The following is a 115343-nucleotide window of genomic DNA, read 5'->3' as shown; positions in this document are numbered from 1 at the left end:
CGTCGACGGCGGATTACCACTCGTCCTGAAACCCCGCCGCTGGACGAGCAGTCAGGATACTGAGCTGATCAGCGACGAAGAACAGTTGCGTGCCGCCGTCGCCGTGATAGCGTCCGGAAGGATGCTGCTTGAGGGGCACATTCCTGATCCCACCATGCCGCAAACGGGCGCGGGGAGCGCGCCGTATGTGTCCGTCGAGCTCATTAGCAGCAGCGGAATGGTCGATGTATTGGGGATGTCGAGTCGTACCCCCTCTCGCGCCTCCCTTTCGGGAGCCGGAGTCCATTTCCGGATGCGGCGCGCGCTGGGCATCGACACGGTGCAGCTCGTCATGGGTCTCGCTGTCGGTGAAGAGCCAATGCTCGGCGACCTCCCAGTGCCCGACGGAGTGGTCTTCCGGTTCGACGTTCAACCAGACGCCAATATCCGTAGGATTACTGCGGTGGATAGACTCAACGCCGTGCTGCATAGTTCGGGCGTCGAGCAAGTGGTGCCTCGCGTTGGACGCCGCGACGATTTCTCCTGGCGCAATGGCACGCTCGGCTTTGCCGCTGCGGTCATCGGAACGGCTCCGCATCATCAAACGGTGCGCCGCATCAGGGACGATGTGCTCGGTTGCGTCGCCATCTCGGGCACGCAGTAGAGGCGTGGGAGGGTGTACTACTCAACTATGCTGGCGGAAGATGGGTATCGATGACGCCCAGCAATCGGCCGGAGGATGTCATGCCACTCCTCGCCGTTGTCTTTGAGGGCCTCGCGGACGAAGATCCACCTCTGCTCTTCGCGGAGGCGGCAGACGGGGTGTGCCGACTGCTTCGGGTGCTTCCGCACGGCGACGAGGCTGATCGGGCTACGTATCGCTTCGTCCGGGGCCTCGGCACGATTGTCGACGTGACAGGAATGACTGTCGCCGACGCGGCCGCCGTGATCGGCGGCCACGAGTCGCGCGGGATCGTCTGCTTCAACGACGGCGACCTAGTCCGTACCTCGAAGATCGCAGATCGACTCGGCCTGAAGTTCTCCAACACCCAGACCTCTGAGCGTCTGACCGACAAGCTCCAGCAGCGCACCGAATTCCGGAATCGCGGGCTCCCCACCCCAGACTTCTGGAACCTTGACGAGGTCGTCGCGTCTCCCGTCGCTACAGTTGGACTCAATGCCTATCCCCTCGTGATGCAGCCTAGAAGGGGCCGAGGCGCGATGGACACGGCGGTGATCCACTCGCTCGACAAACTCGAGGTGGCCATAAAGTACGTCACGCTGGGCCGAATGATGCTCGAGTGCTCCGTTCCCGATCTTTCTGCGCCGGTCACCGGTGCTGGCAACGCCCCGTTCGTCTCCGTCGAGCTCGTCATGAGCGACGTGCTCGTGAGCGTGCTCGATGTCACCGGTAAACCGGCACTGGCACCGCCGTTCCGCGAGACGGGTCATTTCATCCCGGCTGATCTTACGCGCGACCTGGAGGAGCGTCTCATCGAGGCAGCCGTGAGCGCGACGCGAGCCCTGGACGTCGAGACCGGCGTCTTGCATGTTGAGGTGAAATGCATCGACGCTGGTCCGGTCACTATGGAGGTCAACGGCTGCATGGCCGGCGGTGCGATCTGCGGCCTCATCACGCGGGCGCTGGCGATCGGTGAGATCCTAGTGACGATGCGACTCGCGCTCGGCGAACACGTTGTATTCGGAACCGTTCCTCGATCGGCGGATGTCGGCTTTCGCTTGGATATCCAGCCGGATGCCAGCTTCCATCGCATCACTGCGGTCGAGGAACTCGACTCGGTGCCGAACATCCCGGGCGTCGAGCGGGTCTTCCTTGACGTAGGCCCAGGAGATGAGGTCTCCTGGCGAACCGGCCGACAGAGATTCATCACGGCGATCCTCGGCGCCGAACCTGGCCACGCCTCGGTGCAGCGGATCCGGAACGAGTATCTCGCAGGGGTCGTCCTATCCGGGACGTCGTGACTCCGGGGGTGCCTGGTGCCGCGGAGAATGAGAAGACCGAACTTCATGACTGACGAATCGACTCACTCGCCGGGAGCAGGCGAAGGGGGGAGTGGCGGACTCGCGCGCACGGCCGCGGCTGGCGCGTTCTGGTCCATTGCGCAAAACCTCCTCACACGCGTCACTGCCTTCGTGACTGTCTTGATTCTCGCGCGATTATTGTCGCCGAGCGATTTTGGGATCGTTACGATCGCAGCGACACTGATTCCGATTCTTCAGGTCCTCGCCGACCTCGGAATCACGATGTATGTGCTTCAGCACCCCTCTCCAACCAGGATCGTGTACCACACCTATTTCTGGGTCTCGTCCTCGATCGCCCTTATCGGGGGCTGCGCGCTCTTTTTTGCTGCGCCCCTCTTTGCGCAGCTACTCGGCGAGCCGAATGCTGGTCCGGTGATGCAGGGGCTCGCGCCGGCGGCGCTCCTTGTTTCGCTCGGCGCCGTTCCGCAGACAATCTTGCGTCGCGAGCTCCGCTTTCAGGCCATTGCAGTACAGGGCGCGATTGCGGCACTCGTTAGTCAGGGCGTGGCGATTGCTGCTGCCCTCTCAGGACTCGGCGTGTGGTCGCTTGTCTTGCAGACCCTGACGCTGCAGTTCATCGCCACTCTGCTGGCCTGGATTGCCGCTCGGTACCGCCCGTCGTTCCAGTTCTCCTGGTCAGAACTAACGAAGATGGTCAGGTTCGGCGGCCACTACGTCGTGAGCACCGGGATCCAGACCGCCGCCCAATTGCTCATCAACTTCATCATCACGGCCACACTGGGCGTGACCGCGCTCGGCTACCTGAATATTGTCCAGCGGCTCGTCAGAGTCGTCACGGATGTCGTGCTCTCGGTTATCCTCCAGGTCTCCACAGTGGCTTTCGCGAGGATCCGTGAATCGGTCGAGCGTCTACGATCGGGGTATCTGCGGTCGTATTCCACCATGTACGCCCTCCTCGTTCCGTTGATGGTGTTCATCGCAGCATCCGCGCCGCACCTGGTGCCCTTCATGTACGGAAACCAGTGGAATGCGAGCATCGCGCCCGGTGAGATCCTCGCGTTCACGGCGGTCTTCCTCCTCGACTCGCTTGATCACGCGTTGTATGCCGGGATCGGGCGGCCCCGGCTCTGGACGCTCTATGCTCTCTACTCCTCGATGATGCTCGTCGCCGCGATCTGGATCGGATCGAACGAGGGGCTTCATGGAGTTGTCGTGGCTGGCCTTGTCGCCAATATCGTGGTGACGTTTATCCGCTGGTTCATCACGGCTCGGCAGCTCCGTACCAACGGGTGGGCACTCATCGGCAGGTTCGTCCAGGTTGCAATTCCCGGCTCGGCAGCCGGGGGAGCTGGCTATCTGGTTGCTTGGCTCACCGCGGGCTTCCCTGACCTGGTCGGTATCCTCTTGGTCGGCGTCACCGTCGTGGCCGTCTATGTCCCCATATTCCGTTTCACCGCGCGGGACACATGGGTCGAACTCGAGGGTCTCGTGCGGCACGGCGCAGGGCGAATCTTTCGGCGCGGCGCTGCGACGCCAGGGTGAGTCAGGGAGCTAGTCCTTCGCTGCGTCACTCGCGTTCGGAATCGTTGCGGCGATCGCCTCGTCAGCGGATTTTGCGCCGCTCGGTGCCCGAAGGTCGAACTCGCGATCGAGAAATTCAAGGTAGGACTGGAAGGCGGCCTCCGACATGAGCCCGTGGTCGGCTCTCGGGTCATACCGGACGTCGATTCTGCGTCCTCGTCGCCTCAGGCGGCTCAGCGAATCGCGACCCCGCGCCGAGTCCCAGTGCCTTTGGTCGTCGGTGCCGAAGAGCAGACTGATGCTTGTCTGCTCCGGCACCGGCTTGAGCAGTGACTCGCCGACTTCATCACGGTCGAGCAGAGAGAAGAGCCGGTACCGGATCACATACGGTGCGTGCTGTCGGACGAAATGCCTGAGCCGCTGCCTGAGTCGTCCGCTTGCTGGCGCCTGCGCCTCCGAGAAATTAGAATCCGGGTTCTCGGCAATATCGGTCATCCCGCTCAGGATGCGTTCCTGCCGCTCGTAATAGCGAGGCGATGTGCTCCACGCCTGATTGTTGACCATGATCAGGCGCTTGAACGGCACGAGGGTTGCCGCGCGAGCGATAAGCCACGCGCCGGAGCACAATCCGATGCCGACAATCTCTTTCCCCGTCCGGTTGGCCAGCCACGCGGCAAACTGCGCGACATCGGCGTAGTGCGCTTCAACGAAGGCAGTTGTCTCGGTGAGGGCACGCGGGTTCGCTGCGTCACCGATCCCGTTCCGGTCCGCGCGCAGAGACGGGATACCTCCTCCGGCAAGACGAAATGAGGTCGCTCTGGCGATTCGGTCGACCCCCTTCGGGTCGTTCGAGAAGGGGACGCATAGCGCAGCCACCGACGCTGACGGGCCATCGACAGGCTCGGTGAAGATTCCGGGCAGTCGATCTGATCCGAGAGCGAGCAGGGTCTGCCGAATCCGCCTCCCGCTCGCTGGATCCACCGAGATCAGCTCCCGCTCCGGGTTCCACTCCGGCAGTGCGACGGCGGGCGTCCGGTCGAGGGCGTTAAGCGCTCTCTCGATGGACGGTAGCTGTACGCGCGCGTAGTACGGCTCGCGGCCGAAGAGTTCGGCCACTGTCTTCGGATCATCGTCAAGAACGAGTTGAGTACCGCGCGTGGGGTCTCTGAAGTCGGCCGAACGAGGGTCGGACAGGGTTCGTAACGAGGCCGCTGCGTCCTCATCGAGTGCGTAGCCACAGAGTTCGACACCGTGCGGGGAGCGGGGAAATCCTACCGGGAGGTGCATCGTAAGAAGGCTTGACTGCATGCGCAGGAAGGCTCGTCCGCCAAGCGGCTCCCACAACACACGCGTTCGTAGGGGAACGTTGGCCGCGGCAACGACGGATGCCCCGAACCTGACCCCTATGGCATCCACCGATTCAAGGCCGGATGCCGCACGGGCGAGTTCGACCGCCGCGGCCAGATCCTCCTGCCAGGCCCTCGAGAGGTCGGCGTTCACGGGCGCCGGCTCGGAGTCGCCAGTGCCGGACCAGCTGAATCGCACGGCGACAAAACCTCGCTTGGCGGCTTCCACTGCGAGAACACGGAGCGCTCGATAGGTCACGAGTGCCTCGTGCGCGAACGGGCCGGCGATCACCATGGCGCCGACGGCACGGCCGGCGTCGGGGCGGTGTACCCAGCCTTCGAGGGTGCGATCTTCACTACGGAACCATGTTTGCTCGCCGAGCGAGGTCATTTCTGGATCCCCAGAAGCGTCAGGACACCCGCCGGCCATTCATCCAGTTTTAAGCCGTGGCGATTGGCGAGCGCGAGCACGACGCGCTCCATCCCGAACCCGATGCACGCGCTCTGTGCGACTGAGCCGTCCTCAAGTGCGATGGCAAAGTCGCGTCCGAAATGATCGCCGTGGAAATTCGTCGACGAGATCGCTGTCTGGGTGCCCTCGTACACTTCGGTCACGATCTCGAACTTCGCCTCGGTCTCGAGCTGGTTCGCCGCTAGCATCGCACCGCCTCGCCCGAAGAACGCGTCGTTCGCGGGCACGACATCGACCGGCAGCTGCAGCTGTGCGAAGAGCTGCTGAGCAATTTCGAGCCATTGGCGCCGATGCTCCTTCGCCTGAATCTCGGTGCCGAGGCGCACGTACTCGCGCTGGCGGAAACTCATGAGGCGCATCGGGTCCTCGGAGGGCTCGTGCCGGAAGCATTCGCCGGTCAGCTCATAGAGCTTCCCCGCGTCGGCTGTTGAGCCTTCGAGATGAGCGAACAAGGGGTGGCATGCCGCGGAGACGAGCGCGAGCCCTGTCGTATCGAGCATCGCCTGCCAATCCCCGCCGCGGTCGTATTCGGCAATGAGCTCGCGGTATTCCGATGGTCCGCCGAGGAATGAATTTATCGTGCCGAGCAGCTGCGGGAATGACGCGACGTACCCGGTCCGCTCGAGCATTCCAACGGCGAATATCGGTGGGAACCGCACGGGCGTGACCTCCGCCGCGAAGAGATCGCGCGCAGTAATGGCGATGAGCGCAACGAGGCCATCGTAGACCGCGACAGACTTCGGTCCGAGACCCAAGAGCATCGCGGCCCGCGCGGGAAGGAGCCACTCGTGCTCGATGAGTCCTTCGTGGAATGCGCGGCGCTGCGCGGTCAGCAAGTCGCCGGTTTCGGAGATGGTCATGCGGGCCCCTTCACGGTGCGGCGACACGCATGGGGCCGGAGTTCCCGGGGGGAATCCGCCGGGACGGAGGGCTGGCGGACATGCGAAATTTCAAGCGATTTATGTTTATCCTTCTTCTGCCAGGAAAGCTACCCCGCGAGCGGGGGGTAGGCGAGTGCAACCGTGTCGAGGCGCATGCTGCTGTCGGCTGCCGTTGTTATTCCGGCGTGGCGACCGCTGTCGCCACCGCAAGCGCAAACGATCCGGCGTGACTGATCGAAATTGCGATGTCGTCGATGCCTTCGGCAGCTGACAGCTCTGCGGCTGCGCCAGTGAGGCGGACCCGCGGCGCCCCGGCCTCGTCGCCGATGATCTCGATTTGGGACCATCCGAGAGCGATGTCTGGTCGCACGCGGAGCGCCTTGTAGACGGCTTCTTTCCCGGCGAAGCGACCGCTCACATATCGCTCAAGGAGCTCGGGAGTAGCCAACCGTGCGGCCTCAGCGCGCTCTCCGTGACCTAGAACGCGGCGCAGGTAGCGGTCGCCAGCGCTACCAATGGCGGTACGGACATCGTCGATGGACTGCACGTCGCAGCCGACCCGCACTTCAAAGCCACTGACCGTTGGTTTTGCCATCCAGTTTCTCCTTCAATCAGCCTATGGGTGTTGCAGTGAGGGCAATTCCGCAACCTTCGTAGGCACGTCCTGACAAGGCGCTACGGAATTCACGACCTCACCTAGTGATAAATACTTGCTGCGTTCCGGAGCGAATCAAGCCCGGGTGTGGTCAGAGAAGTGAATGGAACCCATCTCGTCAGTGTCTGCCAGGTCTCATCGAAGCGGGAGAGCGGCTCGACCGCTTCCGCGCCCAGGAGTTGCGTCATCGCGTCGATGCGATCGTCAAGCGAGAGCGGGTCGGGAATGATCGCATCGATAGCGTTGATGGCGGAGGTGGGGGCGGTCGACCACTTCGATGGGGCGAGGGCCACGAAAGAGTGCTCGAGATCCACCGAGACCCCTTTTGCGGGCACCTGTGCTGGGCTCGAAGCCAGGCGAAACTTCGTCGCGAGGTACCCGCCGACCGTGACATCCTCGAACACTTCTTCCCGAACGAAGCGGAGCAGTCTCTCGATGACCGAACAACTCCACCACCCGTCGGTCAGGTCGCCGGGCGAATGGGTGCCCGGTGACGAGAAGCTATCCGAGACTAGCCATGCGCGCGCCCGGCCGCTTGAGTCGTCCACGATCTCCCGCGAGGCGAAAAACAAGCCACCCGCCGCACGCGACGGTATTATCGCTGCAGTACGAGGCAGCGCTCCGTGCATCACGAGCATTCGGCTGAGCCTCGCCCCAAACTGCAGGTCGAGGTGGACCTCATCGGGAACGAGCTGGGGTACGGCTGCCCCGGTGGCGAGGATGACGCCGGCCACCGTTACCTCGACTTGCTCGCCGAGTGCAGTGGAGATGTCGGCAGACCAAGAGCCGTCGTAGCCAAGGCGAAGGCTATCGCACCGGCCGAGGATGCGGGTTGCTCCACGCATTGCGGTTCGATATGCAGCGTCGAGGAATGCCGGCCCGTCGAGGATCGCTTCGTCTGTGTCGACCGCCGTCGAATCGGAGCGCAGGAATGATGTCTCGGACTGGGGCCGGCGCGGCTCGGTTAGCCTCTCGCGAAACGAGTTTGCCCACCGTTCGTCCGGTCCGATGGCGATCGTCTGAATGTCCGTGTGGAACGGACGAATGGCATCACTCCACCAGAAGCGCGCGTTTCGGGAGAGCTCGTCGATGAGATCGGTTTCGCGTTCGGGATCGTACAGCCGACCGCGGTGAAGGTGGCCATGCCAGTGAGCGGACTGGTCGTGCAGCGTGATGCGATCGGCGACCCAGATCACATCGAAGCCACGAGAGACCGCCGCAACCACGGCCATCGTTCCCGCGACTCCGCCACCGATGACGAGAAGGCTACTTTTCTTTATGACTGCCCCTCCTCTTCCGCTCCCGCGCGCAGGTGGGAAATTTGTCGCGACGTTTCGGATACGGCTTGCACCGTGGCGAGCCCGTGGTTAAGGGCCAGGACGGCAGTCATTGCGCAGGTGTCGTCACCGTTCTTATCGTCTGCGAGGCCAGTGCCGGTCGTACGCAGCACAATGACGTCACCCACGGCAAGCAGGTCGAAGTTCCAGAGGTGGGGCAGTATCACCAATTCGCCGACGCCATCGCAGGCAACGATGTCGCCAATGAGGTTAAGCTGCACATTGGGTTGCGCACGGGCGCTTGGCAACAGAGCTGGGTCGGCTCGACATGAAGGCCCAGCAGTTATGGCTTGCGTAATAGGCCCGGGACGCTCGCAACCGGTTCGTCGAGTGATTGAAGCGGCAGGAGTGAGTGAATGTTGAGCCCTGAGCAAGTCTGACGGTCGAGTGAAAGTCATTTGTTTGTCCGTCTGAAGCAATCGATGATGAAATTCACCCCGACGGAGGCACGGTTATCGTTGTCGGCCGTTCCCGCGGTCGGCAGCAGACTGACCCTCGAGGCAGGGATTCGAGCGCCCATCAGTACGCTCCCACCGGATGGGTAAGAACTCTGAACGTGCGCCACAGGATGATGAGGTCTCCTGTGAGTGACCAGTTCTCCACATAGTAGAGGTCGAGCCTCACGCTCTCCTCCCAGCTGAGGTCGGATCGTCCGTTGACCTGCCACATGCCGGTGAGTCCGGGCTTGATGTACAGGCGACGGTGCACGTGGCGCTCGTAGCCCTGCACCTCGCTCTCGAGCGGGGGGCGCGGTCCGACGAGGCTCATGTGGCCAACGAAGACATTCCAGAACTGGGGGAGCTCGTCGAGCGAGAACTTGCGCAGCACCTGTCCGACTCGGGTAACGCGCGGGTCGTTCTTCATCTTGAACAGCAGCCCGGATCCCTCGTTATTCTCTTTGAGGGCGGCGAGGTCCGTCTCGGCGGTCTGAACCATCGAGCGGAACTTGAGCATACGGAAGGTCTGGCCGTTGCGGCCGACCCGGTCTTGCCGGAACAGTACCGGGCCGGAACTGTCGCGGCGGATGGCGACCGCGACGATCGCGAAGACCGGCGTGAGCACCAGCAGGGCGACGCCGGACAGCGCGACGTCGACGACTCGCTTCAAGAGGTGCTTGCCGCCCTCGAACTGCGGGAGCTCGACGTGCATGAGCGGAAGTCCTTCGACTGGACGGAAGTGGATGCGGGGGCCTGCGACGTTAGTGAGGCTCGCGGCAACGACCAGTTCTGCGCCGGTTCCCTCGAGCTCCCAGCCGAGGTCACGGATGAAGTTGCTCGACCCTCCCGGCTTACCAGCGACAATCACTGCATCGGCGCCGATTGCGCGCACCGCGTCCGCGACATCCTCGAGGCGGGAGATCACGGGGACGACGCTCTTGGCGAAGGTCGCGGTCAGGTGCTGTCCTTCGGGGATCGAGACACCAACAATGCGGTAGGCCGCTCCGGACTTCTTGTCGACCTGGCTCACCACATAATTCACGTCATCCGTGTCACCGACGACGATCGCGCGAGATAGGTAGTGACCGGCGAGGCGCTTGTGGTTGAGCCAGCGGCGCCACAGCCAGCGATCGAGCAGCAACGCTCCGAGGCCAACCGGCAGGGCGACGATGAAGAAGCCGCGTGCGATCTGCACCTGGAAGACGAGGAAAAGTATGCCGAGGATGCCGAAGGTGAGCACGCTCGCATTCACGACACTTTTATACTCCGCGAAGCCCATGCCGAGTACGCGCACGTTGCGAGTGCGGTAATTGGCGAGCATGACCAGCCAGAGGATTCCGACGAGGGTCGCAACGGTAACGTACTGTACCGAGACGCCGACGACATCCACCTCCGCAGCGCTTAGCCCGAATCGACCGAGCAGGCACGCGGCGGTCGCCAGCACGACGATGGCCGTGTCGGTGGCCAAGAGGTTGCGGCGAAAGTGCCGCCCCCAGGAGTTGGCGTTGTGCGGCGCCTCCGCGGTGACCGCACGGCTGTTCGCCGGCACGGAATGCGTGTCGACGGGGCTCGTGTGACGGATTCGGCCGCGGGGCGAGACGGAGTGCGTGCCGAGCGCGGGCATGCCACTTCGGACATCACTGGTCATGAGCCACCCGCCGGGTGCTCACAGGTAAGGGTAAAATTAGCCGCTCGGCGGGGTCGCCAAGCGCACAATGTCGGGTACATCGGGCCTATCCTGCAGTGTCGGATTACAGGTACTACATCGGGTAAAGGGTAAGACCTCGCGATTTAGTCGGCCTGGGTGGACCGAAAATGAATGCGACGAGTATTGAAAGCCTAGCGGGTATTCGGGGAATAGTCATGCCGAGGTTTTCGGGGGGCCATCGGAGACAGAGCTAGGCGGGACTTCCATTGCAATCGCAGCTTCCACGAGTTCCTCTTCGCGATTCCGAGAGACGCCACTGAGACGCAGGGTCGCCAAAAATCCCAGAACGAGGAATCCTGCAGCCGAGAACGCTGCGAAACGAGTGGCATCGCTGAAAGCGATGCGGGCATCCGCCGCGATCGCCGCATCCTGCTTCTCGAGGCCAGGGATTGCGGCCCCGGCACTATCGACCACGGCGTTGACCACCTGCGTGCGCACGGCATCCGGCAGGTTACTGAGCCGGGCGTCGAGGGCGGTGCCCGCCGAGGTGAACAGGATCGTTCCGAGAATAGCGATACCCAGTGCCGACCCGATCTGGCGGGCCGTGCTCGAGGTGCCTGAGCCCTGGCCGCTCGCTGCGACCGGAACGTCCTTGAGCACCACACCGGTGAGCTGGGCTGTGGCGAGGCCGACGCCGAACCCGTAGACGAAGAGGAACGGCACGATCACGAGCCAGGTGGCGCTCGCCGAGATGACGAAACCCAGGCCAGTGACGCCGATGATCTCTGCGACGAGCCCGACCCGCACGATCGTGACGGGCGAGACCCGGTTGCCGAAGGCACCAGCGAACCCGCTGGCGACGAAGGAGCCGATAGCGAGGGCGAGCAGCACGAATCCGGTTTGCAGTGCGTCGTAGCCCAGCACGTTTTGGAGCCACAGCGGCAGGGAGAGGATGATGCCGAACTCACCGAGCGACACGATCAGGGCGGCGATGTTGCCGTTGCGGAATGAGGCGATACGAAAGAGGCTGAATGCCAGCAGGGTGGTCTTGCCGTTGCGCTGGCGATAGACGCCCCACATCACGAATGCCGCCCCGGCCACGATCGTGACGGTGAACGTGAGAGGGATGATAGACAGGTCGAAGGGCCAGGTCCAGTCGCCGAGCTTCAGTGGTTTGTTCACCAGCCACCAGCCATACGTCCGCCCCTCGATGAGTCCGAAAACGAGCGACGCACTGGTCACAATCGAGAGGACGGCGCCCACGACGTCGATGCGGCGCGCATCCGTGGCATCCCGCGATTCGATCACGAAGAGCAGAGTGCCGACGGTGATCAGGATGCCAAGGGGGATGTTGATACCGAATGCCCAGCGCCAGGAGAAGTAGGTGGTGAGCCAGCCGCCGAGCAGTGGGCCGACGGCTACCATCCCGCCTATTGTGGAGCCCCAGACCGCGAATGCGATGCCGCGGTCCCGGCCACGAAAGGTCGCGTTGATGATCGATAGCGTGGTCGGCAGCACCATCGCGCCACCGATGCCCTGGATGACGCGAGCACCGATGAGCAGCTCGCCGGTCTGCGCGAACGCGGCCAGGATGGAGGCGAGCGCGAAGATCGTGACGCCGATGATGAGCATCTTGCGTCGTCCGAAACGGTCAGCAAGCGTGCCGAACACCAGGAGCAACGCGGCGAAGACAAGCGTGTAACTCTCCTGCACCCACTGCACCTGGGTGGAGTTGATGGCGAGATCCTTGATGATCGACGGAATCGACACATTCACGATCGTCGAGTCGACGATGATCAGCGCGACCGCGATACTGATGAAGACGAGCCCCGCCCACCGCCGGCGGGAGGATCCCGCGGCGACTTCGCTCATGCGACAACCGCCCTCGGGGATCGGTTGCGAATGCGCAGAGTGATCGTGACCGCGATCACTGCGGCGACCGCGACCATGGCGGCGATCGCAGCGGGCGCCGAAAGCAGATCGCCTGTGAGCCGCGCGACGGCGACCCAGGCGAGCCCCCAGGAGAGAGAGACGGCCGGTGCGAGTCGACCGTTTCCGCGAATGGCGACAAGCACCCCGACGAGGCCGGCAACCGACACAATCAGCACAGCCCAGGCATCCGCTCCCAGTCCGAAGCCACGGAAGCCGGCAGCCACGAGTAAAGCGGTTATATTGGCGGCCGTCGCCACACAGACCCAGCCGAGATAGAGCCCGACGGTGCCGTCAGCGACGATCGTTTCGACGACATTCTTCGGGCGGGTGTCGAGCGTAATGCGGAAGGCCCAGATCAGCACCACGAGAAGGGCGGCGATGACCGGCACGCTCGCGGCGAGGAAGCCGAACTGGATGCTGAGGATCCAGGTTGCGTTCAGAATCAGGGATGCCGCGATCGGGTAGCCGAGTCGCCGTTGACGTTCGTCGGTCCGCTGCTTCGGTAGTGACTGCCAGACCGCGTAGGCCAGGAGACCGACATAGATGGGAGTCCAAATTGCGAAGGCGGGCCCGCCGGGGGCGATGGGGGTGGCATCCGCCGCGAGAGCGCCGCCGGCCGCATTCTGGATCGGCGTTCCGCCCGCAGCCCCGGATCCGATGAAGGCACCGACCACAGCGATGATGGCGCTGACCAGCACGACGGCCTGTCGCAGGGTGTCACGGGTCTCATCCACGGGGTACTCCCTAATTCATCAGCTAGCTTAGTAATTCACGATAGCCCGATCGGGGAATTATGGAAGCGGTGACGCGATGACGGAGCCGGTCGGAATGCACGGCTGGCCAACGGGTCGGCTGCTGTCAACCGCGGCGCGCCTGGTCGAGCACTCCTGGGTCGAGGCGCTGGAACAGCTCGGGCTCTCCCACGCCGGTCTGATCGTGCTGCACGTACTCGGCGCGGGTGCCCTCAGCCAGACCGAGTTGGCGAAAGTGGCGAGGGTTGAGGCGCAGACGATGTCACGCACCCTCGAAGGGCTCGAACGCCAGGGCTATATCGCTCGTCAGAAGCATCCCCACGACGGCCGTCGCCACGTGGTCACACGCACGCCGACCGGGGAGGCGGCATGGGATTCGGCCCGCACACTCGAGGCCGACCTGTTTCCCAGCATCGCCGACAACGTCAGGTTGCGAGCTGAACTCCTCGCGATCATCCACGCCACCGCGGTTGGCCGCTGGGACATTGATTAGTGCGCAGTGCGGCATCCTCCTGAGCGTACTGAGCGCCGCTGCCCGCACCTCCGCTGAGCGTGCTTTCGCGTCCCGCCAATCCCGCCCGCCCGCGCACAACTGGTGGGGTGGGAGTGGCCCATCCGTCACATCCGTCACACTGGATCCTGCATTTCGCACAGAACTCGTGGGGGGATTGGGCGCGGCGATGATGTTGCCATAAGCGCGCACGGTCCTGGCGCACGGTCGCCCGCGCGCGGTCCCGGTTCGAAATTCAGGAGCCGGCGTTACTGGTGCGGTGGAAGTGGCTCATCCGTCCCACCGGCCACACTGGATCCTGCATTTCGCACAGAAACGAGCGCCGGAACGTGAACGGGCGCGCACCGAGGACGATGCGCAGCAAGCCAGAAGCCGCCGCCCCTACTCCGAAGCGCGCTGCGAGGCCGCCGCGTCAGCTTCCTGCTCGGTGACCTTCTTCTGCACCTCGACCATGTCGAGGCTCTTCACCGCAGTGATGATCTGGTCGAGTGCGGGGGCGGGCAGTGCGCCGGGCTGCGAGAACACCAGGATGCCGTCGCGGAACGCCATCAGCGTCGGGATCGAAGTGATACCCGCGGCGCTGGCGAGGGCCCGCTCGGCCTCAGTATCGACCTTGCCAAAGATGATGTCGGGGTTCTTCTCGCTCGCGGCCTCGTAGATTGGCGCGAACATTTTGCACGGACCGCACCACTCGGCCCAGAAGTCGACAAGGGTGATTCCGGAGGAGGAGACAGTGTCTTCGAAGGCATCCGTGGTCAGTGTGATGGTAGGCATAATATCCAGAACCGCGTAGTAGGTGTTCGCATTCCCTGGGCACTGCTTACTGTGGATGTCTACAACGGATACCTTTCAGCAGCCGAGCCTTTCGTGCGGGCTGCACCACCTCTTTTGCGGACTTCGCACCCGCTCGTAACGTCGAGAAAGACCTCCTACGGAAAAGACGATTCACCATGACCAACCTCGTTGACCGAGTCACCGTGCCAACCCTGCTCACCGTCGCATCAACCCCCACGACGCCAGGCAGCATCGATACCGCCTTGCTGGGGGAGTACCTCCTTGGCACCTGGGCGGATGCGCGTCGCGAGTCCCGCACGCTCATGAAAGACGCCGCGTTCCATCGCGATGACAGCCTCAACCTCGACGACCAGCGCGAGCGCGTGCTCGGTCAGCTGAGGCTCCTCGCCGACGCCGGTTCGGTGCTCAAAGCCTTCCCGACCGCCCTCGGCGGTGAAGACAACCACGGGGCCAACATCGCCGCCTTCGAGGAGATTGTCACCGCCGATCCATCTCTCCAGATCAAGTCTGGCGTGCAGTGGGGCCTCTTCGGCGCAGCGGTGCTGCACCTCGGCACTCAGCGCCACCACGAGAGGTTCCTGCCCGGCATCATGAGCCTCGAGGTACCTGGCGCCTTCGCGATGACCGAGACCGGTCACGGATCGGATGTCGCAGCCATCGGCACCACCGCGACCTACGACGAGGCCACCGAGGAGTTCGTGATCGATACCCCGTTCCGCGCCGCCTGGAAGGACTACCTCGGTAACGCCGCCCTGCACGGCGCCGCCGCCGTCGTCTTCGCGCAGCTGGTGACGAAGGGCGTCACCCACGGAGTGCACGCCTTCTACGTGCCGATCCGTGACGCCCACGGTTTCCTGCCCAACATCGGCGGCGAGGATGACGGGCTCAAAGGTGGCCTCAATGGCATCGACAATGGTCGGCTGCACTTTGACGGCGTGCGGGTGCCGAGAGAGAACCTGCTCAACCGATACGGTGACGTCGCCGCAGATGGCACCTACAGTTCGGCTATCGCAAGTCCCGGACGTCGTTTCTTCACCATGATCGGCACGCTCGTGCAGGGTCGCGTCTCGCTCGATGGGGCATCCGTCGTCGCCTCTAAGCTCGCCCTCTTCATCGCCATCACCTACGGATCGCAACGCCGCCAGTTCACCGCCGCCGACCCCACGAAAGAAGAGGTGATCCTCGACTACCAGCGTCACCAACGTCGGCTGCTACCGAAGCTGGCCACGACCTACGCGATGTCCTTTGCGCACGAGAAGCTGCTCACCGCTTTCGATGGTGTCTTCTCCGGCGCGCGGGCAACCGATGCCGACCGCGAAGATCTCGAGACCCTCGCGGCGGCCCTCAAGCCGCTCAGCACCTGGACCGCCCTCGAGATCATCCAGGAGGCGAGGGAAGCGTGCGGGGGCGCCGGATTCCTTGCCGAGAACCGTCTCACTCAACTGCGCGCCGACCTCGATATCTACGTGACCTTCGAGGGAGACAACAACGTGCTTCTTCAGCTCGTCGCCAAGCGCCTGCTGAGTGACTACTCCCGTAAATTCAGGAATGCGGATGCGGGCGCTCTGGCCGGCTACGTCGCCGGGCAGGTGGGCGACGCGGCCGTCAATCGCTCCGGCCTTCGCAAATTCGTGCAGACGGTGGCTGACTTCGGCTCGACGGCCCGGTCGGTCGGGTTCGTGCGGGACGCGGCATCCCAGCGCCAACTGCTTACGGATCGAGTGCAGACGATGGTCGCTTCTCTCGCGGGGCGCCTGCGCGCTGCGCAGAAGGCCTCCCCGACCGAAGCGGCCGCGCTCTTCAACGCCAACCAGAACGAGCTCATCGAAGCGGCTTTTGCTCACGCAGAACTGCTGCAGTGGGAGGCCTTCACCGAGGCACTAGAGGGCGTCACCGATGCCAAGACGGTCGAGGTGCTTACCTGGCTCCGCGACCTGTTCGGATTCACTCTGATCGAAAAGAACCTCGCCTGGTACCTCATCAACGGCCGCCTCTCTGCCCAGCGTGCCGCGGCGATTACCGACTACATCGACGATCGCCTGCTTCCGCGGCTGCGTCCGCACGCGCTCGATCTCGTGAATGCCTTCGGCTTTGAGCCGGAGCATGTGCGCGCCGCGATCGCGTCGGGAGCTGAGCGTGCGCGGCAGGACGAGGCGGCGGAGTACTTCCGCGTTCGCCGCGCGGCTGGTATCGAGCCGGTGCCAGAGAAGTCGCTGACAAAGAAGTCGCTCACCGGGAAGCGGTAGTCGCGCCCCGGAGGTGAACGGCCTTCATCGGAAATTTCGTCGTTGCAGAGTAAGAGTCCTGAGGAAGGTTCTCGATCTCTCACGTTGACGGTACACAGTGACGGTGCAATGCTGCTTGGGTGAGATCACGAGCGCGGGTACACGTTGGCTGGCTCATCGCAGCGGTGATCGCCGCACCGCTGAGTGCGGCGCCCATTTTCGGGTTCCGGACCGGTTCGTGCCAAGATTCAGCGGATGCTGCCGTGAGCAGCTGTACGCAGGGGCCTGACCCGACGGCGCTGCTGCTCGGCCTGGCGGGGGCGGTTTTCGTCACCGTTGCGCTGATCCGGGCATTCCGGCGCGAGACGTGACGATGCGCGAGACGTGACTTTGCGCGAGACGTAACTATTCGCGCGAGACGAGACGAGACGATGCGCAGAGCGTTACCCGCGGGTGCCCCTGATCATGCACGCAGTCTCGCGAGTAGCCCGCTCAGGCCTGAACAGATCAACCACAGCGAGTAGTCCGACGGCGAAGAGATGCCGGGTCAGGCCTTCGGCGTCGGCTCGTCATCTGTCACCGCATTGAGCTCCATGATCTCGAGGGACTCTGCCACGGGAACGGCGGCGGCGACTGCGGCATCCACGAAGTCCTGGGTGCCCTCGATGCGCGGGTCGAGCCAGTCGTTCCAGAACGCGCGGGGGAGCGGAACTGGATTGCGATCGTGAATGTGGTCGAGGGTGTGCACGGAGTCCGCGGTGAGGATCGTGGTCGTGAGCGTCCACACTCGCGGGTCGTCGTCGGGCAGGGAGTGATCCTTCCACCACGAATAAATACCAGCGAAGGCCAACATTTCGCCCTCGGGAGCTCGCAGGTAGAACGGCGTCTTCTTCTTCGTGGCCGGGTCGGTCTGCCATTCGTAGTAGCCGGCGGCGGGGATCAGGGCGCGCTTCGATCGGATGGATGCCCTGTAGGAGGCCTTCTCGGTGATTCCTTCGCTGCGCGCGTTGAAGGTGGGCACCTTCATCTTCAACGTCTTCGACCAGGCGGGCGTGAGCGACCAGCGGGCGAGCTCAAGTCGGCGCGTGGGCTCGTGGCCGTCTTTCATCGACTCGAGCACGACGGCCACGGGATCGGTCGGGCGAATGTTCCATCCCGGCCGCCAGTCGCGGAAGTCGCCGCCGACCGCGACGAATTCTTCGATCAGGTCGTCGGTGCTTTTGTCCATCGCAAAGCGTCCGCACATGCGCCCATTCTGGCGCGTACGGGCGACACTGGCCACCCAGCATCCGTCACTGGCCGAGCGCGAGCCGGAGCCCGAGGGTGATCATCACGATAGCGATCATCGCGTCGAGCACCAGCCTGGCCACGGGACGGGCGAACACCGGGCGCAACACACGCGCCCCGAATCCGAGCCCTCCGGACCAGAGGACGCTGGCGGTGACGGCGCCACCGACCCACCACCAGCGCTCGGATGTCCCCTGCTGCGAGCCGACCGAACCCAGGAAGAGCACGGTGTCGAGAGAGACGTCGGGGTCGAGCCAGGTGAGGGCGAGAACCGTGGTCACCGCGACCCTCAGGTCGGTGCTTCCTGAAGGCGCCTGGGATCCCAGTGCGCCGGGGCGGATGGCCAGGCGCGCGGCGAGAACCCCGTAGACAATGAGGAACCCGGCCCCAAGCACGCGGCTGACGACGAGCGCGACTGGCGCAGCGGTGATGAGCGCTCCGAGACCAAGCACTCCGGCGAGGATGAGAGCGGTATCGGAGAGCGCGCAGATCGCGGCCACCGGGGCGATGATCCGGGTGCGTCCCTTCCATGCCGAGCCGAAGCACGAACGCATTCGAAGCGGCCGCATCGCAACTGCACGTGACGCCCTCGGCCGTGTCCCAGCGGGTGAAGGCGATGGAGCAGGCATCCGGTCGATGTGCTGCTGTACTGGCAGCGGTGGAACCTGGCATCGCCGCTGCTCGAGGCAGCGTCGACGGCGGTGCGCGACGAAGCGGCGACGTCGCTGCGGCCACACGAGGAGGGCCGCCCGCAGCAGAAGCAACCGGACGGCCGACGGTGAATTCTGAGCTGCCCTATGCCGCCTCGAGAAATGTCAGGATCTCACGCACGAGTCGTGGATTGCCGTGCGTGCCCAGGTGGCCGCCTCCCGCGTGCACGCTCAATTGCGCGTTCGGCATGCGCTCTGACGTGTGCTCGAACAGGGCCGACGAATAGAACCTGTCGAACTCGCCGCCAGCGATCAGCGTGCGTACCTCGATGGACTCGAGGCGCTCGTCGAGATCGAAGTCATCCTCGGCGTCGAGGATGACGAGCAGGTCGAGGTCGCGACGTCCGATGATGGCGCGGGGAGCGATCAGGCCGGCGATCGACCGGAGGATATTTTCGAACGAGGTGGCGCCGGTGTTGCCGAAGAAGACCGCAGCGGCCCGTCGATCGCGTCCCGCCCGCAGCAGCGCTGCGACCGTGCGCTGAGTTTTGCGTCCCCGATCGCTGAGCCGGTGGGCGGATGACACGAGCACGAGCCTCCTCACCAGTTCGGGAAAGTCGGCAGCGAGTTGCAGGGCGATCGTTCCTCCGGAGGAGATGCCAAGGATGTCGACCGGTTCGTCGAACAGGGACGTGAGAGTCCTCGCATATTCCGCGGCCAGATCGGCGATCGTTGCGCCCGGGTCGAGGTCATACGGTCGATCGATGCTGAATACCTTACGATCGGCGATGAAGTCGGCGATCGCCTTTCGGTCCATCCACACCTTGAGTCGCGAAGGGGCGCCCGTTCGGCCCGAGAGCCCGGGCACGACGACGAGTGGCACTCCGCTTCCTGCGAAGAAGTGGGGAAGGGCACTTTCGGTCATGCATCGAGTTAAGCAGGCGAGTGTTACCGAAGAGTGAGCGTTGTGTACGGATCAGGTAAGAAGATCCGATCGCGCAGTCCCTAACTATCCGCGGCAGAATCATGCAGATAGCGAACGTGCCGCCGACGGGTGTCAATCCCCTGACCCAGGAATTCAGTCGTTCGCGGTCGCTTGCCAAGAAATGCCACGCCGGAGAGCAATCGACACAGTGTCGGCACACAGCCGATTGTCTCCATCGGGTTGTCGGGTGGCTCCCTGTGGGGGCGATCGGCCGCACGGCACTCGGCTAACTAAAAACCGTGACCGATCCGGTAAATGCCGTGGAATCAGAATTCGACACGGACTTCGCAATTCTCACGGCGAGTCAGCCGAGGAGGCGACTCCGGCCGTCGCGTCGATCGCGCGCTCTGCTCCTCGGCTCATCGAGCTGGGGCGCGGGACCAGGTACGCATCGTGGCGCCCGAGGAAAGAATGGTGCGGTCCTATTCGTCCGCGGGAGCTACCGATCCAATGGCGGGTAGTCCCCGGAACATTGGGGTGGACTGTTCCTTGGTGAACTCGCCATGCGGCCCAGATCGAGTTCTCACTAGCTGCGAGTTCGCCAGCTCCCGGCGGTGCGATGTGATCAACACTTGTTCACGCCCGGCGAGGGGATTCGAGGAAACAAAAAAGTCCGACCTCCCGTAGAAGCCGGAAGATCGGACAGTGGCTCCGACGGGCGTCGATCCCGTGACCTTTCGATTTTCAGTCGAACGCTCTACCAACTGAGCTACAGAGCCGTGCATCCCGCCCGGTAAAGAGTGCGGTGAGATACAGAATAAGGCACGGCCGTCTGGCGAGAGATGACCGTGCCTTGCGACCCTGACCGGACTTGAACCGGCGACCTCCGCCGTGACAGGGCGGCGCGCTAACCAACTGCGCTACAGGGCCTAGCTATGTTTCGTGACCCCAACGGGATTCGAACCCGTGTTAACGCCGTGAAAGGGCGCCGTCCTAGGCCACTAAACGATGGGGCCGTGAAGAAAGATCCTTCATAGCTACCGAGGCCCAAGCATAGGGGTGCCCGGCCCCTTTTCCAAACCACGCTCAGATGTGCACACCGCGGCCGAGGCATCCGCCCGCCACTCCGCCGCCACTCCGCGAGGATGCGGGCCTTCGCCACCACTCGGCGGTAGGTTCAATGTGTTGTCGAGACTTCGGGGAAAAATGACACGCATTAGCGGGCACGGAAGCACGGACCATTCCGCGCGAATGCTGCGTGGCAGACGGGTAATCGCCACGATCACCCTGCTCGCGGTACTCACGGCGGGATCGATCCTCGGCCAGTCCGGCTCGCCTGCCTTCGCGGCGGACTATCCAAGCTGGGACGACGTACAGGCCGCACGCCAGAGCCAGGCCGCAACCCAGGCCGAGGTCACCCGCGTGCAGGGACTGCTGGCCGGATTGCAGGCCGCCGTCGATTCGACCCAGGCCGTCGCCGTGCTGAAGGGCGACGAGTACCAAGCGGCGCAGCAGAAGTACGACGAGGCCGCTTTCAAGGCCGCCGAGCTGCAGAAGCAGGCGGATGCCGCCCAGGTGAAAGCCGCGAAGTCGAAGCAGCAGGCCGGCCAGCTTGCCGCGCGGCTCTCCCGCTCCGCCGGAAACGACCTCTCCACTCGCCTGTTCTTCAGCGGAGGAGATTCCAAGGCGTACCTCGCCCAGCTCGGCCTCGAAAGCATGGTCAAGGACCAGTCCGCCGGCATCTACGAGAAAGCAATCCAGGACCAGAACACCGCGCAGTCGCTTACCGACCAGGCGGATGTCGCCAAGGCGGCCCTGAAGATCCTCGCGGATGCCGCGCAGAAGGCGCTCGCTGAGGCCACGACCGCAGCGCAGGCGGCCGCGGCCGCGTACACCGAGCAGAGCGATAATTCGGCTCGCCTCCAGGCGCAGCTCGCCACTCTCACGACGAATGTCGATCACCTCGAGACCGAGTACGTGGACGGGATCAAGGCGCTTTGGGGCGAACTCGCGGGGCTCGGCGCGGGGAAGATTTCGACGACCGGCTGGGTGCGTCCGGCTGGGGGTCACATCTCGAGCCCCTTCGGATTCCGCATCAACCCCTTCACCCATTCCTACGCGTTCCATGCCGGTACCGACCTTGCAGCGAACTGCAACTCACCGATCTTCGCCGCCCACGGCGGTACCGTCGTCTATGCCGGCCCGAATGGCGGATACGGCAACTTCGTACTAATCGATCACGGCGACGGCGTCTCCACCGGATACGGGCACATCGTCAACGGAGGGATCCACGTGAGCGTCGGCCAGCCGGTGGGCCCGGGCCAGCCGATCGCGGCCGTCGGAAGCACCGGGCACTCCACAGGCTGCCACCTGCACTACGAGGTGCGACAAGGCGGCAACGCCATCGATGCCGTGCCGTTCATGCGGAGTAACGGCATCGAGCTGGCTAACTGACACTGTTTTCAGCGGGGTCGCCCCGGGCGTTGCGGGTGCCGCGGCGGCGTTGGCGCGTCGCATCCGCCGGTCTCGCTGACCGTACGGCAGATTGTCGGCCATGCGGGCGTACAAACGGCTGCACGGCTGACGTGAGGACGCACGGATCCTCATCGGCGCCGCAGGCTGGCGGGCGCGGGCGCGCCTGCTGTGGACAAGTCTCCGGTGCGAGCGCCGCAAAACCTCTGCGCCCATCGGTGACACTCGCGCCCAAACGTTCGCCGGCGAGTGTCACTCACGGCCGCACACCTGCATAGACTCGCACCCCGCAGCCGCCGCCGCACCGCCGCACCCTGGCAAACACTGGTCATCCGGCAGCCGGGTTGTTAGTGTGACTGGTGTTTACAGTGTTACTGGAGTGACTCGGGGTCGTCGACGTCACGGAATCGAGGACTGATGGCGCTCGTCAACGGCGGCACCGCGCGACACAGTCAACCCGGGTCGAATGGTCGCGTCCGGCGTCGCGTGGGTGGTCGGATCCGACACTGGGTTTCTGCGTTTGCCGTGCTCTCCATGTTGGCTAGCGGGTCGATCGTCGGCTCGACCTCTGCCGCCTTCGCGACCAGCTATCCGAGCTATGCCGATGTGCAGAATGCGCGGCGAAGCGAATCCGCCAAGAAGGCTGAGATCGACACACTCAACCAGCTTTTGGCGACATTACAATCCGCGGTCGATTCGACCACGGCAGATGCAGTGGTGAAGGGCGCAGCGGCCCAGGCTGCCCAGCAAAAATACGACGAAGCCGCAGCGAAGGCGGTCAAGCTGAGACTGCAGGCGGATGACGCTCAGGCCAGGTCGGACCGCTCCAAGCAGGAGGCGGGCCAGCTCGCCGCCCGGCTCATACGTTCGGGAGGCAGCGACCTCAGCAGCACCCTGTTTTTCAACAGCAGTGAGGCGAAGAGCCTGCTCTCAGAGCTCGGTCTCGCCAGCATGATGAAGGACCAGTCCGCAGGCATCTACGAGAAGGCCATCCAGAACCAGAACGTGGCTCGTGCGCTTACCGACCAAGCAGATGTCGCGAAGGAAGCACTCAAGGCGCTGGCGGGCGAGGCCGAGAAGGCCGCCAAGGCCGCGGCCGCCGCCGCCCTGGCCGCCTCCGCGGCCCTCACCGAGCAGCAGGCTCACCAGGTGCAGCTCACGGCGCAGCTCGCGATTCTCGTGACCAATACCAACCAGACGGAGGCCGACTTTGCGATCGGAGTCGAGGTCGCGCGCCAGGCCGCGGCAGCTGCGCTCGCCGCGCAGCTTGCGGCCGCTCCGCGCGCAGGTCAGATCTCTTCGGAAGGATGGGCGCGACCGGCGGGCGGACATATCTCCAGCCCCTACGGCTATCGAATCGATCCTTACAACGGTGCGTATGCGCTTCATGCCGGCACCGACCTCGCGGCCGGCTGTGGCACTCCGATCTATGCTGCACACAGCGGCACCGTCGTGCTCGCCGGCCCCTACGGCGGCTATGGCAATTACATTCGCATCCAAAATGATGGCGACGGCAGCTACGAGACCGCCTACGGGCACATCGTCAATGGTGGCATCCTCGTGGGCATCGGGCAGACTGTGCAGGTCGGCCAGAACATCGCCAGGGTGGGAAGCACCGGCATGTCGACCGGCTGCCATTTGCATTTCGAGATCCATCACAACGGCGGCACCCAGGATCCGGTGCCGTTCATGCGTTCGATGGGCGTCGAACTGGCCAATTGAACCGCTCACTGGGGAGGCGGGTACCCGTCACCTGTTCGTGGGACTGGCGCGTTTTCTGACCGCTTGCTACTGTGACAGATGTTAACAGTGTTACTCATGTGACTTCACCTGTGACCGCGGGGGATCTGCGGCACGACTCGGGGAATGATGAAATCCATTTTGCTCGGCCGCCGAGCCGCCCAGGCCCCTGTTCGCGATGCGACAGGAATGCCCGACTCACGATCAACTATCGGCACCCTCGCGACTCGCGTAACCGCGATCATCACGGCGCTCGCGATAGTCGTATCGGTCACCGTTCTCGGCCAGGCCACACAGTCCGCCTTTGCGGTCGACTACCCGACCTGGGGGGATGTCCAGGCCGCCCGCAACAACGTCAAGGCCAAAGAAGTGCAGATCACCCAGCTTGATGCGCTGCTGGCTGGGCTGCAGTCCGAGGTCAGTGCCACGCAGGCGATGGCCGAACAGAAGGGCGCCGAGTGGCAGGCCGCCCAGCAAAAGTTCGACGAATCGTCGTTCAAGGCAGGCGAACTCCAGAAACAGGCGGATCTCGCCAAGGCGAAGGCGGCGAAGTCCAAGCAGCAGGCTGGCCAGCTCGCCGCACGCCTCGCCCGTGCCGGCGGAAGTGACCTCTCCGCTCGGCTGTTCTTCAACGGTGGCGGGTCGAAGAGCCTGCTTTCTCAGCTCGGGCTCGCCAGCATGGTGAAAGACCAGTCAGCCGGACTCTATGAGAAGGCCACCCAGGACCAAAAATCGGCCCAGGCGCTCACCGACCAGGCCGTTGTGGCAAAGGACGCACTTAAGGTGCTCTCGGATGCCGCCCAAAAAGCGTTGGAAGAGGCTGCTGCGGCGTCAGAAAAGGCGGCCGCAGCGCTCAAGGAGCAAGACGGGAACAAGGAACGACTTGAGGCCCAGCGGGCGGTGTTGGTGGACAACAGTGCCATTACCGAAGCGGACTTCAACACCGGCGTGCAGGTGCGAGCGAAAGCGGCTGCGGAAGCGGAAGCAGCCGCTCAGGCGAAAGCAGCCGCTCAGGCGCAAGCAGCTGCCGACTATGCGGCGGCGCATCCGTCCCCCCGCCCGGCCGGCAACGGCGGCACAAGCGCGAGTCCGAGTGGTTGGGTGCGGCCTACGGGTGGGCACATCTCGAGCCCCTACGGATGGCGCGTAAATCCCTATACCGGCGACCACGCGCTTCACGCGGGAACGGACCTCGCTCCCGGCTGTAACGCGCCCATTGTCGCCGCTCATTCGGGAGTAGTCATCTTTGCGGGCTACAACGGTGGGTATGGCAATTTCATCCTGCTCGACAATGGTGACGGCATCTCGACCGGCTACGGTCACATCGTCAATGGCGGCATCCTCGTCAGTGCGGGCGAGCAGGTGAGCGCTGGCCAACAGATTGCTCGCGTCGGAAGCACCGGCCACTCGACCGGCTGTCACCTGCACTTCGAGGTGCGGCCGGGAGGTACGGCGATCGATGCCGCTCCCTTTATGGCGGCGCGCGGCGCGCCCCTGGGCTAATTACTGCCGGCTCCGGCGAGCGGATGCTGGAGCGCCACGCGTCTGCCACAGCACCCGCGCCAGCCGGTGAGGGTTGGTGGTCTAGTGCGAGCCCTCGTCGGCGAGCTTCGCGATGCCCGCCTGCACGATGGCCTCGGCTTCGGCCGCATTGCCCCAGCCCTCGGTCTTAACCCATTTGCCGGGCTCGAGGTCCTTGTAGTGCTCAAAGAAGTGCTCGATCTCCTTGCGGGTGTACTCCGGGATGTCGTCGACGTCCTGGATCCACGACCAGCGCGGGTCCTTCGCCTGAACGGCGATCACCTTGGCGTCTGAGCCACCGTCATCCGTCATGTTGAAGACACCGACAGGGCGCACCTTCACGCCAACACCGGGAAAGAGCGGGTAGTCCAGCAGCACGAGCACGTCCACCGGATCGCCGTCGAGGCCGAGGGTGTTCTCGAAGAAGCCGTAGTCGGTCGGATAGACGAAGCCGGTGAAGAGCACCCGGTCGAGAAAGACGCGGCCGGTGACGTGATCCACCTCGTACTTGTTCTTGCTGCCCTTGGGGATCTCGATGATCGCGTCGTAGCTGGCCATAAGGGGCGCTCCTAAAGTTTGGTGGATGACGCAATAACGTTATCGGATGACCACCCGCCCCCGACTGACCCCCGCGATCGCCGATGTGCGCTCGGCGGTGCGCGCGTGCCTCCTCTCCGGCGACGCCAAGCCGCTGACGCCCGGCTCTGTTCCTCCTGTCCCGTCCGCTGCTCCTCTTCCGTCCGACTCCGTTGCTCCGCTCCTGTCCGCTGCTCCGCTCCCGTCCGCTGCTTCGCTCTCGTCCGTTCCTCCGCTTCCGACCGTTCGAAATGCAGGACATCGTGTTACCACTGGTGCAGGCGAGGCCTCTGAGTCGACTCCAGCCACGGGCAGTCCTGCATTTCGGACAGGGAGCGCCGTGAGTACGGGCAGTCCTGCATTTCGTGCCGGGACCGCAGGGGATGCCGGGACCGCACGTGATGAGAGCCGGCCGGGTGGGGTGTTGGTGGCGCTCAGTGGGGGAGCCGACTCGCTCGCGCTTGCCGCTGCGACCGCCTTCGAGGCTGGCCGGGCGGGCATCCGTGCTGGCGCCGTGATAGTAGACCACGGCCTTCAACCGGGCTCGGCGGATGTCGCAGCTCGGGCTGCCCAGCAGGCTCGCGACCTCGGGCTCGACCCGGTCATCGTGAAGACGGTCACTGTCGGAACGGCTGGTGGGCCGGAGGCTGCCGCCCGCGACGCGCGCTATGCGGCACTCGCGGAGGCTGTCCGGGAGACCGGTGCAACGGCAGTCTTCCTCGGACACACCCTCGACGATCAGGCCGAGTCGGTCCTGCTCGGTTTCGCCCGGGGGAGCGGTCTGGGAAGCATCAAGGGCATGGCGGCGTCATCCGGCATCTATCTGAGACCGCTCATCCAGATTCGGCGGTCGACGACCGTGCAGTTCTGCGCCGATTCCGGACTGCAGCCGTGGAACGATCCGCAGAACGACGATGAGCGGTTCACCCGGGTGCGTGTGCGCAAAATCGTGCTTCCGCTCCTCGAACGCGAGCTTGGGCCTGGCTTCGCCGAGGCGCTCGCTCGTACCGCGGACCTGGCGCGGGAAGACACCGATGCGCTCGACCAGTTCGCCGCCGATCAGCTCGAGGAACTGGCCGACCATGCGGAGGCGGGGATTTCGCTTGCCGCGCGGGCGCTCGAACACAACCCACCAGCACTGAGGCAACGGATCATCCGTGCCACGGTACTTGCGGAGTTTGGGGTGAGCCTCAGCCATTCGCAGACACTGGAGGTATCTCGCCTGGTGACCGACTGGCACGGGCAAGGCGCCATCGACCTCCCGGGTATCCGGGCCGAGCGGGCAGGCGGGCTGCTGAACTTTCGCTCGATGCGCCCTGACGGGTAGCCGGTGACAGCGGAGGTCGACCGACAGGGGACCCGATGAAAGAATGGAAGCATGGAATACAGCGATATCGCCGATGACCTTGAGAGTGTGCTCATCACCGAGCAGGAGATCCGCGACAAGATCGCCGAACTGGCCCGTCGAATCGAGACGGACTATGTGGGCGAACGGCTGTTACTCGTAGGGGTGCTGCGCGGCGCGGTGATGGTGATGGCCGACCTCGCCCGGGAGCTCACGCTTCCGATCGAGATGGACTGGATGGCTGTGTCGTCCTACGGCTCTGGCACCCAGTCATCCGGTGTCGTGCGCATATTAAAGGACCTCGACACCGACCTGCACGGCCGAAAGGTGCTCATCGTGGAAGACATCATCGACTCCGGTCTCACGCTGTCGTGGCTGCGAGCCAACCTCGGGATGCGCGGCGCGGATTCGGTGGAGATCTGCGCGCTGCTGCGCAAGCCCGCCGCCGCCCAGCTTGCCGTCGACGTGCGCTACGTCGGCTTCGATATCCCGAATGCCTTCGTGGTCGGTTACGGGCTCGATTACGCAGAGAAGTATCGCAATTATCGCGACATTGGAGTCCTGGCGCCGCACGTGTACGCGTAAGGTCCCGGTACGCGGCCCGGCGCCGTACTCGATCACGCGGTCGGCACGGGTGCCTCGTCGGCCGAGCCGGGCGCACTGCGCACGCGCACATTACGCCCTCGGCAAACATGCAGCAGCCACCCAGTGCCGCTCGGGTAGCCTGAGCAACACAATCTTCGTCAGAAAGGCACCGGGCGCAGCCTCCGGAACACTATGGACTTCAAGCGATTTCTCCGCGGCCCGCTCATCTACATCCTGCTGGCGGTCATCGTCGTGTCGGTTGGCTTCAGCCTGCTCAGCGGATCTGGATTCAAGGAGATCACGACCAAGGACGGCCTTGCCCTCCTACAGGACAACAAGGTCTCCTCAGCCAAGATCGTCGACAGTGAGCAGCGGGTTGACCTGACACTTGCCACGGCCGGTGCCGATGGCAAGCAGGTTCAGTTCTATTACACGACCGCTCGCGGGGCGGACATCGTGAAGGCCGTCGATTCCTCGGGCGCCAAGTATGACGATCAGGTCGACAAAGGCAACTGGTTGTCGTCGCTCCTCGGCCTGATCATTCCCTTCATCATCATCGGTGCAATCTTCTGGTTCCTGCTGTCGAGCATGCAGGGCGGCGGCTCCAAGGTCATGCAGTTCGGCAAGTCGAAGGCGAAGCTCGTCTCGAAGGAAAGCCCCAAGGTCACGTTCGCGGATGTCGCGGGCGCGGACGAAGCGATCGAAGAGCTCGAGGAGATCAAGGACTTTCTGAAGGATCCGGCCAGGTTTCTCGCGGTCGGGGCGCGCATTCCGAAGGGCGTGCTGCTCTACGGTCCTCCCGGTACCGGCAAGACACTGCTCGCCCGTGCGGTGGCCGGCGAAGCGAATGTGCCGTTCTACTCGATCTCCGGGTCGGACTTCGTCGAGATGTTCGTCGGCGTCGGTGCGAGCCGCGTTCGCGACCTGTTCGCCCAGGCTAAGGAAAACTCCCCGGCCATCATCTTTGTCGACGAGATCGACGCCGTGGGACGCCACCGCGGCTCGGGCATGGGAGGCGGCCACGACGAACGCGAGCAGACGCTCAATCAGCTGCTCGTGGAGATGGACGGCTTCGACGTCAAGACGAACGTCATCCTGATCGCGGCGACGAACCGTCCCGACATCCTCGACCCGGCACTGTTGCGCCCCGGTCGCTTCGACCGTCAAATCGGAGTGGATGCTCCCGACCTCCTTGGTCGCAAGCAGATCCTCGAGGTGCACGGCAAGGGAAAGCCACTCGCTGCCGGTGTCGACCTTGAAGTGCTCGCCCGTAAGACGCCCGGTTTCACCGGCGCCGACCTCGCGAACGTGCTCAATGAGGCGGCCTTGCTCACCGCTCGCTCCAACGCGCAACTCATCGACAATCGGGCGCTGGACGAGGCGGTCGACCGGGTGATGGCCGGCCCGCAGCGTCGAACCCGCGTGATGCGCGACCACGAAAAGCTGATCACCGCCTACCACGAGGGCGGGCACGCGCTCGTCGCGACTGCCATGCGCAACACCGACCCCGTGACGAAGGTGACCATCCTTCCCCGCGGCCGTGCGCTCGGCTACACGATGGTGCTTCCACTCGAGGATCGATACTCGATCAGCCGCAACGAACTCCTCGACCAGCTCGCTTACGCGATGGGAGGCCGGGTTGCAGAGGAGGTCGTGTTCCACGACCCAACCACCGGAGCATCCAACGACATTGAGAAGGCCACGTCGACCGCGCGCAAGATGGTCACCGAGTTCGGCATGTCGTCGAACATCGGGTCGGTCAAGCTCGGATCCGGATCGGGCGAGATGTTCCTCGGCCGCGACATGGGCAGCCAGCGCGACTACTCCGAGCGTCTCTCCGAACAGGTCGACGCCGAGGTGCGCACCCTCATCGAGAACGCGCACAACGAGGCGTGGGAGGTTCTCAATGAGAACCGCGACATCCTGGACAAGCTCGCGACCGCGCTGCTGGAGAAGGAGACGCTCGATCACACCGAGCTCGCCGAGATTTTCAAGGACGTGAAGAAGATGCCAGAACGCCCGCAGTGGCTGTCGAGCACCAAACGTCCCGTGTCGGCTCTGCCTCCCGTGCTCGTACCGCAGAAAGCGCCGATCGACGCTGGAGTGGTGGATGGCGGCGTGACTTCGGAGCCGGTGAAGAAGGCGCGGGAGCCTCGGCCGCGCAAGCGCCCCGATATCGCCACCGCCTAGTCCCACTGCGCTGTATCCCTCTACGCTCGTAATCGTGAGTATCGATACCGCACGGATCGAAGCCGCCGTGCTCGAGATCCTCGCCGCTATCGGCGAGGATCCGGCACGGCCCGGCCTTCTCCGCACGCCGCAGCGGATGGCCGAGTCCTACGGAGAGTTTTTCTCGGGACTGGCATCCGATCCCCTCGACCACCTCGCCGCCAGTGCGGGCTTGATCGCTGACACTGCCGAGATCAGTGAACTCGTCCTGCTGCGCGATATCCAATTCCGCTCGATGTGCGAGCACCACCTGCTGCCTTTCGTCGGCGTCGCCCACCTCGCCTACCTCCCGTCGACACGAATCGTCGGCCTCGGCGCGCTCGTGCGGGTCGTCGAGACGCTCGCCGCGCGTCCACAGTTGCAGGAGCGCCTCACCGAGGAGATTGCGGATGCCCTCCAGGCCGGGCTCGGTGCGCGCGGCGTGCTCGTGGTACTCGATGCTACGCATGGCTGCGTCACCGCACGGGCTAGCCGCCAGACCGGTAGTACGACCGTGACGCTCGCGAGCCGCGGTGCCCTCTCCCAGCCCGCTGAGCGTGCCGAAATCATGGCGCTGATCGGGGTTATCCCATGAACAGTGAACTCGTCGCCCTTCGGCCGTACCGTCCCATCGGCCTCACCCGTCCCCGCATCATGGGCATCGTCAACGTGACCCCGGACTCGTTCAGCGACGGTGGCGATTACCTCCGGCTGGATGCCGCAATCGCGCACGCCGAAGCGCTCGTCGCGGCCGGAGCCCAGCTTGTGGACGTCGGCGGGGAATCGACCCGGCCCGGGGCGGAACGAGTGTCCGCCGTCGAGGAACAGCGCCGCGTGCTTCCGGTGATCGAGGCGCTGGCCGACCGGGGTATCCCGGTGAGCGTCGATACCCTGAATGCGTCGACCGCCCTCGCTGCAGCAGAACTCGGGGTGGTGATCATCAACGACGTGTCCGCCGGCCTCGCAGATCCCGGCATGGCGAGGGTCGCCGCAGAGACCGGACTGCACTTTGTCGCAAGTCACTGGAGCGCGAGCAACGGGCGCGGGTTGAACGCGCCCGGTGACGGGAGCAGGTCGAGCACCAGCCACGGCACTGTATTGCGCGACGTGCGCAACGACCTGAAGAACCGTGTGGCCGAACTCATCGTCAATGGGGTTCGCCCGGATCGCATCATTCTCGATCCCGGCATCGGCTTCGCCAAGACTGCCGAGGAAAATTGGCAGCTGCTCGCCAACATCGCTGCTCTCGGCACTATCGGCTACCCGGTGTTGATCGGGGCGTCCCGCAAGCGATTTCTCGGTGCCCTCCTCGCGCCGGATGCCCCGACTACGGCACGCGATCCTGCGACGGCCACCATCAGTGCGCTCGCCGCACAGGCTGGCGTGTGGGGGGTGCGCGTGCACAATGTTGCGGCGACGAAAACTGCCCTCGATGTGTGGGAGGCGATGCAGCCGTGACCGAAAGGGAATCGCCGATCGACAGCATCCGCCTCACCGGGCTGCGTATCTTCGCCCACCACGGCGTGCTCGATTTCGAGCGGGAGAACGGCCAGGAGTTCATCATCGACCTCGAAATCGCGGTCGATCTTGCGCCAGCCGCAGTCTCCGACGATGTGACCAAAACCATCCACTACGGCGAGCTGGCCGAGGCGGTGTACGCGGCGGTGCAGGCGGACGCGGTGGATCTCATCGAGACCGTGGCCGAACGTGTCGCCGCGATCGCCCTCGGCTATGAGCGTGCCGAACAGGTCACCGTCACTATCCACAAGCCGGCGGCGCCGATCACCGTACCCTTCAGCGATGTCTCGGTGACCATCACCCGCAGCCGTCCGCTCAGCCACAACGCCGCGACGGGACAACGTCCGTGAGGCGGCGTGTCGTGCTGCCGGCCGTGATCGCGCTCGGATCCAATCTCGGTGACCGGGAGGACAACCTGCGCGCAGCCGTTCGCGACATTGCGGCGCTCGGCGGCGTGACCGTGACGGCGGTCTCGGGCATCGTGCAGTCCCACGCGGTCAAACCAACAGGAACGGATGCCGAGGCTCCCGACTACCTCAACGCGGTGATGCTCGTGCAGAGCGCGCTTCACCCCGAAGCCCTGCTCATCGAACTCAACCGCATCGAGGCGGAACACGGTCGCGTGCGAGTCGAGCGCTGGGGCGACCGCACGCTCGATCTCGACATCATCTCCTTCGCGGGGTTGGAGCGTCTTACTGACGACCTCACCCTGCCGCATCCACGGGCCTGGGAGCGCGCATTCGTGATCGTGCCCTGGCTGCAGGTGGACCCGGATGCCGAGCTCCGCGGGCATGGGCGCATTGATGCGCTCGTCGTTGCGACCTCGCGCGAGGTGTGGGCCTGCGACGCGCCACCGCTGTGGAGTGAGTCATGAAGCGCACGAACATCACGACTCTCGTGCTGCTCGCCCTCATCGGCGGCATCGGCGGCGGATTCATCGAGACGCTCCTCGCCGCCGCGGGACGCCCGATCGTGCTTCCCCCGCTCACTCTCGGACTCGCACTTCTCGCTATCGGGATCATGGTGGTGGTGCTTGCCCTGCCAATCCGCCGACTGACCAGGGGAAAGGCTTCCCAACCGATCGATCCGTTCTATTCGACGCGAGTACTCGTGCTCGCCAAGGCGAGCGCACTGAGCGGGTCACTCCTGACCGGATTCGGCGCCGGGGTGCTCATCTACCTCCTCAGCCGCTCCGTCGTTCCCGGGGCCGGCTCGGTCGTCCAGTCCGTGGCCACACTCGTTGGGGCCGCCTGCCTGCTGGCCGGTGGCCTGGTAGCGGAGCACATGTGCACGGTTCCGCCAGACGACGACGATGACGATCAGGGTAACCGGGCCGTGCAGGTTCGGCCGTAGGGTGGGCACCATGGATCGACTCGAACTCCCCGGCGTGACCTGGCGACGGGTTTCTCCGCGGCTCGTGTGGGTCGAACTCGTCGGCGGCGCCGGATTCCTGGTGGTCGTGCTCGCGGCAGGGGTCCTGATGTTCCTGCTCCAGGTGTGGGTCGCTCTCGCCGCTCTCGCCGCCATCGCCATTATCGCGATCGTGAATCTCGCGCTCACCCCCCGGCGCGTTCGGTCCATCGGGTACCAGTTACGCGAGGACGACCTGCTGTTCCGCCGCGGCATCATGTGGCAGCGCTTCGTCGCGGTACCGTACGGACGCATGCAGCTCGTAGACATCAATCGCGGTCCGATCGCGCGCGGGCTCGGCCTGAGCGAGCTCAAGTTCGTGACCGCCGCGGCAGCCGCCGGGGTGACCATCCCCGGTCTCACCGAGGCAGAGGCCGAGCAATTGCGCGACCACCTGGTGTCGGTTGCGGAGAGCCGTCGGGCGGGCCTGTGATCGAGCCCGAGATCTCGGTTCCCGTTTCTGTGCCAGCGGTCGTCGCTCGACTCACCGACGGTGAATGGCATCGACTCCACCCCGCCACACCGCTGCTGAAGGGTGGCTTCGCGCTGATCGTGGTGCTCGGCTACGTCGTGAGCAATCTCCGCGAGCGAGTGCTCGGGATGTTCCTGCCGCGGTTCAACGACGGCGGGGATCCGGTGGACTACGTGGTGAGCCACGGCATCATCCTGCAGGTGCTCGCGGCGGTCGCTGGGCTGCTCATCCTGCTGATCGGTGGGTTCTATGTCTCCTGGCGCATGCATACCTTCCGCATCACCAGCGAGGTCGTAGAGGTACGTTCGGGTATCCTGATCCGCACCAATCGCAAGGCAAGGCTCGATCGTATCCAGGGGATCAACATCGTGCGGCCATTCATCGCCCGGCTGTTCGGTGCCGCAAAGCTTGAGATCAGCCAGGCCGGTCACGACGCGAACGTGCACCTCTCCTACCTCAGTTCCGCGGCGGCGGACGATCTGCGCCAGGAGATTCTGCGCCAAGCATCCGGTACCCGCGCCGCCGAACGGGCCGCTGCGGCGCCGGTCGGCACGATGCTCGATCGTCGGGTGAGTGAGCTGCTCGCTCCGGAGCTGGATCCGGATGCCGCCCCGCCGGAGTCCGTCGTGAAAATCCATCTCGGTCGACTATTCGGGTCGATTTTCCTCGGCACCGGAACCGTGATCGCGGTGCTCGTCGTGATCGGAGCGGCAATCTGGATCTCGGTGAGCGGTCACCTCTTCGTGCTGTTCTTCGCCCTCCCAGGCATCCTCGGATTCGGCGGATATTACGTGCGCCGGTTCTCCCAATCGCTTCGGTACACGATCGCTGGCACGCAGGACGGGGTGCGTGTCGGCTTCGGGCTGTTCTCCACCAGCAACGAGACACTGCCCCCTGGACGCATCCACTCGATTGAAGTCAGCCAGTCGCTGCTCTGGCGGCCGGCTGGCTGGTGGCAAATCCGGGTGAACCGAGCCAGCCATACCTCGAGCCGCGGGTCGGCGAACCAGGCGAACACGACGATCCTTCCGGTGGGCAACCTGGCGGATGTCACGGCCGTGTTGAAGCTCATGCTGCCGGACTTCATCGGGGAGGAGACGAGCGCGTTCATCGAGAGCGGTATGACCTCCACAGGCGCCGACGGATTCACCAACTCCCCGCGACGGGCGGCGTGGCTGCGGCCATTCTCCTGGCGACGTAATGGATTCGCGATCGTGTCCGGCTCGCTGTTGCTTCGGAAGGGAGCGATTTGGCGGCGACTCATCATCGTGCCGCAGCCGCGGCTGCAGAGCGTTGGGCTGCACCAGGGCCCCCTGCTGCGACTGCTGCGACTCGCCTCGATTCAGCTTCACACGGTGCACGGGCCGATCACCGCGGACCTCGGAGCCGTAGACCGTGATGCCGCACTCGCCTTCTTCACCGAGGTCGCGGCGGTGGCAGTGCGCGCCGGACAGTCGGACACCTCGCACCGCTGGCGTTCCGGGGAGCTGCCGGCATGAACAGTGACGCTCAGCCGCCCTCCGATCGCGAGGAGGACGCCCGCCGCCGTTCGGGTCGTCTCGGCATCGGAATCGTGGGGGCCGGTCGAGTCGGTCCGGTTCTCGGGGCGGCGCTCGCCGGCGCCGGGCACGCAGTCGTGGGTATCTCCGCGATATCGGAATCCAGTCGGGAGCGGGCCGAGGCGATGCTGCACGGCGTGCCGATCCTCGAAGTGCCGGCGATCATCGAACGTAGCGAACTCGTGATCCTCGCGGTACCGGCTGCAGAGCTTCCGGCGCTGGTTGCCGGGCTCGCCTCCACGGGAGCGTGGCAGCCGGGACAGCTCGTGCTTCATACCGCCGCTGAGTACGGCACGGCGGTGTTGGCTCCCGCGATCGCGGCTGGCGTCATCCCGCTCGCCATCCATCCGGCCGTCTCCTTCACGGGCACGACCATCGACATCGCCCAGCTCGTCGGTGCGTACTTCGCAGTCACCGCGCCCGGCCCTGTGCAACCGATCGGCCAGGCGCTCGTGGTCGAGATGGGCGGAGAGCCGATCATCATCGCGGAGGAGAATCGCCCAGCGTACGCCGAGGCGATCGCCACGGCGACCAGTTTCTCGAGCGCGATCGTCGACCAGGCCACCACCCTGCTCGCCTCGATCGGCATTGAGGCACCGGGAGCTGTACTCGGTCCGCTCGTGCGATCCTCCGTAGAGAACGCGTTGCGCCGTTCGCGCTGATCCTCCGTGGAGAACGCCTAGCGCCGCTGGGCTTTAGCGCACAGGGCGCTAGCATCGAGGGATGCCCATCGCCGTAGCCGAGACCATTTCCGCGCTGCGCACGATCACCGCCGACGCACGCGCCACCGGCTCGCGAATCGCGCTGGTGCCCACGATGGGCGCCCTTCATGACGGCCACTTGGCGCTCGTGCGCCGCGCCGCGGAGATGGCCGATCTCGTGATCGTCTCGATTTTCGTGAACCCGCTTCAGTTCGGCCCCGCTGAGGATCTCGAGCGCTACCCGCGCTCTCTCGCCGAAGACCTCGCCCGCCTTGAGCCGCTTGGGGTGCAGGCCGTGTTCGCCCCGACCGCGACCGAGATGTATCCGACCGGCGCGAGCGACACCCGGGTCACCGCGGGTCGCGTTGGCTCGCTCTACGAAGGCCATACTCGCGCCAACCACTTCGATGGCGTACTGACCGTCGTGTCCAAGCTTCTCAACATCGCGCAGCCCGATGTCGTTCTGTTCGGCCAGAAAGACGCCCAACAGGTTTTCCTCGTGAAACGGATGATCGTCGACCTCAATCTGCCCGTCATCGCGGAGGTCGTCCAGACCGTGCGCGAGGATGACGGCCTCGCCCTGTCCAGCCGCAATCGGTTTCTCGATACGAACGAGAGGCGCGCCGCGCGCGGGCTGTCCCTCGCGCTCGAGGCGGCCGAGTCATCCGCAGATCGGGGCCTGGAGGCGGTGCTCGCCGCGGCGCAATCGGTGCTCATGGGCGAGCACTTCGTCGAGCTTGACTACCTCACGGTTGTCGACCCCGAATCCTTCCTCCCCGTCGACGGCACCCACCGGGGGCGGGCCGTCGTACTCGTGGCTGCTCGCGTTGGCACGACGAGGCTCATCGACAATGGGGCGATCTACCTCACGGATAACCACTCGTAGTCTCCGGTCGCTCGAGTATTTCGATGGTGGCGGGGGATCGCCGTGGCGGGGGACACGCCCTCGCGGCGGGAGATGCTGCGTCGTGGCGGGGGATGCATCGTCGTGGCGGGGGACACGCCCTCGCGGCGGGAGATGCTGCGTCGTGGCGGGGGATGCATCGTCGTGGCGGGGGACACGCCCTCGCGGCGGAAGATGCAGCGTCGCGGCGGGGGAGTGTGGCGTCGCGGCGGGGGACACGGCTGGGCAAATAGCGTCGCGGCGGGAGGCACGTCTCCCTCCGCGAGGTCAATTACCCGCCGGACCCCGCGGTTTCCCCCGCCACGTGAGCGTTCCCCCGCGGTTCCCCCGCCGCAGCCCGTGGTTCCCCCGCCACGTGAGCGTTCCCCCGCCACGTGAGCGTTCCCCCGCGGTTCCCCCGCCGCAGCGAGTGGTTCCGCCCGCAGCCCGTGGTTCCCGCCGCCGCATGGGCGTTTCCCCCGCCGCTTCGAGGGGAGGGCCCTGCACGCCGAGCCCGTAAACTTGCACGAGCCGACTTCAGGAGTGGACACGCATGACCGAGCAGACTGCAGTACCCGAGCTTTCGGAAGAGGAGCTTTCCGAGCAGACCCGGGTGCGCCTCGGCAAGCGCGAGCGCCTGATCTCCTCCGGCGCCGAGGCCTACCCTGTCGGGCTGCCCATAACGGCGACGATTCCCGACGTGCGCGCGAAGTACGACACGCTTGAAACGGATGCCGCGAGCGGCGACACCGTCGGTCTCGCCGGCCGCATCGTCCACCTGCGCAACACGGGAAAGCTGTGTTTCGCATCGCTGCAGTCCGGCGACGGATCTCGAATCCAGGCCATGGTGTCACTCGCGGAGGTCGGCGAGGAATCACTTGCCGACTGGAAGGATCTCGTCGATCTCGGCGACCACGTGTTCGTCTCTGGCGAGGTGATCTCCAGCCGCCGCGGCGAGTTGAGCGTGCTCGTGCGCCACTGGAAGATCGCCGCGAAGACGCTGCGGCCCCTGCCTAACCTGCATGTCGAACTCAGCGAGGAAACGCGTGTGCGAGCGCGCTACCTCGACCTGATTGCACGGGAGGGCGCGCGCAAGATGGTTCGCGACCGCTCGGTATCCGTCGCCTCGCTGCGCAAGACCTTCGCCGACCATGGCTATCTCGAGGTGGAGACCCCGATGCTGCAGACCATGCACGGTGGGGCATCCGCTCGCCCCTTCGTCACCCACAGCAATGCCTTCGATACCGAGCTGTTCCTGCGCATCGCACCGGAACTGTTTCTCAAGCGCGCGGTCGTCGGCGGCATTGAGCGCGTGTTCGAGATCAACCGAAACTTTCGTAACGAGGGCGCCGACTCCACTCACTCGCCCGAGTTCGCGATGGTCGAGGCCTATCAGGCCTATGGCGACTACCGCCAGATGGCGGATCTCACCCAGGAGATGATCCAGAAGGCGGCGCTCGCCATCGGCGACAGCCTGGTCGTGACGCTTGCCGACGGCACAGACTACGACTTCGGCGGGGAGTGGGACCGCATCTCCATGCTCGACTCGCTCAACGCGGCATCCGGATGGTCGATCACCGCTCACACGCCGCTCGACGAGCTGAGCGGCTATGCCGATTCCGTGGGCATCGAGGTCGGCCAGCCGACCCCCGGCAAGTACATCGAGGAGCTGTGGGAGCACTTCGTGAAGCCGGGCCTGACGCGGCCGACATTCGTGATGGACTTTCCGGTCGACACCTCGCCGCTCGTGCGCGACCATCGGTCGGAGCCGGGTCTGGTCGAGAAGTGGGATCTCTACGTGCGCGGCTTCGAGCTCGCGACCGGATACTCCGAGCTCGTCGACCCCGTGATCCAGCGCGAGCGTTTCGTCGAGCAAGCGAAACTTGCCGCTGCGGGAGACCCCGAGGCCATGCGCCTGGACGAGGAATTCCTGCGCGCCCTCGAATACGGGATGCCGCCGTCCGGGGGTATGGGGATGGGCGTCGATCGCCTGCTCATGGCTCTCTCTGGCCTCGGCGTGCGTGAGACCATCCTCTTCCCCTTGGTCAAGTGATGAGCTACCTCCCGCCGGAACCGAAGGATCCCAAGAAGCCCACGAACACACGCCTGGTGCTCTGGATCGCGGTCGCGGGAATCGGGGTCTACTCGATCATCCAGGGCATCATCGGCATCGTGCAGCACGGCTGACGTTCCCCCAGCCGCGAGACGTATCCTGTTAACGTGATCGAAAACTTTTGGGCCAACGCCGCGTACTCGGTGATCCCGACGATCCTCGTTGGGCTGATTTTCTGGCTCGTGATGCGCTCGATCGTCCGGGCGGACCGCACCGAGCGCAGCGTCTACGCCGAGATCGAGGCAGAGGAGCGCGCCCGCTTCGAGGCCGAGAACGCCGTCACCGGTCCTCGGGAGCCTTGAGCCGCACGCTCCGTATCTCGGGCGCAGATAGCGGCCATCCGTCGTAGCCGCGAACCCTGCCGAAGCGGCCCGCGCGGCGGCAGCAGGGCAGCGGATGCCTCCGTTGACGTCCACTCCGGCGCGGAGCGGGCCCGGGATCCACCGGTTGCTACTCGGAATCGGTGGCGCGAGGTCCCGGCTGACTCGGCCACCACATCCGCTCTAGGGTGGACGACCCTCACCGTGTATTGCTGAGTGCCAAGCGCCGCTCGGGGAGGGTGCTGCATATGACTATCCCGATCGAGCAACCGAGGGAACGTTCAGCGGCTCGCGGTTGCTCATGCCGAAATCCACCGGGAGTCAGTTTTGCTGGGCGGCGACGCGGTTCGCGCGGCTCCGACCCAGATGAAAAGCATCAATTGGGCGGAGGCGACCCAATAGGAGCCCTGGCTCGGCCCGGATCCCGGGTTCACACTGCGCACAATGCGCGCGGCCATTGCGTCCACGACGGAGGCGATCGGGGCCAACCCCCCCCCACCCACTGAGAACCCGGCTCTAGCCAGGAGCCGATCGCGCTCATCGCGGCACTCCAAGCCGTTGACGCGAGAGAGATCACTCGATTTCGGCCGACGAGCGAGCTGAGCCTGCACGATGGCGACCACGGCGATCACCATGAGGATGCCGCAGTCAAGTCACGATTGAACGGCGGCCGGGACAATCGCGCCGACCACGACGACTCCTACCAGAACCATGTGCGGCATCGACAGAGGGAGTCGGCGTCGCTGAGTGGTGGGATGAAAGTAGCGGGTAACAGCGAACGCGAGAGGCAGCGAAGGATCGCACCATCCGGTCTCGATCGCGTTGATCATCTGTCGGGAGACGCCGAGTGCGGTCGCGACAGATTCGCGGTTTCTCGGAGTCCCCGCACGTCATTCTCCGTGGTGACATGCCCCGGGAATCTCACTGCAATCGACCTCGACATGCCAAAAACTGTCCTTCCCGGCGGCGTTTGCAACAGAAAGTGGCATCTCGCGTCCTACGGAAGCGCGGGCCCTTGCGCGGCCGAGCGCGCCACCCCGCCAGTCGTGAGTGAATCGGGTACGTCAGGCGACGACGAGCAGTTCCCCGACCTCGCACTCAAGCGCCCGACAGATCGCTGCGAGCGTCGAATAGCGGATGGCGCGGGCGCGGTCGTTCTTCAGCACGGAGAGGTTCACGATGCTCACCCCCACCAGCTCGCTGAGCCTCGTCAGCGTCATTCCGCGCGCCTCGAGCAGCTCGTCGAGCCGGCAGTGGATACCGGTCTTCTCTTCCATCAGACGAGCCCCTCGGTGTCGTGCTGCAGGCGCTCGCCGTACTCGAAAGTGAGCCCGACGAGCAAAAGGATGAGGCCGGTGACGATCGTCGTGAAGTCCAGCCGTCCAGCAAGCGGCCAGAATCCGCGGCCGCCCGGACCGTTGAGGTCGGCGGCGGCCATCGCGGCGGCGAACGATCCCAAGCCCTGACTGAAAACACCGCCGATGAGCAACGCACCGCCAGCGACGACCGCGACGAGGCTCAGCGAGCGCGCGAAGACGGCTCCGCGCAGCAACCGCCAAAAGAGCAGTGCAATGAGCGTGGGGATCGCGACCCTGGTGAGGACGTCCGCGAGCGCCGCCGCGGCTGCGAGCACGCTGATCCCAAATGGCAGGTCGGTGACGATCACGTGCGCGGTCTCGAAGTTGCCCTCGATGATCCTCGAACCGGAGCTGCTCACCTCGGCGGCGGCGGGCAGCGGTCGGTCGGCGATGAGCGTCAGCACGGTCTTATTGGTAACGAGTCCGTTCACGATCTCGGTAACGCCGACCACGAGCGTGATTCCGCCGACGAGCATGGCCGCCGCGAGGCACAGCCAGACGACGAGGCGAAGGGTGCGGGGGGCGAATCCACGTCCGGCGAGTTGATCGGTCTGCGACATCCTGATCCTAACGACAATCGATAACAATGATAATCGTTAACTTAGCGCCCGGACCCCCGCGGGGCAAGCACTCAAAACGCAGGAGATTCGCCAGCAAATGGCTCGGGATGCCGCGGGGCGGTCCGTTTGCAGGCGAATCTCCTGCGTTTTCGGAAGCGCGTTCGGGAAGCAGTTCGGAAGGGCGTTCGGACAGGCGTCGGGACAGGCGCGATAGATGCCGTCACGCCTACGGCGAACAGGGGCAGTATTTGCAGGGTCCGCTGGTTACTCTCTCTATAACGGCACCACACCTGCTTAGGTGCCAGAGGAGCAAACATGTTCGAACGATTTACTGACAGAGCCCGCCGGGTTGTCGTCTTGGCGCAAGAAGAAGCCAAGATGCTCAACCACAATTACATTGGCACCGAGCACATCCTGCTCGGTCTCATCCACGAGGGTGAAGGCGTCGCTGCCAAGGCGCTCGAATCACTCAACATCTCGCTGGACGCCGTGCGCGAGCAGGTCCAGGACATCATCGGCCAGGGCCAGCAGCAGCCGACCGGTCACATTCCCTTCACGCCCCGTGCGAAGAAGGTTCTCGAGCTGAGCCTGCGCGAAGCGCTGCAGCTCGGCCACAACTACATCGGCACCGAGCACATCCTGCTCGGGCTCATCCGCGAGGGTGAAGGTGTCGCAGCCCAGGTGCTCGTGAAGCTCGGCGCCGACCTCAACCGTGTGCGCCAGCAAGTCATCCAGCTGCTCTCCGGCTACCAGGGCAAGGAACAGGTCGCCGTCGGCGGCGAGACCACCCAGGCCGCGCAGGGCGGAAGCCAGATCCTCGACCAGTTCGGAAGGAACCTCACCCAGGCCGCGCGGGACGGCAAACTCGACCCGGTCATCGGGCGCGAGAAGGAGATGGAGCGGGTCATGCAGATCCTGTCCCGTCGGTCCAAGAACAACCCGGTGCTGATCGGTGAGCCCGGCGTCGGCAAGACTGCCGTGGTCGAAGGCCTCGCCCAGGCGATCGTTCGCGGTGATGTGCCGGAGACGCTGAAAGACAAGCAGCTCTACACTCTCGACCTCGGTTCCCTCATCGCCGGAAGCCGCTACCGCGGTGACTTCGAGGAGCGTCTGAAGAAGGTCACGAAGGAGATCCGCACCCGCGGTGACATCATCACCTTCATCGACGAGATCCACACCCTCGTCGGCGCCGGTGCTGCTGAGGGCGCCATCGACGCCGCATCCATCCTCAAGCCGTTGCTCGCGCGCGGTGAGCTCCAGACCATCGGTGCCACCACGATCGACGAGTACCGCAAGCACTTCGAGAAGGATGCTGCGCTCGAACGTCGCTTCCAGCCCGTGCAGGTGCACGAGCCGTCTCTTGCGCACACCATCAACATCCTCAAGGGACTTCGCGACAAGTACGAGTCGTTCCACAAGGTGTCGATCACGGATGGCGCGATCGTTGCCGCAGCGAACCTGGCCGACCGCTATGTGGCCGACCGCTTCCTGCCGGACAAGGCGATCGACCTGATCGATGAGGCCGGCGCGCGTCTGCGCCTGTCGATTCTTTCGGCCCCGCCGGAGCTGCGCGAGTTCGACGACAAAATCGCCGAAGTGCGTGGCTTCAAAGAGGGCGCCATCGAGGACCAGGACTTCGAGAAGGCCGCTTCGCTTCGTGACGAAGAGAAGAAGCTGCTCGGGGAGCGCCTTCGGCTCGAGAAGCAGTGGAAGAGCGGAGAGGCCGGTTCGACCGGCACCGTGGACGAGGGCATCATCGCCGAAGTCCTGGCCGCCGCCACCGGTATCCCGGTGTTCAAGCTCACCGAGGAGGAGACCAGCCGTCTCGTCTTCATGGAGAAGGCTCTTCACCAGCGCGTCATCGGCCAGGAAGAGGCAATCTCGGCCCTGTCCAAGACCATCCGGCGCACCCGCGCGGGACTCAAGGACCCGAAGCGCCCGAGCGGTTCGTTCATCTTCGCCGGTCCAACCGGTGTGGGTAAGACGGAACTCGCGAAGGCTCTTGCCGAGTTTCTCTTCGATGACGAGAACGCCTTGATCTCCCTCGACATGTCGGAATACGGCGAAAAGCACACGGTCTCGCGACTGTTCGGTGCTCCTCCCGGGTTCGTCGGCTTCGAAGAGGGTGGCCAGCTCACCGAGAAGGTGCGGCGCAAGCCGTTCTCCGTTGTGCTGTTCGATGAGATCGAGAAGGCTCACCCCGACATCTTCAACTCGCTCCTCCAGATCCTGGAAGAGGGACGCCTGACGGATGGCCAAGGTCGCGTCGTCGACTTCAAGAACACGGTGATCATCATGACCACCAACCTCGGCACGAAGGACATCTCGGGCACGCCGCTCGGATTCACCTCGTCAACGGACACCGCTACCGGTTACGACCGGATGCGCGGCAAGGTCGTGGAGGAGCTGAAGAAGAACTTCAAGCCGGAGTTCCTCAACCGGGTCGACGAGACCATCGTCTTCCCGCAGTTGAGCAAGGACGAGCTGCTGCAGATCGTGGACCTGTTCATCAAGCGGCTGTCTGACCGCCTGCTTGACCGTGACATGACGGTGGAGATCGCGGTGCCAGCCAAGGAGCAGTTGATCAAGGTTGGGTTCGACCCCTCGCTTGGTGCGCGTCCGCTGCGTCGTGCCATCCAGCACGAGGTCGAGGACCAGCTTTCCGAGCGCATCCTCACCGGCGACCTGAACGCGGGCGACCACGTGCACGTCGATTACATCGATGGCAAGTTCGTCTTCACGACCGGGCGCCAGCCGGGCCGTGAGTCGCTCGAAGCGGAGATCGCGGCGCTGGAAGCCTAGGTAAAACCACCGATCGAGCCTGTCGAGATATCGATAGGCTCGATCGGAGTTTAAGCTCGAGGGATGTCCTTTTCCGTTCGCGCCGCCCGCACCAGTGATGTGCCGCACATCCAGGCCCTCGTCGAACCGCTTGTGCAGCGCCGCATCCTGCTCGGCAAGGATTCGGTTGTCTTCTACGAAGCGATCCAGGAGTTTCGCATCGCCGAGGACGCCGCCGGCACGGCAATCGGCTGCGGTGCCCTGCACGTGATGTGGCAGGACCTCGGCGAGGTGCGCACCCTTGCCGTCACAGACGACTGGCTGCACCGCGGTGTCGGCCATGCTCTGATGGAGCAACTGGAAGCGGATGCCCGCGACCTCGGTCTCAGCCGGTTGTTCTGTCTCACCTTCGAGGTGCCGTTCTTCACCCGCCACGGCTTCGAGCCGATGACCGAGGAGCCGATCGATCCGGCGGTTTACCTTGAACTCGTTCGCTCACCCGACGAGGGTGTTGCCGAGTTCCTCGATCTCGCCCGCGTAAAGCCGAACACGCTTGGCAATACGCGCATGATCAAGCACATCTAGGGTCTACCCCCGAACGAGGGTCGTCGCTTAGTCTTTACCCAGCGTTCGCTCTTACGCCCTCTTGCGGTCACCCGAGGATTGTTGGCTGGTTGTCGCGTGCGCTGATCACGCAGCTGTGTTCACTCGGGGAGGGCAATGCTGACCGCACACCTAAGATTCATGCGACGGATCGGGATCGGATTCCTGGCGGTGACCGCTCTCGTTACGGCCCCGCTCGCAGCCGTCCCGAGCCAGGCAAACACCGCCGGCACCGGTGTCGTGATCAACGAGGTCTACCTCAGCGGGGGCAGCAGCGGAGCGGCCTACGCCAACAAGTTCATCGAGCTCTACAACCCGGGCGCCTCCGCCGTGAGCCTGGCCGGGTGGTCGCTGCAGTACCGCCCCGCCACCAGTAGCGGCGCAGCATCCGGTGTCGTCGCCCTGTCGGGCTCCATCGCACCGGCAGGCTACTTCCTGGTGCAGGGCGGAAGCAACGGTGGCAATGGCGCGCCACTTCCGACCCCGAATGTGGTGGGCACGCTCAATCCGAGCGGCTCGGCCGGCACGATCATCCTCTCCGATTCCGCCTCGGCGCTCACGCTGCCGACCGGTTCGATCACCGGCAATCCGGCCGTCGTCGACCTGCTCGGCTATGGCACCTCCAATACCTTCGAGACGGCGGATGCCACGGCTCCGGCCGGCAACACCGACGTGAAGTCACTCGGGCGCACGGCGTTTGCCGACACCGAGAGTAACGTCGGCGACTTCTCCCTCTCGGGCACCATCACGCCGAAGGCCGCCGGCCCGACCGATCCGGGCGGCCCCATTGATCCTGCGGTGCCCCTGTCGATCGCCGAGATCCAGGGCGGTACGGACATCAGCCCGCAGGTCGGCAAGACCGTCGAGACCACCGGAGTCGTCACCGCCGCCTATCCCTCTGGCGGATTCAATGGCTTCTACCTGCAGACCGCCGGCACCGGAGGAGCGCTCGACCTCGGCACCCACACCGCGTCCGATGGTATCTTCGTCTACTCTCCGAGCACTGTCGCAAGCGTGGCGATCGGCGACCACGTGAAGGTTACCGGGGCGGTGAGCGAGTTCAGCCACCTCACCGAGCTCACCGTGGCATCCACTGCCGGACTCACCGAACTCGATAAGGCGGGAGTTGTCGCACCGCTGCCGGCCACCGTCGGCTTCCCGGCGACGGATGCCCAGCGCGAGTCGCTCGAAGGCATGCTCGTGGCGCCCCAGGGCGCGTACACGGTGACCGACAACTACTCCACGAACCAGTACGGCGAGATCGAGCTGGCCCACGATACGAGTCCGCTGCTGCAGCCCACCGCGGTCGCACCGGTCGGATCGCCCGGCTACCAGGCTCTGATCGACAAGAACGCGGCCATCCGGGTGACTCTCGATGATGGGGCGAGCACCAACTTTCTCTCCGCGGCCAACACCGCGAAGCCGCTTCCCTGGCTGAGCCTGGCCGCGCCGCTGCGCATCGGGGCATCGGTCACCTTCACGCGACCGGTGATCCTCGAGTTCCGCAACAGCCTCTGGAAGCTGCAGCCGACCACCGAGCTCACCCCAGCCGACGCGACGACCGTGCAGCCCGCCACCTTTGCGAACACCCGCACGACCGCGCCGAAGAAGGTCCGCGGCACTCTGAAGGTGGCCACCTTCAATGTGCTCAACTACTTCCCCACGACGGGGGAGCAGCGCACCGGCTGCACCTACCACGTCGACCGCGAGGGCGTGCCCACCACCGTGAATAACAGCAGCGATCCCGGCTGCGGTGTGCGCGGTGCGGCCAACGAGGCGAGCTTCCAGCGCCAGCAGGCCAAGATCGTCACGGCTATCGGTGCGCTCGGTGCCGACGTCGTGTCGCTCGAGGAGATCGAAAACTCGGCGAAGTTCGGCCAGAATCGGGATGCCGCGGTCGCGACGCTCGTTGCGGCCCTGAATGCGCAGGGCCGGGCCTGGGACTACGTGCGTTCCCCGGCAGCGGTGCCCGCCGCTGCCGATGAGGACGTCATCCGAACCGCCTTCATCTACCGCACCGCCACTGTCGTACCGGTTGGGGCATCCACGATCCTGATCGGCTCGCCGGCTTTCACCAACGCCCGCGAGCCGTTGTCGCAGGCGTTCCAGCCGGTCCGCGGCAAAAAAGGCTCCACCTTCCTGGTCATTGCGAACCACTTCAAATCGAAGAGCCCTGACGCCGCCACCGGCGACAATGTGGACGCCGGCCAGGGTGCCTACAACGGCGACCGCACCCGGCAGGCTAGGGCGCTGCTGACCTTCGCCGACCGGCAGAAGGCGGTCGCGAAGACCGACAAGGTGCTGCTCGTCGGCGACTTTAACTCCTACGAGCAGGAAGATCCGATCCTAGCGATCGCAGCCGGCGGTTATATCGACCAGATTGCGAAGACGGGCAAACAGACCTATGCCTTCGACGGCATGGTCGGCTCACTTGACCACGTCTTCGCCTCGACCGCGGCCAATCACACCGTGTCGGGGGCGGATGTCTGGAACGTCAACTCCGTCGAGTCGGTGGGCCTCGAGTACAGCCGGTTCAATGCCAACGTGACGAACCTCTATGAGGTCAGCCCGTACCGGTCGAGCGACCACGACCCGGTCATCCTCGGTCTCGATTTGCCGACCAAGGGCGGCGGCGGCTATCAGGGCGGTGGCTGCGGTCATCCCTTCTTCTAAGGAGGCTCGATTTCACAATTCGGGGCTATCAGGATGCTGCGAGCCGAGCACACACCCCCGCAAATGCCGGGCAAACGACTGTGCGCTGGCTACCCTTAGGCCATGTCGACGTTTCGCACTCCTGTCGGCCCCCAGCCACCGAAGGTGTACTGGCGCCGCCGCCTGATCCTCGGTGTCGGTGCGCTTGCGGTGATCGTGATCATTGTCCTGATTATCGGGCGCCTGGGGTCGGGAAGTCCGAGCCCGGCAGCATCGACGAAGCCCGGCGTGTCGCCGTCCGTGACGCCGAGTGCTGCGGCATCCGCATCCGCTCCGGCCACCGTTACCGCTTGCGTGCCGGCGAAGATCAAGTTGCTCGCCGTGGCCAACAAGTCGACCTACGCGGCGACCGAACAGCCGCAGGTGAGTATGTCGATCACGAACTCGGGTTCCGTCGACTGCACGATCAACCTCGGGTCGACCCAGCAGGAATACATCATCACCAGTGGTTCTGAGACAATTTGGGACTCGAAAGACTGCCAAACGGCTCCGGTCGACACCCCGGTCACCTTGAAACCGGGGGTCGCGCTCCCCGTGCCGACGACCGCACTCGCCTGGGACCGCACCCGCTCCTCCAAGACCACCTGTGATGCCAGCCGACCGCCGGTGACCGCCGGGGGTGCGAGCTATCACCTCGAGGTGAAGGTCGGGGCTATCAGCTCCAAGTCCACGGTGCAGTTCCTGCTCAACTGAGTGCGCCTACGCTTCCTCCGCCGCGCCGCCGCGCCGACGCGCCTCCGCCCCTCCTCGGGGACCATGCGCCCGATTGTCAGCCGTGCTGCCAATCGTTTGCGCGCATGGCTGACGATCGGGCGCGCGGTCGAGGGCCGGTGCGCAAAACGGGTGATCGGGGGAACGGATTACGACGTGCCGATGCGATGGATCTCGCCCAACTTCGACCGCAATGGCAGCGTCAGAACGCGGGGACATCCGCCTGTTGGGTGGTTGCGAGAGCGAACGCCTTGCGCATTGCCTCGCGCAGCAGTCCGTGCTCGGCATCGATCACGGTCGTGTAACCCAGGCGCCGGGCCTCGGCTACACGCTGCTTCGCCTGTGACACCGCCCGGATCTCGCCAGCGAGACTGATCTCACCGACCGCCGCGAGCGAGGCAGGCAGAGCCACGTCGCTGAAAGCGCTGGCGATGGCGAGAGCGATCGCGAGATCCGCTCCCGGCTCGGTGAGCTTGATGCCGCCGACCGTCGACACGTACACGTCACACTCGCTGAGTTTGAGTGCGGCGCGGCGTTCGAGCACGGCGAGCAGCATCGCCACCCGCGAGGAGTCGACCCCATTGGTGACCCGCCGGGGGTTGGGTGCGCTGGAGCTCACGATGAGGGCCTGCACCTCCACCGGCAGCGCTCGGCGCCCCTCGACGGCCACCGTCACGCAGGTGCCGCTCACGGCCACCTTTCCGCGCGAGAGGAACAGCCCGCTCGGATCGGCAACCTCGGCGATGCCGTCGCCGGTCATCTCAAAGCAGCCCACCTCATCCGTCGGTCCGAAGCGGTTCTTGTGGGCGCGGATGAAGCGAAGCGAGGTCTGTCGGTCGCCTTCGAACTGGCAGACGACATCCACCAGGTGCTCGAGCAGGCGGGGGCCAGCGATCGAGCCGTCCTTCGTCACGTGACCGACGAGCAACACGGGCAGGTTGCGATTCTTCGACACGCGGATGAGGGTGGATGCCACCTCTCGAACCTGCGACGGACCACCGGCCAGTCCGTCGACGAGCGACGACGACACCGTCTGCACCGAGTCGACGATGAGCAGGTCGGGTTTCACCGTCTCGATCTGGCCGAGCACGGTGGCGAGGTCCACTTCCGCAGCGAGAAACAGCAGCGGCTGCAGTGCTCCGGTGCGCTCGGCCCGCAACCGCACCTGGCTCACGGATTCCTCGGCGGTCACGTAGAGCACGCGCATGCCGTTCGCGGCGGCCTTCGAGGCCACCTCGAGCAGCAGCGTCGACTTGCCGACCCCCGGCTCGCCGCTCAGCAGGATGGTGGCACCTGGCACGATTCCGCCGCCGAGCACTCGGTCGAATTCGCCGATGCCGCTCGGCCAGTGAGCCACCTCATCAGCGCTGATCGCGACGATGGACTTGGCGGTGCGTTCCTCGCTCAGGGTGACGGCACGCAGGCCTCGGCCGAGCGGGGAGGGCGAATCCGTGGCATCCACAATCGTGCCCCAGGCCTGGCATTCGGCGCAGCGGCCGGCCCATTTCGGGGTGGTCCAACCGCACTCCGTGCAGCGGAAATTCGACTGGACTCTTGCCATGCTCGACAGCCTAAGCGAGGCCGGCGTCACCATCATTCGGCTGGTCATCGCTTGTGGACGCGACTACTCGATCGACGAGGGGGAGGAACGCGGATGCCCATACCCGGTAGCCGCGATCATTGGGGTGGAAGAAGTCGATCGACACCCGGTTGAGTGCGTAAAGCGCCGCACCCTGGCGACGGGTTTTCGCGTATAACGGGGCGACCTCGAAGCCATGCTCAGAGGCGAGCCGATGCACGATTGCATTCGCGGCCCGCACGTTACGCTCCGATGACCCGAGGTAGAACGACGGCATCTCGGCGACGATTGATCCAGCCGGAAGCGAGTCGAAGACCTCCGCGAGCTCCCGGGTAAATTGATCCTGCTCGAAAGTCGGCATGTCGTTGGCTCCGACGGCGACCGTCACGATATCGGGGGAGAGCAGCCGCAGCGGGGCCAGTTGCAGCGCAATAACCTCCCTGAGGCGAGCGCCGGAGATGCTGAGATTCACCACCTGCACCGAGCGTCCCGTTCTCTGCCGCAGGTGCTGTGCGATCAGGCCGACGTAGCTGCGGCCCGGCTGGCTCGCGCCAACGCCCTGGGCAGCGGAGTCGCCGAGGGCCACGTAAAGCAGCTCGCCGTCCTTGGCGCGCCGCTCCGTCCACCACCGGGCATTGAGATGCAGGGTGCGGGCGAGCCGGTCCGCTCCGCCGCGCTGTCGGCGCAGCACAAGGGAGCGCGCTACGACAACCAGCAGCACGAGGGCGACAACCGCCGCGCTGGTCAGGATCCAGGGCAAGGCGGTCACCTCTCGATTTTATGGTCTACGCGCTACGACCGATGTGGGCCGGGTCTGGCCGTGTACTAAGATTGTCCCCGGAACCGTGTCCGAGCGGCCGAAGGTGCAACTCTCGAAAAGTTGTGTGGGTGAGAGCCCACCGTGGGTTCAAATCCCACCGGTTCCGCCAAAGAAATGCTGGTCAGAAGTGCTATTCATAGCAATGTGCCCACATTTTGCCCGCATGTGAAGTAGTCCCCGGCTCCGTGAGCCTGGATGGCCCGAAACGGGATCCGAGTTCTTATGTTGGCGATGCATCCCATGATGTAGAGCCTGCCCGGCTTACTGACTTCGATGCCGTCTCGCAGTGCCCCGCGGGGGCAGAGTGGTGAGCGCGCGCCTGCTGCCTGTGGGATTATCCCGACATGCTCTAATGTGGTGATATCGCCACATTGTTTGATGTGGGGTTATCCCCACACGAAGGATGCGATCATGCCCACGGTGCAAGTGCGAAAGTTTCGTGACATCGGCCCTGTCATCAAGGCCGTGCGTGAGAGCCGCGCTGTGCGTCAGGAAGACCTGGCTGAGCAGCTCGCATTCTCGCGCGACTATCTCATCGATCTCGAGAAAGGCAAGGGCAGTCTCTACATCACTCGATTGTTCCGAACGCTCAACGAGCTGGGTATCACCGTGACGCTGACGTATCCGTCCGGTGATGGTGAGGCGAGCGATGGAAAGGCTTGACCTCTACCTGCACGACCGTCGAATTGGTGGCGTGCGAAGGGACGCTCGAGCTAAGCATCGGGTCACGATCGAGTGGGATGCGGAATACCAGGGTGACGCTCCTACCCTGACCGAGTCTTTTGGCGTCATTCCTGGCCGCTCGCCTGATGCGGAGCTCGCATCGAATTTCCTCGGCGGCTATACGCCAGAGGGAAACCAGCGCATAGCGCTTGGTGCAAAGCGCGGTATTGATCCCGATGACCTGTATGGGATCCTGAGCGAATTCGGCGGCTCGATCGCGGGCGCGGTCACCCTCCGTGATCCTGATGAAGCAAACAACTATCATCCGGACTATGACGAGCTCGCAGAGCGCACTGTCGCGTCCAGACTCCAGCAGGCGATCGACGAGCACGACCTGGGTGCGCGTGATGACAGTCGCTCTATGCTGCCGGGGTTCCAGCCCAAACTTCTCGTCGCTCGATTCGATGACGCGTGGCTCGAACCGCACGGCAGAGCGCATTCGACCCACATTCTCAAACCCCAACTCCAGTCACGCCCAGAGGCGATCTTCAACGAGTTCTACAGCCATGAACTCGCACGCCACGCAGGCCTATCGCGGTTTCAGAGCGCGGTGCGCACGGCAGGCTCGATGAACTACCTGGCGATTGAACGCTTCGATCGCCATGTTGTCGGTGGCAGTGTCCTGCTTCACCACCAGGAGGATCTCGCGCAGGCGCTCGGTCTTGACTGGCGCAATAGCGACGCGAAGTTCCAAGACCACAGATTGCCATCGAGGAAAGGGCGCCCCTCGGCGCGTCTCATCGGCGAGTTGTTGGGGTCGATCCCGGGCGGTGGACGCGCAGCCGAGGACTGGCTGCGCCAACTCGTCTATCACGTCGCGATCGGCAACAACGATGCGCACGCGAAGAACGTTGCCCTGCTGCATCTCGCGGCTGGAACGCAACTCACCGAGATTTATGACGCCGTGCCAAACCTCTTCCAAGTCGGACGCATTGACTGGAACCTTGCATTCTCCGTTGGAGGGATTTTCGATCATCGAAAGCTCTCCTTGGAGGCTCTGACAGTTGAAGCGCTGTCTTGGGGCGCGCTTCCCAGGCAACGGATCCCGACGATTATCAACGAGACGCTTGTCGCGATTGAGTCGGCCGTCCGAGAAGTCGCTCCGCCGGACCTCGCCTCGAAGAGAATGCCCGAGAGGATCGAATGGAACGTGAGCCGGCTCCGGTCGGGTGCCGAGATCAGCAGACCTAAGAAGTGACGTGTCGTTCGATGATCTGACATGAGTACATCCGGGTCCGACTTCCCTTCCCCCGGCCGGCCCCATGCCGGCCCCGTCTGCCCACCCTTTGCCCACATCTGTGGGCAAACAGCACAGATCATCCATCGCTCTATTCATCGAGAACCGTTGAATTCATGGGGATTTTTGGATGTTCCCGCTGAAACAAAGGCCAGAGATTAGGGTTCAAATCCCACCGATTCCGCCAAAAGTGGTGGTCAGAAGCGTATCTGTTCCTGTTTAGTGGCAAAGTATCACTCAGTTTCAGATCGACCGGTTCCACGAAAAGTAACGCATGATTTTGGTCGCTGATGTGTTTTTCGTGTCTGTTCAGATCGATTCCTGGGGTTTCCGCGGGCGCCCGTCTAGGTTTTCATCTAATCGAATCGGATCAACGATGGAGTTGAACGCGCATGGCTATAGGAACTACTCGACCATTCAGGGCCGGCATTATCGCGGTATCTCTTGTGGCTCTGATCGTGAGCGCTGTCGGTTTGTTCGGCGAGTCCAGCGTTGCGAACGCAACAACTGTAACGCAGCTCTATGTGTCGGTCGCTGGTAGGGGGACGGCGGATTGTAGTTCCAGCGCTAATTCGTGCACCTTGGCAACGGCTCGTACTGCCGTTCACGCTTTGACGGCTTCGACTTTGACCAGCAATATCGTTGTGAGTTTGGCCGATGGAACGTACCCAGTGGGCAGGACGATGAACTTCTCATCGACCGACTCCGGTAATAACGGGTTCAGTAACGTGGCAAGCCTCCCCGGGTGCTCATCCGGTGTTGAGTGGCGGCTCAGCACTCACCGGATGGCAGCCCGTCGCTGGCAACCCGTCGGTTTACTACACAACAGTTCCGACGGGGACGACAAGCCGACAGCTTTACGTCAATGGGAGACGCGCCGCGCGCGCCAACCGAGCTGGTGACGCCTTCAGCAACTGGACAACCACGTCAACTGGCTACACGGTGAGTAAATCTTCATTCATCGATTCGTCCATCGCCTCCGGTCTCGAGTTCGTTTATCCCGGCGGTGCTGGCATGACAGACTGGGTCTCCACCCGATGTGACGTAGCGACGGTTGCTACCGATCCCGGGAACGCGACGCTTGACGTCATCACGATGGTGCAGCCGTGCTACGCCAACGCTATACTCACGGCCCGGCCCAGCCTCGGGCCGCCGGACGCCGTCGAAAACGGGTATGGCATGGTCGGCACGCCAGGCCAGTGGTACCTCGACTCCGCCGCGGGCACGGTCTACTACACCCCTCTGGCTGGCGAAGCCCTTACGGACACTTCGGCGCTGCTCCCCACTACAGATGGGCTTTTGAGTGCGACAAATCTTTCCTTTGTGAACTTCACCGGACTGGCGTTCGAGTACGCCACGTGGATGGGCGCCAGCGGCCCGCAAGGGGAAGTGGACCTTCAGGCCAATTTCCTGATTCAGGGCACCCCCACGGCACGATCGACGATGCAGCTGCCGAGCGCGGTTACCTTTCACGCAAGCAATCACATCAACTTCACGTTGAATACCTTGGCGCATTTGGGCTCGGGAGGCGTGGCTTTTGATCAGGGGAGCAACAACAACGTCATCCAGGGCAACACTATCTACGACACCTCCAGCAACGCCATAACGCTAGGAACCGCCGCCGCCAACCCTGACGTCAGTAACTCATACGCCGGACCGACATATGTCGACTATCAAGAAACGGTGGCTAACAACTACGTGCACGATATCGGAGTTGAATTTGAAGGTGCCGTGGGAATCTTTGCGTCTTGGGTAAAGCAGACGAAGATCATTCATAACGAGGTATTTCGCACGTCTTATTCGGGAATTTCTCTCGGATGGGGATGGGGAAATACGTCAGACCCCGCGGTGATGTCTGACAATCACGTCGACTTCAACTATGTGCATGAAACGATGACCACGTCGCTGACGGACGGAGGCGCGATTTACACCAACGGTTTGGAGGCCTCCACGCCGGTCTCCACCCTGATCGGGAACTACATAGATGGTGATGGCAAGGTGAATGCTGCCCTCTACCTCGACAACGGCTCATCATATTTCGACGTTGAACGCAACGTAGTGACAAATGCGTCGGCGACAAATGCGGTGGGCCTATCACCCGGCGGGTGGGGTAACCCCAACACGGTCGCCCAGTTCAACACGATCGCCAATAACTACGGGTCCAATACTGCCGGCGCTGTGAGCAACAGCACAACAAACACCATCGGCACGAATAGCTGGGGCCTTACTTCGTGGCCCAGCGCGGCCACGGCGATTATCGCCTCGGCTGGTCTCGAAGCCGCCTACGGCAACCTGAATCCGTCGCCGGAAGTGAATCTGGCGCTACGGGGAACCGCGACGGCGTCGTCCACTTATGATTCACGTTATTACTCCGCTCAAGCGGCAATCGACAGCAATTCCAACACCCTCTGGGCTAGCACCGCAACCGACAATTCCGCCTCGTTGACGGTTGATCTCGGAGCATCCCAAACAATTGAAAGTGTTGTTCTACTTCCCCGCCAAGACACAAATTACTCGAGCGACGACCGGCGCAACATCCAAATCATCGGATCGAACAACGCCAACATGTCGAGCCCGACGACGTTGTGCACCGTGGGATCTGTACCAACGCCCTTCGCCCTGCCAATCAAGTGTTCCCAAGGCGGAACTATTGCCTACCGCTACATCCAGGCTAAGAAAACCGTCGCCGGAGGCTTCACCATTGACGAGCTGCACATTTTCGGGCCAGGCACCCGGACCCAATAACCGAGGAAGGTTCTCCTGCACCATCGACAGTGGCACGAGTCAAACGGGAACCTCCTACGCGGCCACGTTGATTGGCGAGGCGGCATGTATCGGTGTTACCGGATTGTCCAACGGAAGCCATACGTTGAAAGTCACCAGAACCAGCGGAACCTACTTCACGCTCGACGCTCTCAACGAGGACGTAAACCCCTGTACTGGCGAACAAATGCTCGAACCTTCAATCGATGGAGAAACATTGTGAGTTAGGTCGTTTCGATGAACAGCAGCGACGTCCGAGTGAACCGCTGCGGCCTGTCGCCGTTTTCGGTGGATTCACGGCTGCAACTAAAGCCGCGGTCCGCGCCGGCGAACTTACGGGCCTTCGCCCCAGACTCGGTTGTGCCCTCTGCAGCGCCGGAGCGCTCTGCGGCACGGTCGCTGGTGTCGCAATCGTCGCGGGCTTCGAAACCAACCGCAGCACCCCGGTCTGGGTCACCGCCCCCGCCTGAGGAGTGGCCGCTGGACTCCTGATCACCGCCGCGGCGGTAGCAAAGCACGACCTTCAACTGTGATCAATCAACGTCGCGGCCGGAGACAATATCACCGGGGTACGCATCGCCCCGGCGGCTTTGAGACGAGTCGCTTTCGCCCAACCCGGCACATCGATCTTCTTGGCATTATCGCCGGTTGCCCTCCGCCATGCTTGCGCTTTGGACACTCGGCCAAGGTTCGGAGGCATTCCAACGTCACTTGAAACCAACTCCGCTACGCAAACAGATTCATCCGGTCGAACGCGTCGTGCAAGTGCAAGCGCATTGCTTCAGCAGCGTCGGCGGGTTCTCCCCGCTTGAGGGCGTCCAAGATCACCCGATGTTGGTCCCACGCGTACGCGCCAGCATCTTTACGCATGTACGACGCGAAAAGATGTAGACCTTCGAGGTTGAGGATAAGGGTGTCGTAGACAAGCTCGTTGCCTGCGAGCCGGGCGATCTGGCCGTGGAACTCAATATCGAGTCGGCCGAGTTCTCTTGCGTCACGCGACTCAAGCAGGCTGTTGATGCGGCTTGCATCGCAGGTCTTGTCGAAGGCTTCGAGGGAATCCGGGTTGGCGTGCCGGGCAGCGCGAGCGGCCGTGGGCGGCTCCACCATGAGGGGAAATTCGTACATCTCGTATATCGCCCGGGTGTCGAGGATGGTCGAGGCGGCGAAGCCCTTGTAAGCCTCTTTACTGACGAGTCCTTCGGATTCGAGTCGGGCAAGTGCTTGTCGAACGGGCGTGTTCGACACGTGCAGGGAGCGCGCAAGATGGTCGAGGTTCATCCGTGAACCGGGCTCGATTCGGCCGGTCAACAGGTCGCCACGTATTATCGCGTAGACGTCCTGGGCGAGGATGCTTCGCTGCGGCATCCGCCCCGCTCGATGCGTGGCACTTTGCACTCCTGCAAACTGACCTTCCGGCTCCACCGCTTCTCCTACGAACATGATCGCCGCCGATTTCCAGCGAATGGGACTGCCGTCGGTTTGATTGACTTGATGACGTGCGATCTCGTCGGATTCGTCTACCACTACATCGAAAGCTGCGAACCGTTGGTCTGCGGAGGAGAGTTCGTCACCGAGGTCGCGGTCATTCTCGACCGCTCTTTCGGCGACACCCCCGGAGCCGCGAGATTTGGAACGGTGCGTGCGCTTCAGCAACTGCACCAGCAGTTCGATACCCTTTCCCCGTCCGTCGACCTCGGTGCGTATGCCCTCGTGGTCATCCCCAAGACGACGACGACGATTGACTCGTCGCTCGCGGACAGGCTCACTGCATACTCGGGAAGCGGCAGTGCGCTTTTCATCTCCCGGGGCGCGCAGAGTGGTTCAAACGGCGCGGAGACATTGAGCTTCGCGGGGGTAAGGTACGTCGTTCCCTCGCCGCTCAGCAACACCTTCACCCGCCCGGGAACGCCACTCGGAGGAGTCAGCAGCTTCGATCAATTCATGTATGACCGCTCGCTTCGGCTGAAACCAGTTGGTGGGGCGGAAGTACTCGCCTTGATTGTGGAACTCCATTTCGAGAGCGAGTGGGATCGATTCAGCGGGCACAACTACACGCTCACCAGCAACGTGGGGTCGGAATGGGAGAAGATCGTCCAGAACGGCAAGACGATCACTGCGGCGGTTCTGCTCTTCCAGGCTATGGGGAACCATGGGGCTCCCGCCTACCGTGAACTCATCCGTGGCTGCCCTGAGCGCCTGATGCCGCGCGCCGCGCTTTCGGCGGGGGCGGGCCCGGGTGTCTCGAATCCACGATCGTGCGCAAGGCGGACACGCTGGCGGTTCACCTCATCAGCTTCATGTCGACCCGTGTCGCTGAAGACAACATGGGACACAGATCGTCGGCGGGCTGGACCTTACCGAGGACCCGTTCCCGCTCGTGGATGTCCCGGTGTCGGTCCGTTCGGACAGCATGCCCTCGTCGGCCTCGCTCGAGCCAACCTGAGAGATGCTGAATTTTACCTGGCAAGACGGATACGTGCGTGCGCAGGTGACCGTCCTCACCGGGCACGCAATGCTCGTGCTCCGCTTCGGCTGAGCAGATTCCCCGTACGACCAAGAACACACTTCCCCAAACCGCCTTCAACCAACGGAGTCGCATGTCAGTTGAAAATCAAGTCAATCCGGATTGGGCGCGCCTCTTGCGGCCGATGCCCGAGTGGTTTAAGAACTCACCGTTCGGAATCTTCATCCACTGGGGGGCGTACTCCGTTCCGGCCTGGGCTGAGCCGATCGGAGCCCTAGGAACGATTGCAGACGGAGAATGGTTCGCCCATAATCCCTACGCCGAGTGGTACATGAACACCATTCGGATCGAGGGGAGCCCCGCCCAAGCGCACCACCAGGAGGTCTTCGGTGGCGTCGAGTATGACGAACTGCTCGACCAGTGGAAGGCGGAGAATTTCGATCCGCAGGACTGGGCAGCGCTGTTCAAGGCCACCGGCGCGGACTATGTCGTGCCGACCACGAAGCATCATGACGGCATCACCCTGTGGGATGGTCCCGGCACAGGTGAGCGCAACACCGCTCACCGCGGACCGCACCGGGACCTGATTGCCAAAATAGCCGGAGCGGTGCGGGGCGAAGGCCTGCATCTGGGCCTGTATTACTCGGGCGGTCTTGACTGGCACGTGCGGGAGTTCTCGCCTCATCAGAGCGGCGAGAGCTTGCGCGACACGAGCCGTCCAAAGGATGCGAAGTACGCCGAGTACGCCTACAACCATGTGCTCGACCTGATCGAGCGATTCAAGCCCGACTTGCTGTGGAACGACATCAATTGGCCAGATGAAGGAAAGAATTTTGGACCGTCCGGCCTGGGGACGCTCTTCGAAAAGTACTACGCCGCGGTGCCGGAGGGAGTGGTGAACGACCGGTGGGGCGACACCCACAAGGACTACGGTACGAGCGAGTACGAAGCCAACAAGGACGCGGAAGGCGACGAAGAATGGGAAAACTGCCGCGGCCTTGGGTTCTCGTTCGGCTACAACCAGCTCGAGGGCCCCGAACTCACCCTCACAGGGAAAGAAATCGCCAGGCTCCTTGCCGACATCGTTTCCCGCGGGGGTCGACTCCTCCTCAATGTCGGGCCCAAGGCCGACGGCACTATCCCTGACGTGCAGCGCCGGTCGCTTGTGGACATGGGCAAATGGATGGCGCACGCCAAGCCGTTCCTGGCGGGGGCGGAGCCGTTGAACTCGGAAATCGCATCGGCGCAGGATGAGCCGTGGGTTCGGTGGGTGGACCGCGGTCACGAGATCGTCGCGTTCGTCGATGACCTCACCGGCGATGGGGTAGTCGGCCTGAGCGTCAGGGACGACAGTGTTCGTGTTTCCGATGCGTCCGTCGTCGGCGGCGGCGCGCAGCTGACGCACGATAGCGGCCAGCTTCGGGTGAAGCTGTCAGCCGACCGGGTCGGTCCGGCCGTAGTCCACTTCCCGCGGGCCTAACGATCGGCTCTCGAACAATCGAGGACGAATGCGGTGGCGGCCGGGCTCGGCCACCACCGCTGCCGTTCACCTAGGCAAAAGCCCGAAGGTGTTCCAACGGGCTTTGCGACCGATCAGGGGAGGTGCCACAACCCGCGAGGTCGTCATTCATCTAGATAATGGGGACTGTTGACTGTTTGATTGACTCGCTCGCGAACTCTCTACGTCACCGATCTTGATCGCACGCTGCTCACGTCCGCCAGCTCTGTCAGCGAGGCTTCGGTCACGATGCTGAATGCGGCGCTCGAAGCTGGCGCACTTTTCACCTACGCGACCGCGCGCTCCCACCTGAGTTCGCGAAGAGTGACTACCGCTCTTCGGTTGAATTTGCCTGTCATCACCTACGGCGGAACGCTGACGGTGCAACCACAAAGCGGAGAGCATCTCGACCTGCGGCTCTTGGATCAGGCAGCCGTCGAGTTATCGCTTCAACAGGGCACCTCTCATCCGACCGCCGAACCTATCCTGCATACATTTGAGGACGGACACGAGTGGCTACGGTGGCGGCCAACCCGGATGACCGCCGGGGTGACGGCATTTCTCGCCGCGCGTGCGAACGACCCGCGGCTTCGCCCGATCACGGTAAACGATCCGCTGAATTCGGCCGCAGTGTTTTATATCGCGATCATTGGCGAAAATCTGGCACTCGTTAACGTGCGTCATGCACTGTTACCTGCGCTTGCCAACGCCGCGCATTTTCTCAGCGAGGACTCTAATACTCCCGGGCTGGACTGGCTCGAATTTCACCATGAAGAGGGAACGAAGGCGAAAGCAATCGAACGAGTGATGAAACAGCTCGGTGCTAATCGACTTGTGGTGTTCGGCGACAACAACAACGACCTGCCCATGTTCAGAATTGCCGACGAGTCGTACGCCGTCTCCAACGCAACCTGGACCCCGTCACCACAGTCAACAATGAACTCCGAAAGCAGCTGCACGCCGTCCCGCAGAAGGTTCGACCTGGGGCAACGCCTCCAAGTCGCTAGACGAACAAAGTCAGTCTCGGCGAGGGGCCTGGTGCGAGTCAGGCGAGCTTCGGGTTCCCCTGGTCGTCGGCCATTGCAAGGTATCCGGACAACCGCGCAATGAAGTCATCGTCTGGCCGGTACGTGACGTCGGCGGTGCACTTCTCGTATTCGCCCTGCAGTTCGGTGATGGCGTCATCGATCTCAAGGACCGCTAGTGCGTTCGTCTGCGTGTCGTCGAGGCCAACAAGGTATCCAATCGCGCGATCGATGTCTGTCGCCCCATCAAAGGGATAGTCGGTCATGTCTGTCACTCCAATTGCGTGCGATTCAGCGGATCCAGGGCCTGTCCGCGCTGAGGCGAGAATACCGAAAGGATTCGGTGTGGAGGCTGGACGCTCATCAGTGTGCGGCCTCGGGTCCGAATCCGATCTCGCGACAACACATGCAGCCAGAGGCACCCCTTCGCTCAAGCCCGGGATTTAGAGACCGCTTGTTTCTCGCAAGAGTTGACCGCGGACGCAAGGATGAACCTTTCCAAAGATCCAAGTTGTGATTCACCATCCGCTCGCCGTCACCATGTCCGTCGAGGTTGGACTAATGATCGACCGCTTCTCGGCAGAACCCCGATCCTCAGATTGCTGCGAGGAATCAAACTGTGGGGCAGACCAGGATCGGTTCGAACGAGTCCTTTTCCGGTGGATGAAGATATTCACCGATCGGAGACTGTTCGCCGTTATCGTCGACCGACTCATCTTCGGCGGCAACATCACCTTTATCGGCACCGATGCGTACCCGCTTGCTCAGACTCCGTCGCGAATTCAGACAGCCTGCCCTCAGATGTGGTCGGCCGCAGCTGTATCGAGGGCAGACATCGCCGTTTTGTCGAGTCGAATCTTGCCCGCTGCGGTGTTCTCATTCAGATGCTCAATGCTGCTCGTTCCCGGGATCAGCATCGTGTTTGGCGAATGCGTGTGCTGCCATGCCAGGCCGACCTGCGATGCCGTCACTCCGAGACGGAAAGCGACGACCTGGACACGGTCCTGGTCGATGACCTTGGGGAGTGTGCCAAGCCACCACCGAGGGGGAGTACGGAATCCACGCGATGTCGTTCTTGACGCAGAGCTTGAGCAGCGGCTCTTGGGAACGGTCGACCATGTAGTAGATGTTTTGGACGCAGCTGATGCCGACAGGCATTGCGGTGCGCAGCTGCTCGACGGTGACGTGGCTGAGCCCGATGCCGAGGATCTTTTCCTCGTCGCGCAGAGCCGCCATCTCGGCGAGCTGGTCCTCGAACGGGACGACCTGTTCGCCGCCGGCGAGCAACCCAGGGGTGAAGTCCATTCGCCGCAGGTTGACGACATCGATCCAGTTAGTGCCAAGGGTGCGGAGATTCGCTTCCACTGCAGCACGCAGTTCGAACGGCTTCTGCGCCGCTTCCAGCGGGATCGGTGCGCCCGGCACCGGTTTCGCTTCCGCTTTTGTGGCGATGAGGATATCGTTACGACGGTTTCCGAAGCTCGCGCGAAGCAGCTCGTTGGCGAGCCCGCTGCCGTAGAATTGTGCGGTATCGAAGTGAGTGATCCCGAGGTCGAATGCTACGTGAAGGAGCTCGACGGCCTTGGCTTGCGCTTCAGAGTTACCGGCATGACGGGTGACTTGGCCCATGCCGTAGCCCACGCGGGATGTCGGTCGGCCAGCCGACGGGAACGATCCGCCGGGAAAGGGATCTCTCGTCACGAGTGTCACGCTCATCGCGAGACCCCGTTTATGACATCCTCCACATTTGTTAGGGGGAACCAGGCCCGTGCTGCAGCCCTCTTCCCTTCTGTCAGGGACGAATACGACCGATCAGATGGTGCAATTGACGAAGCGTGACGAGGCGATGCTGGACTGGCTGAGCGTTGTTCGCATGGCCGACCAAGAGGCGGCGCGTTGGGCTCTTGCGGCTCTGCCCGACGGGCACGCCAACTAACCGGTGGGGGGTGCGGCGAGGCAACCAGTGGATCGCAAGACTCGTCACCGAGGAGCTGCTGCAGCGGGCCCAGCCCGCATTCAACGACCGTTCGATCATCTGGGCAACACATCAGGGCATCGGCCTAGTGGCACCAAATCTTTACCGGCAGACCACCCTCCACGAGATCGCGGTCGCTGCTGTGTCAGCCCGCTACCTGGCCCGCGGCTACACCTAGTTCTGCGACCGCCGGCCGGCAAGCCTTCAAGACCATCAGGTCGACGGCGTCGCCATTCGGGGTGACATCGTCGAACTGGTCGAGGTCGAACTGACTCCGAAGTCGCCGGGACGTTACAAGGCGATTTGCAACAGCCATGCGGCGCGCATGACTAACAGCGGGGTCACGAGAGTGGTCTACCTCGGCACCCCTGACGCGATTCGGATCGTGGGAAGCCAAGCCGACAAATTTATTTTCCGTGACCAACGCCCTGTCATGGACAGACCGAAGATAACCACGTCCAGCACACGCCCCGCACGTCACAGCACCCCCGTGCTGGACATCAAAGACACCAAGGCGAAGGCTTGAGACAACTGGCGGGTTTGTGGACCAGATCTTCTGCCAGCGCTTGACCGGGAAGGTCGAAAATCCGACAGCAGTCCCGAACGGAACCTAATGCGATTCACTTTCGATTGTGCGGATTTGCGGGAGACGACCTCGAACTGGAGAGGCGCATCACGTTGAAATCGAGCAGGAGGACCGCTTCCCATCGCGGACAGCTTCATTCGCGGGGCACTCAGGCGGCTGGTCCCTCGATGTTCGCACCCGACTTGGACCCGTCACGCTAAAGCCGCTCTGACGGGTCGATACATTCGGGGCTGAACTGCTGCGGAGACGATGGACCGCAATCCTTCAAGCGTGCCGCTCACCACGCCGTGTGCGCGGGCTTGGATCAGGATGTTGCCGGTCGCGGTGGCTTCAACCGGCCCTGCGATGACGGGTAGTCCGCTGAGGTCGGCGGTCCTCTGGCAGAGCAGCTTGTTCTGGGAGCCCCCACCCACAATATGGATGGCGGTGCAGGCCACACCGGAAAGCTCGGCGGCTTCGCGGGAGACGACTGCGAACGCCGCCGCAAGGCTTTCGATGATGCTCCTGACAAACTCGGCGGCGGTCCTAGGGACCGGCTCGCCGTGTTCTTCGCACCAATCGGCAATACGGCTGGGCATGTCGCCCGGTGCAAGAAACCGGGCGTCACGGACATCGAAGACACCGACCCGGCCTCGAATCCCACTCGCGGCGCCGAGGAGCTCGGCCAACTCGGCGGAGGATCCTTCCGCCTTCCACTTTCGAAGCGATTCGCTGAGGAGCCAGAGGCCGACGATGTTCTGCTGGAATCGATTGCGAAAATCGACCCCACCTTCATTTGTGAATCCTGCGATCTGACTAGCGGCAGTCACGATGGGGGATCGGGTCTCAACTCCAACCAGCGCCCAAGTGCCGCAGGAGATGTAGACAAAATCATCGGAAGTCGATGGAATCGCGACGACGGCCGACGCCGTGTCGTGAGATCCAATCGTGGTCACGACGGGACCGTATTTGCTTCCCAGCGTCGGCAGAACGGGGCCAAGAGCGGTTCCGACCGGCACCAACTCGGGGAATAGACGCTCCGAAAACCCCATTGTCTTGATCAGCGGCAGATCCCATTCGCCGCGAAACGGGTCGAGAAGACCAGTCGTTGACGCAATCGTCCTCTCGCCGACTTGACTCCCGGACAGCCAAAAGTTGAAAAGATCCGGGGTCATCAGAAACGAATCTGCCAGCTCTAACCACCCGTTGTCGGCGTCAGCCTGGAGTTGAAAGATCGTGTTGATAGGAAGGTTCTGGATTCCGTTGCGGCGATACAGCGCCTCCTCCGTGACCTTTGCGTGCACGCGGTTCACCGCGCGTATGGTTCTGTCGTCTCGGTAGTGATGGGGGATTCCGAGAAGCCTGCCCCCGCGCAGAAGCCCATAGTCCACGCCCCAACTGTCGACTCCTACGCTGATTGCTTCCGGCTCCATAGTCGTCGCCGCAACCAGGCCTTTCTGCACTGAACTGAACAATTCAAGGGTGTTCCAATGCAAGCCATCGGCAGTTGCTACGGGAATATTGGGGAAACGAGCGACATGTTCTAAACGCAGACCCTTGCCATCGACGTACCCGAGGATGACGCGGCCACTAGTCGCGCCCAGGTCCACGGCGATGACAGCGGTCATCGCAGGAACGCGGCGGCGACGCCGGCGTCGACTGGGATATGCAGGCCGGTGGTGTGCGATAGGTCGGGGCCGGTCAGAACCGAGACGGCGTTCGCCACATTCTCGGGAAGTACCTCGCGCTTGAGGATGGTGCGCTGGGCATAGAACTTGCCAAGGTCGACCTCCTCGATGCCATAGGTCTTTGCCCGGTTTGTGCCCCAGCCGCTGGCGAAGATGCCTGAGCCGCGCACCACACCGTCAGGGTTGATCCCGTTGACCTTGATGCCGTGCTCGCCGAGCTCGACGGCCAGCAGGCGAACCTGGTGGGCTTGGTCGGCTTTCGTCGCCGAGTACGCGATGTTGTTCGGGCCGGCGAACACCGAGTTCTTCGAGACGATGTAGATCAAGTCTCCGCCCATGCCCTGCTCGATGAGCACTGGCACGGTGGCTTTCGAGACCAGGAACGACCCCTTGGCCATGATGTCGTGTTGGACGTCCCAGTCCTGCTCGGTGGTTTCGAGCAGCGGCTTGCTGAGTGAGACGCCCGCGTTGTTGACGACGATGTCGATGCCGCCGAAGGCGAGCACGGCATCCTGCACACCACGAGCGATGGCGTCGGCGTCGGTGACGTTCACGGCCACACCGATCGCCACGTCGGAGTTGCCGATCTCGGCTGCTGCCGCCTGCGCCTTCATGAGATCGAGGTCAGCGATGATCACACATGCCCCGTCGGCCGCGAGCCGGGTGGCGATCGCCTTGCCGATCCCGGATGCCGCCCCGGTCACCAGCGCGACGCGTGTGGCGTGGGACTTCGGCTTCGGCATCCGCTGCAGCTTGGCCTCTTCCAAAGCCCAGTACTCGATCCGGAACTTCTCGCTCTCGGGGATCGGGTCATACGTCGAGATCGACTCGGCCCCGCGCATCACGTTGATCGCGTTGACGTAGAACTCGCCCGCGACCCGCGCGGTCTGCTTATTCGCACCGAAGCTGAACATGCCGACGCCGGGCACCAGCACGATGAGCGGGTCGGCGCCGCGGATCGCCGGGCTGTCTGCCGTGGCGTAGAGCTCGTAATAGGCGGTGTAGTCGGCGCGGTACTCCTCGTGCAGCTCCTCCAGGCGGGCGATGGATGCCTCGACCGAGGCGTTCGCCGGCAGATCCAGCAGCATCGGCTTGACCTTCGTTCGCAGGAAGTGGTCGGGGCAGCTGGTCCCCAGTGCCGCCAGTTTCGGGGCGTTCGCGGATGCCAGAAAGTCGAGCACGACATCCGAATCGGTGAAGTGGCCGACCATCGGCTTGTCGTGCGAGGCGAGCCCGCGGATGGTCGGGGCGAGCGCAGCCGCCTTGGCGCGACGCTTCTCGGCGGGCAGCGCTGCGTTCTTCGCGATGAGCCGGCCGAACGGCGCCTTCTTGCCATGCGCGGCGAGGTAGGCCTCGGCCGTCTCGATGATCCAGAGACTGTTCGCCTCCGACTCCTTCGACGTGTTTCCCCACGCGGTGATGCCGTGACCGCCGAGGATGCAGCCGATCGCCTGAGGGTTGGCCTCCTTGATGGCCGCGATCTCCAGTCCGAGTTGGAAGCCCGGGCGACTCCACGGTACCCAGACGACCTGGCCACCGAAGGCCTTCTTCGTGAGCTTCTCGCCGTCCTTCGCGGTGGCGAAGGCGATACCCGAATCAGGATGCAGGTGGTCGACGTGCTTCGCGTTGACGAGTCCGTGCATGGCGGTATCGATCGATGGGGCGGCCCCACCCTTGCCGAACAGGCAGAAGTCGAAGGCCCCAACCATCTCGTCCTCACGCTCGACGCCTGGGTAGACACCGACAAGGGCGCGCATCCGGTCAAGGCGCAGCACCGCCAGACCTGCCTCGGTCAGGGTGCCGAGGTCCCCACCGGATCCTTTGACCCAGAGCAACTCGACCGCCTTACCCGTGACCGGGTCGGTCGCGGTGCCCTTCGCGGAAGTGTTGCCGCCCGCGTAGTTCGTGTTCCTCGGGTCAGCGCCGAGGCGGTTGCTGCGCGAAACAAGGTCGGATGCCGTGCTCATGGTTCCTTCTGATGGTGGGGCTGGACGGACAGAAACTGGACAGGGCGTCAGTGATTATTGCCTAGGAGGACGCGACGCCGAAGTAATTCGTCGGGTCGAGTGTCGATGCGCTCCGCTTGTTCTTCCTCGAGGAATCGCGGTCCCCCGACCGCGACAGATCCCAATATGATACGAGCCGATTTGACTGCCATTTCCGTAATCTGGAGAGCGTCAAGCGGCGTCGCTCCGAGCGCAAACATTCCGTGATTTGACAGGAAGATTGTTCGAGGTGCCTCGCCGTGTTGATGAATGTGTCGAGCGAGCTCGGTACGAACGTATTGGGCAAGGGGAAGGCCCGGATCAATGTAGGGGATCAACATCGGGTGGCGACCGATCACCACGACTTGGTCTGGGAACAGACTTCCCCTCGTTAACAGTTCAGGCGTCGTTGAGCACAACAATGCGTTGACCGAGGTCGGATGAGAGTGAACGACCGCAGTGACGCCATCGACTTCAAGGCACACTGCGTGGAGTAGCGACTCAACGGAAGGACGCTTCTTGCCTCGGGTCACCGCGGCAAGAAGCGCGTCCGCGAGAGGGGCGTCGTCAATTTCGTTTCCATCAAGGAGTGCTCGGTACTGTGTGAGGTCTACTTCGACGAAGTCGCTGGGTTGCGCGTCGGCGAGGGAGGCGCCCGTGGCTTTGACAAGCATGCGATCCGGAGCGCTCTTCAATGAGGTGTTACCCTCCGCCAGGATCACGAGATCGCGCTCCGGGCGCCCCACCTCTCTGGATAGCTGCACCAGCGCTGTGAGGTGGCTTCCATAGCCAAGGTGGTCTTCCGTCATTAGAAAACTTCACCCACGTCGCCACACAAGTGCACACTCACGCCAAGTGCAGCGAATGCCGCTGCCTTTACAAGGAGTGCTTTGTCGGCCGTGTGGGCGTCAGGCGCGTAGACAACCTGCACGTGATTTGCTTTGTGCCGGCCCATGAGCTGGTCACGAGTGACTCCATCCAACACCGCATGCATGATTGGCCATTCCGGATTGGTGGCGGCCCAACGAAGTTCCGTTTCCTGCTGCGGCAGGTCGATTGCGCGTCCGCGGCCGATGTCGAAGTGGAGCTGACCACCTTCGATGAATAGCCGAGACCACACAATCTCTCCCGCTTTCGAGACGCCTCGGATGGTTCCCCCGCCGGCGGGGAAGTACTCCGGGCCTTGTCGCCAGCTCTCAGCGTCTGCGTACCCGTTCGCGAAGTGAGATGGCGGGACTGATCCAGAAATCTCGAACACCCAGACGAAGTCATCTCCGTATTGCCGCCCCCATCGGATGTCATGCAGCGTGGTCGCCGGGTCGAGATGCATTGCCGTCCACACGCGGTTGGTAATCAGCGCATCAACGGCGACCCCTTCATCCACCTCATTGAAATGAGGCAGCGCTTGACCGGGGCGCAGCACCCGCGTTCCGTCGCGGCTGGTCACCGGAGGGCGGTCGACGTTGTTCAGCAGTCCCTCTGCCAGATCAGAGGCCGGCACTAAGTCTCTGAGCCCCTGTTGGTACTGGATTCCAACGGCATCGAGACCGAAGTCATCGCTGATCCGCAACGCTGCGACGTACATCTTGTACTGCTCGCGCAACTGCGATTCTGTCAACTCTGTACGTTCATCAGCGCCCAGCTTGAAAGTCATCCCTCGCTCGAGGAGCCATTTGTGCACCGCGTCAGCTTCTTCGTCCTTGATGTTTCTCATTTCGGCGTACAAAGCGCTCTGAGAGAGCCTCTCCTTGTAGATGCCGAGCGGATTCAGCAACTCGTCCTCGATGATGGCGTTGTACATGCCCATACAACCCTCGTCAAACACGCCAATAATCGCTTTGTCGGTTTGTAGTTGGCGCGCAATGGCTTCACCCAGAGATCGTTCCGCCGAATCCCGGGTGAGTTCCAGATCTCGGACGTGCGAGGAGTCCTGTTGGATTTCACCAGTGGCGACCCAGCTGGCGATCGAATCGCGTGCCCACTGGTCTGTGAAGTCGACGCTCCAGACGCTCGAGTACCGCTTCCCCATCTTGGTGAGGCACGCATTGAGATTGAGCATGCCCACCAGTCCAGGGCGGTCACCCGCGAAGTTGGCGGCAGTGAGGATCGGGCCACGATGGGTTCGTAGGCCCGCCAGTACGTGGTGGCTGTACTGCCAAATCGATTCGGCGACAATCAGCGGAGCATCGGCAGGAATGTGCTTGAAGACTTCCAACCCCATTCGCTGGCTGGAAATGAAACCGTGCCCGACCTTCGGGTCGAACTCATGACCCCTGACCACCGACCATCCCAGTTCACCGAGCGCATCGGAGATCGCCCGCTCCGTTTCAACTTGGGTCGCCCAGCCGGCAATATCGGCGGCGTGGCGCAAGTCCCCACTCGCTACTAGATACGCCGTGCGTGGCGGCACCGTAGTCGGCACATCGAAAGTGGGCATCAGATACACAGGCAATAGGGACTCCTTCGTGACGTCTTTCCTGAAAAATTAAAAGTGAATCTGACCGTCAGTGGGCTGGTTAGGTGCCCCCATGACAAACTTCGGCAACTCGACACCGCTAGCTGGATACATTTGCGCGCGTGTTGGTCTCGATGGTCCTCGCTGCCGTGTTCCCCCGGGCGTACTTGGCGTTGCGCAGGTCGGCACCGAGGAGATTCGAGCGGGCGATGAGGTGGTCAGTAACGGTAGTCACGTGCGGTTCACGTCCTCATGGTCAGATTCATACCTTTGATGTTGTTGCTTGTTGAATATAACATTTAGTATCACTTTTTATGAAAGGTAACATGAAGCATTGCCGCAGTACAACGTTTGTCAATCCGGGTCGGCAGAGAGAGGATTTCGATGGCAGTGGCCAGTTCCCTGGAAGCTGAGGCGCGTCGTGAGGCGATCGTCCAGGAACTGCAACGGCGCGGCTCCCTCCACTTGATCGACGTTGCCGCCCAGTGGAAAGTCCACCCCATGACCATCCGACGTGACTTCGATGCCTTTGTGCTTGCCGGAATTGGCCGCCGAGTGCGTGGTGGCGTCGTCACGGTTGGACAGGATGATTTCTCGCAACGTCAGCACCAGAATGCATCCGCGAAACAGACCATCTCCACCAAGTTGCTAGCTTTCGTCGAACCGAACATGGCAATCGCCCTCGACTCGTCAACCACTGTTTACGCCTTCGCCCAGGCACTGACAACGACCGGAATCTCGGCTATCTCTAATGGCTTGAGCACGTTCCAGACCCTATACAAAAGGCCGGGTATCAAGGCCTACCTCACCGGGGGGGAACATGAAGAGACCAACCTCAGCCTCGTAGGTTCACTCGCAGTCCAGTCCATTCAACAGTTCACCCTCGACGCGTGTTTTCTCTCGACCATGAATATCGACCCTGTCTTCGGAACCAGCGAGCTCACCCTCGAGCAGGTCGGAGTCAAGCAAGCGATGGTCGAAGCGGCACAGAAGGTCATCTTGGCGGTCGATTCCAGCAAGTTCGCTACCCGAGCTCGATTCCGGTCGCTGCCGCTCTCAAGCATCGACGTTCTGGTGACCGAACTCAACCCTGCCGACCCGCGACTCGACATGTACCGAGAGCGCATCCCCGCGATCCACTGACGCGACGGCACGACAACACCAACGAATTGATCACGTTGGGCGATGCCACAGAATGTTATGTCGTGCTACTATTCGCAGGATCACACTCAACGGAGAGGTATTGCCATGTTCAATCCAGTAAGAAGAAACTTTTACCGTCCATTCGCTGTATCGGTGACTGGGGTTGCTCTCGTGGCCCTGGCGCTTACGGGTTGCGCAGCGACCTCGTCGCCGTCAGCGACATCAGCGAAGACCGCGAAGTCGGTGGTCTACGTCCAGGGAATAAGCGGCAACGCATTCTTCACCTCTGTGACTTGCGGAGCTCAAGCAGAGGCGAAGGCAGAGGGGGTCACCTTCTCCTTCCAGGGGGGCGCTGACTACAGCCCGCAATCGCAAACCCCTATCCTCAATGCAGTTATCGCGAAGCATCCGGACGGCATCATTATTTCCCCGATGGCCGGCGTGGCGATGGTGCCGCCGCTCAGCCAAGCTAAGCAGGCCAGCATCAAGGTGGTGTTCGTGGATTCGACAGCCGCCGACTCGTCTCTCGCACAGTCTTTCGTGAGCTCGGACAATAGGGCCGGCGGTGCTTTAGCGGCTCAAAAAGTGGTCGCAGAACTCGGGGGAAAGGGCACAGTGATGGTGATGGGTGCAACGCCCGGGATCTCAACCACGGACGCCCGCCAAAAGGGATTCGAGGCGGAGATCGCGAAGTCTGCTGGCATTACTCTCCTCCCCACACAGTTCAGCGGGAGCACGCCTGCAACCGCGACAGCAAAACTGAGTGCGGTCATTGCGGCGCATCCTGAACTGAATGCAGTGTTTGCGGTGAGCACTCAGGAAGTCGAAGGGGTCGCTGTCGCGGTGAAAACTGCTGGCCTTTCCGGAAAGCTGGGGATCATCGGGTTCGACACCTCTGACCCGATTTTGGCCGACGTTCAGAGTGGGCTGGTGACTGGCCTAGTCGTCCAAGAGCCGCTGTCGATGGGCAAAATTGCGATGCAGCAAATGGTGAAATCGATGAATGGACAGTCGACGACACCGGTGGTCAACACACCATTCGTTTATTTGACAAAGGACAACATGAGCGATCCGTCGATCAACCAGTTCATCTACAAGACGGCCTGCTGAGGAAAAAATCAAAGCCACTGGTGTGGGGCGCGCTGTCGTCAAGTTGGCTGCGCCCCACCCCCACGATAAGAGAGGAGGACAGATTGGATACCGGTCTCGTTGCAAAAACTGAGTCGTCGCCAGGCCAGGTTGTGCCATTACTTGAAGCTCGTTCATTGGGGAAGACTTTCGGGCACGTGGAGGCCCTAATCGGAGCTAACTTTCAAGTACTTCCAGGTGAAGTTGTCGCACTCATCGGTGACAACGGGGCGGGTAAGAGCACTCTCGTGAAGCTGCTGTCAGGAGCGATCCAGCCAGATCGAGGTTCATTACTTGTCGACGGTGTCGAAGTAACGTTCGCTGAGCCCGCCGACGCGCAACGCCAAGGCATCGAAGTTGTGTATCAGGATCTTGCGCTCGCTCCAGACCTGGGCCCCGCATCGAACCTATTTCTCGGTCGAGAACTTTCCCGACCTGGAATTTTAGGCAAGCTGGGTTTCCTTGACAAGCGCGGCATGCGCGATTCGGCAGTCCGAACGCTCTCCGATTTAGGTGTTGATCTCCGAGACGTCAACGCGCCCGTGGCGAATCTGTCCGGGGGTCAGAGGCAAAGCGTGGCGATCTGTCGAGCCGTGATGTGGGCGCGCCGAGTGGTGTTTATGGATGAACCTACAGCGGCGCTGGGGGTAGTTCAGACCGCTCGGGTGCTCGATCTAATCCGAAAGGTCAGAGATAGCGGCGTGGCAGTAGTTCTTGTGAGTCACAATATGCCGCAAGTGATCGAAGTTGCAGACCGGATCGAAGTGCTCAGACTCGGGCGTCGAACCGCACGATTCTCTGCCGCTGAAGTGACGGTTGACGACCTTGTGGCAGCGATGACGGGCGCACTGACGCAAGAGGAAGCGGAACGATGACCGACACAATGAAAACTCAAGAAGCCGCGAATATCACTTCGCGCGAAAACGCACCTGCCGGGTGGAGAGCGCGACTTCGCAGCGTCCGCCAAGCGTCGATGCTCTATCTCCTGGCGGCTTTGGCAATCCTGATCATTGTCTTCGGCGCAATGAATCCAGGAGCCTTCCTGGGGGCCTACAACCTGCGAGAAGTTTTCACTGAAGCGGCCCTCCTGCTAATCGTCGCCGTCGGGGCGACATTCGTCATAGCTACAAGCGGTATCGACCTCTCCGTCGGCGGTGTGCTTGTGTTTTCCGGCGTCATTTCTACCGAAGTTATGTCTGCCATGGGAGGTAAAGGGTGGGGCGCCGTCGCTGTCGGATTAGCGACATCATTGGCTTGTGGAGCGATATTTGGCTCGATCAGCGGGCTTCTAGTCGCAAAAGCTCACATCCCTCCTTTGATCGCGACCCTCGGCACACTGGGCGTCTCGCTAGGCCTCGCACAGGTTGTTACTAATGGAGCGGACCTCAGTGGGATACCGGAAACGTTGACAAACGGAATAGGGCTGGGGCAGCTTTTTTCGACGATCCCGTGGATCGTCGTTATCGCCGCGGTGGTCACGGTATGGGCAGCGATAAGTCTGCGCTCGACGCGATTCGGCCAATACACGCTCGCGATTGGCTCAAACAAAGAAGGTGCCCGACGGGCGGGCATCCAAGTCGATCGCCACCTCATAAAGATCTATGTGCTTGCTGGCACGTTGGCGGGCCTGGCCGGATTTTTGAACTTGGCCAGGTTTGCCACTACGAGCATCGCCGGTCACAGTACTGACAATCTCCAAGCCATAAGTGCGGTGGTGCTTGGCGGAACTAGCCTCTTCGGAGGTTGGGCGACGATCGCCGGCACCGTAATCGGAGTTTTCATTCCCACGATTCTGCAGAACGGTTTCGTCATCTCCGGAGTGCCGCCATTCTGGCAACAGGTCGCGATTGGCGTTGTGCTCGTCATCGCCGTCTACATCGATCAGCTTCGACGTCGATCTCGAGATAAGTAGCCGGCTCGGAAATAGTCGCGGTGGCGGTTTGCCCCGTCGAGCGATATCCGGTCGACGCAGTATCAGCCGGCGTCGCAAAAGGTTGAGCGACCGCGGTCTCGGCCTCCGCGCTCGGGACATGAATCGGCGCCCACCGAGCTCCAGGTGCTATTGGGCAATCACCCTGAATGATCCAAAAGTTGATGTCACCGCTCGGGGAATACGACTGGCGAAGGCCCTCTGCGAGCTTGAGGAGTCTCAATTCGCCAATGTTCTCGACCACGAAGTCCTTTACGCTGAGCCCCTCGGCATACAAGTCAATACTGACAACGGGATTAGAGGCGCTCTCAACGAGAAGCTTCACGGGCTCGGAGTGCAATTCATTGCGGTGGACACGAACGTCGAGCCCGAGCTCCTCGGGTACATTACGCGCGGAACAACACGGAACAACGATGGAGGTAACTTGCTTGCCCACTCTTTGCCCACACTTGTAGGCAAACGAAGCAGACCATAGACAGTCCTATTCATTCGAAACAGCTGATTTTCCGGGGATTTTAACTGTTAACCGTATGCTCGCTGGGTTGCTTTTAGGGTTCAAATCCCACCGGTTCCGCCAAGATAATATCTATGAGAAGCCTATTTGTGCTTCCGGAACTCGGCAAAAATCCGCACTAACGTCGGAGTTCTCGAAAACCCGTGGACCTGTGCTTTAGCACCACGATGATTTTGTCGGTTGAGCAAACTCAGCTGCGCGGGTACGTCGACGAAACGTGTGTCGATTTCCTCGGATGAGCCCCAAGATTCTGTCCGCACCCTGAGCCCCTCGTTTGGAGTGAAAACTCCGAGTACTCGGCGGTGGACATCGGCGGTTTTCCTACCGGGCCGCGATCAACTTGACCGCCCTCAGAGCTGCTGAACTGGTCGCTGGGGGATCTGCAATCAGGTCGGCGGCAGATCGATAAACGCCACAATTTGCCGGTTTATAGATTGCTCTAATGCTCTGTTTGGAAGGGCACGATGAGGGTTATCCCGCACAGCGGGTCGGAATAAACCGCCGTCAAACCTTCGCGTGAATAATTAAGGTGTTACGTTAATGACTTATCGAGGAGCTTATGACTGCCATGACGATTGTTCCGGTGCCCGCGCGCGCTAACCGTGTCCATACGCCGCTCAGACGGGTTGCGATCCTGGTCGTCTCAGTGTTTGTCGCAGTTTTGGCGTTAGCGTTCGGACCTGCGGGCGGCGCCGCGTTCGCGGCCCAGCCAGTCGCCCAGTGCAACAACGTCGACAACACGCCAGGTTTGGGGCTCACGTGCGACGTCACCGTTACTAACAATCTGAACGTAGCCACCGGAGTGGAGAGCTCCGTCGTGACAATCAAGGAATGTCACGGTCCGGCGAACACGGTGCCGAGCTCCTGTGTCGGGCCGACAACGACGTCGTACAACACGCTCACGACCTCGGTGAACCAGTGCAACGATTCCGAAAACGGCGCGGGAGCCAGCGTCATTTGTAAAGTCCAGGTGATCAACAACATCACGGGCGGAACGTCACCCACGGCTGCCACGATCAATCAGTGCGTCGGATCCGGCACGGGAGGGGGCACCCAGTCGACGTTGAACTGCGACCCTTTCCCGGCAACCACCTCAAGCGCGTCGGTTACCCAGTGCAACGGGTCAGCGAATGGGGGAGGCGCTCAAAATCGCGTGACCTGCACGGTCGCAACCGGCGCCACCGAGTCCGCTCAGTTGGCGGTCACGATCGATCAGTGCAACCGATCTGCAAACGGTGGTGGTGCGGTCGTGACTTGCTCGACTGAGCTCACGACCCTGGCCCTCGAGGCGGCGGTCACACTCCCGAGGGTCAGCGGTTAGTACCACGCGCGAACGCTGCACTGTCCTGGCCTTTCCCAAGACGGGAATCGTCTAATGCGGTTGAAGACTGGCGTTGGCGTGGCCACAGGGGCCGTCGTTCTCGGATTGGGCGTCGCCATAGCGCTCGCACTCGCGAGTGGCACCGGTGGTCAGACGGTGGCGGCCAGCCACGCGCCGGCCCCGGCGACTTCCCCTATTCCGACCGTTGTGGCCGACCAGTTCGTGAATCTCAGCCTCGCGCGCGTCGCAGCGCTTCCCGAAGTGAAATACGACACGGTAATCCCGGGACTGATCGAGTACGCGGACACCCCAGCCCCGGAAAAGGTGACGGAGGCGTACACCCTCGCTGTCGACACGGCAATCTACGGAACCGACCAGGTCACTCCGGTTGCGCGATTCGCCGCCGCTAACTTCCTCGGTCAAAAAAATGTTGTGGTCCCCGTTGCCTTCACTGATGGATGGGCTCTCGTTCTCACTCCAGCCCGCAAATCGCTTCCATCGGCCGCGCCAGGGCACGCCCCGGCGCAAACCGCTGGATGGATTCGAGTGGATTCCCTCACGAAAGATCACCCCTTGACGCAGCGGGTCGTCGTGTCGATCACAGCTCAGACTCTGGCGATAGCCGACGCATCGGGTGCGACGACGGCGTCATTCGCAGTCGGCGTGGGGACGCCAACGACTCCCACTCCCACCGGAGTCACCGGGTACATTCAGGCTCGATATCTGGACCCAGCGCAGGGGCAACGGATTTACCCCATCCAGCTCACGTCGTTGCACTCCGCTGCTGCCGACGAACCCTACGGGGGCAACGACGGTGGCCTCATCGGTGTGCACTACTTCTTCGATAGCAATGGGGCCGTTTCTCACGGCTGCATCCGCCTGCCCAAGAATGCCATCACCGCAGTCAATCAGTTGCCTCTCGGTACGCTCGTCAGCATCACAAACTGAGCTGACGCAAATCGCTCGTTCGGATCGTCAGGGACGGTGTTCTTGCCCACATCACGGTGCTCCGCTCCATAACTTCGGTCCGCGGCAAAACGCGCATCGGCGCTCTGCACTGACACCTCAGGCCACCGACCTCGGCGCCGGGAGTCTTCAGGGGGAAGCTCCCAGGAGTTTCTGGCCCGACCCGACGAGGTGGCCGCCGGGGGCGGCGCGTTGGGCACAGACCCGTCGGCCCGCGGTGCATGTCGCTCGCCGGCAGTTCAGACAGCTACCGCCGTAGGGAACTCGCATCAGCGCGGACGGGCACCCTGAGGGAGAACTCTTTCCAGACTGTTTGGAGGTTTCCCGCCACGAAGCCCCCGATGGCGGCGAAGCCGAACGATTCGCGTCCTGTCCGCGGGAAAACCATGTTCATCAGGACCGCGATACGAGCGCCACTGCAGGACCTCAGACGCGAGCGGAACCTTCTCCGCGCTGAGATCGCTTATAGGCCTTGAGTGCCTTCACCCGGGCGTTCTCCTCGTTGACTTCTGCGTGCGTGGAGCGTTCGCGCACGAGCCAGGTGGGCGGCTTTTGCAGCAACTCGGAGATCTCGTCCGTGGTCAGCGGTTCGGTGACTTCGCCTCGGGCGAGTCCCGCGTTCGAGACTCCGAGCTTGTGCGCGACGACCGGGCGCGGATGCGGTCCGGTCTTGCGCAGCTCCACCAGCCACTCGGGCGGGTCGGCAATCATCTGGTTCAGTTGCACCCGCGAGACTGGCTCGGCTTGGAACGATTCGGGGGTGGCCGGGAGGTAGACCCCGAGTTTCTGGGCCGCCGTCGCGGGCTTCATGGTTTGCGCTTGCTTCAACGACTGGGGAGATTTCGCCGGGGTCATGCGCCCAGCGTAGCCTGAGACGCGCGCAGCGCTTCGCTGCGAGTGGAGGGGGATGCCCGTGGACACAGTTCCTGCTGCCTTCACCATCGCTTTTGCTCCGGGTGTCACCCTCACCCGCTGGACTCGCGCCTGGGAGGAGCGCCAGCGCCGCATCCCGCTTGCCTTCGTTGCGACGGATGCCGCGAGCCAGGTCTCTGCGCTGCACGACGGCCGCGCAGACGTGAGTTTCGTGCGGCTGCCGGTGGATCGCACGGGCCTCAGCATCATCCCCCTCTATGCCGAGGTGGCGGTGGTGATCCTGCCGAAGGAGCATCCGCTCGCCGCCCTCGAGAGCGTGACCCTGCACGATCTCTCGAGCGAGGACCGGGTGGCCGACACCCTCTCTGCGGAGGACGCCGTCGAGCTCGTTGCCGCCGGCGGTGGCATCGTGACGCTGCCGCAGTCCATCGCGCGCCTCCACGCGCGTAAGGATGTGGTGGCGCGCCCGGTGACGGATGCCCCGGTCACGACCATCGCGATCGCCTGGCTCGAGCAGCGAACGACGGCGCAGGTCGAGGAATTCGTCGGCATCGTGCGTGGTCGCACGGCGGCGAGTTCGCGGTCTGTTCCGACCCCCAAGACCGAGAAGCCGCGCAAGGCCGTCACACCGAAGACCCGCACGACGCAACGGGCGCGGCCCCGCAAGCCCCGCGGGCGTTGAGTCTGCCGGTCGCTAACATGGCGGGGTGACAGCAATCCCCGTGTGGCGCAGAATTCCGATCGCGAAAATCGCGACAGCAGTCCTGCTCGGGCTCGCCCTGCTCGCGGCGGCCGACCTGGGGTTCACCGCGCTCGCGGTGATCCTGTCGACGGTGAACCCGCAGATCGGCCTCATCGGTGACGCCGGCGCGGTGCTCAGCTACTTCACGTTCTATCCGAGCGTGCTGGTCGCCGCGCTCACCCTGATCGCCGGGGCACTCATCGCCTGGCGCAATCCCAGCCTCACCAAGCTGGGCATCGCGGTGGTGATCACGGGAATCCTCTCGGCCGCGTTCGTGGCCGTGGCACTGCTGCCGCACGCGTTACGTTAGCGGGAGCCCCCTGAGCTGGCGCTCGATTGTGTCGCTAGGACAGGGTGTTGCGATGAAGGCTCCGCCGATCATGGGGGCACGCCACTCGCAGTTGGGCAGGATCGCCGTCCAAGCCAAAAGCAATGTCAACGGCGAAACATCGGAGCGCTTTGGCCGTGTCATGCGTAACTTTAGTTCTATTCGCATCTCCGTGATGCCGCTCGAGGATCGCGATTTCAGCTGCACGTGTGCTCGTACGATCGACTGGGATGCAGGGGTCGGTGCGCCGAAGGGGACTGTGGATGCGGTGCTTGAGCGACAGTAAGTTTTGGATCGGGCTCAGGGCTGAAAAGCAGCAAACCTCTCCGGCCCCCGCGTGAGGGCAATGGTTGGTGGTTGCGCCCCTGCAGTCCTCCCGACTCACCGGCCGTTTGGGTCGATAGCGTTCTCGTGCTGGTCGCCCACGATCTTAAGATTGGTGATGAGGCTCGGCGAGTTTCTTGCGCCGACTAGATATCGTTAGGCAAGCTCAGCAATATGTGCCGCTGCTTGGAATTGAGGTGAGATTTGATAGTTACGCCCACGCACGTCAATGACTTCGAGCTCGTTATCGGATTTGTTGCGCCTATTGGCACGGACCTTGACACTGTTATTGGCCGACTGCAGCAGGCGTTGTCAGTACACGGTTACGACAATGAAGTCATCAGGCTAAGCGGACTGCTGAACGTCGATCGCACTCAAGTTGATTCAGTTGGTTACTTCAAGGCCGGAATGGACAAGGGAGATGAACTCCGCTCGCAGTATCAGAGCGGCGATGTGGTCGCAGCGCTTGCGGTTGCACAGATATTGTCGCTTCGAGGGAAGAACACTCGAGATCGCCGACATGCCTTTGTCTTGCGAACTTTGAAACATCCGGAGGAGATCGCCTTACTCCGCCAAACGTACGGCACGCGATTCTCGCTGGTGAGTGTGTTTGACGGCAAAGAGAGTCGTGCGGAATACCTTGGGAACAAGCTCAAGGATGAAAGTCCTCGAGCGCCCGAAGTGTCCGCGCAAGTCGCCTCCCTTATCGACCGCGACGAAACGGACGCAAATAATAAGTTTGGCCAGCATGTGCGAGATGCTTTTTCGGCTGCGGACTACTTCATCACCCTTGGGCCAGGCGTGGAGGAAGACGTCGATCGCCTGGTCGGATTGATGTTTGGCGAGCCCTTTCTTACCCCGACCAGGGATGAAGTCGCTATGTTTCACGCGTTTGGGTCTTCTCTTCGATCATCAGATCCAGGCCGCCAAGTTGGTGCAGTCATTGCAACAAGCAATGGCGATATTTTGGCGACCGGCTCAAATGAGGTGCCCCGAGCTGGCGGAGGAGAATATTGGCCCGGAGACGCAGGGGATACGGGAGACGCGCGAGATTTCAAGAAGGGGTACGACTTCAACAAGCGACAGTCTCGTCGGGCAGTGAAGGAGTTCATGGACGCGTTGGCCAGCGAATCTTTGCTCTCGACCGACATGAGCGAGCTCAGTTCTGAGGAGAGGGTGCAATTAATCTTTGACTCGCCGCCGCCCTCAATTAAACAGTCGCGAATTATGTCGCTGATTGAATTCGGGCGGATTGTGCATGCAGAAATGGCCGCACTGATGCAAGCTGCGCGAAGCACGGTGTCCGTGGAGGGCTCCACGCTGTACACGACTGCTTTCCCATGCCACATGTGTATGCGACTAATTATCTCTGCAGGTGTTTCGCGAGTCGTGTATGTCGATCCGTATCCGAAATCTCTTGCCTATGAGATGTACGGCGACTCAATAGTCTTTGGGCCCAGCAGGGACGGACGAGTGGCGACCGAGCCATACCTTGGTGCGTCTTGGAACATGTTTCCCTCTATGTTCGAGGCAACGAATCGTGGGCGAGACCCTGACGGAACGTTTGTTGGTATCCAGAAGGGAAAAATGCGGATGACGCTTGCCGCCGTGGAACCGTTAATAAACGCCGAGTTTCTAGAGGATCAGATTCCCTACGCATTGTCAGAAGCTGAAGCTAAGTTCGAATAAACATTCGACAATCCAAGGAATAGAGACGAAATGAACGGGTCATCGAACTCACAAGAAGAACCGCAGATGGTAGACAAGATAACCGATCTTGGATGGTTCAGGGAAGTTCTTGACGCATCACGCGAAAGGCTCGACCGAGCTGATGAAGGCTCCAAGAGCTCTTGGTACAAGGAACACTTAGCTGAAAGCAAATGAGCGTGCTACTTGAGCGTGTCTTGCCTTATCTATTGCGTCGACCGGGCATGCTAGATCGAACATAGATTCGAAGGAGCGCAACGTGATCGTATGGAATCGAGTCCTCGTCTTGCTGAGAATCCCACGAGATTCAGGGTGGTTCAGGGAGTTTGTTTTGGGCCCAGCACCTAGGTCCGTTCGATCTGGAGATTCAATTGACCATGGTCCAAAGGTATTGGTGAATCGCTAGTACGTACCCACAGCAATTCCGTTTAGCATTCTGGAGGCGTGAGCGGTTGCAGTGTTGATGTCAGCACCCTTGTAATTGGCCAAGCTCATCCGACGATGTTTGCCATTTGCTCCGACTTTTCTTGCGTCGAAGTTAATTTCGTGTCCGCTGACTGAAAACTCTGCCAGCCACGTAAGTTCACCTGACTTGTAACCATTCCACGTAACAGACCCGCTTCTGCGCGACATCTCCCAGCCCACCACGGGTCTTGATTGTTCGAGTGCATGCCGAAAGTCTGCTGCGCTAGCAAAACGCTTCTCCGGCTTGCGATTTATCGCTCGCGACACAGCGTGCCGCAAGGGAGCGTGAATATGCGGCAGCCATTTGGTTCGGTCAGGGACTCGACCTAGTTCAATCGCTCGCCTGAGATTAGGAGCTCGACTTACCGATGACCAAAACAGTTGCTCCCCATTTAGTAGCCGGTACGCGGTCACCCCCAGTGCATAGATATCGGCTGCGACCGAGCCAAAATAGCTACCACTCCCCACCTCCTCTGGAGCCAAGTGAGGTTCGTATGCAATCAACGATGGGCTTTCATCGTCCATCGACCTCGCCAGACCAAAGTCTGAAATCTTAAGTGTGCCGTTTTCGCTCAGCAAAAGGTTTCCTGGCTTTATGTCTCGGTGGAGCACTCGATTGTTGTGCAAATGCTCTAAGCCTCTTGCGGCATCGCTCAGGCGTTCTATCGCGGCCAGAACTGGTACGGGTTTACCGTGGTAACAGTCAAGCGTGCTGCGCTTTGGCAGGTACTCCATTCGAATGAAGGGAACGTCGCCTTCATGATCAGCCTGATAAACACGCGCAACATTTTCGTACTTCGTAATCTCCATTAGCGCGGCTTCGCTTATCCGCTGCTGAGACGGATTCGAGGGCTTATTGAGTACCTTCTTTGCGCAATAGCGGTCGAGCGCATCGTCTCGCTCTAGAAAAACCTGGCCGAATGCCCCCTCGCCGAGTAGTTCGATTGTCGTGTAAGTCAACTTGTGCCGAATATGGAGAGGGCGGCAGCGACGGCTGTGTGGCGCACAGCCGGAACGGCCGAACCTGCGGCTGATGATTGCACTATTGCGAGCGCGGATGCCTTGTTGGTCGCAGAAAGCCTGCGAGCCAAGGTGGCCCATGGAATGGCTTGGACGCTAACTCGAACCTCGTAAAGTGCAGCCAGAACCACGCCGTCCAATTCGGCATGTTCAAGACTCGCTTGTCGCATATTTTGGCCAAGTTCAGCCCGCTTCACAATCACTTCGTCGGGATTGAAGCGGCGCTCGAGCTCAATCATTTCGTGATAGGCCCAATTTAGACCTAACGGGCGTAAAGCATTCTTCGGCATTTCACTCTTTGCGCACTCCACTAGCGCGGCGTTGTCAGCCGTGGTGCCTCTTATCACAGCCCACATTATTGAACTCTTAGTGCATTCAATTCCTAGGGCGGTTATCACGGTCATCCTCAAAATTTATTTCTGGGAGTTGGTTGAGCAGGCGCTCAAGGCTAGCCCGCGTTCGATCGATTCGTGGGAGGGTTTAGGCGGCAATGCAATCGAGTCCGCTCGTCGCTATTTGGCCCGATGGCTTGAAACGGGTCGTGACACCCAGCTGCGTCGAAGGCCCAGAGGGGCCGTTTTGTCGGCCGGGCTAGGTGCATTCGCGGCATGACCCATTCGGCAGAACAAGGCGGAGAACTCGAACATCCCGAAACGGCGGTCGTTGTGGGGACACTTCTCGATGCGGAATTTGCCCTGATGCCGCTGGAGTTCATCGCCCAACATCGCGCGAGAGGTACGGGACCCGGCCTCTACGGCTGGTGGGTGAATGCCAAAGGTGCGGGAGATCTGGCAGTAGGATCGGGTCTTCCGATGCCCGCCGGCCAGATCTATGTGGGCTTGGCTGGTGCGACTAAATGGCCGAGCGGGAAGGTCTCGTCGAGCACGTTATGGACCCGTATCCGGTCGCGGCACTTGCGGGGTCGGCGCAAAGGCTCCACGCTTCGGCGCGATTTTCGCCGAGGCACGTGTGGAGCACGAGGCCGGTGAATCAGTTCTTACGGCATGGAGGCATGCCCATCTTCGCGTGCACACCGTTGTGTTCGGTGACCGCAATACGCTTGGTCGTCTCGAGTCATCGGTGTTGGGCTCCATAGATCCGCGGCTCAACTTGGTCTCCGAGGGGCTTTCGCCCCGGCTGCGTGCTTGCCACGATTAGCCTGAACCTCTTGAGCAAGGAGGTGCCTATGGGCTTCAGTCGCGATATTCAGTCCACCATTTTCCGGAATGGGTCAACAGGCTCAAGGCCCGCAATTCCGGCCAGCTGGCATGACCTGACCAAATCCGCGAAGCGCGCGATGTCGATGGAAGCCTGGGCGTACGTAGCAGGCTCTGCAGGCAACGAGTCCACCGAGGCCGCCAACCGAGCGGCGATCGACAGCTGGAAGATCGTGCCGCGCGTTCTGCGGGACATCGACCAGCGCGACCTCTCGATAGAACTTTTGGGCCACCGATACCCGACCCCACTCCTTGCCGCCCCCGTCGGGGTACTTGGCATGGTCGACAAGCAGGCCGACATTGCTGTGGGGCGGGCGGCCGCGCGGCTCGGGGTTCCGTACATCCTGTCGACGCAGGCATCCGTTCCCATGGAGCGCGTGGCCCAGGCGATGGGGGATGCACCGCGCTGGTTCCAGCTGTACTGGTCGACCTCGGATGAGCTGGTTGAGAGCTTCGTGCATCGAGCGGAGGCATCCAAAGCCCAGGCGATCGTGGTCACGCTCGACACGCACATGCTCGGCTGGCGGCCGCGCGATCTCAGCCTCGGCTACCTGCCGTTTGCCCACGGGAAGGGGATCGCGCAGTACACGAGCGACCCGGTGTTCCGGCGGCTTGTGGAGGAGAGGATTGCCCGCAACCAGCCCGCCGTGAAGGCACGCATACGGCCGGCCACCATCCGCACCCTGCTCGACATGACCCGCAACTACCCGGGCGGAAGCCTGCGCTCGCCGCTGCCGCGCGCCTCCGTCGACACCTTCCTCGACGTGTTCTCGCGGTCCACCCTCACGTGGGAGAACCTCGCCTGGCTGCGCGAACGCACGACCCTGCCGATCGTGCTCAAGGGCATCCAGCATCCGGATGACGCGTCCCGCGCCCTCGCCGCCGGCATCGACGGCCTCATCGTCTCCAACCACGCGGGTCGCCAGATCGACAATGCCATTGGATCGCTGGATGCCCTGCCCGGGATAGCGGAGAGGGTGAACGGTGCCGTTCCTGTGCTGTTCGACAGCGGCATCCGCTCGGGGGCTGACATGTTCGTGGCTCTTGCGCTCGGAGCATCCGCCGTCTGCGTCGGACGCGCGTACACCTACGGGCTGGCGATCGCGGGGGAGCAGGGTGCCTACGACGCGCTGCGCAACATCATCGCCGAGTTCGACATCGTGCTCGGGCTGGCGGGGTATGCGAGTGCGGGTTCGATTCCGCGGGAAGCAGTGGTCTGAGTCAGGATGCTTCGAGCCAGGACCTCAGCGCATCCCGCATCACACCGCTTCGGGTTGTTTGGTCCCGCTCCGCGCGCGCGGTCAGTGCGGCATCCAATCCGGGATCGAGTCGGAGGGTAGCGACCTGAGCGACCGCGCCGCCAATCCGGGGGCGACCGCGCTTCTTGAGCGCTGCAACGTCATATCCGACCTCGGCCGCGTGTGCCCAGTCCGTGATGTGCTGATCTGTTACGGGCCGACCAGCCGCGGTGTTGCTCTTGTCTATCGTCTGTCTCCTGCCACCGAAGTAATTGCCAATAGCTCGTTCGCGCCTTCATGGCGTGGACGACCAGTTCCCTGCCGTCATCAAAGGTCAGGATCACGATCTCGAGCGGATCGTCCGAAGCCGAAATCCTGTGCTTCTTCGCGGAGGTGTCAACGTCGAGAGATTCTCGTATAACGAAAAAGATCGTGATCGAAGCATGCGCGGAGTTTTCCGGCGTCGTGATAACTAGCACTTCACAACCCAGAAAATGTGGGGAGGCCACGTTCGAGCTTTCCGGTGAGGATAAAGAGATACCCGGCGCCCCTCTGGACAGGCTCTGGCCGCTCGGGCAGACTTGGAGCGTCCCATTCCCTCTCGTCAGGACTATTCCGTTGAAGAAAGCTCCCGCGTCCACGCGCTGACCTTTCTCGACCGCTGCTGCAGGTGATACGTGCAGCGCGGCATCCGGGTCAGTGCACTCACTGGCCATCGGGAGTCGCATGCCTTCATCAATCATCCTCAACGCCGTCGGGCACACCTGGCCGGACGGGTCGTCCGCTCTCCACGGCATCACGGCGAGCTTCGGCTCCGGTCGAACCGGGCTCGTCGGCCGCAATGGGGCCGGCAAGTCGACGCTGCTTCGGCTGATCGCCGGGGGTGAACAACCATCGAGCGGCAGCATCCAGGTGTCCGGTGATGTCGGCTACCTTGCCCAGACGATCATTCTCGAGACGAATCGCACGGTGGCCGACCTCCTCGGCGTGCGCCAGCAGGTGGATGCCCTGCGGGCCATCGAGGCCGGTGAAGTCTCTGTCGCCAACTTCGAGCAGCTCGGGGAGAGGTGGGATGTGGAGACCGAGGCGGCCGAAGCGCTGCGAGACATCGGCGTCGACACCGATCTCGACCGCACGATCTCTACTCTCAGTGGCGGGGAGTCGATGCTCGTAGCCATCGCCGGACTACGCCTGTGCAACGCGCCCATCGTGCTGCTCGACGAACCGACCAACAATCTCGACATCGATTCGCGACAACGGCTCGAGACCCTGGTGAGCCGCTGGCGGGGTTCGCTCGTCGTGGTGAGTCACGACATCCGGCTGCTCGAGCTCATGGACGATACCGCCGAGCTCCATGACGGTGCGCTGCGGATGTTCGGCGGACCGTACAGCACCTACCTCGCCCAGATCGATGTTGAGCAGGCGGCAGCGCGCACCGGCGAACGCGCGGCCGAGCAGGTGGTGCGCACTGAGCGCCGGCAGCGCATCGAGGCCGAGACCAAAATTGCCCGGAGTGCACGCTCCGGCCGTACCGACTTCGACAATAAGAAATTCACGAGGGCGGTGCGCAACCAGCGACGTTCCGACGCGCAGGTCACGGCAGGTAAGCGCCGTCACACGCTGGACGCCTCGGTGACGGATGCTCGCGCCGCTCTCGACCGCGCCTCCGAGCGAGTGCGGGCTGATGTATCCATCCACATCGACCTCCCCGACCCCGGAGTTCATGCGTCTCGCCGGCTCGCAGACTTTCGCGGGGTCGTGATCCAGGGGCCGGAGCGGGTGGCCATCGTCGGCCCCAACGGCGTGGGCAAGACGACACTGCTTGACGAGGTGGCATCGGGGCACGGGACGGGGTACCTTCCGCAGCGTCTCGACGGGCTCGACGCCCGGGCCACGGTGCTCGAGACCGTGCGCAGCGCGGGCGTCGCGGACGCAGAGCTGCGCAACCGTCTGGCGCGGTTCCTGTTCCGTGGGGAGGCGGTGGACCGGGCCGTCGGCACCCTCTCCGGGGGTGAACGGTTTCGGCTGGCGCTCGCTCGACTACTTCTGGCGGATCCGCCACCGCGGCTCCTGGTGCTGGACGAACCGACCAACAACCTCGACATCCAGAGCGTCGATCAGCTCGTCGGTGCGCTCGGGAGTAACCGCGGGGGCCTGCTCGTTGTGAGCCACGACCTCGACTTCCTGCAGAGACTCGCTATCGACAGCTGGTATCGGATGCTGCCCGGCGGTGCGCTCGAGCGGATCGAGCCTTCCCGCCTCGACGCCCGGTGAGAGGGTGCTTCCCGCATGCAGGCCTCAGCGAAGCAGGGCCTCAGGCCACCACGCGGTTGCGTCTCCAAGACAGGATGCCAGCGATGATCGCGCCGAGGATGAAAGCTCCACCGATCAGGTAGGCGGCCGACTTCACCGCGGGGATGCTCGCCGCGAAGTACCCGGTCACCGTGAGCAGCACGCCCCAGACGAGCGCGCCGACCAGGTTCGCCGCCACGAACTTGAGGTAATCCATGCGGGCGATCCCCGCGATCGGCGGCACGAGCACGCGGCCCCACGGGATGAAACGCCCCACGACCACGGCCCACCAGCCCAGGTCGGTGTAGAACTTCTCCGCGCGACTGATGCTGCGCTGCACCCACGCGCCGGTGCGGCGATCGAGGTAGGGGCGTCCGTAGTGGCGACCGAGGAGGAATCCGACCTGGTCGCCGAGGAAAGCGGCGATTCCCACACCGATGGCGAGCACCCAGATGTTGATGCCACTGTGCCCGGCCGAGAGGATGCCCGCGGCGAACAGCAGGGAATCGCCGGTGATGAAGGGGATGAAGACGCCGACGAACAGTCCGGTACCGGCGAAAACGAGACCCCACACGATCAGGTAGAAGACGATGGGGCCGAACAGGTCGAGCCAGCTCGTGACCTGGCCGTCGAGCGCGGCGAGGTGAGTCATCCGAGTCCTTCGCTAGCCATGGTGGTCTAGGCCTCGGGGTCTATCGCACCCTCGTCTGTCTCGCCTCGGGAGGCAAGAGCCGCGGCGCGCTCGGCGAGACGGCGCTGAACATCAGCCTCGGCTGCCCGGATGACCTCGGGTGCGAGGGGAGGATTCTCGTGAACGTTGGTGCCGTGGTACTTCTCGATGTACGTGTCGAGTTGCGGACCCGACTCCCAGGAGGTGATGAGGCAGTAGCGCGGCTCGGGCCCCTTGTGCCAGACCGCGTGCCAAAAGCGCTGAGTGTCGACGATGATCTGAGCGCCCGCCGGGAGCGCGATTCGTACCTCGTTGGTCGGGTCAAAGCGGTCTTCACGAAGCGTCATGAACGATTCCGCGTCATCCGAAAGGTTGAAGAATCCACGAACGATCCAGCCGGAGCCGTCGGGATTCAGACGGTTGTTGTCGTCTTGGTGGAGATTGTAGAGGGTGTCGGAATACACATTGGGCTGCAGTTCGATCACGCGGCAGCGCCCGATGTTGGCACCCGGCTCCTTGGCGCGGTCGGTGAGGTGCGGGGCCTTGGCGACCTGCGAGTCGATCCAGACGCCGTCCTTGTCGGTGCGCGGCGGGGTGTGGTTCCAGAACCCGTTGACCTCGATCTCACCGAAGGCGCTGGCGAGGGGAGCGAACCGCGTTACGCCAGATGACTTCCAATCCACGAACTCGAGGTCCGTCCACTCCGGGGAATCGGCGGCCTGGTCGTACGGATCCAGGATGACGAAGCCCTTTTCGTCGAGAAGAGCGGATTTGACATAGCTCATCTAAAATGAACCCCTTCGAATAAGAGGACCGGCACATATTAACAGGCCCAACTTAGGCCACCCTAACATTCCGCCTCGGGGCTTCGCGGGCCTTAAGTCCTGAAAATCGGGACCGTCGCATGAGGGCAGCTTAGGATCAATGTCACCATGACGGACATCTCCTCCAGCGGCAGGTTTGACCCCCGCTTCAATCCGGCCTTCCAGCCCGGCTACGACCCGAGTGTGCATGCACGACCGTCGGCCCCGCCGGAGCGCACCGCTGTACCGGAACTCGTCGAGCATCCGATGCCCGTCATGGACGCCGAACCCTCAGCGTTTCGGACGGTGCACCCTGACCCAGGGGAGGATCAGCCTGCTCCCCGGCGATTCGATCCATACCTCGCGGGGCTGTGGGCGCTCAGCCTTGTGTTCGTCGCCGCCGGGCTGCTGACCATCCGTTACATCGCGGATCGGATGGATCGGCTCAACACCACTGCCGGTACGACAGCCTTCGACTACAACCTCGTGCTGGTTTACACGATCGCCGCACCGCTCCTGGTAATACTGGGGCTCGCGACGGCCACGGCGACTCTGTTCCTGCTCGCTTCGCGCCGCCGCTGACCCCGCATTGGCTGGCGGGCACCGCCGGTATCACCTGCTGTCGTAGCCAGATCAGTTCGGATCAGCTCTGGCACCTCGGGCACCAATAGATGTCCCGTAATTGCAGCGCTGATTCACCCAATTCGCCATGTTCGATCCGCGTTGCGCAGCGCAGGCACGGCCTTCCCTTGCGTCGATAGACCCAGTCCGTCTCCCCGCGGAGCGAGCCGGTGGTGGTGCGGTCCACTCGGTTCTTGTTGGCGTCGATCAGCCGGTGGGCAAGAGCCACCAGCCTCGCCGGCTTCTCGATCTCGCCGACCGGCCGGGTGGGAAGCACGCCGCCGAGAAAACAGAGTTCGTTGCGATAGACGTTGCCGAGTCCCGCCATCACACGCTGGTCGAGCAGGGCAAGGCCGACTGCTCGGGCCGGGGTGGCGGTGAGGCGCAGGAGCGCTTCATCAGCGTTCCAGCCCGGGCCAAGTAGATCGGGGCCGAGATAGCCGACGACACTCGCCTCGTCGTCGCGGGCAACCACGTCGAGTGTGCCGAGCTGGAAGCCAACGGCCACCCACTCGGCGGTGGCGAGGATGGCGCGTGCCTGCCACTCCGGTCGACGCCACTTGGTGCCGTGCCGGTAGAGATGCCAGGAACCCTCCATCTTGAGGTGACTATGGATGCTGTACTCGCCGACCCGGATCAGCAGGTGCTTGCCCCGGCTCACCACGCCTTCCACGGTGTCGCCGGTGAGATCCACCGTTGCGAAGGCCGGAACGCGGATGTCGCAGCGGACCAGTTCGCCCCCGGCAAGCGCGGCGTTGAGGTTGGTGGCCGTGCGATAGACGGTGTCACCCTCAGGCATGTCCGTGTCCTGTCATGGTGTCAGCGATCCACCTCACCCGCGCAGCCGCAGGCCCTGTGGAGTAATGCTGAAGCCGGCCTCGACGAGAGCCTCTCCCAGCGCGGTCCCGATCACGAAGTCTCCGTTTACCCGCTCGACCCTGAGTCGTCCGCCCGAGCGCCGTATCGCTGCGGCCAGTGAGTGGGCCGCGGCCGTCATCCCGCGCTCGGTCTCCGCGAACGTGAGCATCGTCTTGCCGCCGCGCTCGACATAGAGGGCGAGCCCGCCGTCGACGAGCACGACGAGCGCTCCGGCTTTGCGGCCGGGACGATGTCCCCGCTTCAGATCGTCCGCGCCTTCGATGATCGCCGCGGGCGGCCACGCCAGTGCGGCACCGTAGGCATTCGCCGGGTCGGTTGCCGCCAGGGTGATCGCCACTGGGTCGTGCTCGGAGTCGGGCTCCCTGGCGAACGAGCGCAGTCGGTCGACCGTGGCACCGGTGGCGAACTGGGCGGCGCCGAGGCCCTCCACGAAGTAGCCGCGCCGGGCCCGACCGGTCTCCTCAAAACCGCTGAGCACCCGGTACGCGAGCGAGAATCCGCCGCGAATGCCCTCACTCACGACCGCACCGCGGGTGACGACGCCATAGCGCTCGAGCAACAGCTCCGCTGTCGCGACGCCGCGCACCGTGGCATCCGGCTCAGCGAGAGGCAGCAGCGACCAGCGGCCAGCCGCACTCGGGGGACCGCCGGTACTGGGCATCGTGGGGCGGGCGCGGCCGCGGAAGGCCCGCGAACGCGGAACTGCCCGGGCCTTAGTCGTGCTTGCCCCGAGGTAGGAGCGCAGGGGAGAGAGGGTGTCGTTGGTGATGAGCCCCGACCACACGAGGTCCCAGAGCGACGCGAGCAGCTCTTTGTCATCGGTACTACCCACGGCATTGGACAGCTGTCGAAAGAAGTAGGCTCCGCCACCGGCGAGGCTCGCCAGGATCGATCGCTGCAACTCGGTGGTCTCGGCTCCCGTCGGTTCGGGCAGGGTGAGACTGGCGCTGTCGGCCAGGTGCAGGCTCACCCAGCCGTCATTGCCGGGGAGTGCGCCCCCGCCAGACCAGATGACCTCTCCCGCGGCGGTGAGCTCATCGAGCATCACCGGCGAGTAGTCCTTCACCCGCGCCGGAAGCACCAGTGACTCCCAGGCGGATGCGGGCAGCGCGACTCCGGCGAGCTGATCGATCACCGCGGCGAGACCGTCGACCCCGCGCAGCGGTTCAGCCACGTGCTGCCAGGACGGGAGGAAGCGACCGAGGGTCGCAGCATCCACGGGCTCGACCTCGTGACGGAGGGCCGCGAGCGAACGGCTGCGCAGGCGACGCAAGACCTCAACGTCACACCATTCGCTGCCGCTCGCGCCCGGGCGGAACTCGCCTTCGACGACCCGCCGCTGGCCAGCGAGGGCACGAAGGGAGGTGAGCACCACGGCCGTTCCGAGTCCGAGGCGGTCGGCAACGGCGGCCACGGTGAACGGCACATGGGTGCGAGCGAACCGGCTCACGAGATCGCCGAGCGGGTCGTCAACGGGCTCGATGAACGCGGAGGGGATGCCGATCGGCAGCGGTGTGCCGAGCGCGTCACGCAGGCGGGCGGCATCCTCGATGATCGCCCAGCGCTCGCTTCCCGCACGCCAGATACGGTTCGATCGGGCGAGCCCAGCCAAGGCCGTGTCGAGCGCTGCACCCACGAGCCCGCTGGTGGGATCGAGGCGCTGCTGGATCTCCGGCTCCGACAGTGGGCCAAGCATGCGCAACAGGTCGACAACGCCCTCGGCATCGCGGGCTCTCCTATCCGGGGCGAGTCTTTGCAACTCGAGCTCGAGCTGCTCGATCACGGCCGGGTCGAGGAGCTCGCGCAGCTCGGCCCGGCCCAGCAGTTCGGCGAGGAGAGTGGGATCGAGCGACAGGGCGGCGGCACGGCGCTCGGCGAGCGGCGAATCACCCTCGTACATGAACGCAGCGACATATCCGAACAGCAGGGAGCGCGCGAACGGCGACGCCTGTTCCGTCTCGGTCTCGACGATGCGGATGCGCCGGCTCTCGATCTGCTTGGCAAGCTCCGTGAGCGCGGGCAGGTCGTAGACGTCCTGCAGCACTTCGCGCACTGCCTCGAGCACGATAGGGAAACTCGGATACTTGCGCGCGACATCCAGCAGCTGCGAGGCCCGCTGCCGCTGCTGCCAGAGTGGGGATCGTCGGCCGGGGTTATACCGCGGCAGCAATAGGGCCCTGGCCGCACACTCTCGGAACCGAGAGGCGAACAGCGCGGATCCCCCCACCTCTTCGGTCACGATGTCGCGAAGGTCGGCCGGGTCGAAGACGAACAATTCCGCCCCGGGCGGCTCGCTCTCCGTGTCGGGGATGCGCAGGATCACGCCGTCATCGCTCGCCATCGCGGCCCCGTCGAGCCCGAATCGCTCGCGGATGCGCGCTCCGATTGCGAGCGCCCACGGCGCGTGCACTTGCATGCCGTACGGGGAATGAAGGATGACCCGCCAGTCTCCGAGCTCGTCACGAAAGCGCTCCACCACCAGGGTGCGGTCGCTCGGCACATGTCCGGTCGCCTTTTTCTGGTCGTCGATGAACGACACGAGGTTGTTGACGGCGCGGTGATCGAGCCCTCCGAGCACGGCGCGGGTGCGAGCATCCGTCGTCGAGCCGCTCGCGATCTCGCGAGTGAACTCGCCGATCGCGCGCCCGAGTTCGGCCGGGCGACCGATGCCGTCGCCCTTCCAGAATGGCACCTTGCCCGGTTGCCCGAACGCGGGTGAGACGATCACGCGGTCGTGGGTGATGTCTTCGATTCGCCAGCTGGTGGCCCCGAGCGCGAACACGTCGCCGACCCGGGACTCGTAGACCATCTCCTCGTCGAGCTCGCCGACTCGCGCGGGCGCTCGGTCCCCGGTGCCGGACCCCACCATGAACACCCCGAACAGTCCGCGATCCGGGATGGTCCCCCCGGAGGTCACCGCGAGGCGCTGGGCGCCCGGGCGGCCGGTGATCGTGCCGCCGACGCGATCCCAGACGATACGCGGGCGCAGTTCCGCGAATTCATCGGAGGGATAGAGGCCGCTGAGCAGGTCGAGAGTGGCGTCGTAGGCCGAACGCGGGAGGCTCGCGAAGGGCGCGCTGCGCCGCACGGTATCGAACCACTCGTCCACATCGAGGGAGTCGAGCGCCACCGCGGCAACGGTCTGCTGCGCGAGCACGTCGAGCGGATTCTGCGGGATTCGCATCGCCTCAATGAGCCCGGCGGACATCCGCTCACTCGCCACTGCGCAGTGGATGAGGTCGGCCCGATGCTTGGGGAAGATGACGCCGCGAGACACCTCGCCCACCTGATGACCGGCGCGACCAACCCGTTGGAGTCCACTCGCGACGCTCGGCGGGGACTCGACCTGGATCACGAGATCGACAGCGCCCATGTCGATACCGAGTTCGAGGGAGCTGGTTGCCACCACGCAGCGCAGTCGTCCAGACTTCAGGTCGTCTTCGATGAAGGCACGCTGCTCCTTCGATACGGAGCCGTGGTGGGCCCGTGCGAGGAGCGCGGTGGAGTTGGAAGAATCGCGAAGCGATTCCGAGACCCCTGCGCCGACCGGGCCTGCGATGGAGGGGTTAAGCGCCAGCCCGACCAGCTCCAGCTCGCGCTCCGGCTCGCGCTCCTCCTGCCGAAGCGCGTAGATCTCGTTCAGGCGCGCGGTCAGGCGCTCGGCCAGCCGACGGGAGTTTGCGAAGACGATTGTGGATCGATGCTCAAGGATTCGATCCACGATCTGTTCCTCCACGTGGGGCCAGATGGAGCCCTGCGTTGTTTCGGTGGATGCCGCCGCCGACCCCTCTCGCACCGCCGGCGCCGTACCGAGCTCGGTCATGTCCTCCACTGGCACGACCACGCTCAGGTCGAACTTCTTCGTTGACGGAGGAGCGACTATCGTGACGGGAGCATTGCCGGCGAGAAACCGGGCCACCTCTTCGTGTGGCCGCACGGTCGCCGAGAGCCCGATTCTCTGGGCGGGCTTCTCCAGCAGCAGGTCGAGCCGCTCGAGCGACAGTGCGAGGTGAGCGCCTCGTTTGGTCGATGCGACCGCGTGAACTTCATCGATGATCACCGTCTCGACCCCGCGCAGCGTGTCCCTTGCCGACGCCGTGAGCATGAGATAGAGCGACTCCGGAGTCGTGATCAGGATGTCCGGAGGCAGGCGTTGCAGCAGGCGCCGGTCGCCCGACGTCGTGTCGCCCGACCGCACGCCGACGGTCACCTCCGGCGGAGACATCCCGAGCCGCTTTGCGGTCTGAGTGACCCCCACGAGGGGCGAGCGCAGGTTGCGCTCGACATCGACTGCTAGGGCCTTGAGGGGGGAGATGTAGAGCACACGGGTGCGGAGGTTGCGGTCCTCGGGTGCCGGAGTGGTTGCCAGCCGATCAATCGCCCAAAGGAACGCGGCGAGGGTTTTTCCCGACCCGGTGGGCGCAACGACGAGCGCATTCGCCCCGGTCGTAATGGCCTCCCAGGCGCCCAATTGGGCGGGGGTGGGCGCTGGGAATGCCCCCGAGAACCAGTCTCGGGTCGCCGGGGAGAATCGCCCGAGCACGTTGCTCATAGACCTATCTTTGCCCAAACCTCTGACAGTCTCCCGGTCAGCCGTCACAGTGCGCGCCACCGATACGTGACAATGGAGCATGAGCTCCGTAGGCACTCCCGACCCGAACTCCGGCTGGCTGTCCGATGAGGAGCTCGCCGAGGCCCGGCGGCGACTACCGTTGCTTTACGTGGAAGCCGTGCCGGTGCGGGTGGATGGCGTCGGCCAGGTCACCCAGGTCGGCATCCTGCTTCGGGCCAATTCGGCCGGCGCGATCACCCGCACGCTGGTCTCGGGGCGCGTGATGTACGGCGAGAGCCTGCGCGACGCCTTGTTCCGCCATCTCGAGAAGGATCTCGGACCGATGGCCTTCCCGCTGCTGCCCGCGAGCCCGATACCCTTCTCGGTCGCTGAGTATTTTCCGTTCCCCGGTTCGCAGTTCACTGATGACCGCCAGCATGCGGTCTCCCTCGCCTACGTGGTGCCCGTGACCGGCACCTGCGACCCCCGGCAGGATGCCCTCGAACTGACGTGGATGACCCCGCAGGAAGCGGCATCCGAATCAGTCTCTGCCGAGATGGAGGGCGGTCGTGGCGCGCTCGTGCGTGCCGCGTTGGCCTCCGTCGGCCGCCTGTACTGAGGCGCTGCCTGCGCTGCCTGCGCTGCACCTGCCCCGTACCTGCCGCCTGCTCCGTCTCCCCTGCCGCCTCTGCGGCCGCGAGTGACACGCGTGCCCGAAATTTCGGGCGCGCGTGTCACTCAGCGGAGCGGAGCATGGAGCGCGGTGCGTGGAGCGGAGCGTAGAGCGTGATGGGCAGAGCGGAGCGTAGAGCGTGATGCGCCGAGCGTGATGCGCCGAGCGTGATGCACAGAGCGTGATGCGCTGACATTCCGCCCGCGAAAAAGGGCCCCCGCATGAACGCGAGGGCCCTCTCGTGTGTGGCTGGGTTAGCGGCCGCCGCCGCCGCTGCGACGACGTCCGCCGCCCTGGGACATTCCGATGAGTCCGCCGCCGGATCCGGCACGACCGGCACCGGATGCCGCACCGCCGCGGGGAGCGCCGCTTCGGGGAGCGCCGCCCGTGCGAGGAGCGCCGGATGCGGCACCCTCACCGCTCGCGGTGCTGTAGAAGTTTCGCGAGCCACCGACCGCGGGCGCCGCCGAAGCGCCGTCGCGGTTGGCGCGCTTGCGCTGGGCGTTCGCGCCCTGTGAGCCGCCCTGTGAGCCGCCCTGTCCCGCCGATCGTCCGCCCTGAGACTGGCGCTGTCCGCCGGAACGGGCACGAGGAGCACCCTGGACCTGGGCGGCGGCGCGAGGAGCCGGTTTGACCCAGGCTGCGACGTCGCCGACGAGGGCGTGGACTGCGGCCGAGTCTGCGGTCACGTGCTGCGGGGTGACGGTGATCTCGGCCTTCTTCAACAGTGCTGCAGTGTCGCGGCGCTGGGTCGGAAGCACGATCGTGACGACCTCGCCCTCCTTGCCGGCGCGAGCGGTGCGGCCCGAGCGGTGCAGATAGGCCTTGTGCTCGGCTGGCGGATCGACGTGGATCACAAGTTCGATGTCATCCACGTGCACGCCGCGTGCCGCGACGTCCGTCGCGACGAGGACGCGGGTGTCACCGGCGGCGAAGGACGCGAGGTTGCGGTCGCGCTGCACCTGCGAGAGGTTGCCGTGAAGGTCAACGGAGGGAATTCCCGCGTCAGTGAGCTGTTTTGCGAGCTTCTTGGCGTGATGCTTGGTGCGCATAAACAGGATGCGACGGCCGGTGCCGGAGGCGAGCTTCTCGACGAGCAGACGCTTGGCTTCGACCGAATCGACCTCGAACACATGGTGTGTCATTGCACTGACATGCGAGGTGGCCTCATCCACGGAATGCATTACCTCGTTATGGAGGTACTTCTTCACGAGGCGATCGACGCCGTTGTCCAGCGTGGCGCTGAACAGCATGCGCTGCCCGGACTGCGGGGTCTTGTCCATAATCCGCGTGACGACGGGGAGGAAGCCGAGGTCGGCCATGTGGTCGGCCTCGTCGAGGATGGATATTTCGACGGCATCCAACTGCACGAAGCCCTGCTTCATGAGGTCTTCGAGACGACCAGGGCAGGCGACGACGATGTCGACGCCGGCCTTGAGCGCCGCGACCTGGCGCTGCTGCGAGACGCCACCGAAGATGGTGACCGATTTCAGTCCGTAGACATTAGCGAGGGGAGTGAGCGCCACGGTGATCTGGGTAGCGAGTTCACGGGTCGGGGCGAGGATGAGCGCGAGCGGACGACCGGGGCGGCGCTGCCCGCCGGCGAGTGAGCCACCGAGCCGCGCGATCATCGGGATGGCGAACGCCAGGGTCTTGCCGCTGCCCGTCTTGCCGCGACCAAGCACGTCGCGCCCGGAAAGCGTGTCGGGCAGGGTGTCGACCTGGATCGGAAAAGGGGAGTCGATGCCCTGTGCGGACAGCGCCGCCACGAGGACTGCTGGCACGCCGAGCGCGCCGAAGGAAGAAATTGATTCAGACAAAATGAAGCTTTCGGATAGGACCACACGCCGAGTGATCGAGCCTGTCGAGACCGGGTGTGAAGTGGCGAGAGCGGCAGTGGCCACAATCGATCGCCGTAGAAAGTATCTGCAACCCGTCCGTGGCACGGTGCCACGATGGGGAGAAGAGGGAGCGTTCAACGACGCAGGGAGACCAACATGGACTCGCAAGACCTAAAACCCTAGCAGGTCGTGTCAGTGAGCCCCTGAATACCGCTCGCCCGCGGGTATCTCGACGGCGATTCGGTTGCCGGCCTGCGCGAGCGGGCAGGCCCAGGCCGGGTCGTATGCGCATGAGGGGTTGTAAGCGAAGTTGAAGTCGAGCACGAGCGAATCGAGCGCGGCACCCGGGCCGAGGTCTGCCCCCTTGATCGTGTCGAGGAGGTAGCGGCCGCCGCCGTAGGTGCCTCCGGGGCGACCGGCGAGCGCGTCCTTCACCGGCACAAAGAGGCCGCCGCCGTAGCTACCGAGCTTCCAGATATCGAGGGAACCGACCCCGGGAACCTCAGCGACGCCGATCAGGTCGAACGGCACGATTCCGTCGGTCCCGGTCTCGACGTCCAGGTGTCGGGATTCGGCTGGAGTGACTTCGACCTCGAAGCGCCAGTCCGGGTCGTAGGACGTGGTCGATAAGCCGGTGAAGACCGTGCGATCGTCGGGCAGCAGCGGAGTGGACGGATGCGTCGCGAACAGCCGATCGCGCTCGCGACGCCAGAGGTCGTGTGCGGCGAAGAGGTCCGTCGCCGCGCGCACCTCCGCGTAGAGGGCGAAGATCTGCCGCCGCCAATCGGCAACCTGCAGGGCGGTGATCATCGCACCCAGCGCGACCACGTGCTGGTGATGAAAGTGCGCCTCACGAGGGGCCGGCCTTCCAGGTGGGGGCGAGAGAGCGGATGCGGACGCTGCGCCATTGCCAGAATGCCCAGTAACCCACCCAGAGCAGCGGGGCAATCGTGCCAGCCTCAAAGACGAGCTGATCGCGGTACAGCGTGCGACCACCGGGCGCGGATGCGATCGCGATGGAGTGCTGCCATTTGGTCACGAGGGCAAGTGGGCCGCTGAGTCCCCGGCCGGTATCCACCTGTACGCGCACGTCGTCGCTTCTTTCGGGGTAGGAGATCCCGATCACCTGTTCCCCAATGGTCACCAACCCGAAGCTCGAGATTTTCACCGGGTGCTCACCGGCCGACCAGCGGGCAGGAAATCCACCGGGCTCGAGAGATTCGAAGGTGGAGAATGGCGCTGAGACCTGCTGCATACCCCGCGGCGAGCGCACGGCGTCCCAGGCGGCATCCGGGGTGCAATCGAGCACGAGCTTGAGGAGGATTCGCATCACTCAAGTCTGCCATCGGCGCCTGAAGGAATTCAGGTTGCACGCGTAGCGTTGCGCCTAGCGCCTATCGCGTGTAAGAACCCACATCGCTTCCAGGAGGAATCATGACCCAGGCACTACTCAACGGCGTCGTTATCGCCGACGCTCCCCAGGACGACCTCATCAAGATCGAAGGCAACTGGTACTTCCCACCGTCGAGCGTGAACAGCGAATTTCTCGTCGATAGTAAGACCCCATACACCTGCCCATGGAAGGGCGAGTGCCAGTACTTCAGCGTGAAGGACGGGGACGCCCTTTTGCAGGATCGTGCCTGGAGCTACCCGCACCCCTACGAGACCGCCTTTGCCCGCACCGATGGCAAGGACTTCAGTAACTACGTCGCGTTCTGGAAGGAAGTCAAGGTCGGCTAGTAGCCCAGTAATTTGCTGGGGTTCGTGCCCCGGGTGTACCCAGGGGTGTACCCGAAGGCGTTTGATGAGACCAGCTGCCAGAGCACCCCGGGCAGATCACTTTTCTCTTGTTGTCGCTTCTCGACTGAATCGCATCTTCCCGATGCTCGCGTCGAGTTACCTGATCTCCACTAACCGGATCTTGGCTGATTCGCGTTGTTTCGGTGCTTTGCCTCTTTCGTAGAATCAGCGCGATACCCAGGAGCACTACAAGCGCGCCCGCGCCCATCATGATCTCACCCACGATTTGCAGGTCTACGGTTGCGATGGTGGCGTGGACAGCAAATGTGCGAATCGCACCGACGACGATGAGGAAAATACCTAAACCAAGACTCATGATCACCTTCTATTGCTCTGATGGATTGTGAAGAAATTCCGCAGGATCGCCGGCGGTTGTGGCCTGAGCCCCGTCACGCGATGGCTGATGGCGGTGGGTTTGATGCGGAGTTGAGCGGCTCCCAAATTACATCGGAAATTTCGATTGGCTGGGTTTCGCCGAGCCCATCACCGTCAGGGACAATGCGTCGACCGGCGGACGAAGTGCGTCGAGCCCCGGGAACATCAGTCGGCGCCACCTGCCCGTGACCTAACCTGCGGGCGCGCTGGCCGGCCCGCATGGTTAGATTGCACCCAAGCGCCACTTGCCGCATTGACTGTCGTGGCGTCGCTCTTATTTGCCTAAAACTGCGCGGTACCGCGCAGCTGGCGGGGGCGGCCGTCAGGGTCCAGAACGAGGCGGCTGAGGGGGAGTGCCCAGAGTCGTTGGATAGGCGTCACGGGTTTAGGAGTGTGGTGGCGTGCGCGTGAGTTGGGTCGTGGAGCGCGGCGACCCGTTTCGTGCCAGTGGTCGAGAACGTCGGCGGTGCTGTTCCACAGTTCGAGGCCAGCGGCCGGGTCGTCAAGTCGGGGATCATTCCGATCCAATCCCAGGTGTTCGGCCCAGAGTTGACGGCGGAGGTTCTGGGCCAGAGGTTGGGAATGGTCACGGCCGATTTCTGAGCTAGTCGGTTCCCCGTTTCCGTCGGTGGTATCGAGGACCGCGCAGGTCAGCTCGCTATCGGTGGTCCAGGATCGACGGTTGAAGTTGCTTGAGCCGCAGGTGACCCAAATGTCATCGACGATGCAGATCTTGGCATGGACGTAGATCGGAGTTCCAACACTGTTCTCTAGGTCGAACACACCGACCCGGTCTGGCGCGACCCGGCGCAGCATCCCGATTGCACGCAATTGCCCGATCCGGCTAGGCGGCCCAGTGAGCGGTCCGTCAGAGTCGGGGTAGCGGGGCACCACGACGATCACATTCAATTCGGGGTTCCGTTCGAGAGCCCCGGCGAGAGTCGCAGCGACTTCTGTTGACCAGAGGTACTGATCCTCGATGTAGACCAGCGAGCGGGCACGGGCGAAAGCTTTCGCGAAGGCGCGGGCGATGCTGCGCTCCCCGGCCGGCGCGAAGGGGAATGGCGGACGTTTCACCCCGTAGGTGCGCAGCAGTTGCACAGCATGCGGGCCTGCCCGGGGTGGTGGGGGCGCAGCGTCTGGGAGCGACTTGGGGTGCCGGGGCATATGTGCAAGACGTTGCAGCAGCATCCGGTAGGGAGTGTGCCTGTCGAGGGGAGCGGGATCGTTCCACCTCTCAGCGAAAACTGACAGCAGGTCTGCCACCACCGGGCCCCGCAGTTCGAGGGCGGCATCGTGCCACGGGGGTTGTTTGCCATAACGGGAATCCATGCTCAGCGCTTGTGGGTCGCCCGCATGATCGGCGTCATCGCGACGGCTATGGCAGAGGTCGAGCCCGCCAACGAATGCGATGTCCCGCGACGCGTCGTCAGTGTGGCGGATGACGAAGAACTTCTGGTGATGGGAGCCGAACAGGCGCACTCGCTGATCCAGCAACACCTCTCCACCCGCGTCGTTGATCTGGCGACCAAGGAGCTCGTTTGATCGGCCGCTAATTGGGGATGCCACGCGCTCTCCGTGGGATCTCCACACAAGCCCCCGAACTTCCACTCCGGCACGAGCTAGATCCGCGAGTAGATCACCGATTGACGGTCCGCCTGCCCACAACTGCTCGTCGGCGTCCCCACGCCAGTCGGTGAACCATACACGGTCCCCCGCGTGCAACGACGTGAGTTCGTCATGCAGCCGAGCGAAGTATGTCATTCCATGAATCAGAGGCTTCACGAGGTTGCCTTCCGACCAAGACGAAGCCTCTCGGTCGCTCGCGTGCACGTCCGAGGCTGGATTCGCCCGCTCGCCGCGACTCAGGAACCAAGTACCGGGATCACTGCCCACCCGACGCACCTTACGGCATCGGTAACCTGCCCACGCGCTGTGTCGCCGCGTACCCGCCGAAAATGAGGCACCCTACGTGCATTCAGTCAGCACAATGCCGCGGCGCGCTGCGGCGTTCTGTCAGGAAGGATGCCCGACCTCCCGATTGTGGAGAACGTGGATAACAAAGAAATATCGACGGACACCGATAACGGAAAGCGACTGGATCGATCTCGCGAAATCGCTCGGGACGAGTCAGCGAACGCGCCGAGCAAACGGTGGAGCAGTCGCGTCTTACATCGCATCGGGACGGCCACTGAACATCCCAGGACTGGCCTGATTGCGGTGGGTGCTCTAGTGACGTGGATCGCGGTGGGTTCGTGACGGGTTTTCCTCGACCGTGGGAGAGCGTCCTCGCCGTTGTGAGTTCATCCGTGACGGTATTGATGGTCTTCGTGCTCCAGCACACGCAAGCTCGACAGCAGGCGGTAACTCATCGCAAGCTTGACGAACTATTGCAAGCCCAACCGACTGCTAACGACCGGCTGATCGCGTTAGAAGATGCGTCCGACGACGAATTGGGCGCGATAACGGACGCCAGTCATGCAAACCGAGAACGAGCCCTCAGGACAGATCCGTCACCAACTAACTGATTGGAGATGACATCTATTGCGGCCGCCGCCGACGGGGGCTTCTCCCGACCGCATAACTCGGGCACCACACGACAGTGGCTCAGCTATCGAATAACACGAATGACCCCATTTCCGGTTGGCGTTGACGGCACTTGATGGAGCAGAGAAAGGTTGAACCGATTTCTGGCCGAGACATTGTCCGACTCGCATGTGGTTGGGGCGTAGCGCGGGGAGCGGAGCGGACCGCGAGAAGCGCCTCTCCTAAATCATTGACGGCCGACTATGAGGTTTAGGCGAGGAATCGGGAGAACTGAGCTTTACCCCGTCTGGAGTCGAAGAGCGAGAGAAGCGTCGAATACCAACTCCGACCCGGAGGAGCTCGTCCAGCTTTCTCAGAGCCTGCTCGGCCGGCTTTAGATCTACTTCGCGGTAGTGGCGCGAAATCTCAGGATCGCTGTGTCCGGCAATGTCTTCGATGACAGGTTCCGGTATGTCCAACGTATAGAGCAGCGAGATTGTCGTGCGGCGCGCATCGTGAAGGCGTACGTTCGGAACTCCCGCTCGTTCGAGCACGGAGCGCCATGCCTTTGAATCGGTGGAAGCGTCGATGGGCTTGCCGTCGAGCGGCAGCGTCTCGACCGCGCCTGTGCCGGGGTACCACCTCCGCTTGGGGTCCCCCGTGAAGAGCAAGTTATATGGGTTGGGTTCATTCTTGGCGGCGTCGACTCTACTTGCGACGACGTCACGGAGTGCGCCCACGAGTGGAACTTCACGCTGTGATCGGATCGTCTTCGGGCGCACCAGATATTGCACGCCGCTCAATTGGCGAATCTCGTCGTTGGGGTTTGCGTCGAGGAACCGTTGCGGACACTTGTGCCCGAGTGTCCAACCGCATTCCCAGACACCGTTCTCGAGTTTCTTGCACCCGTGACTGTAGGTGAGCGTCTGAAGTTGCCAGGCGATGGTGATCTTGTTTGCGACGAGATCGACTTGGTCGAGCTCTATCCTGAGGACCTCGCCTTGCCGCATTCCGGTGAGAAGGGCCAGTGCCCAGCGGGCGGCGAGCCGGTCCTTGATTGAAGTGCGGATGACTTTGATCGCGTCGTCGGCCTTGAGTACTGAGATGTTGGGGATGGCGCGCTTTGGTTTGAAGTCGCTGGTCTTCATCAGGTTCGAACCGAGGATGCGTCGCCGGACCGCTGCGTCCATTACGGCTTCGAGAGTGATCCACGCCGCACGAGCGGTTGTCGTTGACAGGCCCTTAGCTACGACCATGCGCTGGACGAAGCGCTGAAGATCTCGATCGTCCAGCCGATCAAGCTTGACCTTGCCGACTGCCGGGAGAATCTACTGGCTGAGGTGAATTCGTCGACCGGCCCGCGTCTTCGCTTTTGACCGGGTGATGTCGATGTTCTTTTGCCAGAAGTCTGTCCATTGCGCGACGGTAGGGATGCCGGTCGGGAGATCACCGCGGGTGGTTAGCTCGGACTTCAGCTTTCGCATCTGCTCGATCGCGTCGCTCTTGTTCTTGCGCCGAACCACTTTCTGCCTGCGCGCAGCCCTCAGCGGATCCGGCGGGAGCTCGATTCGAACCTCCCAGAGCCCTGTGTTTGCGTTTTTTGCGAGACTTCCCTCGCCCGCTCCCCGCCTACTTGCCATGAGCTAAGTGCACCCAAAGGTGTACCCAGAGCCACGGCGTCACACGCCTTCATAGCGCGTCAGATCCGCGGAATTCCGGGCTTTTTGGCAGATTCAAAAGTTCGTTCCAGGCGTACGTCGCATTCTGGAAAGAAGTCAAGGTCGGCTAGAGCCCCGCGCCGGTACCGAAAACGCAGGAGATGAGCCACGAAAGAGCGTGATCGGTGCCACGAACTGCGTCTCGCTGGCGAATCTCCTGCGTTTTGGGGAGTGGTCGACGATGGATGGCGGCCCAACGGACGGGTGGTCAGCGGGGCGGTACAGAAGAGTTGCGCTCCCGGTGGGCCCGCACCTTCGCCCGGTTGCCGCAGCGCTGCATGGAACACCACCGGCGATTGTTGGAGCGCGACTCGTCGTAAAACACCAGCGTGCAGTCCGCTGCCGCGCACTCCCGGATGCGGTCGGTCGGGTTCGCCGCGAACAATTCGACGGCCTCCCTCGCCAGCACGGACAGGGCCTGGCTTGCCTTGGCGCGGGAACGTCCTGCCTGCCGGGTGCCCCCGATCAGTGACGGCGCAATGTCGGGGGTCGCGGCGAACAGGTTGATCACGTCCACGTCATCCGAAAGGATTTCGTCGCCGCGACTGCGCGCGGTGGCGGCTCGCGCGAGGGAACCGCGCAGGGCACGCGCATCGATCAGGTCGCGGTCGGTGGCCCCATCGATGACCTCGGGAAACCGCCCGATCAACCACTCTGTGAGATCGGATGCCGCGTGCATCGTCTCGCAGCCCGAACCATCCATCGCGCCCGTATAGGCGAAGTCGATCGAAAGCGACCCGGAATCGAACCACCAGGTGTGGCCGTCACTCACGGTCATCTTCTGGCCGGTGGGGCGGCCTTCCGTCGCATGCATGTAACCAATATAGTCAGTTACTTCGTATCCACTTCCCTGCCGCAGACGTGCGCTCGACGCACCGCTCATGGCAGAGTCGAAAGCATCACCAGGAGAGAGAGCCACATGACCGACACCACGGGGAAGACCAAGGATGCCGGCTGGGAGGTCGGAGTTCGCCAGACCGTTGCCGCCTCGAGCGAGGTCGTCTGGCAATTCTTGCTGGGTGAAGGGCTCCCGCTGTGGTTGGGAGAAACCACCCTCCCGCATGCGAAAGGCGAGGTTTACCGCACGGCGGATGGCGTGGCCGGCGAGGTGCGTTCTTACACCGATAACGCGAAAGTGCGGCTCACCTGGCACCCGGACGACTGGCCGCATGACTCTACGCTTCAGGTCTCGGTGAAGGAGGTGGTCGGCGGTACGACCATCGGCATCCATCATGAACGCCTCGCTGATCGTGAGGAACGACGAATGATGCTGGGTCACTGGAAGAACGTTGCAGCCCACCTGGCGGCCGCTTTCGACCCGAACCGCTGACGCCGGAGAGCCACGCAGAGCGGTGCGGGAGAACCAGCACAGGTGACCGGTCAGCGCTGCCGGGTCACCACACGCCGGGTCCAGGCGATCGTGTGGGCCGCGTTGAACCGTCGCGAACATTTTCCGCACGCGAGGGTGCGGCTCGGGCGCCGATATCGGTAGTGCAGGTGGCCAGCCGGGCAGGCTCCCACCCAGGGAGCGAGTTCGCTGGCGATGGCTCCATCGTGCAGGCGCTTACCTTCGTACCCCAGATCCACCGCGACGGCCTTCCAGCGCGGACCGTGCCCGGCGCGGGTGCCGGCGATCGCATGGGCCACCTCGTGCAGCAGCACCTGGTGGATCTCGTCGTCTTCGTAGCGGGAGGCGAGATAGCGCGAGACGCTGATCGTCTTCGACGTGAAATTGCAGAGTCCCGCGCGGGTCTTTGCGGTGTCGAACGTGAAGGTCCAGCTGGGGTCGAGGTGCAGGGCGATCAGAGCATCGGCCCATCGGCTCACCCGCAGGAGCTCAGCCATTTGTCGCTGCCCATCGGGTAGCTGTCTCGAGGGCGAATCGCACCGATTCGACCTCGTCCGCTGGTGCCCCGGAGCCGGAGCGGATGTCGAGAGCGGCAGTGAATGCCACCCGCGCCTCCGCGAAACGCCCGAGGTCGAAGAGAACCGTGCCCCCGGAATAGGCGGCGGACCCTTCGAGCGAGGCCCACTCCTCGAGTGCGGCTGTTGCGCGCACCGCGATCATCTCGGCGAGCGCCCGATCGAGTTCACCCTGGTACTGGAACACGCGCGCCCGCCGCAGTCGCGCCGTAGTGAGCTGCTCCCGATCTCCGCCGAAGTGGGCTAGCCGGAAAGCCTGCTCAGCGGCGACGAGTGCCTCCCCGTTACGCCCGAGCAGTCGAAGCAGCTCGGCCTTCTCACCGAGCGCCGCGGTGCTTCGACCGTTGCCGAGTTCCTGCAGCCGCAATTCCGCCGCAGCGCGGTCTACCACCTCACGCAGGGTCTCGGGGTCATAGCCGGTAATCATCCCCTTGAGATTAACCCGCGCAGGAGACATCCAGTCGCACTTCGACGAGTTTGTCATCCCCGACCCTGGGCGATCCGCGCCCATCGGTGTTATTGATGAGGAGCCAGAGCGAGCCGTCCGGGCCCGGCACGGCGTCCCGCAGCCGGCCGAGAGATCCGAGAGGAAAGGGATGTGCTGTCGTCGCCGTCCCCGTGAACGCAGATCCCGGCGAGATCGCCCAGAGCCGCTCGCCGCGTAGGGCCGCGAGAAAGAAGGTGCCGCCGACGAAAGCGAGTCCGCTCGGGCTGGCGTCGGAAGTCGGCCACTGGTAGTCCGGATCGACGAAGCCGTCCTTCGAGCCGATGCCCTCGACGATTGGCCAGCCGTAGTTGCCGCCCGGTTCGATGCGGTTGAACTCGTCCCAGGTATTCTGGCCGAACTCGGCGGCCCAGAGTTGACCATCTGCGTCCCAGGCGATTCCCTGCGGATTGCGATGTCCGAGCGAGTAGACCAGCGATCCGGCGATTGGATTGTCACGCGGTACGGCGCCGGTGGCCGTCATCCGCAAGATCTTCCCGTTGGCTGAGCCGGGGTCCTGTGCCAGGGACGGCTGCCCGGCATCTCCGACTGTGGCAAAAAGCCTGCCGTCTGGTCCGAAGGCGATCCGGCCACCATGGTGATTGCGGGCTCTGGCCAGCCCGGTGAGGATGGGCATAGCGGCGCCGAGCCGATAGGAGCCGGATGCCCCGGCCAGAGGCATCCGCACGATGCGGTTATCCGTGGCGGTCGTGTGGTGGGCGTAGAGCCAGCGCTTCGACCCTGTCGACTGCGTATGGAGCACCGCCAGGCCGAGCAACCCGCCCTCGCCCGCGTGCACGACGCCGGGCACGACGCCGATATTGCGCCTGCTGCCCGACGGCATCAGCTCCACCACGGTGCCGGAATCGCGCTCGCCGATCAGGGTCGAATCCGCCGCGCCAAGGCGGAGGAGTGACCACGGCGCTTGCAGGCCCGTCGAGAGCACTCTCGGTTCGCCGACCGGCTGGAGAGCGCCGACGACGGATGGCGATGGCGATGGCGATGGTGCCGTGCTCGACCCGGGTGCTGGACTCGTCGTGCAACCCGTAAGCAGCAGAACAAGCGCAGCGGCACCTGCCAGGGAACCTCGCACCATCTCTCGAGTGTGATTCAGTGTGCTGGCAATCCCGGGTGAGTTTGTCCCGCTCAGTCGCGATTGCCCACCTGGAAGATGTTCTTCGCCGGGGGAGGGGATTGCACGGCCGTGTCGTCGGTGACGATCGAGGCGCCGGCGATCCAATTGCGGAGTTCGGCGCCCTCGACGATCTTGGACGGATGCGGTCCGCCGGCCAACAGCCGCGGCATCCACTCCATCGGAAGCGGTGCTCGGGAGCCGACCATCACGACATTGCCGAAGCGGCGACCCTTGAGGATCTGTGTCTCGGCGAGTGCCGCTACGTGCGCGGTAGCGGAGAGAATGGTCGCGGCCTGGCCGCGTGCGAAGGCAAGGCCAGGGCCGTCGGCGACGTTTGCCACGATGATCCCGGCGGGTTTCAGCAGGGCCACAGCCTCACGGTAGAACTCGAGGCTCGTGACGTGGGCCGGTGTGCGGGCGCCGCTGAAGACGTCGACGACCAGGAGGTCGACCTCACCGCGCAGGCCGCCGGGCAGTTTGCCGAGCACCTCACGGGCATCCCCATGGCGCACCCGGATCGAGGCGTTGCGGGGGAGGGGGAGGTGCGCGCGCACGAGGTCCACGAGGTCGGTCTCTATCTCCGCGACCTGTTGCCGGGAGCCGGGTCGGGTGGCCTCGATGTAGCGGGGCAGGGTGAATGCTCCGGCACCGAGGTGAACCGCGGTGAGGGGCTCACCCGGCACGCCGAGCTGGTCGATCACGTGACCGATGCGCTGGATGTATTCGAAGAAGAGTTGGCTCGGATCATCCAGGTTCACATGCGATTGCGGCGTGCCATCGACAATGAGGGTGAAACTGCCAGGCACCCATCGATCGGGCTCGATCACCGCGCGGTACCCGCTGAGCTTGAGGATCGCGGAAGGATGTTCAGTCACCCCAATGACCTTGCCATACCCGCCGCCCGGCCGGGGGGCGACCCTCGTCCGGGGAGCACCAGTTGTGGGGAATTGTCGAGATTGACCCTTGTGCATGAGAATGACTCTGGAACAGAAATGCGCACAAGGGACCTCATGAGTTTGTATGACGAGATCGGCGGCGACGCCGCGATCGCTGCCGTTGTCACCGAATTCTGGCATCGAGTGAGCTCCGACGACTTCCTGTGGCCGTGGTTTTCCGCGATCGACAGTGATCAGCTCAGGTCTCACCTGCATGCGTATCTCACCGTTGCGTTCGATGGCCCGGAGCAATACGAGGGTCGCAGCATGCGTCGCTCCCACGCCGGACTGAATGTCACCGGGGCGGCCTTCGACCGCCTCCTGGCACATTTGGGCGAGTCGCTCGTGGCGTTCGGCACTATCCCGGAGAACATCGCCCGGGTGGATGCTCGCCTCAAGCTGCTGCGTCCCGTGATTGTCGAACGGAACTTCTAACGCGATCAAATCGGTCGAAACCGGGTCTTTATACTCGCTTTTGCGAAAATGGTCAAGAATCGACTTGCACTCGTGACCAATTCGGGCCTATGCTTGTTCTTTGCGCTCCCAGGACATCTCTGCCTTCATATCGCGGTCGGCTGCGCTCGGTCACTTCCGAGCACACCCCTGGAGCGAAACCCATCACCGACTGAACTCCCTACTTAGGCAATGGGGCGCGTAACACCGCCCACCGGAGGTTATTTCCTTGGCTGCTGCTCGCAACGCATCCACCACGAACTCGTCGAAAAAGGGATCTCCCCAGAACGGACGCTCTGCTGAGCGCCTCTCGTTCGCGAAGATCACCGACACACTGACAGTTCCCGATCTTCTCGCATTACAAACCGAGAGCTTTGACTGGCTCGTCGGCAACGATCTCTGGAAGGAGCGCGCCGCCGAGGCCAAAGCTTCCGGTCGCCAAGATCTTCCCTCCCTCACCGGTCTCGAGGAGATCTTCGAAGAGATCTCTCCGATCGAGGACCTCGGCGAGACGATGCAGCTGTCGTTCACGAACCCCTTCCTCGAAGAGAAGAAGTACTCGATCGACGAGTGCAAGGAGAAGGGCAAGACATTCTCCGCGCCTCTCTACGTCGAGGCCGAGTTCATGAACCACCTCACGGGTGAGATCAAGACACAAACCGTCTTCATGGGTGACTTCCCGCTGATGACCCCGAAGGGCACGTTCGTCATCAACGGCACCGAGCGCGTCGTCGTCTCGCAGCTCGTGCGTTCCCCCGGCGTGTATTTCGACCGCGCCCAGGAGAAGACCTCCGATAAGGACATCTACTCTGCTCGCATCATTCCGAGCCGCGGTGCCTGGCTCGAATTTGAGATCGACAAGCGCGACCAGGTCGGCGTGCGCATCGACCGCAAGCGCAAGCAGTCGGTCACCGTGTTCCTCAAGGCACTCGGACTCACCAGCGAAGAGATTCTCGAGGAGTTCAAGGGCTTCGCGTCCATCGAGCTGACGCTCGAGAAAGACAACATCCTGACAAAGGATGAAGCGCTCAAGGACATCTACCGCAAGCTTCGTCCGGGAGAGCAGGTCGCCGCCGAGGCAGCGCGCGCGCTCCTCGACAACTTCTACTTCAACTCCAAGCGCTACGACCTCGCTAAGGTCGGTCGCTACAAGATCAACCGAAAGCTTGGCATCGACGCGCAGCTGGCGAATTCGGTGCTCAGCCAGCAGGACATCCTGGCGACGATCAAGTACCTGGTTGCCCTGCACGACGAGCAGAAGACGCTCCCGGGCATCCGCGATGGTAAGCCGGTTGATCTTCGTCTCGATGTGGACGATATCGACCACTTCGGTAACCGTCGTATCCGCGCGGTCGGCGAGCTCATCCAGAACCAGGTGCGCACCGGTCTCTCGCGCATGGAGCGTGTCGTTCGCGAGCGCATGACCACGCAGGACATCGAAGCGATCACCCCGCAGACCCTGATCAACGTGCGTCCCGTCGTCGCCGCTATCAAGGAGTTCTTCGGTACCTCCCAGCTATCGCAGTTCATGGACCAGAACAACCCGCTCGCGGGTCTCACCCACAAGCGCCGCCTGTCGGCGCTTGGCCCGGGTGGCCTGTCCCGTGAGCGCGCCGGCGTCGAGGTGCGAGACGTTCACCCCTCGCACTACGGACGCATGTGTCCGATCGAGACCCCTGAGGGCCCGAACATCGGCCTGATCGGTTCGCTTGCCTCGTTCGCACGCATCAACTCCTTCGGTTTCATCGAGACACCGTACCGTCGCGTCATCAACGGTGTTGTCTCCGAGACCATCGATTACCTCACCGCCAGCGAGGAAGACGAGTACGTCGTCGCGCAGGCCAACGCGCCGCTGACACCGGATGCTCGCTTCGCCGAGCCCCGCGTCCTCGCGCGCAAGAAGGGGGGAGAGGTCGATCTCTTCCTCATCGACGAAATCGGCTACATGGATGTCTCGCCACGCCAGATGGTGTCGGTCGCGACATCGCTTATCCCGTTCCTCGAGCACGACGATGCAAACCGTGCACTCATGGGTGCCAACATGCAGCGCCAGGCTGTGCCGCTGCTGCGCAGCGAATCGCCGCTGGTCGGAACCGGTATGGAGGGCTACGCGGCTATCGACGCCGGCGACGTGGTCACCGCAACCGGTGCCGGAGTTGTGGCAGAGGTCTCGGCTGATGTCGTGACCATCCATCTCGACGACGGGGGGACAAAGGACTATTACCTCCGCAAGTTCAACCGCTCTAACCAGGGAACCTCCTACAACAACCGCGTGATCGTTGCTGCGGGCGACCGCATCGAGGTCGGCCAGGTCCTTGCGGACGGTCCGGCGACGGAGAACGGCGAACTCGCCCTCGGAAAGAACCTTCTCGTGGCATTCATGCCGTGGGAGGGCTACAACTTCGAAGACGCGATGATCCTGAGCCAGAACCTGGTGAAGGACGACACGCTCTCCTCGATTCATATCGAGGAGTACGAGGTCGACGCACGCGACACCAAGCTCGGCAAGGAAGAGATCACCCGCGACCTTCCTAACGTGAGCCCGGAGCTGCTTGCCGACCTCGACGAGCGTGGGATCATCCGCATCGGAGCCGAGGTTCGCCCCGGTGACATCCTGGTCGGGAAGGTCACGCCGAAGGGCGAGACCGAGCTTTCCGCCGAGGAGCGCCTGCTTCGCGCCATCTTCAACGAGAAGAGCCGCGAAGTGCGCGACACCTCGCTCAAGGTTCCCCACGGTGAGGCCGGAACAATCATCGGCGTCAAGGTGTTCGACTCGCAGGACGGTGACGACGAACTCGGCTCTGGTGTCAACCAGCGCGTTGTCGTGTTCATCGCCCAGAAGCGCAAGATCACCGAGGGCGACAAGCTCGCCGGCCGCCACGGCAACAAGGGCGTCATCTCCAAGATCCTTCCGGTCGAAGACATGCCGTTCCTCGCCGATGGAACCCCGGTCGACATCATCCTGAACCCGCTCGGTATCCCCGGTCGAATGAACTTCGGCCAGGTGCTTGAGACCCATCTTGGATGGGTAGCCAAGCAGGGCTGGGACATCAAGGGCAACCCGAAGTGGGCAGCCAAGATCTCGGACGAGGCAAAGTCAGGCGCTCCGGGCACCAAGGTGGCGACACCCGTGTTCGACGGTGCGCTCGAGGCCGAGATCGAGGGTCTTCTCGACTCCACGACCCCGACCCGCGACGGCGACCGCCTCATCGGTTCATCCGGTAAGGCACAGCTGTTCGACGGCCGGAGTGGCGAGCCGTTCCCGCAGCCGGTTTCGGTCGGTTACATGTACATCCTCAAGCTCCACCACCTCGTCGACGACAAGATCCACGCCCGCTCGACGGGACCGTACTCGATGATCACGCAGCAGCCGCTGGGTGGTAAGGCGCAGTTCGGTGGACAGCGATTCGGTGAGATGGAGGTCTGGGCCCTCGAGGCCTATGGCGCCGCTTACGCACTGCAGGAACTTCTGACGATCAAGTCGGATGACATCCTCGGCCGGGTCAAGGTGTACGAAGCCATCGTCAAGGGCGAGAACATCCAGGAGCCCGGCATCCCGGAATCCTTCAAGGTGCTCATCAAGGAGATGCAGTCCCTGTGCCTCAACGTCGAAGTCCTTTCGGCAGACGGCACGGCAGTGAGCCTGCGCGACACGGATGACGAGGTCTTCCGTGCAGCGGAGGAGCTCGGAATCAACATCTCCACGCGCTTCGAGAACTCGTCGATTGACGACATCTAAGCCGTCATCGCCTCGACACCTTTTTCTAAAAGTTTTTCTAAAGTAGGAGAAAAATTGCTCGACGTAACAACGTTCGATGAGCTTCGTATCGGCCTCGCGACCGCTGACGACATCCGTCGCTGGTCGCACGGTGAAGTCAAGAAGCCCGAAACGATCAATTACCGCACGCTCAAGCCCGAGAAGGACGGCCTCTTCGGAGAGCAGATCTTCGGACCGAGCCGTGATTGGGAGTGCTCGTGCGGCAAGTACAAGCGCGTGCGCTTCAAAGGCATCGTTTGTGAGCGCTGTGGCGTAGAGGTCACGAAGTCGTCGGTGCGCCGTGAGCGCATGGGCCACATCGAACTCGCCGCCCCGGTCACCCACATCTGGTACTTCAAGGGCGTTCCTTCGCGCTTGGGCTACCTGCTCGATATGGCGCCGAAGGACCTCGAAAAGGTCATCTACTTCGCCGCCTACATGGTCATCTCCGTCGACGAGGAGGGCCGTCACGACGACATGCCCGGACTCGAGAACGAGATCCGGCTCGAGATCAAGGAGTTGGAGAGCCAGCGCGATGCCCGCATCGCGGACCGCCTGCAGCGCCTCGAGACCGACCTTGCCGCCCTGGAAGAAGAGGGTGCAAAAGCCGATCAGAAGCGCCGGACCAAGGACGTCGCCGAAAAGGAGATGGGCCAGGCCCGTAAGTCCTTCGACGAGCAGATCGCTCAGCTCGAACGAGTGTGGGATGACTTCCGCAGCCTCAAGGTCGGCGACCTCAAGCCCGAGGATGCAGTATTCCACGACCTCCAGGACCGTTTCGGCGTGTACTTCGAGGCCTACATGGGCGCCGAGGCCATCCAGAAGCGCCTCCAGGCCTTTGACCTCGCCACCGAAAGTGACGACCTTCACGACCAGATCGCCAATGGCAAGGGCCAGAAGAAGATCCGTGCAATCAAGCGACTGCGCGTGGTCAACTCTTTCCTCCAGACGGGCAACTCGCCGGCAGCCATGGTGCTCGAAGTCGTTCCGGTCATCCCGCCGGAGCTGCGCCCGATGGTGCAGCTCGACGGTGGCCGCTTCGCGACCTCCGACCTCAACGACCTCTACCGTCGCGTGATCAACCGCAACAACCGTCTGCGCCGACTGCTCGACCTCGGTGCCCCCGAGATCATCGTCAACAACGAGAAGCGGATGCTGCAGGAGGCCGTCGACGCACTGTTCGACAACGGTCGCCGTGGTCGCCCGGTCACCGGTACCGGCAACCGTGCCCTCAAGTCCCTGAGCGACATGCTCAAGGGAAAGCAGGGTCGTTTCCGCCAGAACCTGCTCGGAAAGCGCGTCGACTACTCCGGCCGTTCGGTCATCATCGTCGGACCGCAGCTCAAGCTCCACCAGTGTGGACTGCCCAAGCAGATGGCACTGGAGCTGTTCAAGCCCTTCGTGATCAAGCGCCTCATCGACCTCAGCCACGCTCAGAACATCAAGAGCGCCAAGCGCATGGTCGAGCGTTCGCGTCCGCAGGTGTGGGACGTGCTCGAGGAGATCATCCGCGAGCGCCCGGTGCTGCTCAACCGCGCGCCCACCCTGCATCGTTTGGGAATCCAGGCGTTTGAGCCGCAGCTCGTCGAGGGTAAGGCCATCCAGCTTCATCCGCTCGTCTGCGCGGCGTTCAACGCCGACTTCGACGGTGACCAGATGGCCGTACACCTTCCGCTGTCCGTCGAGGCCCAGGCCGAAGCGCGCATCCTGATGCTCGCGTCGAACAACATCCTGAAGCCGTCGGATGGCCGTCCGGTCACCCTGCCAACCCAGGACATGATCATCGGCCTGCACCACCTCACCACGCTCAAGGAAGGCGTCGTCGGCGAAGGCCGCGCGTTCTCCTCGATCGCCGAGGCGATCCTTGCTCACGACCAGCACTCGGTCGACCTCAACGCGAAGGTGCGCATCCGCTTGTCGGATGTCGTCTTCGCCGAGGGGGAGGAGCCGGCTGGCTTTGAAATCGGCAAGCCGGTGCTCGTGAACACGAGTCTCGGTCGGGCGCTCTTCAACGAGACGCTTCCGGAGGACTACCCGTACGTTGAGGCCGTGGCCGATAAGGGCCAACTCTCCGCGATCGTCAACGATCTCGCCGAGCGCTACCCCAAGGTGGAGGTCGCCGCAGCACTCGACCGCATCAAGGACGCCGGATTCCACTGGGCATCCCGTTCCGGAGTGACCGTCGCTCTCAGCGACGTGCTCACCCCGCCGAACAAGCGCCAGATCATCGAGGGCTACGAGAAGCAGGCCACGAAGGTTCAGACCCAGTTTGAGAAGGGCCTCACGACCGACGCCGAGCGTCGCCAGGAGCTCATCGAGATCTGGAACAAGGCAACCGCCGAAGTCGCCAAGGCGATGGAAGACAACATGCCTGCCGACAACACCATCAACCGCATGGTCACCTCCGGTGCCCGTGGTAACTGGATGCAGGTTCGCCAGATCGCCGGTATGCGTGGACTCGTGTCGAACCCGAAGGGTGAGATCATCCCCCGCCCGATCATCTCGAGCTACCGCGAAGGACTCTCGGTTGCCGAGTACTTCATCGCGACTCACGGTGCTCGTAAGGGACTGGCCGACACCGCGCTTCGTACGGCCGACTCCGGATACCTCACGCGTCGACTCGTCGACGTCTCGCAGGACGTCATCATTCGCGAGGACGACTGTGGCACCTCCAAGGGTCTCGACATGCCGATCGCCGTTCAGGATGCCGCGGGCAACTGGTCCCTCGACGTCAACGTCGAGAACTCGGTGTACGCCCGCAGCCTCGCGGCCGATGCGGTCAACGAGGCTGGCGAAATCATCGCGTCGGCCGGAGATGACGTCGGAGATATTCTGCTCGACGTGCTGCTCGCAGCGGGAGTTCACAACATCAAGGTGCGTTCGGTGCTCACGTGTGAGTCTGCCGTCGGTGTGTGTGCGGCCTGCTATGGCCGTTCGCTCGCGACCGGAAAGCTCGTCGACATCGGAGAGGCCGTGGGCATCATCGCTGCCCAGTCCATTGGCGAGCCCGGCACGCAGCTCACGATGCGTACCTTCCACACCGGTGGGGTGGCATCCGCGGATGACATCACTCAGGGCCTGCCGCGCGTCACCGAGCTCTTCGAGGCTCGCACCCCCAAGGGTGCGTCCCCGATTGCCGAGGCCGCCGGCCGCATCACCATCGAGGATACGGACCGCAGCCGCAAGCTGATCCTGACCCCCGACAGTGGTGACGAGCCGATCGCTTACCCGGTACTCAAGCGTGCGACACTTCTTGTCGAAGACGGCCAGCACGTCGAGCTCGGACAGCAGCTGCACGTGGGTGCGATCGATCCGAAGGAAGTTCTTCGGGTGCGCGGCGTTCGTGCCGTTCAGATCCACCTGGTCAGCGGAGTACAGGGCGTCTATCGCTCGCAGGGTGTGCCGATTCACGACAAGCACATCGAGGTCATCGTTCGCCAGATGCTCCGCAAGGTGACTGTCGTCGATCACGGTGACACCGGGCTGCTGCCGGGTGAACTCGTCGACCGCCTCAAGTACAACGATCTGAACCGCTCCGCTCTCACCGAGGGCAAGAAGACGGCATCCGCTCGCCAGGAGGTCATGGGAATCACCAAGGCATCTCTGGCAACCGAGTCGTGGCTGTCGGCCGCGTCATTCCAGGAGACCACGCGTGTTCTCACGCAGGCCGCAATGGAGGGTAAGTCCGACCCGCTGATGGGCCTGAAGGAGAACGTGATCATCGGAAAGCTGATTCCTGCCGGAACCGGCCTGCCGAAGTACCGCAACGTCTCCGTCGAGGCGACGGAAGAGGCCAAGGCTGAGCGCTACCCGAACCGCATCTTCACGGATGACTCGGTGTTCAGCGAGGCGGACCTCTCGTTCGTCGACTTCGACAGCTTCTCCTCCGACGACTACACGCCGGGAACGTACAACTAAGCGCACCGCGACGATGGCCCCTACTCCGGTAGGGGCCATTAGTCGTTAATCAGCCGGTGAGGTCTGGCAATCTGTTCCTTACTGCCGTAAGCAGCATCCGATTGCCAGATCTCACCGCTGGAAAAGGGGGTTGGGGTCTACTCCTGAGGGGCTGTGGATGGGCGATGGCAGCTGTGGATTACGGTTTGCTGCGCTTCGCGACAGGCATCCTTTTTCGATGGGTGCTCGCGTTAGGCTTCCGACCGCGATTGGAGTCGGTCCGTTCTCGGTCGGCCGCGCGCTCGCACTCGGAGTCGGAGTGGGCCGACTGCGGGGGGCCGATCTTGAACGTCCGTTCTGGGGTATTCGGGTTCCGGCTGGCTCGGAGCGATCGATAGTCAACATGGTGGACGCGTACGCAGAGCGGATATCTCCGGGTGCGTACTTCTCTCACATCACCGCGGCGAGGTTATGGGGCATCCCCCTCCCGTTCGCACTTGAACGCCGTTCGGCCCTCGATGTGGCGGTCCGGCCGGGGCAGGTGGTACCGGTAGGTGCGGGCATCCGGGGGCATCGGCTTCAGGTCGACGAAAGAGATGTCCTTCAGTTCGGCCGCATCCGCGTCACTTCTCTCGCGCGCACCTGGTGTGACCTCGGGGCGCTGCTCAGCGAGGAAGACCTGGTGGCCGCTGGGGATTTCCTGCTCTGGCGCAGGCGTGCCACTCACCTGCGCCTGGACAGAAGCAACCTCGCTAATGCGCTGGATCGCTGGAAAGGCAGGCGAGGGCGGCCGCTGCTCGAAAGGTGC

101 protein-coding genes, 4 tRNA genes and 1 pseudogene (2 of these 106 running past the window's edge) are annotated in these 115343 nt (G+C 63.3%); 55 read left to right on the top strand and 51 right to left on the bottom strand.

All coding sequences use genetic code 11. From position 1 onward, the window contains the following. The 3 genes in view from RCH11_RS08295 to RCH11_RS08285 are tightly spaced (at most 50 nt apart) and all read left to right on the top strand, a layout consistent with a single transcriptional unit that may run on beyond the window. A protein-coding gene (locus tag RCH11_RS08295; RefSeq protein WP_327056514.1) for a hypothetical protein crosses the window boundary here: on the top strand, positions 1–643 show its 3' portion. 14 nt of this gene lie to the left of the window's left edge; 643 of the gene's 657 nt are visible here — the last part of the coding sequence; its start codon lies beyond the left edge, outside the window; it ends in the stop codon at positions 641–643. 50 nt (positions 644–693) lie between these two features. Continuing rightward, entirely contained in the window at positions 694–1962 is a 1269-nt protein-coding gene (locus tag RCH11_RS08290) for a hypothetical protein (RefSeq protein ID WP_327056513.1), read from the top strand. Positions 1963–2007: 45 nt separating this feature from the next. Then, entirely contained in the window at positions 2008–3525 is a 1518-nt protein-coding gene (locus RCH11_RS08285; protein ID WP_327056512.1) for a lipopolysaccharide biosynthesis protein, read from the top strand. A gap of 9 nt (positions 3526–3534) precedes the next feature. Here RCH11_RS08285 and RCH11_RS08280 read toward each other — a convergent pair whose 3' ends face one another. The 8 genes from RCH11_RS08280 to RCH11_RS08245 form a co-directional block, all read right to left on the bottom strand. Next, the gene (locus tag RCH11_RS08280) at positions 3535–5241 is read right to left on the bottom strand and encodes a hypothetical protein (RefSeq protein WP_327056511.1); all 1707 of its coding nucleotides are present in this window, start codon (positions 5239–5241) and stop codon (positions 3535–3537) included. After that, entirely contained in the window at positions 5238–6182 is a 945-nt protein-coding gene (locus tag RCH11_RS08275) for a hypothetical protein (protein WP_327056510.1), read from the bottom strand. The genes RCH11_RS08280 and RCH11_RS08275 overlap by 4 nt, the downstream gene beginning before the upstream one ends. Positions 6183–6378: 196 nt before the next feature. Beyond that, positions 6379–6798 (bottom strand): holo-ACP synthase, encoded by a 420-nt coding sequence (gene acpS, locus RCH11_RS08270; protein ID WP_327056509.1) that lies wholly within the window; start codon positions 6796–6798, stop codon positions 6379–6381. Positions 6799–6899: 101 nt separating this feature from the next. Continuing rightward, the gene (locus tag RCH11_RS08265; protein WP_327056552.1) at positions 6900–8114 is read right to left on the bottom strand and encodes an FAD-dependent oxidoreductase; all 1215 of its coding nucleotides are present in this window, start codon (positions 8112–8114) and stop codon (positions 6900–6902) included. 20 nt (positions 8115–8134) lie between these two features. Continuing rightward, on the bottom strand, positions 8135–8443 hold the full coding sequence (locus RCH11_RS08260) for a hypothetical protein (protein WP_327056508.1): 309 nt from the start codon (positions 8441–8443) through the stop codon (positions 8135–8137). Positions 8444–8714: 271 nt separating this feature from the next. After that, complete coding sequence (locus RCH11_RS08255; protein ID WP_327056507.1) at positions 8715–10280, bottom strand: sugar transferase; 1566 nt, start codon at positions 10278–10280, stop codon at positions 8715–8717. Between the two features lie 213 nt (positions 10281–10493). Continuing rightward, the gene (locus RCH11_RS08250) at positions 10494–12152 is read right to left on the bottom strand and encodes a DHA2 family efflux MFS transporter permease subunit (RefSeq protein WP_327056506.1); all 1659 of its coding nucleotides are present in this window, start codon (positions 12150–12152) and stop codon (positions 10494–10496) included. Then, entirely contained in the window at positions 12149–12946 is a 798-nt protein-coding gene (locus RCH11_RS08245; protein ID WP_327056505.1) for a TspO/MBR family protein, read from the bottom strand. Before RCH11_RS08245 ends, RCH11_RS08250 begins: the two co-directional genes overlap by 4 nt. 76 nt (positions 12947–13022) lie before the next feature. Here RCH11_RS08245 and RCH11_RS08240 point away from each other — a divergent pair, with 76 nt between their 5' ends. Continuing rightward, positions 13023–13457 (top strand): MarR family winged helix-turn-helix transcriptional regulator, encoded by a 435-nt coding sequence (locus RCH11_RS08240; protein WP_327056504.1) that lies wholly within the window; start codon positions 13023–13025, stop codon positions 13455–13457. A gap of 399 nt (positions 13458–13856) precedes the next feature. Here RCH11_RS08240 and trxA read toward each other — a convergent pair whose 3' ends face one another. Then, positions 13857–14249 carry a thioredoxin gene (gene trxA, locus RCH11_RS08235; RefSeq protein WP_327056503.1) on the bottom strand — a complete coding sequence of 131 codons (393 nt, stop codon included), beginning with the start codon at positions 14247–14249 and terminating at the stop codon, positions 13857–13859. Positions 14250–14425: 176 nt separating this feature from the next. On the opposite strand from trxA, the gene RCH11_RS08230 reads away from it, so the two are divergent. After that, positions 14426–16516 carry an acyl-CoA dehydrogenase family protein gene (locus tag RCH11_RS08230; RefSeq protein ID WP_327056502.1) on the top strand — a complete coding sequence of 697 codons (2091 nt, stop codon included), beginning with the start codon at positions 14426–14428 and terminating at the stop codon, positions 16514–16516. Positions 16517–17042: 526 nt separating this feature from the next. On the opposite strand, the gene RCH11_RS08225 is transcribed toward RCH11_RS08230, so the two are convergent. Further along, complete coding sequence (locus RCH11_RS08225; RefSeq protein WP_327056501.1) at positions 17043–17741, bottom strand: SOS response-associated peptidase; 699 nt, start codon at positions 17739–17741, stop codon at positions 17043–17045. 46 nt (positions 17742–17787) lie between these two features. Further along, positions 17788–18282: a LysE/ArgO family amino acid transporter gene (locus RCH11_RS08220; protein WP_327056500.1), complete on the bottom strand. Its 495-nt coding sequence runs from the start codon at positions 18280–18282 to the stop codon at positions 17788–17790. A gap of 29 nt (positions 18283–18311) precedes the next feature. Between RCH11_RS08220 and RCH11_RS18175 the strand changes: the two are divergent. Continuing rightward, positions 18312–18377 (top strand): annotated as a pseudogene (locus tag RCH11_RS18175) (hypothetical protein); the annotation flags it as partial. A gap of 200 nt (positions 18378–18577) precedes the next feature. On the opposite strand, the gene RCH11_RS08210 reads toward RCH11_RS18175, so the two are convergent. From RCH11_RS08210 to RCH11_RS08195, 4 genes are all read right to left on the bottom strand, one after another. After that, positions 18578–19357: an alpha/beta fold hydrolase gene (locus tag RCH11_RS08210; protein ID WP_327056499.1), complete on the bottom strand. Its 780-nt coding sequence runs from the start codon at positions 19355–19357 to the stop codon at positions 18578–18580. 706 nt (positions 19358–20063) lie between these two features. Further along, positions 20064–20136, bottom strand: a tRNA-Phe gene (locus tag RCH11_RS08205). 77 nt (positions 20137–20213) lie between these two features. Continuing rightward, a tRNA-Asp gene (locus RCH11_RS08200) sits at positions 20214–20287 on the bottom strand. Between the two features lie 13 nt (positions 20288–20300). After that, a tRNA-Glu gene (locus RCH11_RS08195) sits at positions 20301–20373 on the bottom strand. A gap of 190 nt (positions 20374–20563) precedes the next feature. Between RCH11_RS08195 and RCH11_RS08190 the strand changes: the two genes are divergently transcribed. From RCH11_RS08190 to RCH11_RS08180, 3 genes are all read left to right on the top strand, one after another. After that, complete coding sequence (locus RCH11_RS08190) at positions 20564–21811, top strand: peptidoglycan DD-metalloendopeptidase family protein (protein ID WP_327056498.1); 1248 nt, start codon at positions 20564–20566, stop codon at positions 21809–21811. A 552-nt stretch (positions 21812–22363) separates the two neighbouring features. Beyond that, positions 22364–23551 (top strand): M23 family metallopeptidase, encoded by a 1188-nt coding sequence (locus RCH11_RS08185; RefSeq protein ID WP_327056497.1) that lies wholly within the window; start codon positions 22364–22366, stop codon positions 23549–23551. A 207-nt stretch (positions 23552–23758) separates the two neighbouring features. Further along, positions 23759–25072, top strand: coding sequence for a M23 family metallopeptidase (locus RCH11_RS08180; protein ID WP_327056496.1), 1314 nt, complete (start codon positions 23759–23761; stop codon positions 25070–25072). Between the two features lie 81 nt (positions 25073–25153). On the opposite strand, the gene RCH11_RS08175 is transcribed toward RCH11_RS08180, so the two are convergent. Beyond that, positions 25154–25648 carry an inorganic diphosphatase gene (locus RCH11_RS08175; protein ID WP_327056495.1) on the bottom strand — a complete coding sequence of 165 codons (495 nt, stop codon included), beginning with the start codon at positions 25646–25648 and terminating at the stop codon, positions 25154–25156. Positions 25649–26087: 439 nt separating this feature from the next. On the opposite strand from RCH11_RS08175, the gene tilS reads away from it, so the two are divergent. The 15 genes from tilS (at position 26088) to RCH11_RS08100 (ending at position 38762) form a co-directional block, all read left to right on the top strand. Then, a complete protein-coding gene (gene tilS / locus RCH11_RS08170) occupies positions 26088–26993 on the top strand; it encodes a tRNA lysidine(34) synthetase TilS (RefSeq protein WP_327056551.1) in 906 nt (301 codons plus the stop codon). Positions 26994–27044: 51 nt separating this feature from the next. Further along, entirely contained in the window at positions 27045–27596 is a 552-nt protein-coding gene (hpt, locus tag RCH11_RS08165; protein WP_327056494.1) for a hypoxanthine phosphoribosyltransferase, read from the top strand. Between the two features lie 192 nt (positions 27597–27788). Beyond that, on the top strand, positions 27789–29786 hold the full coding sequence (gene ftsH / locus RCH11_RS08160) for an ATP-dependent zinc metalloprotease FtsH (protein WP_327056493.1): 1998 nt from the start codon (positions 27789–27791) through the stop codon (positions 29784–29786). Positions 29787–29820: 34 nt separating this feature from the next. Next, positions 29821–30399 carry a GTP cyclohydrolase I gene (folE, locus tag RCH11_RS08155; protein ID WP_327056492.1) on the top strand — a complete coding sequence of 193 codons (579 nt, stop codon included), beginning with the start codon at positions 29821–29823 and terminating at the stop codon, positions 30397–30399. Then, positions 30396–31262, top strand: a complete 867-nt coding sequence (folP, locus tag RCH11_RS08150) for a dihydropteroate synthase (protein WP_327056491.1) — start codon at positions 30396–30398, stop codon at positions 31260–31262. The genes folE and folP overlap by 4 nt, the downstream gene beginning before the upstream one ends. After that, positions 31259–31672 carry a dihydroneopterin aldolase gene (gene folB / locus RCH11_RS08145; protein ID WP_327056490.1) on the top strand — a complete coding sequence of 138 codons (414 nt, stop codon included), beginning with the start codon at positions 31259–31261 and terminating at the stop codon, positions 31670–31672. Before folP ends, folB begins: the two co-directional genes overlap by 4 nt. Continuing rightward, positions 31669–32196, top strand: a complete 528-nt coding sequence (gene folK, locus RCH11_RS08140) for a 2-amino-4-hydroxy-6-hydroxymethyldihydropteridine diphosphokinase (RefSeq protein WP_327056489.1) — start codon at positions 31669–31671, stop codon at positions 32194–32196. The genes folB and folK overlap by 4 nt, the downstream gene beginning before the upstream one ends. After that, on the top strand, positions 32193–32675 hold the full coding sequence (locus RCH11_RS08135) for a DUF3180 domain-containing protein (protein ID WP_327056488.1): 483 nt from the start codon (positions 32193–32195) through the stop codon (positions 32673–32675). The genes folK and RCH11_RS08135 overlap by 4 nt, the downstream gene beginning before the upstream one ends. A 10-nt stretch (positions 32676–32685) precedes the next feature. Continuing rightward, positions 32686–33165 carry a PH domain-containing protein gene (locus RCH11_RS08130; RefSeq protein WP_327056487.1) on the top strand — a complete coding sequence of 160 codons (480 nt, stop codon included), beginning with the start codon at positions 32686–32688 and terminating at the stop codon, positions 33163–33165. Continuing rightward, the gene (locus RCH11_RS08125; RefSeq protein WP_327056486.1) at positions 33162–34703 is read left to right on the top strand and encodes a PH domain-containing protein; all 1542 of its coding nucleotides are present in this window, start codon (positions 33162–33164) and stop codon (positions 34701–34703) included. The genes RCH11_RS08130 and RCH11_RS08125 overlap by 4 nt, the downstream gene beginning before the upstream one ends. Then, positions 34700–35425, top strand: coding sequence for a Rossmann-like and DUF2520 domain-containing protein (locus RCH11_RS08120; protein WP_327056485.1), 726 nt, complete (start codon positions 34700–34702; stop codon positions 35423–35425). The genes RCH11_RS08125 and RCH11_RS08120 overlap by 4 nt, the downstream gene beginning before the upstream one ends. 61 nt (positions 35426–35486) lie before the next feature. After that, on the top strand, positions 35487–36350 hold the full coding sequence (panC, locus tag RCH11_RS08115) for a pantoate--beta-alanine ligase (RefSeq protein ID WP_327056484.1): 864 nt from the start codon (positions 35487–35489) through the stop codon (positions 36348–36350). A 550-nt stretch (positions 36351–36900) separates the two neighbouring features. Beyond that, complete coding sequence (gene lysS / locus RCH11_RS08110; RefSeq protein WP_327056483.1) at positions 36901–38400, top strand: lysine--tRNA ligase; 1500 nt, start codon at positions 36901–36903, stop codon at positions 38398–38400. Next, positions 38400–38534: a hypothetical protein gene (locus RCH11_RS08105; RefSeq protein WP_327056482.1), complete on the top strand. Its 135-nt coding sequence runs from the start codon at positions 38400–38402 to the stop codon at positions 38532–38534. The genes lysS and RCH11_RS08105 overlap by 1 nt, the downstream gene beginning before the upstream one ends. A gap of 33 nt (positions 38535–38567) precedes the next feature. Then, positions 38568–38762: a hypothetical protein gene (locus RCH11_RS08100; RefSeq protein WP_442789021.1), complete on the top strand. Its 195-nt coding sequence runs from the start codon at positions 38568–38570 to the stop codon at positions 38760–38762. Positions 38763–39844: 1082 nt separating this feature from the next. On the opposite strand, the gene RCH11_RS08095 is transcribed toward RCH11_RS08100, so the two are convergent. Beyond that, entirely contained in the window at positions 39845–40057 is a 213-nt protein-coding gene (locus RCH11_RS08095; RefSeq protein ID WP_327056481.1) for a helix-turn-helix domain-containing protein, read from the bottom strand. Further along, positions 40057–40698 (bottom strand): hypothetical protein, encoded by a 642-nt coding sequence (locus RCH11_RS08090; protein WP_327056480.1) that lies wholly within the window; start codon positions 40696–40698, stop codon positions 40057–40059. Before RCH11_RS08090 ends, RCH11_RS08095 begins: the two co-directional genes overlap by 1 nt. A gap of 315 nt (positions 40699–41013) precedes the next feature. Here RCH11_RS08090 and RCH11_RS08085 point away from each other — a divergent pair, with 315 nt between their 5' ends. From RCH11_RS08085 to RCH11_RS08070, 4 genes are all read left to right on the top strand, one after another. Further along, the gene (locus RCH11_RS08085) at positions 41014–43500 is read left to right on the top strand and encodes an ATP-dependent Clp protease ATP-binding subunit (RefSeq protein WP_327056479.1); all 2487 of its coding nucleotides are present in this window, start codon (positions 41014–41016) and stop codon (positions 43498–43500) included. A gap of 63 nt (positions 43501–43563) precedes the next feature. Then, positions 43564–44064: an amino-acid N-acetyltransferase gene (locus RCH11_RS08080; protein WP_327056478.1), complete on the top strand. Its 501-nt coding sequence runs from the start codon at positions 43564–43566 to the stop codon at positions 44062–44064. Between the two features lie 135 nt (positions 44065–44199). Further along, the gene (locus RCH11_RS08075; RefSeq protein ID WP_327056477.1) at positions 44200–46755 is read left to right on the top strand and encodes an ExeM/NucH family extracellular endonuclease; all 2556 of its coding nucleotides are present in this window, start codon (positions 44200–44202) and stop codon (positions 46753–46755) included. Positions 46756–46857: 102 nt separating this feature from the next. Then, positions 46858–47487: a hypothetical protein gene (locus RCH11_RS08070; protein ID WP_327056476.1), complete on the top strand. Its 630-nt coding sequence runs from the start codon at positions 46858–46860 to the stop codon at positions 47485–47487. A 220-nt stretch (positions 47488–47707) separates the two neighbouring features. Here the strand turns inward: RCH11_RS08070 and radA are convergent, their stop codons facing one another. Then, positions 47708–49066, bottom strand: a complete 1359-nt coding sequence (gene radA / locus RCH11_RS08065; protein ID WP_327056475.1) for a DNA repair protein RadA — start codon at positions 49064–49066, stop codon at positions 47708–47710. A 10-nt stretch (positions 49067–49076) separates the two neighbouring features. Continuing rightward, positions 49077–49853, bottom strand: coding sequence for an SGNH/GDSL hydrolase family protein (locus RCH11_RS08060; protein WP_327056474.1), 777 nt, complete (start codon positions 49851–49853; stop codon positions 49077–49079). A gap of 70 nt (positions 49854–49923) precedes the next feature. Between RCH11_RS08060 and RCH11_RS08055 the strand changes: the two genes are divergently transcribed. The 4 genes from RCH11_RS08055 to RCH11_RS08040 all read left to right on the top strand — a co-directional run bounded on the left by RCH11_RS08055 (position 49924) and on the right by RCH11_RS08040 (position 54609). Further along, positions 49924–50013 (top strand) — tRNA-Ser (locus RCH11_RS08055). A gap of 302 nt (positions 50014–50315) precedes the next feature. Then, complete coding sequence (locus RCH11_RS08050; RefSeq protein WP_327056473.1) at positions 50316–50567, top strand: helix-turn-helix domain-containing protein; 252 nt, start codon at positions 50316–50318, stop codon at positions 50565–50567. Next, positions 50554–51825 (top strand): type II toxin-antitoxin system HipA family toxin, encoded by a 1272-nt coding sequence (locus RCH11_RS08045; RefSeq protein ID WP_327056472.1) that lies wholly within the window; start codon positions 50554–50556, stop codon positions 51823–51825. Before RCH11_RS08050 ends, RCH11_RS08045 begins: the two co-directional genes overlap by 14 nt. A gap of 981 nt (positions 51826–52806) precedes the next feature. Further along, positions 52807–54609 (top strand): discoidin domain-containing protein, encoded by a 1803-nt coding sequence (locus RCH11_RS08040; RefSeq protein ID WP_327056471.1) that lies wholly within the window; start codon positions 52807–52809, stop codon positions 54607–54609. 744 nt (positions 54610–55353) lie between these two features. On the opposite strand, the gene RCH11_RS08035 is transcribed toward RCH11_RS08040, so the two are convergent. Continuing rightward, complete coding sequence (locus RCH11_RS08035) at positions 55354–56289, bottom strand: GntR family transcriptional regulator (protein WP_327056470.1); 936 nt, start codon at positions 56287–56289, stop codon at positions 55354–55356. Positions 56290–57227: 938 nt separating this feature from the next. Between RCH11_RS08035 and RCH11_RS08030 the strand changes: the two genes are divergently transcribed. After that, positions 57228–58574, top strand: coding sequence for an alpha-L-fucosidase (locus tag RCH11_RS08030; protein WP_327056469.1), 1347 nt, complete (start codon positions 57228–57230; stop codon positions 58572–58574). Positions 58575–58754: 180 nt separating this feature from the next. Then, complete coding sequence (locus RCH11_RS08025) at positions 58755–59702, top strand: HAD family hydrolase (RefSeq protein WP_327056468.1); 948 nt, start codon at positions 58755–58757, stop codon at positions 59700–59702. Here RCH11_RS08025 and RCH11_RS08020 read toward each other — a convergent pair. From RCH11_RS08020 to RCH11_RS08015, 3 genes are all read right to left on the bottom strand, one after another. Continuing rightward, entirely contained in the window at positions 59638–59883 is a 246-nt protein-coding gene (locus RCH11_RS08020; protein WP_327056467.1) for a hypothetical protein, read from the bottom strand. The genes RCH11_RS08025 and RCH11_RS08020 overlap by 65 nt on opposite strands. A 531-nt stretch (positions 59884–60414) precedes the next feature. After that, positions 60415–60588: an aldo/keto reductase gene (locus tag RCH11_RS18170; protein ID WP_442789020.1), complete on the bottom strand. Its 174-nt coding sequence runs from the start codon at positions 60586–60588 to the stop codon at positions 60415–60417. Beyond that, on the bottom strand, positions 60506–61333 hold the full coding sequence (locus tag RCH11_RS08015) for an aldo/keto reductase (RefSeq protein ID WP_327056466.1): 828 nt from the start codon (positions 61331–61333) through the stop codon (positions 60506–60508). Before RCH11_RS08015 ends, RCH11_RS18170 begins: the two co-directional genes overlap by 83 nt. 230 nt (positions 61334–61563) lie before the next feature. Here RCH11_RS08015 and RCH11_RS08010 point away from each other — a divergent pair, with 230 nt between their 5' ends. Beyond that, complete coding sequence (locus tag RCH11_RS08010; RefSeq protein ID WP_327056465.1) at positions 61564–61770, top strand: hypothetical protein; 207 nt, start codon at positions 61564–61566, stop codon at positions 61768–61770. Between the two features lie 599 nt (positions 61771–62369). Here RCH11_RS08010 and RCH11_RS08005 read toward each other — a convergent pair. The 5 genes from RCH11_RS08005 to RCH11_RS07985 form a co-directional block, all read right to left on the bottom strand. After that, positions 62370–63785, bottom strand: coding sequence for a rhamnulokinase (locus RCH11_RS08005; RefSeq protein WP_327056464.1), 1416 nt, complete (start codon positions 63783–63785; stop codon positions 62370–62372). Further along, entirely contained in the window at positions 63782–65812 is a 2031-nt protein-coding gene (locus RCH11_RS08000; protein WP_327056463.1) for a bifunctional aldolase/short-chain dehydrogenase, read from the bottom strand. The genes RCH11_RS08005 and RCH11_RS08000 overlap by 4 nt, the downstream gene beginning before the upstream one ends. 47 nt (positions 65813–65859) lie before the next feature. Beyond that, the gene (locus RCH11_RS07995) at positions 65860–66639 is read right to left on the bottom strand and encodes a class II aldolase/adducin family protein (RefSeq protein WP_327056462.1); all 780 of its coding nucleotides are present in this window, start codon (positions 66637–66639) and stop codon (positions 65860–65862) included. Then, a complete protein-coding gene (locus tag RCH11_RS07990; protein ID WP_327056461.1) occupies positions 66639–68201 on the bottom strand; it encodes a fucose isomerase in 1563 nt (520 codons plus the stop codon). The genes RCH11_RS07995 and RCH11_RS07990 overlap by 1 nt, the downstream gene beginning before the upstream one ends. A gap of 184 nt (positions 68202–68385) precedes the next feature. After that, positions 68386–68520 (bottom strand): hypothetical protein, encoded by a 135-nt coding sequence (locus tag RCH11_RS07985; protein ID WP_327056460.1) that lies wholly within the window; start codon positions 68518–68520, stop codon positions 68386–68388. Between the two features lie 149 nt (positions 68521–68669). On the opposite strand from RCH11_RS07985, the gene RCH11_RS07980 reads away from it, so the two are divergent. The 4 genes from RCH11_RS07980 (at position 68670) to RCH11_RS07965 (ending at position 72468) form a co-directional block, all read left to right on the top strand. Then, the gene (locus tag RCH11_RS07980; protein WP_327056459.1) at positions 68670–69428 is read left to right on the top strand and encodes a DeoR/GlpR family DNA-binding transcription regulator; all 759 of its coding nucleotides are present in this window, start codon (positions 68670–68672) and stop codon (positions 69426–69428) included. A 42-nt stretch (positions 69429–69470) separates the two neighbouring features. Then, positions 69471–70538, top strand: a complete 1068-nt coding sequence (locus tag RCH11_RS07975; RefSeq protein ID WP_327056458.1) for an ABC transporter substrate-binding protein — start codon at positions 69471–69473, stop codon at positions 70536–70538. Positions 70539–70621: 83 nt separating this feature from the next. After that, entirely contained in the window at positions 70622–71431 is an 810-nt protein-coding gene (locus tag RCH11_RS07970; RefSeq protein WP_327056457.1) for an ATP-binding cassette domain-containing protein, read from the top strand. A gap of 98 nt (positions 71432–71529) precedes the next feature. Further along, the gene (locus RCH11_RS07965) at positions 71530–72468 is read left to right on the top strand and encodes an ABC transporter permease (RefSeq protein WP_327056456.1); all 939 of its coding nucleotides are present in this window, start codon (positions 71530–71532) and stop codon (positions 72466–72468) included. A 1366-nt stretch (positions 72469–73834) separates the two neighbouring features. Here the strand turns inward: RCH11_RS07965 and RCH11_RS07960 are convergent. Further along, positions 73835–73957: a hypothetical protein gene (locus RCH11_RS07960; RefSeq protein ID WP_327056455.1), complete on the bottom strand. Its 123-nt coding sequence runs from the start codon at positions 73955–73957 to the stop codon at positions 73835–73837. Between the two features lie 418 nt (positions 73958–74375). Here RCH11_RS07960 and RCH11_RS07955 point away from each other — a divergent pair, with 418 nt between their 5' ends. Then, positions 74376–75269 carry a L,D-transpeptidase gene (locus tag RCH11_RS07955; protein ID WP_327056454.1) on the top strand — a complete coding sequence of 298 codons (894 nt, stop codon included), beginning with the start codon at positions 74376–74378 and terminating at the stop codon, positions 75267–75269. A gap of 444 nt (positions 75270–75713) precedes the next feature. Here the strand turns inward: RCH11_RS07955 and RCH11_RS07950 are convergent, their stop codons facing one another. Then, the gene (locus RCH11_RS07950) at positions 75714–76142 is read right to left on the bottom strand and encodes a DUF5997 family protein (RefSeq protein WP_327056453.1); all 429 of its coding nucleotides are present in this window, start codon (positions 76140–76142) and stop codon (positions 75714–75716) included. Between the two features lie 58 nt (positions 76143–76200). Between RCH11_RS07950 and RCH11_RS07945 the strand changes: the two genes are divergently transcribed. The 4 genes from RCH11_RS07945 to RCH11_RS07930 all read left to right on the top strand — a co-directional run bounded on the left by RCH11_RS07945 (position 76201) and on the right by RCH11_RS07930 (position 79243). Next, positions 76201–76842 carry a LysR substrate-binding domain-containing protein gene (locus RCH11_RS07945; protein WP_327056452.1) on the top strand — a complete coding sequence of 214 codons (642 nt, stop codon included), beginning with the start codon at positions 76201–76203 and terminating at the stop codon, positions 76840–76842. 25 nt (positions 76843–76867) lie between these two features. Beyond that, positions 76868–77212: a hypothetical protein gene (locus RCH11_RS07940; protein ID WP_327056451.1), complete on the top strand. Its 345-nt coding sequence runs from the start codon at positions 76868–76870 to the stop codon at positions 77210–77212. Positions 77213–77264: 52 nt separating this feature from the next. After that, positions 77265–77516: a hypothetical protein gene (locus tag RCH11_RS07935; RefSeq protein WP_327056450.1), complete on the top strand. Its 252-nt coding sequence runs from the start codon at positions 77265–77267 to the stop codon at positions 77514–77516. 242 nt (positions 77517–77758) lie between these two features. Further along, positions 77759–79243 carry an anti-phage dCTP deaminase gene (locus RCH11_RS07930; RefSeq protein WP_327056449.1) on the top strand — a complete coding sequence of 495 codons (1485 nt, stop codon included), beginning with the start codon at positions 77759–77761 and terminating at the stop codon, positions 79241–79243. A gap of 420 nt (positions 79244–79663) precedes the next feature. Here RCH11_RS07930 and RCH11_RS07925 read toward each other — a convergent pair whose 3' ends face one another. Next, the gene (locus RCH11_RS07925) at positions 79664–80686 is read right to left on the bottom strand and encodes a serine/threonine-protein kinase (protein ID WP_327056448.1); all 1023 of its coding nucleotides are present in this window, start codon (positions 80684–80686) and stop codon (positions 79664–79666) included. After that, positions 80683–81150 (bottom strand): hypothetical protein, encoded by a 468-nt coding sequence (locus tag RCH11_RS07920; protein ID WP_327056447.1) that lies wholly within the window; start codon positions 81148–81150, stop codon positions 80683–80685. Before RCH11_RS07920 ends, RCH11_RS07925 begins: the two co-directional genes overlap by 4 nt. A 782-nt stretch (positions 81151–81932) precedes the next feature. Here RCH11_RS07920 and RCH11_RS07915 point away from each other — a divergent pair. Further along, entirely contained in the window at positions 81933–83183 is a 1251-nt protein-coding gene (locus RCH11_RS07915) for an alpha-hydroxy-acid oxidizing protein (protein WP_327056446.1), read from the top strand. A 1-nt stretch (position 83184) separates the two neighbouring features. Here the strand turns inward: RCH11_RS07915 and RCH11_RS07910 are convergent, their stop codons facing one another. Together RCH11_RS07910 and RCH11_RS07905 are read right to left on the bottom strand one after the other, a co-directional pair. Then, a complete protein-coding gene (locus tag RCH11_RS07910) occupies positions 83185–83328 on the bottom strand; it encodes a ribbon-helix-helix protein, CopG family (RefSeq protein ID WP_327056549.1) in 144 nt (47 codons plus the stop codon). A 34-nt stretch (positions 83329–83362) separates the two neighbouring features. Then, positions 83363–83944: a hypothetical protein gene (locus RCH11_RS07905; protein ID WP_327056445.1), complete on the bottom strand. Its 582-nt coding sequence runs from the start codon at positions 83942–83944 to the stop codon at positions 83363–83365. Here RCH11_RS07905 and RCH11_RS07900 point away from each other — a divergent pair. Continuing rightward, a complete protein-coding gene (locus RCH11_RS07900) occupies positions 83928–85475 on the top strand; it encodes an ABC-F family ATP-binding cassette domain-containing protein (protein ID WP_327056444.1) in 1548 nt (515 codons plus the stop codon). The genes RCH11_RS07905 and RCH11_RS07900 overlap by 17 nt on opposite strands. 40 nt (positions 85476–85515) lie before the next feature. Here the strand turns inward: RCH11_RS07900 and RCH11_RS07895 are convergent, their stop codons facing one another. Beyond that, positions 85516–86145 carry a DedA family protein gene (locus RCH11_RS07895; protein ID WP_327056443.1) on the bottom strand — a complete coding sequence of 210 codons (630 nt, stop codon included), beginning with the start codon at positions 86143–86145 and terminating at the stop codon, positions 85516–85518. Positions 86146–86171: 26 nt separating this feature from the next. Next, on the bottom strand, positions 86172–86948 hold the full coding sequence (locus RCH11_RS07890; RefSeq protein WP_327056442.1) for a hypothetical protein: 777 nt from the start codon (positions 86946–86948) through the stop codon (positions 86172–86174). Positions 86949–87095: 147 nt separating this feature from the next. Between RCH11_RS07890 and RCH11_RS07885 the strand changes: the two genes are divergently transcribed. Next, complete coding sequence (locus tag RCH11_RS07885) at positions 87096–87548, top strand: hypothetical protein (RefSeq protein ID WP_327056441.1); 453 nt, start codon at positions 87096–87098, stop codon at positions 87546–87548. A gap of 61 nt (positions 87549–87609) precedes the next feature. Here the strand turns inward: RCH11_RS07885 and RCH11_RS07880 are convergent, their stop codons facing one another. Further along, positions 87610–88386 carry a DNA-formamidopyrimidine glycosylase family protein gene (locus RCH11_RS07880; protein ID WP_327056440.1) on the bottom strand — a complete coding sequence of 259 codons (777 nt, stop codon included), beginning with the start codon at positions 88384–88386 and terminating at the stop codon, positions 87610–87612. Positions 88387–88419: 33 nt separating this feature from the next. Next, positions 88420–93018, bottom strand: a complete 4599-nt coding sequence (locus RCH11_RS07875; RefSeq protein WP_327056439.1) for an ATP-dependent helicase — start codon at positions 93016–93018, stop codon at positions 88420–88422. 79 nt (positions 93019–93097) lie between these two features. Between RCH11_RS07875 and RCH11_RS07870 the strand changes: the two genes are divergently transcribed. Beyond that, the gene (locus tag RCH11_RS07870) at positions 93098–93637 is read left to right on the top strand and encodes an NUDIX hydrolase family protein (protein ID WP_327056438.1); all 540 of its coding nucleotides are present in this window, start codon (positions 93098–93100) and stop codon (positions 93635–93637) included. Between the two features lie 308 nt (positions 93638–93945). Here the strand turns inward: RCH11_RS07870 and RCH11_RS07865 are convergent, their stop codons facing one another. The 3 genes from RCH11_RS07865 to RCH11_RS07855 all read right to left on the bottom strand — a co-directional run bounded on the left by RCH11_RS07865 (position 93946) and on the right by RCH11_RS07855 (position 96862). After that, on the bottom strand, positions 93946–95511 hold the full coding sequence (locus RCH11_RS07865; RefSeq protein ID WP_327056437.1) for a DEAD/DEAH box helicase: 1566 nt from the start codon (positions 95509–95511) through the stop codon (positions 93946–93948). A gap of 213 nt (positions 95512–95724) precedes the next feature. After that, on the bottom strand, positions 95725–96342 hold the full coding sequence (locus RCH11_RS07860) for a DUF1684 domain-containing protein (protein ID WP_327056548.1): 618 nt from the start codon (positions 96340–96342) through the stop codon (positions 95725–95727). 40 nt (positions 96343–96382) lie between these two features. Next, a complete protein-coding gene (locus RCH11_RS07855; RefSeq protein WP_327056436.1) occupies positions 96383–96862 on the bottom strand; it encodes a hypothetical protein in 480 nt (159 codons plus the stop codon). A 104-nt stretch (positions 96863–96966) separates the two neighbouring features. Between RCH11_RS07855 and RCH11_RS07850 the strand changes: the two genes are divergently transcribed. Further along, positions 96967–97272: a DUF427 domain-containing protein gene (locus RCH11_RS07850; protein WP_327056435.1), complete on the top strand. Its 306-nt coding sequence runs from the start codon at positions 96967–96969 to the stop codon at positions 97270–97272. Here RCH11_RS07850 and RCH11_RS07845 read toward each other — a convergent pair. After that, positions 97259–97648 (bottom strand): DUF6458 family protein, encoded by a 390-nt coding sequence (locus tag RCH11_RS07845; protein WP_327056434.1) that lies wholly within the window; start codon positions 97646–97648, stop codon positions 97259–97261. The two genes, RCH11_RS07850 and RCH11_RS07845, sit on opposite strands and share 14 nt — an antisense overlap. Positions 97649–97989: 341 nt before the next feature. Next, positions 97990–99471, bottom strand: coding sequence for a phospholipase D family protein (locus RCH11_RS07840; protein ID WP_327056433.1), 1482 nt, complete (start codon positions 99469–99471; stop codon positions 97990–97992). A gap of 473 nt (positions 99472–99944) precedes the next feature. On the opposite strand from RCH11_RS07840, the gene RCH11_RS18165 reads away from it, so the two are divergent. Continuing rightward, a complete protein-coding gene (locus RCH11_RS18165) occupies positions 99945–100235 on the top strand; it encodes a low affinity iron permease family protein (protein WP_442789019.1) in 291 nt (96 codons plus the stop codon). Positions 100236–100475: 240 nt separating this feature from the next. Here RCH11_RS18165 and RCH11_RS07835 read toward each other — a convergent pair whose 3' ends face one another. From RCH11_RS07835 to RCH11_RS07825, 3 genes are all read right to left on the bottom strand, one after another. Next, entirely contained in the window at positions 100476–101489 is a 1014-nt protein-coding gene (locus RCH11_RS07835; protein WP_327056432.1) for a tyrosine-type recombinase/integrase, read from the bottom strand. Between the two features lie 72 nt (positions 101490–101561). Further along, positions 101562–101873, bottom strand: a complete 312-nt coding sequence (locus tag RCH11_RS07830; RefSeq protein ID WP_327056431.1) for a hypothetical protein — start codon at positions 101871–101873, stop codon at positions 101562–101564. A 286-nt stretch (positions 101874–102159) separates the two neighbouring features. After that, positions 102160–102765: a CGNR zinc finger domain-containing protein gene (locus tag RCH11_RS07825; protein WP_327056430.1), complete on the bottom strand. Its 606-nt coding sequence runs from the start codon at positions 102763–102765 to the stop codon at positions 102160–102162. 105 nt (positions 102766–102870) lie between these two features. Here RCH11_RS07825 and RCH11_RS07820 point away from each other — a divergent pair, with 105 nt between their 5' ends. Then, on the top strand, positions 102871–103281 hold the full coding sequence (locus RCH11_RS07820; protein WP_327056429.1) for an SRPBCC domain-containing protein: 411 nt from the start codon (positions 102871–102873) through the stop codon (positions 103279–103281). A gap of 50 nt (positions 103282–103331) precedes the next feature. Here the strand turns inward: RCH11_RS07820 and RCH11_RS07815 are convergent, their stop codons facing one another. From RCH11_RS07815 to RCH11_RS07800, 4 genes are read right to left on the bottom strand one after another with little or no spacing between them, the layout of a single operon-like run. Further along, positions 103332–103796, bottom strand: a complete 465-nt coding sequence (locus tag RCH11_RS07815; protein WP_327056428.1) for a SprT-like domain-containing protein — start codon at positions 103794–103796, stop codon at positions 103332–103334. Beyond that, on the bottom strand, positions 103789–104301 hold the full coding sequence (locus RCH11_RS07810; RefSeq protein ID WP_327056427.1) for a hypothetical protein: 513 nt from the start codon (positions 104299–104301) through the stop codon (positions 103789–103791). Before RCH11_RS07810 ends, RCH11_RS07815 begins: the two co-directional genes overlap by 8 nt. A 10-nt stretch (positions 104302–104311) precedes the next feature. Next, the gene (locus tag RCH11_RS07805; RefSeq protein ID WP_327056426.1) at positions 104312–105454 is read right to left on the bottom strand and encodes a PQQ-dependent sugar dehydrogenase; all 1143 of its coding nucleotides are present in this window, start codon (positions 105452–105454) and stop codon (positions 104312–104314) included. A 50-nt stretch (positions 105455–105504) separates the two neighbouring features. Then, positions 105505–106368: a spermidine synthase gene (locus RCH11_RS07800; RefSeq protein WP_327056425.1), complete on the bottom strand. Its 864-nt coding sequence runs from the start codon at positions 106366–106368 to the stop codon at positions 105505–105507. Positions 106369–106503: 135 nt separating this feature from the next. Here RCH11_RS07800 and RCH11_RS07795 point away from each other — a divergent pair, with 135 nt between their 5' ends. The 4 genes from RCH11_RS07795 to RCH11_RS07780 form a co-directional block, all read left to right on the top strand. Then, positions 106504–106863, top strand: a complete 360-nt coding sequence (locus RCH11_RS07795; protein ID WP_327056424.1) for a group I truncated hemoglobin — start codon at positions 106504–106506, stop codon at positions 106861–106863. Positions 106864–107110: 247 nt separating this feature from the next. Next, positions 107111–110620: a DNA-directed RNA polymerase subunit beta gene (gene rpoB, locus RCH11_RS07790; protein ID WP_327056423.1), complete on the top strand. Its 3510-nt coding sequence runs from the start codon at positions 107111–107113 to the stop codon at positions 110618–110620. Between the two features lie 54 nt (positions 110621–110674). Then, positions 110675–114556: a DNA-directed RNA polymerase subunit beta' gene (locus RCH11_RS07785; protein WP_327056422.1), complete on the top strand. Its 3882-nt coding sequence runs from the start codon at positions 110675–110677 to the stop codon at positions 114554–114556. 217 nt (positions 114557–114773) lie between these two features. Further along, positions 114774–115343, top strand: the 5' portion of a protein-coding gene (locus tag RCH11_RS07780; RefSeq protein ID WP_327056421.1) for a hypothetical protein. Its footprint extends 351 nt past the window's final position; 570 of the gene's 921 nt are visible here — the first part of the coding sequence; its start codon is at positions 114774–114776; its stop codon lies off the right edge, out of view.

The sequence above is a fragment of the Glaciihabitans sp. GrIS 2.15 genome (genome assembly GCF_035984695.1).
Lineage (GTDB): Bacteria > Actinomycetota > Actinomycetes > Actinomycetales > Microbacteriaceae > Lacisediminihabitans.
The sequence above is the reverse complement of the archived record's forward strand: the minus strand, read 5'-3'. Positions and strand labels throughout refer to the sequence as shown.

Excerpts from the sequence above, each read along its gene's own strand:
- RCH11_RS08080 (WP_327056478.1), top strand. The coding sequence starts at position 43,564 with ATGTCCTTTTCCGTTCGCGCCGCCCGCACCAGTGATGTGCCGCACATC.
- panC (WP_327056484.1), top strand. The coding sequence starts at position 35,487 with ATGCCCATCGCCGTAGCCGAGACCATTTCCGCGCTGCGCACGATCACC.
- RCH11_RS07890 (WP_327056442.1), bottom strand. The coding sequence starts at position 86,948 with ATGAGCTATGTCAAATCCGCTCTTCTCGACGAAAAGGGCTTCGTCATC.
- RCH11_RS07795 (WP_327056424.1), top strand. The coding sequence starts at position 106,504 with ATGAGTTTGTATGACGAGATCGGCGGCGACGCCGCGATCGCTGCCGTT.
- RCH11_RS08120 (WP_327056485.1), top strand. The coding sequence starts at position 34,700 with ATGAACAGTGACGCTCAGCCGCCCTCCGATCGCGAGGAGGACGCCCGC.
- RCH11_RS08180 (WP_327056496.1), top strand. The coding sequence starts at position 23,759 with ATGCCCGACTCACGATCAACTATCGGCACCCTCGCGACTCGCGTAACC.
- RCH11_RS07825 (WP_327056430.1), bottom strand. The coding sequence starts at position 102,765 with ATGCATGCGACGGAAGGCCGCCCCACCGGCCAGAAGATGACCGTGAGT.
- RCH11_RS08135 (WP_327056488.1), top strand. The coding sequence starts at position 32,193 with ATGAAGCGCACGAACATCACGACTCTCGTGCTGCTCGCCCTCATCGGC.
- RCH11_RS08000 (WP_327056463.1), bottom strand. The coding sequence starts at position 65,812 with ATGAGCACGGCATCCGACCTTGTTTCGCGCAGCAACCGCCTCGGCGCT.
- RCH11_RS08255 (WP_327056507.1), bottom strand. The coding sequence starts at position 10,280 with ATGACCAGTGATGTCCGAAGTGGCATGCCCGCGCTCGGCACGCACTCC.
- RCH11_RS07815 (WP_327056428.1), bottom strand. The coding sequence starts at position 103,796 with ATGGCTGAGCTCCTGCGGGTGAGCCGATGGGCCGATGCTCTGATCGCC.
- RCH11_RS08050 (WP_327056473.1), top strand. The coding sequence starts at position 50,316 with ATGCCCACGGTGCAAGTGCGAAAGTTTCGTGACATCGGCCCTGTCATC.
- RCH11_RS07840 (WP_327056433.1), bottom strand. The coding sequence starts at position 99,471 with ATGACATACTTCGCTCGGCTGCATGACGAACTCACGTCGTTGCACGCG.
- RCH11_RS07905 (WP_327056445.1), bottom strand. The coding sequence starts at position 83,944 with ATGATTGATGAAGGCATGCGACTCCCGATGGCCAGTGAGTGCACTGAC.
- RCH11_RS07995 (WP_327056462.1), bottom strand. The coding sequence starts at position 66,639 with ATGACGGAAGACCACCTTGGCTATGGAAGCCACCTCACAGCGCTGGTG.
- RCH11_RS08210 (WP_327056499.1), bottom strand. The coding sequence starts at position 19,357 with ATGACCGAAAGTGCCCTTCCCCACTTCTTCGCAGGAAGCGGAGTGCCA.
- RCH11_RS07845 (WP_327056434.1), bottom strand. The coding sequence starts at position 97,648 with ATGAGTCTTGGTTTAGGTATTTTCCTCATCGTCGTCGGTGCGATTCGC.
- acpS (WP_327056509.1), bottom strand. The coding sequence starts at position 6,798 with ATGGCAAAACCAACGGTCAGTGGCTTTGAAGTGCGGGTCGGCTGCGAC.
- RCH11_RS08285 (WP_327056512.1), top strand. The coding sequence starts at position 2,008 with ATGACTGACGAATCGACTCACTCGCCGGGAGCAGGCGAAGGGGGGAGT.
- RCH11_RS08075 (WP_327056477.1), top strand. The coding sequence starts at position 44,200 with ATGCTGACCGCACACCTAAGATTCATGCGACGGATCGGGATCGGATTC.
- lysS (WP_327056483.1), top strand. The coding sequence starts at position 36,901 with ATGACCGAGCAGACTGCAGTACCCGAGCTTTCGGAAGAGGAGCTTTCC.
- RCH11_RS08045 (WP_327056472.1), top strand. The coding sequence starts at position 50,554 with ATGGAAAGGCTTGACCTCTACCTGCACGACCGTCGAATTGGTGGCGTG.
- RCH11_RS08005 (WP_327056464.1), bottom strand. The coding sequence starts at position 63,785 with ATGACCGCTGTCATCGCCGTGGACCTGGGCGCGACTAGTGGCCGCGTC.
- RCH11_RS07895 (WP_327056443.1), bottom strand. The coding sequence starts at position 86,145 with ATGACTCACCTCGCCGCGCTCGACGGCCAGGTCACGAGCTGGCTCGAC.
- RCH11_RS07965 (WP_327056456.1), top strand. The coding sequence starts at position 71,530 with ATGCTCTATCTCCTGGCGGCTTTGGCAATCCTGATCATTGTCTTCGGC.
- RCH11_RS07900 (WP_327056444.1), top strand. The coding sequence starts at position 83,928 with ATGCCTTCATCAATCATCCTCAACGCCGTCGGGCACACCTGGCCGGAC.
- RCH11_RS08130 (WP_327056487.1), top strand. The coding sequence starts at position 32,686 with ATGGATCGACTCGAACTCCCCGGCGTGACCTGGCGACGGGTTTCTCCG.
- RCH11_RS07820 (WP_327056429.1), top strand. The coding sequence starts at position 102,871 with ATGACCGACACCACGGGGAAGACCAAGGATGCCGGCTGGGAGGTCGGA.
- radA (WP_327056475.1), bottom strand. The coding sequence starts at position 49,066 with ATGGCAAGAGTCCAGTCGAATTTCCGCTGCACGGAGTGCGGTTGGACC.
- RCH11_RS08240 (WP_327056504.1), top strand. The coding sequence starts at position 13,023 with ATGACGGAGCCGGTCGGAATGCACGGCTGGCCAACGGGTCGGCTGCTG.
- RCH11_RS07950 (WP_327056453.1), bottom strand. The coding sequence starts at position 76,142 with ATGACCCCGGCGAAATCTCCCCAGTCGTTGAAGCAAGCGCAAACCATG.
- RCH11_RS07960 (WP_327056455.1), bottom strand. The coding sequence starts at position 73,957 with ATGACGCTGGCTCCCGCGCCGTTTTCGGAATCGTTGCACTGGTTCACC.
- RCH11_RS08185 (WP_327056497.1), top strand. The coding sequence starts at position 22,364 with ATGTTGGCTAGCGGGTCGATCGTCGGCTCGACCTCTGCCGCCTTCGCG.
- RCH11_RS08190 (WP_327056498.1), top strand. The coding sequence starts at position 20,564 with ATGACACGCATTAGCGGGCACGGAAGCACGGACCATTCCGCGCGAATG.
- RCH11_RS08225 (WP_327056501.1), bottom strand. The coding sequence starts at position 17,741 with ATGTGCGGACGCTTTGCGATGGACAAAAGCACCGACGACCTGATCGAA.
- RCH11_RS07870 (WP_327056438.1), top strand. The coding sequence starts at position 93,098 with ATGAGCTCCGTAGGCACTCCCGACCCGAACTCCGGCTGGCTGTCCGAT.
- RCH11_RS08095 (WP_327056481.1), bottom strand. The coding sequence starts at position 40,057 with ATGGAAGAGAAGACCGGTATCCACTGCCGGCTCGACGAGCTGCTCGAG.
- RCH11_RS08020 (WP_327056467.1), bottom strand. The coding sequence starts at position 59,883 with ATGACCGACTATCCCTTTGATGGGGCGACAGACATCGATCGCGCGATT.
- RCH11_RS08250 (WP_327056506.1), bottom strand. The coding sequence starts at position 12,152 with ATGAGCGAAGTCGCCGCGGGATCCTCCCGCCGGCGGTGGGCGGGGCTC.
- RCH11_RS08105 (WP_327056482.1), top strand. The coding sequence starts at position 38,400 with ATGAGCTACCTCCCGCCGGAACCGAAGGATCCCAAGAAGCCCACGAAC.
- RCH11_RS07975 (WP_327056458.1), top strand. The coding sequence starts at position 69,471 with ATGCCACAGAATGTTATGTCGTGCTACTATTCGCAGGATCACACTCAA.
- RCH11_RS07830 (WP_327056431.1), bottom strand. The coding sequence starts at position 101,873 with ATGGCAAGTAGGCGGGGAGCGGGCGAGGGAAGTCTCGCAAAAAACGCA.
- RCH11_RS07855 (WP_327056436.1), bottom strand. The coding sequence starts at position 96,862 with ATGCGAATCCTCCTCAAGCTCGTGCTCGATTGCACCCCGGATGCCGCC.
- RCH11_RS07810 (WP_327056427.1), bottom strand. The coding sequence starts at position 104,301 with ATGATTACCGGCTATGACCCCGAGACCCTGCGTGAGGTGGTAGACCGC.
- ftsH (WP_327056493.1), top strand. The coding sequence starts at position 27,789 with ATGGACTTCAAGCGATTTCTCCGCGGCCCGCTCATCTACATCCTGCTG.
- RCH11_RS07850 (WP_327056435.1), top strand. The coding sequence starts at position 96,967 with ATGACCCAGGCACTACTCAACGGCGTCGTTATCGCCGACGCTCCCCAG.
- RCH11_RS08175 (WP_327056495.1), bottom strand. The coding sequence starts at position 25,648 with ATGGCCAGCTACGACGCGATCATCGAGATCCCCAAGGGCAGCAAGAAC.
- RCH11_RS08085 (WP_327056479.1), top strand. The coding sequence starts at position 41,014 with ATGTTCGAACGATTTACTGACAGAGCCCGCCGGGTTGTCGTCTTGGCG.
- trxA (WP_327056503.1), bottom strand. The coding sequence starts at position 14,249 with ATGCCTACCATCACACTGACCACGGATGCCTTCGAAGACACTGTCTCC.
- RCH11_RS07920 (WP_327056447.1), bottom strand. The coding sequence starts at position 81,150 with ATGACCGTGATAACCGCCCTAGGAATTGAATGCACTAAGAGTTCAATA.
- RCH11_RS07955 (WP_327056454.1), top strand. The coding sequence starts at position 74,376 with ATGCGGTTGAAGACTGGCGTTGGCGTGGCCACAGGGGCCGTCGTTCTC.
- RCH11_RS08090 (WP_327056480.1), bottom strand. The coding sequence starts at position 40,698 with ATGTCGCAGACCGATCAACTCGCCGGACGTGGATTCGCCCCCCGCACC.
- folP (WP_327056491.1), top strand. The coding sequence starts at position 30,396 with ATGAACAGTGAACTCGTCGCCCTTCGGCCGTACCGTCCCATCGGCCTC.
- RCH11_RS07860 (WP_327056548.1), bottom strand. The coding sequence starts at position 96,342 with ATGATCACCGCCCTGCAGGTTGCCGATTGGCGGCGGCAGATCTTCGCC.
- RCH11_RS08275 (WP_327056510.1), bottom strand. The coding sequence starts at position 6,182 with ATGACCATCTCCGAAACCGGCGACTTGCTGACCGCGCAGCGCCGCGCA.
- RCH11_RS07875 (WP_327056439.1), bottom strand. The coding sequence starts at position 93,018 with ATGAGCAACGTGCTCGGGCGATTCTCCCCGGCGACCCGAGACTGGTTC.
- RCH11_RS07980 (WP_327056459.1), top strand. The coding sequence starts at position 68,670 with ATGGCAGTGGCCAGTTCCCTGGAAGCTGAGGCGCGTCGTGAGGCGATC.
- RCH11_RS08030 (WP_327056469.1), top strand. The coding sequence starts at position 57,228 with ATGTCAGTTGAAAATCAAGTCAATCCGGATTGGGCGCGCCTCTTGCGG.
- RCH11_RS07915 (WP_327056446.1), top strand. The coding sequence starts at position 81,933 with ATGGGCTTCAGTCGCGATATTCAGTCCACCATTTTCCGGAATGGGTCA.
- hpt (WP_327056494.1), top strand. The coding sequence starts at position 27,045 with ATGGAATACAGCGATATCGCCGATGACCTTGAGAGTGTGCTCATCACC.
- RCH11_RS08230 (WP_327056502.1), top strand. The coding sequence starts at position 14,426 with ATGACCAACCTCGTTGACCGAGTCACCGTGCCAACCCTGCTCACCGTC.
- RCH11_RS07835 (WP_327056432.1), bottom strand. The coding sequence starts at position 101,489 with ATGGTCGTAGCTAAGGGCCTGTCAACGACAACCGCTCGTGCGGCGTGG.
- RCH11_RS07805 (WP_327056426.1), bottom strand. The coding sequence starts at position 105,454 with ATGGTGCGAGGTTCCCTGGCAGGTGCCGCTGCGCTTGTTCTGCTGCTT.
- RCH11_RS08280 (WP_327056511.1), bottom strand. The coding sequence starts at position 5,241 with ATGACCTCGCTCGGCGAGCAAACATGGTTCCGTAGTGAAGATCGCACC.
- RCH11_RS07885 (WP_327056441.1), top strand. The coding sequence starts at position 87,096 with ATGACGGACATCTCCTCCAGCGGCAGGTTTGACCCCCGCTTCAATCCG.
- RCH11_RS08070 (WP_327056476.1), top strand. The coding sequence starts at position 46,858 with ATGTCGACGTTTCGCACTCCTGTCGGCCCCCAGCCACCGAAGGTGTAC.
- RCH11_RS08290 (WP_327056513.1), top strand. The coding sequence starts at position 694 with ATGACGCCCAGCAATCGGCCGGAGGATGTCATGCCACTCCTCGCCGTT.
- RCH11_RS07935 (WP_327056450.1), top strand. The coding sequence starts at position 77,265 with ATGAAGGCTCCGCCGATCATGGGGGCACGCCACTCGCAGTTGGGCAGG.
- RCH11_RS08015 (WP_327056466.1), bottom strand. The coding sequence starts at position 61,333 with ATGAGCGTGACACTCGTGACGAGAGATCCCTTTCCCGGCGGATCGTTC.
- RCH11_RS07880 (WP_327056440.1), bottom strand. The coding sequence starts at position 88,386 with ATGCCTGAGGGTGACACCGTCTATCGCACGGCCACCAACCTCAACGCC.